Origin of the sequence: Pseudomonas sp. AN-1, assembly GCF_034057115.1 — a bacterium.
Lineage (GTDB): Bacteria > Pseudomonadota > Gammaproteobacteria > Pseudomonadales > Pseudomonadaceae > Geopseudomonas.
The window spans coordinates 1-111,859 of the sequence record NZ_CP139195.1 but is presented as its reverse complement, the minus strand read 5'-3'; the positions used below and the strand labels follow the sequence as shown (position 1 = coordinate 111,859).

At 67.9% G+C, this 111,859-nt stretch carries 100 protein-coding genes and 2 pseudogenes (1 of these 102 cut by a window edge); 29 read left to right on the top strand and 73 right to left on the bottom strand.

What is annotated here, in order from left to right; all coding sequences use genetic code 11:
• Positions 1 to 1,134 carry the 3' portion of an HlyD family type I secretion periplasmic adaptor subunit gene (locus SK095_RS00510; protein WP_236574686.1) on the top strand. The gene continues 189 nt to the left of window position 1, outside the view, so 1,134 of the gene's 1,323 nt are visible here — the last part of the coding sequence; its start codon lies off the left edge, out of view; it ends in the stop codon at positions 1,132 to 1,134.
• A 6-nt stretch (positions 1,135 to 1,140) separates the two neighbouring features.
• Here SK095_RS00510 and SK095_RS00505 read toward each other — a convergent pair whose 3' ends face one another.
• The 4 genes from SK095_RS00505 to SK095_RS00490 form a co-directional block, all read right to left on the bottom strand.
• A complete protein-coding gene (locus SK095_RS00505) occupies positions 1,141 to 1,737 on the bottom strand; it encodes a tRNA-uridine aminocarboxypropyltransferase (protein WP_320547533.1) in 597 nt (198 codons plus the stop codon).
• Positions 1,738 to 1,765: 28 nt separating this feature from the next.
• Positions 1,766 to 2,710, bottom strand: coding sequence for a DMT family transporter (locus SK095_RS00500; RefSeq protein WP_136488477.1), 945 nt, complete (start codon positions 2,708 to 2,710; stop codon positions 1,766 to 1,768).
• A gap of 82 nt (positions 2,711 to 2,792) precedes the next feature.
• Positions 2,793 to 3,974, bottom strand: a complete 1,182-nt coding sequence (locus tag SK095_RS00495; protein WP_320547532.1) for a VWA domain-containing protein — start codon at positions 3,972 to 3,974, stop codon at positions 2,793 to 2,795.
• 84 nt (positions 3,975 to 4,058) lie between these two features.
• On the bottom strand, positions 4,059 to 4,904 hold the full coding sequence (locus SK095_RS00490; protein ID WP_136488479.1) for an AAA family ATPase: 846 nt from the start codon (positions 4,902 to 4,904) through the stop codon (positions 4,059 to 4,061).
• A gap of 193 nt (positions 4,905 to 5,097) precedes the next feature.
• Here SK095_RS00490 and cysK point away from each other — a divergent pair, with 193 nt between their 5' ends.
• On the top strand, positions 5,098 to 6,072 hold the full coding sequence (gene cysK, locus SK095_RS00485; protein ID WP_320547531.1) for a cysteine synthase A: 975 nt from the start codon (positions 5,098 to 5,100) through the stop codon (positions 6,070 to 6,072).
• 215 nt (positions 6,073 to 6,287) lie between these two features.
• Complete coding sequence (locus SK095_RS00480) at positions 6,288 to 6,494, top strand: cold-shock protein (protein WP_136488481.1); 207 nt, start codon at positions 6,288 to 6,290, stop codon at positions 6,492 to 6,494.
• Positions 6,495 to 6,557: 63 nt separating this feature from the next.
• Here the strand turns inward: SK095_RS00480 and SK095_RS00475 are convergent, their stop codons facing one another.
• Together SK095_RS00475 and SK095_RS00470 are read right to left on the bottom strand one after the other, a co-directional pair.
• Entirely contained in the window at positions 6,558 to 7,337 is a 780-nt protein-coding gene (locus SK095_RS00475; protein ID WP_320547530.1) for a class II glutamine amidotransferase, read from the bottom strand.
• A gap of 27 nt (positions 7,338 to 7,364) precedes the next feature.
• Positions 7,365 to 7,796: an MFS transporter gene (locus SK095_RS00470; RefSeq protein ID WP_136488483.1), complete on the bottom strand. Its 432-nt coding sequence runs from the start codon at positions 7,794 to 7,796 to the stop codon at positions 7,365 to 7,367.
• 84 nt (positions 7,797 to 7,880) lie between these two features.
• Between SK095_RS00470 and SK095_RS00465 the strand changes: the two genes are divergently transcribed.
• Entirely contained in the window at positions 7,881 to 9,920 is a 2,040-nt protein-coding gene (locus SK095_RS00465) for a S9 family peptidase (protein WP_320547529.1), read from the top strand.
• A gap of 55 nt (positions 9,921 to 9,975) precedes the next feature.
• On the opposite strand, the gene SK095_RS00460 is transcribed toward SK095_RS00465, so the two are convergent.
• The 5 genes from SK095_RS00460 to rnd all read right to left on the bottom strand — a co-directional run bounded on the left by SK095_RS00460 (position 9,976) and on the right by rnd (position 14,994).
• Positions 9,976 to 11,379 carry an APC family permease gene (locus SK095_RS00460; RefSeq protein ID WP_136488485.1) on the bottom strand — a complete coding sequence of 468 codons (1,404 nt, stop codon included), beginning with the start codon at positions 11,377 to 11,379 and terminating at the stop codon, positions 9,976 to 9,978.
• 388 nt (positions 11,380 to 11,767) lie between these two features.
• Complete coding sequence (locus SK095_RS00455; protein ID WP_136488486.1) at positions 11,768 to 12,991, bottom strand: hypothetical protein; 1,224 nt, start codon at positions 12,989 to 12,991, stop codon at positions 11,768 to 11,770.
• Between the two features lie 49 nt (positions 12,992 to 13,040).
• Positions 13,041 to 13,490 (bottom strand): YcgN family cysteine cluster protein, encoded by a 450-nt coding sequence (locus SK095_RS00450; protein ID WP_136488487.1) that lies wholly within the window; start codon positions 13,488 to 13,490, stop codon positions 13,041 to 13,043.
• A gap of 83 nt (positions 13,491 to 13,573) precedes the next feature.
• On the bottom strand, positions 13,574 to 13,867 hold the full coding sequence (locus tag SK095_RS00445) for a YcgL domain-containing protein (protein WP_136488488.1): 294 nt from the start codon (positions 13,865 to 13,867) through the stop codon (positions 13,574 to 13,576).
• An 8-nt stretch (positions 13,868 to 13,875) separates the two neighbouring features.
• The gene (gene rnd / locus SK095_RS00440) at positions 13,876 to 14,994 is read right to left on the bottom strand and encodes a ribonuclease D (RefSeq protein WP_320547528.1); all 1,119 of its coding nucleotides are present in this window, start codon (positions 14,992 to 14,994) and stop codon (positions 13,876 to 13,878) included.
• A 145-nt stretch (positions 14,995 to 15,139) separates the two neighbouring features.
• Here rnd and SK095_RS00435 point away from each other — a divergent pair, with 145 nt between their 5' ends.
• Positions 15,140 to 15,994 carry a sulfurtransferase gene (locus SK095_RS00435; RefSeq protein ID WP_320547527.1) on the top strand — a complete coding sequence of 285 codons (855 nt, stop codon included), beginning with the start codon at positions 15,140 to 15,142 and terminating at the stop codon, positions 15,992 to 15,994.
• Between the two features lie 487 nt (positions 15,995 to 16,481).
• Here the strand turns inward: SK095_RS00435 and rpoS are convergent, their stop codons facing one another.
• The 9 genes from rpoS to SK095_RS00390 all read right to left on the bottom strand — a co-directional run bounded on the left by rpoS (position 16,482) and on the right by SK095_RS00390 (position 24,441).
• Entirely contained in the window at positions 16,482 to 17,495 is a 1,014-nt protein-coding gene (gene rpoS, locus SK095_RS00430; RefSeq protein ID WP_136488491.1) for an RNA polymerase sigma factor RpoS, read from the bottom strand.
• 101 nt (positions 17,496 to 17,596) lie between these two features.
• The gene (locus SK095_RS00425; protein WP_372239858.1) at positions 17,597 to 18,415 is read right to left on the bottom strand and encodes a peptidoglycan DD-metalloendopeptidase family protein; all 819 of its coding nucleotides are present in this window, start codon (positions 18,413 to 18,415) and stop codon (positions 17,597 to 17,599) included.
• 8 nt (positions 18,416 to 18,423) lie between these two features.
• Positions 18,424 to 19,362: a DUF368 domain-containing protein gene (locus SK095_RS00420; RefSeq protein WP_136488492.1), complete on the bottom strand. Its 939-nt coding sequence runs from the start codon at positions 19,360 to 19,362 to the stop codon at positions 18,424 to 18,426.
• Between the two features lie 30 nt (positions 19,363 to 19,392).
• A complete protein-coding gene (locus tag SK095_RS00415) occupies positions 19,393 to 20,028 on the bottom strand; it encodes a protein-L-isoaspartate(D-aspartate) O-methyltransferase (protein WP_136488493.1) in 636 nt (211 codons plus the stop codon).
• A 32-nt stretch (positions 20,029 to 20,060) separates the two neighbouring features.
• On the bottom strand, positions 20,061 to 20,807 hold the full coding sequence (gene surE, locus SK095_RS00410) for a 5'/3'-nucleotidase SurE (protein ID WP_136488494.1): 747 nt from the start codon (positions 20,805 to 20,807) through the stop codon (positions 20,061 to 20,063).
• Positions 20,795 to 21,865, bottom strand: a complete 1,071-nt coding sequence (gene truD / locus SK095_RS00405) for a tRNA pseudouridine(13) synthase TruD (RefSeq protein WP_320547526.1) — start codon at positions 21,863 to 21,865, stop codon at positions 20,795 to 20,797. The genes surE and truD overlap by 13 nt, the downstream gene beginning before the upstream one ends.
• Positions 21,862 to 22,335, bottom strand: a complete 474-nt coding sequence (gene ispF, locus SK095_RS00400) for a 2-C-methyl-D-erythritol 2,4-cyclodiphosphate synthase (protein ID WP_320547525.1) — start codon at positions 22,333 to 22,335, stop codon at positions 21,862 to 21,864. The genes truD and ispF overlap by 4 nt, the downstream gene beginning before the upstream one ends.
• A gap of 63 nt (positions 22,336 to 22,398) precedes the next feature.
• Entirely contained in the window at positions 22,399 to 23,244 is an 846-nt protein-coding gene (gene fghA, locus SK095_RS00395) for an S-formylglutathione hydrolase (protein WP_320547524.1), read from the bottom strand.
• Between the two features lie 84 nt (positions 23,245 to 23,328).
• Positions 23,329 to 24,441 (bottom strand): S-(hydroxymethyl)glutathione dehydrogenase/class III alcohol dehydrogenase, encoded by a 1,113-nt coding sequence (locus SK095_RS00390; RefSeq protein ID WP_320547523.1) that lies wholly within the window; start codon positions 24,439 to 24,441, stop codon positions 23,329 to 23,331.
• A gap of 149 nt (positions 24,442 to 24,590) precedes the next feature.
• Here SK095_RS00390 and SK095_RS00385 point away from each other — a divergent pair, with 149 nt between their 5' ends.
• Positions 24,591 to 25,487, top strand: coding sequence for a LysR family transcriptional regulator (locus SK095_RS00385; protein ID WP_320547522.1), 897 nt, complete (start codon positions 24,591 to 24,593; stop codon positions 25,485 to 25,487).
• A 5-nt stretch (positions 25,488 to 25,492) separates the two neighbouring features.
• Here the strand turns inward: SK095_RS00385 and SK095_RS00380 are convergent, their stop codons facing one another.
• From SK095_RS00380 to SK095_RS00365, 4 genes are all read right to left on the bottom strand, one after another.
• Complete coding sequence (locus SK095_RS00380; RefSeq protein WP_320547521.1) at positions 25,493 to 26,197, bottom strand: tellurite resistance TerB family protein; 705 nt, start codon at positions 26,195 to 26,197, stop codon at positions 25,493 to 25,495.
• 94 nt (positions 26,198 to 26,291) lie between these two features.
• Positions 26,292 to 27,398: an NADH:flavin oxidoreductase/NADH oxidase gene (locus SK095_RS00375; protein ID WP_320547520.1), complete on the bottom strand. Its 1,107-nt coding sequence runs from the start codon at positions 27,396 to 27,398 to the stop codon at positions 26,292 to 26,294.
• A 224-nt stretch (positions 27,399 to 27,622) separates the two neighbouring features.
• The gene (gene recJ, locus SK095_RS00370; protein ID WP_320547519.1) at positions 27,623 to 29,338 is read right to left on the bottom strand and encodes a single-stranded-DNA-specific exonuclease RecJ; all 1,716 of its coding nucleotides are present in this window, start codon (positions 29,336 to 29,338) and stop codon (positions 27,623 to 27,625) included.
• A 38-nt stretch (positions 29,339 to 29,376) separates the two neighbouring features.
• On the bottom strand, positions 29,377 to 29,904 hold the full coding sequence (locus SK095_RS00365) for a winged helix DNA-binding protein (RefSeq protein ID WP_136488503.1): 528 nt from the start codon (positions 29,902 to 29,904) through the stop codon (positions 29,377 to 29,379).
• Positions 29,905 to 30,083: 179 nt separating this feature from the next.
• Here SK095_RS00365 and SK095_RS00360 point away from each other — a divergent pair, with 179 nt between their 5' ends.
• From SK095_RS00360 to SK095_RS00350, 3 genes are read left to right on the top strand one after another with little or no spacing between them, the layout of a single operon-like run.
• Entirely contained in the window at positions 30,084 to 30,833 is a 750-nt protein-coding gene (locus SK095_RS00360) for a 5-oxoprolinase subunit PxpA (RefSeq protein WP_320547518.1), read from the top strand.
• On the top strand, positions 30,830 to 31,531 hold the full coding sequence (locus SK095_RS00355) for an allophanate hydrolase subunit 1 (protein WP_320547517.1): 702 nt from the start codon (positions 30,830 to 30,832) through the stop codon (positions 31,529 to 31,531). The genes SK095_RS00360 and SK095_RS00355 overlap by 4 nt, the downstream gene beginning before the upstream one ends.
• A complete protein-coding gene (locus tag SK095_RS00350) occupies positions 31,528 to 32,442 on the top strand; it encodes a biotin-dependent carboxyltransferase family protein (protein ID WP_320547516.1) in 915 nt (304 codons plus the stop codon). The genes SK095_RS00355 and SK095_RS00350 overlap by 4 nt, the downstream gene beginning before the upstream one ends.
• A gap of 42 nt (positions 32,443 to 32,484) precedes the next feature.
• Here the strand turns inward: SK095_RS00350 and SK095_RS00345 are convergent.
• The 11 genes and pseudogenes from SK095_RS00345 to SK095_RS00295 form a co-directional block, all read right to left on the bottom strand.
• Positions 32,485 to 35,550: pseudogene (locus SK095_RS00345) on the bottom strand (DEAD/DEAH box helicase).
• 15 nt (positions 35,551 to 35,565) lie between these two features.
• Entirely contained in the window at positions 35,566 to 37,125 is a 1,560-nt protein-coding gene (locus SK095_RS00340) for an EH signature domain-containing protein (protein WP_320547515.1), read from the bottom strand.
• Positions 37,122 to 37,886 carry an OmpA family protein gene (locus SK095_RS00335; protein WP_320547514.1) on the bottom strand — a complete coding sequence of 255 codons (765 nt, stop codon included), beginning with the start codon at positions 37,884 to 37,886 and terminating at the stop codon, positions 37,122 to 37,124. The genes SK095_RS00340 and SK095_RS00335 overlap by 4 nt, the downstream gene beginning before the upstream one ends.
• Positions 37,886 to 40,249, bottom strand: coding sequence for an anti-phage ZorAB system protein ZorA (zorA, locus tag SK095_RS00330; protein ID WP_320547513.1), 2,364 nt, complete (start codon positions 40,247 to 40,249; stop codon positions 37,886 to 37,888). Before zorA ends, SK095_RS00335 begins: the two co-directional genes overlap by 1 nt.
• Positions 40,250 to 40,379: 130 nt before the next feature.
• Positions 40,380 to 40,922, bottom strand: coding sequence for a YaeQ family protein (locus tag SK095_RS00325; protein WP_320547512.1), 543 nt, complete (start codon positions 40,920 to 40,922; stop codon positions 40,380 to 40,382).
• 52 nt (positions 40,923 to 40,974) lie between these two features.
• Positions 40,975 to 42,135, bottom strand: a complete 1,161-nt coding sequence (locus SK095_RS00320) for a GGDEF domain-containing protein (protein ID WP_320547511.1) — start codon at positions 42,133 to 42,135, stop codon at positions 40,975 to 40,977.
• A 96-nt stretch (positions 42,136 to 42,231) separates the two neighbouring features.
• The gene (locus tag SK095_RS00315) at positions 42,232 to 47,460 is read right to left on the bottom strand and encodes a DNA repair ATPase (protein ID WP_320547510.1); all 5,229 of its coding nucleotides are present in this window, start codon (positions 47,458 to 47,460) and stop codon (positions 42,232 to 42,234) included.
• A 98-nt stretch (positions 47,461 to 47,558) separates the two neighbouring features.
• Positions 47,559 to 49,604: a flotillin family protein gene (locus tag SK095_RS00310; protein WP_320547509.1), complete on the bottom strand. Its 2,046-nt coding sequence runs from the start codon at positions 49,602 to 49,604 to the stop codon at positions 47,559 to 47,561.
• Between the two features lie 27 nt (positions 49,605 to 49,631).
• On the bottom strand, positions 49,632 to 50,270 hold the full coding sequence (locus SK095_RS00305) for an OB-fold-containig protein (RefSeq protein ID WP_320547508.1): 639 nt from the start codon (positions 50,268 to 50,270) through the stop codon (positions 49,632 to 49,634).
• A gap of 72 nt (positions 50,271 to 50,342) precedes the next feature.
• Positions 50,343 to 51,044 carry a PspA/IM30 family protein gene (locus SK095_RS00300; protein WP_320547507.1) on the bottom strand — a complete coding sequence of 234 codons (702 nt, stop codon included), beginning with the start codon at positions 51,042 to 51,044 and terminating at the stop codon, positions 50,343 to 50,345.
• The gene (locus SK095_RS00295) at positions 51,041 to 51,673 is read right to left on the bottom strand and encodes a YjfI family protein (RefSeq protein ID WP_201486130.1); all 633 of its coding nucleotides are present in this window, start codon (positions 51,671 to 51,673) and stop codon (positions 51,041 to 51,043) included. The genes SK095_RS00300 and SK095_RS00295 overlap by 4 nt, the downstream gene beginning before the upstream one ends.
• 154 nt (positions 51,674 to 51,827) lie before the next feature.
• Here SK095_RS00295 and SK095_RS00290 point away from each other — a divergent pair, with 154 nt between their 5' ends.
• Entirely contained in the window at positions 51,828 to 53,027 is a 1,200-nt protein-coding gene (locus SK095_RS00290) for a CaiB/BaiF CoA transferase family protein (protein WP_136489120.1), read from the top strand.
• A gap of 141 nt (positions 53,028 to 53,168) precedes the next feature.
• Here the strand turns inward: SK095_RS00290 and SK095_RS00285 are convergent, their stop codons facing one another.
• From SK095_RS00285 to ihfB, 3 genes are read right to left on the bottom strand one after another with little or no spacing between them, the layout of a single operon-like run.
• Positions 53,169 to 54,332 carry a tetratricopeptide repeat protein gene (locus SK095_RS00285; protein WP_136489119.1) on the bottom strand — a complete coding sequence of 388 codons (1,164 nt, stop codon included), beginning with the start codon at positions 54,330 to 54,332 and terminating at the stop codon, positions 53,169 to 53,171.
• Between the two features lie 3 nt (positions 54,333 to 54,335).
• Positions 54,336 to 54,641, bottom strand: a complete 306-nt coding sequence (locus tag SK095_RS00280) for a lipopolysaccharide assembly protein LapA domain-containing protein (protein ID WP_168772487.1) — start codon at positions 54,639 to 54,641, stop codon at positions 54,336 to 54,338.
• A 43-nt stretch (positions 54,642 to 54,684) separates the two neighbouring features.
• A complete protein-coding gene (gene ihfB, locus SK095_RS00275; protein WP_136489117.1) occupies positions 54,685 to 54,969 on the bottom strand; it encodes an integration host factor subunit beta in 285 nt (94 codons plus the stop codon).
• A 189-nt stretch (positions 54,970 to 55,158) separates the two neighbouring features.
• Here ihfB and SK095_RS00270 point away from each other — a divergent pair, with 189 nt between their 5' ends.
• Positions 55,159 to 55,821: a hypothetical protein gene (locus tag SK095_RS00270; RefSeq protein WP_320547506.1), complete on the top strand. Its 663-nt coding sequence runs from the start codon at positions 55,159 to 55,161 to the stop codon at positions 55,819 to 55,821.
• 101 nt (positions 55,822 to 55,922) lie between these two features.
• Here SK095_RS00270 and SK095_RS00265 read toward each other — a convergent pair whose 3' ends face one another.
• Complete coding sequence (locus SK095_RS00265; RefSeq protein ID WP_136489115.1) at positions 55,923 to 56,384, bottom strand: glycine zipper domain-containing protein; 462 nt, start codon at positions 56,382 to 56,384, stop codon at positions 55,923 to 55,925.
• Between the two features lie 99 nt (positions 56,385 to 56,483).
• Here SK095_RS00265 and SK095_RS00260 point away from each other — a divergent pair, with 99 nt between their 5' ends.
• Entirely contained in the window at positions 56,484 to 56,723 is a 240-nt protein-coding gene (locus tag SK095_RS00260; protein WP_136489114.1) for a hypothetical protein, read from the top strand.
• 9 nt (positions 56,724 to 56,732) lie between these two features.
• On the opposite strand, the gene pdxH is transcribed toward SK095_RS00260, so the two are convergent.
• From pdxH to rpsB, 25 genes are all read right to left on the bottom strand, one after another.
• A complete protein-coding gene (pdxH, locus tag SK095_RS00255) occupies positions 56,733 to 57,380 on the bottom strand; it encodes a pyridoxamine 5'-phosphate oxidase (RefSeq protein ID WP_136489113.1) in 648 nt (215 codons plus the stop codon).
• 87 nt (positions 57,381 to 57,467) lie between these two features.
• Positions 57,468 to 58,310: an OmpA family protein gene (locus SK095_RS00250; RefSeq protein WP_320547505.1), complete on the bottom strand. Its 843-nt coding sequence runs from the start codon at positions 58,308 to 58,310 to the stop codon at positions 57,468 to 57,470.
• A gap of 189 nt (positions 58,311 to 58,499) precedes the next feature.
• Entirely contained in the window at positions 58,500 to 59,207 is a 708-nt protein-coding gene (gene ispD, locus SK095_RS00245; RefSeq protein WP_320547504.1) for a 2-C-methyl-D-erythritol 4-phosphate cytidylyltransferase, read from the bottom strand.
• Positions 59,204 to 59,482 carry a septum formation initiator family protein gene (locus SK095_RS00240; protein WP_136489110.1) on the bottom strand — a complete coding sequence of 93 codons (279 nt, stop codon included), beginning with the start codon at positions 59,480 to 59,482 and terminating at the stop codon, positions 59,204 to 59,206. Before SK095_RS00240 ends, ispD begins: the two co-directional genes overlap by 4 nt.
• 74 nt (positions 59,483 to 59,556) lie before the next feature.
• The gene (gene eno / locus SK095_RS00235; RefSeq protein ID WP_320547503.1) at positions 59,557 to 60,846 is read right to left on the bottom strand and encodes a phosphopyruvate hydratase; all 1,290 of its coding nucleotides are present in this window, start codon (positions 60,844 to 60,846) and stop codon (positions 59,557 to 59,559) included.
• 133 nt (positions 60,847 to 60,979) lie between these two features.
• Positions 60,980 to 61,825 (bottom strand): 3-deoxy-8-phosphooctulonate synthase, encoded by an 846-nt coding sequence (kdsA, locus tag SK095_RS00230; protein WP_201486125.1) that lies wholly within the window; start codon positions 61,823 to 61,825, stop codon positions 60,980 to 60,982.
• Between the two features lie 2 nt (positions 61,826 to 61,827).
• Complete coding sequence (locus SK095_RS00225) at positions 61,828 to 63,462, bottom strand: CTP synthase (RefSeq protein WP_136489107.1); 1,635 nt, start codon at positions 63,460 to 63,462, stop codon at positions 61,828 to 61,830.
• A 106-nt stretch (positions 63,463 to 63,568) separates the two neighbouring features.
• On the bottom strand, positions 63,569 to 64,885 hold the full coding sequence (gene tilS / locus SK095_RS00220) for a tRNA lysidine(34) synthetase TilS (protein WP_320547502.1): 1,317 nt from the start codon (positions 64,883 to 64,885) through the stop codon (positions 63,569 to 63,571).
• Between the two features lie 127 nt (positions 64,886 to 65,012).
• Positions 65,013 to 65,963 (bottom strand): acetyl-CoA carboxylase carboxyl transferase subunit alpha, encoded by a 951-nt coding sequence (gene accA / locus SK095_RS00215; RefSeq protein WP_136489105.1) that lies wholly within the window; start codon positions 65,961 to 65,963, stop codon positions 65,013 to 65,015.
• 108 nt (positions 65,964 to 66,071) lie between these two features.
• Positions 66,072 to 69,590 (bottom strand): DNA polymerase III subunit alpha, encoded by a 3,519-nt coding sequence (dnaE, locus tag SK095_RS00210; protein ID WP_136489104.1) that lies wholly within the window; start codon positions 69,588 to 69,590, stop codon positions 66,072 to 66,074.
• A 73-nt stretch (positions 69,591 to 69,663) separates the two neighbouring features.
• Positions 69,664 to 70,263 carry a ribonuclease HII gene (rnhB, locus tag SK095_RS00205; protein ID WP_320547501.1) on the bottom strand — a complete coding sequence of 200 codons (600 nt, stop codon included), beginning with the start codon at positions 70,261 to 70,263 and terminating at the stop codon, positions 69,664 to 69,666.
• A complete protein-coding gene (gene lpxB, locus SK095_RS00200) occupies positions 70,263 to 71,396 on the bottom strand; it encodes a lipid-A-disaccharide synthase (RefSeq protein ID WP_320547500.1) in 1,134 nt (377 codons plus the stop codon). Before lpxB ends, rnhB begins: the two co-directional genes overlap by 1 nt.
• A 4-nt stretch (positions 71,397 to 71,400) precedes the next feature.
• Positions 71,401 to 72,177, bottom strand: coding sequence for an acyl-ACP--UDP-N-acetylglucosamine O-acyltransferase (gene lpxA, locus SK095_RS00195; RefSeq protein WP_320547499.1), 777 nt, complete (start codon positions 72,175 to 72,177; stop codon positions 71,401 to 71,403).
• Positions 72,174 to 72,614 (bottom strand): 3-hydroxyacyl-ACP dehydratase FabZ, encoded by a 441-nt coding sequence (gene fabZ, locus SK095_RS00190; RefSeq protein WP_136489100.1) that lies wholly within the window; start codon positions 72,612 to 72,614, stop codon positions 72,174 to 72,176. The genes lpxA and fabZ overlap by 4 nt, the downstream gene beginning before the upstream one ends.
• A 45-nt stretch (positions 72,615 to 72,659) precedes the next feature.
• Positions 72,660 to 73,718 (bottom strand): UDP-3-O-(3-hydroxymyristoyl)glucosamine N-acyltransferase, encoded by a 1,059-nt coding sequence (lpxD, locus tag SK095_RS00185; protein ID WP_320547498.1) that lies wholly within the window; start codon positions 73,716 to 73,718, stop codon positions 72,660 to 72,662.
• Between the two features lie 5 nt (positions 73,719 to 73,723).
• Entirely contained in the window at positions 73,724 to 74,227 is a 504-nt protein-coding gene (locus tag SK095_RS00180; RefSeq protein ID WP_136489098.1) for an OmpH family outer membrane protein, read from the bottom strand.
• Positions 74,228 to 74,273: 46 nt separating this feature from the next.
• Positions 74,274 to 76,619, bottom strand: a complete 2,346-nt coding sequence (gene bamA, locus SK095_RS00175; protein WP_320547497.1) for an outer membrane protein assembly factor BamA — start codon at positions 76,617 to 76,619, stop codon at positions 74,274 to 74,276.
• Positions 76,620 to 76,695: 76 nt separating this feature from the next.
• A complete protein-coding gene (gene rseP / locus SK095_RS00170) occupies positions 76,696 to 78,048 on the bottom strand; it encodes a sigma E protease regulator RseP (RefSeq protein WP_320547496.1) in 1,353 nt (450 codons plus the stop codon).
• 16 nt (positions 78,049 to 78,064) lie between these two features.
• The gene (gene ispC / locus SK095_RS00165) at positions 78,065 to 79,246 is read right to left on the bottom strand and encodes a 1-deoxy-D-xylulose-5-phosphate reductoisomerase (RefSeq protein WP_414153864.1); all 1,182 of its coding nucleotides are present in this window, start codon (positions 79,244 to 79,246) and stop codon (positions 78,065 to 78,067) included.
• Positions 79,243 to 80,058, bottom strand: a complete 816-nt coding sequence (locus SK095_RS00160; protein WP_320547495.1) for a phosphatidate cytidylyltransferase — start codon at positions 80,056 to 80,058, stop codon at positions 79,243 to 79,245. The genes ispC and SK095_RS00160 overlap by 4 nt, the downstream gene beginning before the upstream one ends.
• Entirely contained in the window at positions 80,052 to 80,813 is a 762-nt protein-coding gene (gene uppS, locus SK095_RS00155) for a polyprenyl diphosphate synthase (protein WP_136489093.1), read from the bottom strand. The genes SK095_RS00160 and uppS overlap by 7 nt, the downstream gene beginning before the upstream one ends.
• 16 nt (positions 80,814 to 80,829) lie before the next feature.
• On the bottom strand, positions 80,830 to 81,387 hold the full coding sequence (frr, locus tag SK095_RS00150; RefSeq protein WP_136489092.1) for a ribosome recycling factor: 558 nt from the start codon (positions 81,385 to 81,387) through the stop codon (positions 80,830 to 80,832).
• 2 nt (positions 81,388 to 81,389) lie between these two features.
• Positions 81,390 to 82,124: a UMP kinase gene (gene pyrH / locus SK095_RS00145; RefSeq protein WP_201486117.1), complete on the bottom strand. Its 735-nt coding sequence runs from the start codon at positions 82,122 to 82,124 to the stop codon at positions 81,390 to 81,392.
• Positions 82,125 to 82,328: 204 nt separating this feature from the next.
• The gene (tsf, locus tag SK095_RS00140) at positions 82,329 to 83,198 is read right to left on the bottom strand and encodes a translation elongation factor Ts (RefSeq protein WP_201486116.1); all 870 of its coding nucleotides are present in this window, start codon (positions 83,196 to 83,198) and stop codon (positions 82,329 to 82,331) included.
• A gap of 124 nt (positions 83,199 to 83,322) precedes the next feature.
• Positions 83,323 to 84,060 (bottom strand): 30S ribosomal protein S2, encoded by a 738-nt coding sequence (gene rpsB, locus SK095_RS00135; protein WP_201486115.1) that lies wholly within the window; start codon positions 84,058 to 84,060, stop codon positions 83,323 to 83,325.
• A gap of 254 nt (positions 84,061 to 84,314) precedes the next feature.
• Here rpsB and map point away from each other — a divergent pair, with 254 nt between their 5' ends.
• From map to SK095_RS00095, 8 genes are all read left to right on the top strand, one after another.
• The gene (map, locus tag SK095_RS00130; RefSeq protein ID WP_136489088.1) at positions 84,315 to 85,097 is read left to right on the top strand and encodes a type I methionyl aminopeptidase; all 783 of its coding nucleotides are present in this window, start codon (positions 84,315 to 84,317) and stop codon (positions 85,095 to 85,097) included.
• A gap of 35 nt (positions 85,098 to 85,132) precedes the next feature.
• Positions 85,133 to 87,844, top strand: coding sequence for a [protein-PII] uridylyltransferase (locus SK095_RS00125; protein ID WP_320547494.1), 2,712 nt, complete (start codon positions 85,133 to 85,135; stop codon positions 87,842 to 87,844).
• A 13-nt stretch (positions 87,845 to 87,857) separates the two neighbouring features.
• Entirely contained in the window at positions 87,858 to 89,060 is a 1,203-nt protein-coding gene (gene dapC, locus SK095_RS00120; protein WP_136489086.1) for a succinyldiaminopimelate transaminase, read from the top strand.
• Entirely contained in the window at positions 89,057 to 89,227 is a 171-nt protein-coding gene (locus SK095_RS00115; RefSeq protein ID WP_168772485.1) for a hypothetical protein, read from the top strand. Before dapC ends, SK095_RS00115 begins: the two co-directional genes overlap by 4 nt.
• A gap of 13 nt (positions 89,228 to 89,240) precedes the next feature.
• A complete protein-coding gene (locus tag SK095_RS00110) occupies positions 89,241 to 89,591 on the top strand; it encodes an ArsC family reductase (RefSeq protein WP_136489085.1) in 351 nt (116 codons plus the stop codon).
• 36 nt (positions 89,592 to 89,627) lie between these two features.
• The gene (dapD, locus tag SK095_RS00105) at positions 89,628 to 90,662 is read left to right on the top strand and encodes a 2,3,4,5-tetrahydropyridine-2,6-dicarboxylate N-succinyltransferase (protein WP_136489084.1); all 1,035 of its coding nucleotides are present in this window, start codon (positions 89,628 to 89,630) and stop codon (positions 90,660 to 90,662) included.
• Positions 90,663 to 90,758: 96 nt separating this feature from the next.
• Complete coding sequence (locus SK095_RS00100; protein WP_136489083.1) at positions 90,759 to 91,964, top strand: aminotransferase class V-fold PLP-dependent enzyme; 1,206 nt, start codon at positions 90,759 to 90,761, stop codon at positions 91,962 to 91,964.
• Entirely contained in the window at positions 91,961 to 92,362 is a 402-nt protein-coding gene (locus SK095_RS00095) for a SufE family protein (protein WP_136489082.1), read from the top strand. Before SK095_RS00100 ends, SK095_RS00095 begins: the two co-directional genes overlap by 4 nt.
• Before the next feature lie 57 nt (positions 92,363 to 92,419).
• Here SK095_RS00095 and tcdA read toward each other — a convergent pair whose 3' ends face one another.
• On the bottom strand, positions 92,420 to 93,229 hold the full coding sequence (gene tcdA / locus SK095_RS00090; protein ID WP_136489081.1) for a tRNA cyclic N6-threonylcarbamoyladenosine(37) synthase TcdA: 810 nt from the start codon (positions 93,227 to 93,229) through the stop codon (positions 92,420 to 92,422).
• 201 nt (positions 93,230 to 93,430) lie between these two features.
• On the opposite strand from tcdA, the gene SK095_RS00085 reads away from it, so the two are divergent.
• From SK095_RS00085 to SK095_RS00060, 6 genes are all read left to right on the top strand, one after another.
• Complete coding sequence (locus SK095_RS00085; RefSeq protein ID WP_136489080.1) at positions 93,431 to 96,019, top strand: glycosyltransferase; 2,589 nt, start codon at positions 93,431 to 93,433, stop codon at positions 96,017 to 96,019.
• Positions 96,020 to 96,193: 174 nt separating this feature from the next.
• Positions 96,194 to 97,336, top strand: coding sequence for a succinyl-diaminopimelate desuccinylase (gene dapE, locus SK095_RS00080; RefSeq protein ID WP_320547493.1), 1,143 nt, complete (start codon positions 96,194 to 96,196; stop codon positions 97,334 to 97,336).
• A gap of 2 nt (positions 97,337 to 97,338) precedes the next feature.
• Positions 97,339 to 98,142 carry a putative RNA methyltransferase gene (locus tag SK095_RS00075; RefSeq protein ID WP_136489078.1) on the top strand — a complete coding sequence of 268 codons (804 nt, stop codon included), beginning with the start codon at positions 97,339 to 97,341 and terminating at the stop codon, positions 98,140 to 98,142.
• A gap of 70 nt (positions 98,143 to 98,212) precedes the next feature.
• Complete coding sequence (locus SK095_RS00070; RefSeq protein WP_320547492.1) at positions 98,213 to 98,584, top strand: hypothetical protein; 372 nt, start codon at positions 98,213 to 98,215, stop codon at positions 98,582 to 98,584.
• Positions 98,585 to 98,620: 36 nt separating this feature from the next.
• Positions 98,621 to 99,292: a ribonuclease domain-containing protein gene (locus SK095_RS00065; RefSeq protein ID WP_320547491.1), complete on the top strand. Its 672-nt coding sequence runs from the start codon at positions 98,621 to 98,623 to the stop codon at positions 99,290 to 99,292.
• Positions 99,289 to 99,720, top strand: coding sequence for a barstar family protein (locus SK095_RS00060; protein ID WP_320547490.1), 432 nt, complete (start codon positions 99,289 to 99,291; stop codon positions 99,718 to 99,720). The genes SK095_RS00065 and SK095_RS00060 overlap by 4 nt, the downstream gene beginning before the upstream one ends.
• Before the next feature lie 64 nt (positions 99,721 to 99,784).
• On the opposite strand, the gene SK095_RS00055 is transcribed toward SK095_RS00060, so the two are convergent.
• The 7 genes from SK095_RS00055 to SK095_RS00025 all read right to left on the bottom strand — a co-directional run bounded on the left by SK095_RS00055 (position 99,785) and on the right by SK095_RS00025 (position 106,569).
• Positions 99,785 to 99,994, bottom strand: coding sequence for a cold-shock protein (locus SK095_RS00055; protein WP_136489074.1), 210 nt, complete (start codon positions 99,992 to 99,994; stop codon positions 99,785 to 99,787).
• Between the two features lie 233 nt (positions 99,995 to 100,227).
• Positions 100,228 to 101,205, bottom strand: coding sequence for a DUF4340 domain-containing protein (locus SK095_RS00050; RefSeq protein WP_320547489.1), 978 nt, complete (start codon positions 101,203 to 101,205; stop codon positions 100,228 to 100,230).
• Positions 101,206 to 101,366: 161 nt separating this feature from the next.
• Entirely contained in the window at positions 101,367 to 103,190 is a 1,824-nt protein-coding gene (locus SK095_RS00045; RefSeq protein WP_201486049.1) for a GldG family protein, read from the bottom strand.
• 10 nt (positions 103,191 to 103,200) lie between these two features.
• Positions 103,201 to 103,935 (bottom strand): ABC transporter permease subunit, encoded by a 735-nt coding sequence (locus SK095_RS00040; protein WP_201486048.1) that lies wholly within the window; start codon positions 103,933 to 103,935, stop codon positions 103,201 to 103,203.
• A complete protein-coding gene (locus SK095_RS00035; protein WP_320547488.1) occupies positions 103,932 to 104,855 on the bottom strand; it encodes an ABC transporter ATP-binding protein in 924 nt (307 codons plus the stop codon). Before SK095_RS00035 ends, SK095_RS00040 begins: the two co-directional genes overlap by 4 nt.
• A 184-nt stretch (positions 104,856 to 105,039) precedes the next feature.
• Entirely contained in the window at positions 105,040 to 105,516 is a 477-nt protein-coding gene (locus SK095_RS00030; protein WP_136489069.1) for a cytochrome P460 family protein, read from the bottom strand.
• 210 nt (positions 105,517 to 105,726) lie between these two features.
• On the bottom strand, positions 105,727 to 106,569 hold the full coding sequence (locus SK095_RS00025) for a mechanosensitive ion channel family protein (RefSeq protein WP_372239868.1): 843 nt from the start codon (positions 106,567 to 106,569) through the stop codon (positions 105,727 to 105,729).
• Positions 106,570 to 106,735: 166 nt separating this feature from the next.
• On the opposite strand from SK095_RS00025, the gene SK095_RS00020 reads away from it, so the two are divergent.
• Together SK095_RS00020 and SK095_RS00015 are read left to right on the top strand one after the other, a co-directional pair.
• Positions 106,736 to 110,182 (top strand): adenosylcobalamin-dependent ribonucleoside-diphosphate reductase, encoded by a 3,447-nt coding sequence (locus tag SK095_RS00020; RefSeq protein ID WP_320547487.1) that lies wholly within the window; start codon positions 106,736 to 106,738, stop codon positions 110,180 to 110,182.
• A 53-nt stretch (positions 110,183 to 110,235) separates the two neighbouring features.
• Positions 110,236 to 110,910, top strand: coding sequence for an NrdJb (locus SK095_RS00015; RefSeq protein ID WP_136489067.1), 675 nt, complete (start codon positions 110,236 to 110,238; stop codon positions 110,908 to 110,910).
• Positions 110,911 to 110,943: 33 nt separating this feature from the next.
• Here SK095_RS00015 and SK095_RS00010 read toward each other — a convergent pair.
• Positions 110,944 to 111,123 (bottom strand): annotated as a pseudogene (locus tag SK095_RS00010) (phage integrase N-terminal SAM-like domain-containing protein); the annotation flags it as partial.
• 142 nt (positions 111,124 to 111,265) lie between these two features.
• Here SK095_RS00010 and SK095_RS00005 point away from each other — a divergent pair.
• Positions 111,266 to 111,646 (top strand): ankyrin repeat domain-containing protein, encoded by a 381-nt coding sequence (locus SK095_RS00005; RefSeq protein WP_320547486.1) that lies wholly within the window; start codon positions 111,266 to 111,268, stop codon positions 111,644 to 111,646.
• The last annotated feature ends 213 nt before the right edge of the window (positions 111,647 to 111,859 follow it).

The following is a 111,859-nucleotide window of genomic DNA, read 5'->3' as shown; positions in this document are numbered from 1 at the left end:
AGCAAGGTGCAGACCATCCAGAACCTGGAGGGCGGCATAGTCGCCGAGATCTTCGTGCGCGAAGGTCAGGTGGTGGACAAGGGCGATCGCCTGCTGCGCCTGGACGACACCCGCTTCGTCTCCAACATGGGCGAGACCGAGGCCGACCGTCTGGCCCTGCTCGCCCGCGTCGAACGCCTCGGCGCCGAGGCCGAGGGCCGCGAGCTGCAGCTGCCGGCGGAAATCGCCGAGGGCGCCCCCGGTCTGGCCGCCGACGAGCTGGCGCTGTTCCGCTCGCGTCAGCAGGGGCTGGCCAGCGAGGTGACCATCCTCAACGAGCAGTTGCGGCAGAAGACCCAGGAGCTGGCCGAGTTCCGCGCCAAGGCGCAGCAGTACCGCGCCAGCCTGGGGCTGATCCAGAGCGAGCTGCAGATGTCCGAGCCGCTGGTCAAGAGCGGCGCCATCTCCCAGGTCGAGATCCTGCGCCTGCGCCGCAGTGCGGTGGAGATCCGCGGCGCGCTGGAGGCCACCAACCTGGCCATCCCGCGCGCCGAGGCCGCGGCCAAGGAGGTCGAGGGCAAGATCGCCGACGCGCAGCTGAAATTTCGCACCGCGGCGCTCAAGGAACTCAACGAGGCGCGTACCGAGCTGAGCAAGATCACCGCCAGCAGCGCCGCCATCGAGGACCGGGTCAACCGCACCGGGGTGGTGTCGCCGGTGCACGGCATCGTCAAGCAGCTCAAGGTCAACACCATCGGCGGCGTGGTGCAGCCGGGCAGCGACCTGCTGGAAATCGTGCCGCTGGAGGACAGCCTGCTGATCGAGGCGCGCATCCGCCCGCAGGACGTGGCCTTCCTTCATCCGGGGCAGGAGGCGATGGTCAAGTTCACCGCCTACGACTACACCATCTACGGCGGCCTCAAGGCCCGCCTGGAGATGATCGGCGCCGACACCATCGCCGACGAGGACGGCAACAGCTTCTACCCCATCCAGTTGCGCACCGAGAGAAGCCACCTGGGCAGCGCCGAAAAACCGTTGCTGATCATCCCCGGCATGGTCGCCAACGTCGACATCATCACCGGGCAGAAGAGCGTGCTCGACTACCTGCTCAAGCCGGTGCTCAAGGCGCGCGCCGAGGCGCTGCGCGAACGCTGACGCCCGTCACTCGCGCAGGTGGTTGCGCCGGTAGGTGTCCTCGCCCATGGCGGCGATCTGCGCATCGATCAGCGCCTCGAACGGGCGCAGCAGGGCGTCGAAGCGCCCCGCCCCTTCCAGCGCGTTCAGGCAGTGCACGATGGCCTCGATGGTGGACAGCGCGCCCGGCCCCGGCGCCTTGCGCAACCGGTAGCGGCTGACCAGGCCGTCCGGCAGGCTCAGCCGCGGCAGCGCCGCCAGCCAGGGATTGCAGTGCAGGATGCGCCGCGCCTTGCGCCAGGTGCCGTCCGGCACGATCAGCAGCCGCTCGCCGGCACCCGCCGCCGTATCCAGCCCGTCGACGCAGCGCGCGCCCTCGCCGGGAAACAGCAGCCAGGCCTCGGCGCCGGCCAGTTCGCTCTCCAGTTCGGCAAAGCGCTCGCCGACGCGCAGCTCGGCATTGCTCAGGCCGAAGGCGGCCAGCCGCGCGGTGTTCAGCGCATGGCGCACCTCGTCCGGGTGCTGCAGGATCAGCACCCGGGTACGGTTGTCGAGATGGGGGATCAGCGGGCACAGGCAATGGCTCTGCGGCCGCAGGCAGCGGGGGCATCGGTCTCGGGACATGCGCGCATTGTCGCACGCCCCGCCGCGCTCAGCCCAGCGGCTGGCGCGCCGGCTCGCGACCCAGCACGCGGCGCCACCAGCCGTCGGCGCTGACCATGCTGATCCCCAGCAGCACCAGCACTCCGCCGCCGACGAAGAAGGCGTCGATACCCTCGTCGAGCAGCCAGACACCGAACAGCACGCCGAACAACGGGGTCATGAAGGAGAACACCCCCAGGCGCGAGGCCAGGTAGCGGCGCAGCAGCCAGAACCAGGTGAGGAAGGCGACGAAGGACACCAGCACGCTCTGGTACAGCAGGCTGCCCCACACCACCGGGGTGAAACGCGCGCCGTCCACATGGCCAGCGAGCCAGGCCAGCGGGATCAGCAGCAGGGCCGCGCAGAGCAGCTGGTAGAGCAGGGTCTTGGCCGGCGCTGCCCGCGCTAGGCTGGTGCAGCGCACCACCACCGTGGTCAGCCCCCAGAACAGTCCGGCCAGCAGCCCCAGGGCGTCGCCCAGCAGCATCCCGCGGGAGATGCCCTGCTGCAGGGCGCCGGCGCCGAAGGCGATCACGATGCCGGCGAAGGCCAGGCCGATGCCCAGCCACTGCAGGCGACGCAGCCGCTCGCTGGGCAGGGTGAGATGCAGGCCGAGGGCGGCGAAGATGGGCGCGGTGTACAGCAGCACCACCATGTGCGAGGCGCTGGTGAAGCGCAGTCCCTCGGCGACGAACAGGAACTCCAGGGCGAACAGCATCCCGGCCAGCAGACCGGGGCCCAGGGTGCCGTCGCCGAGGGCGAGGGGCTGGCGCCTGGCGAGCATGAGCAGGGACACCAGCACGGCGGCTACCAGGGAACGCAGGCCGATCTGCAGCACCGGCGCCATGTCCGGCGCGGCCAGCTTGATCGCCACCTGCTGCAGTCCCCAGATGCAGCACAGCACCACCATCAACTGGATGGCCAGGCCGTCCAGCCCCTGTCGCGTATCCGACATCTCTTCACTCCCGAAAAAACGAAACGGCCCGCGTCGACGTGCGCGGGCCCGGTCTGAGCGGAATCCTGGCCATTGCCTGCATTCAGTTGGCGGCCAGAAAGCGCATGCCCTCCTCCAGGCCGGCCGGGGTGAGCGGGTACATGCGCTCCTGCACCAGCTCGCGGACCAGCGCCGTGGAAGTGCTGTACTTCCAGGCGTCCTGCGGGTAGGGGTTGATCCAGATGAGCTTCCTGTAGGTGTCCATGAAGCGCTGCATCCACACGAAGCCCGGTTCCTCGTTCCAGTGCTCGACGCTGCCGCCGGCATGGGTGATCTCGTAGGGGCCCATGGAAGCGTCGCCGACGAACACCACCTTGTAGTCCGGGCCGTACTTGTGCAGCAGGTCGTGGGTGGCGATGCGCTCGCCGTGGCGGCGCTGGTTGTCCTTCCACACCGACTCGTAGACGAAGTTGTGGAAATAGAAGTGCTCGAGGTGCTTGAACTCGCTGCGGCAGGCGGAGAACAGCTCCTCGCACACCTTGACGTGGGCGTCCATCGAGCCGCCGATGTCGAGCAGCAGCAGGAGCTTCACCGCATTGCGCCGCTCGGGGCGCATGCGGATGTTGAGCAGACCGGCATCGCGCGCGGTGTGCTCGATGGTGCCGTCGAGATCGAACTCCTCGGCCGCGCCCTCGCGGGCGAACCGGCGCAGGCGGCGCAGGGCCAGCTGGATGTTGCGCGAGCCGAGTTCCATCTGGTCGTCGAGGTTGCGGTACTGGCGCTGCTCCCAGACCTTGGCCGCCCGCCCCTGGCGCTCGCCGGCGTCGCCGACGCGGATGCCCTCGGGATGATAGCCGCCCGAGCCGAACGGGCTGGTGCCGCCGGTGCCGATCCACTTGTTGCCGCCGGCGTGGCGCTCCTTCTGCTCGGCCAGGCGCTGCCTGAACGCCTCGAGCAGCGCATCGAGGCCGCCCAGGCTCTTCAGCTGCGCCCTGTCCTCCGGGCTCAGGAAACGCTCGAACTCCTTGCGCAGCCACTCCTCGGGGATCAGCGCCTGCAGCGCGGTGTCGAGGTCGGCGAGCCCCTTGAAGTAGACGGCGAAGGCACGGTCGAACTTGTCGAAATGCCGCTCGTCCTTCACCAGGGTGGTGCGCGCCAGATAGTAGAAGGCGTCCAGGTCGGCGAACACCACATGACGCTGCAGCGCCTCGAGCAGGTCGAGCAGCTCGCGCAGCGATACCGGCACCTTCGCCGCGCGCAGCTCGTTGAACAGGTTGAGCAGCATTTCTATGTCCCCGGAGAAAACCGTAGGGTGGGCAGCCGCGCAGCGTTGCCCACCGGTGAAAAACCGCGTTGCGGGCTTTCCACACTACCGCCCGGCACGGCGGCTCATGAACGCCAGGCGCTCGAGCAGCATCACGTCCTGTTCGTTCTTCACCAGCGCACCGGCCAGCGGCGGGATGGCCTTGGTCGGATCGCGCTCGCGCAGCACCGCCTCGCCGATCTGGTCGGCCATCAGCAGCTTGAGCCAGTCGACCAGCTCCGAGGTCGAGGGTTTCTTCTTCAGCCCCGGCACCTTGCGGATGTCGAAGAAGATCTCCAGCGCCTCCTGCACCAGCTCCTGGCGGATGCCGGGGAAGTGCACGTCGACGATCTTCTGCAGGGTGGCGCGGTCGGGGAAGGCGATGTAGTGGAAGAAGCAGCGGCGCAGGAAGGCGTCCGGCAGCTCCTTCTCGTTGTTGGAGGTGATGATGATGATCGGCCGCTGCGTCGCCCGGATCGTCTCGCCGGTCTCGTAGACGAAGAACTCCATGCGGTCGAGTTCCTGCAGCAGGTCGTTGGGGAACTCGATGTCGGCCTTGTCGATCTCGTCGATCAGCAGCACCACCCGCTCGCCGGCCTCGAAGGCCTCCCACAGCTTGCCCTTCCTGATGTAGTTGCGCACGTCGTGGACCTTGTCCACGCCCAGCTGCGAATCGCGCAGGCGGCTCACCGCGTCGTACTCGTAGAGTCCCTGGTGGGCCTTGGTGGTCGACTTGATGTGCCAGGTGATCAGCCGGGTGCCCAGCGCCTCGGCCAGCTGCTCGGCGAGCAGGGTCTTGCCGGTGCCCGGCTCGCCCTTGACCAGCAGCGGGCGCTGCAGGGTGATGGCGGCGTTGACCGCCAGCTTGAGGTCGTCGGTGGCGACGTAGGAAGCGGTGCCTTCGAACTTCATCGAAAATGTCTCTCGTGAGATGCGCGGCCGGCCCTGCGGCGGCCAATTCCCGACTATAGCGCGAGGGAAAGCGGCCTGTGAACGCCGCAGCGCACCGGACTGGTGCAGGAGCGCGCCTGGCGCCGCTGGACGCCTCCTCGGCGACGGCATAGGCTGTTGCGGTTTAGCTTTCCATCGGAGGAGAAGGCCCGACATGAGCCGCATCTACGCAGACAACGCCCAAGCCATCGGCAACACGCCGCTGATCCGCATCAACCGCCTCGGCCCGCAGGGCGTGACCATCCTGGCCAAGAACGAGGGCCGCAACCCGGGCTACTCGGTGAAGTGCCGGATCGGCGCCAACATGATCTGGGAGGCCGAGCAGAGCGGCCGGCTCAAGCCGGGGATGGCCATCGTCGAGCCGACCTCGGGCAACACCGGCATCGGCCTGGCCTTCGTCGCCGCCGCCAAGGGCTACCGGCTGATCCTGACCATGCCGGCCTCGATGAGCCTGGAGCGGCGCAAGGTGCTCAAGGCACTCGGCGCCGAACTGGTGCTGACCGAGCCGGCCAAGGGCATGAAGGGCGCCATCGACAAGGCCAGCGAGATCGCCAGCTCCGATCCGGCCCAGTACCTGCTGCTGCAGCAGTTCGAGAACCCGGCCAACCCAGCGATCCATGAGCAGACCACCGGCCCGGAAATCTGGAACGACACCGACGGCGCCATCGACGTGCTGGTGGCCGGCGTCGGCACCGGCGGCACCATCACCGGGGTGTCGCGCTACATCAAGAACACCATGGGCAAGCCGATCCTCTCGGTGGCCGTGGAGCCGACCGGCTCGCCAGTGATCAGCCAGACCCTGGCAGGTGCCGAGGTCAAGCCCGCACCGCACAAGATCCAGGGCATCGGCGCCGGCTTCGTGCCGAAGAATCTCGACCTGTCGCTGGTCGATCGCGTCGAGCAGGTCGGCGACGACGAGGCCAAGGCCATGGCCCTGCGCCTGATGCGCGAGGAAGGCATCCTCTGCGGCATCTCCTGCGGCGCGGCCATGGCCGCCGCGGTGCGCATCGCCCAGGAGCCTGCCATGCAGGGCAAGACCATCGTGGTAATTCTCCCCGACTCCGGCGAGCGCTACCTGTCGACCATGCTGTTCGACGGCCTGTTCGGCGAGCAGGAGCTGCAGCAGTAAGGCCTCACGATCGGCCGGCCGCGATTTGTCGCGGCCGGACAAAAAAGTGTTTGCCATGCCGGACGGGAACGGGCAAAGTGAAGTCGTTGGTCAAGGCGGAATACGTCAGCTGTAAACGCACTGAATCAGTACGTCAGTCCGTCATTCTCGACATCTTGATTCCACACCCAGGGACTCCGGTCCAGCAACAAATCAACACCTAGGAATTGCACGAAATGGCAACTGGCACTGTTAAGTGGTTCAACGACACCAAAGGTTTCGGTTTCATCAAGCCGGACGACGGTGGTGACGATCTGTTCGCCCACTTCTCCGAAATCCGCGCTCAGGGCTTCAAGACCCTGGCCGAGAACCAGAAAGTGTCCTTCGACGTGACCACCGGTCCGAAGGGCAAGCAAGCTTCCAACATCCAGGTCATCGGCTGATCCGCTGATCGAGATGTGAAAAACCCGGCTCTCGAGCCGGGTTTTTTTATGCCTGCGCTTCGCTCAGCTTTCGACCTGGCCGCTCGCCAGCAGTTCGCCACGGCGCCACAGCTTCCACTGCCCGGACTGGTAGCGTCCCCAGCTCTCATTGGCCGTCAGCGGCTCGGTGGCGATCACCGTGACCACGTCATCGGGCGAGGTTTCCGCCTGGAAGTCCACCGCCACGTCGGCATCCTTGAGCTGCGCCGGACCGAAGGGCGCGCGGCGGGTGATGTGCGCCAGCTTGGTGGAGCAGAAGCTGAACAGCCAGTCGCCATCGCTGAGCAGGGTGTTGAATACGCCGAGGCGGCGATAGCCGGCACAGGCCTCGACCAGGATCGGCAGCAACTGCTCCACTTCCACGGGCTCGGGAAAAGCACCACGCACCCGATTGAGCAGATCGCAGAAGGCCGCCTCGCTGTCGGTATCGCCCACCGGCCGGTAGAAGTCGGTCAGTGGCACGAGTCCGGCCAGTTGACCGTTGTGGGCGAAGCACCAGTTGCGTCCCCACAGCTCGCGCACGAACGGATGGGTGTTGGCCAGACTGACCTTGCCAACGTTGGCCTGGCGGATGTGGCCGATCACCACTTCGCTCTTGATCGGGTAGCGCTGCACCAGCCGCGCCACCTCCGACTCGCTGCTCGCCTGCGGGTCCTGGAACAGGCGCAGGCCGCGGCCCTCGTAGAAGGCGATGCCCCAGCCGTCGCGGTGCGGCCCGGTGCGCCCGCCGCGCTGCATCAGCCCGGTGAAGCTGAAGACGATGTCGGTCGGCACGTTGGCGCTCATGCCCAGCAGTTCGCACATGATCGACTCTCCCTGGCAATGCGGCCCTTACAACCTGGGTTCGCGACGCTCGCCGCCGCCCTGCTGCGCCAGCACCTCGGCGAGGGTCGGCTCGCGTGCCGCCTCGGCGGCGGCCTGGCGCGCCCGCCGGCGGCGCTGCAGCGGCCAGCGGATGGCGACGAACACGAAGTACAGGACGAAGGCGGCCATGCCGAAGGTGGCCAGGTCGGTGACCGCGCGCCAGACATTGCTGCCGGTATCGAACAGCAGGTCCAGCGCGCTGATGGCGATGGCGGGCGCATACAGGTCGCGCAGCGGGTCGACCAGGGTCGGGGTGAACAGCAGCACCGCCATGATCACCCGCAGCGGCTCGCGCAGGGCGCGCCACATCCAGCCGGTCATGCGGAAGCCAACCGCCAGCGCGGCCAGCGCGGCGACGCCGTACACGGCCCAGGCGAGGAGATAGTCTTGTTCGGTCATCGGTGCATGGCAGCGGCGGAATCAGGGCGCTTATGATAGCGGCTTTTCCCCGGAGCCGCGCGCCAGACGCGGCTGGAGTAGCCGATGTCCACCACCCCGCCCATCGCCCGCCGCCAGGACGGCGCCGATCCCTACGCCTGGCTGGAGCAGCGCGACGACGCCGAAGTGCTCGCCTACCTGCACGCCGAGAACGCCTGGCTGGAGGAGCAGCTGGCCGATACCACCGAGCTGCGCGAACAGCTGTTCGAGGAGATCCGCGCGCGCATCCGCGAAACCGACCTGTCGCTGCCGACGCCCTGGGGGCCCTGGCTGTACTACCAGCGCACCACCGCCGGCGAGGAGTATCCGCGCCACTACCGCTGCCCGCTCCCGGCCGACGGCTCGCTGGTCGTCGACGAAAGCGCCGAGCAGCTGCTGCTCGACCCCAACGCACTGGCCGGCGACGGCTACCTGGCCATCGGCGCCTTCAGCATCAGCCCCGACCACTGCCGCCTGGCCTACAGCCTGGACACCCAGGGCGACGAGGTCTATGAGCTTTTCGTCAAGGAGCTGGCCAGCGGCGACATCACCGCCCTGCCCTTCGACGACTGCGACGGCAGCATGACCTGGGCCAACGACAGCCGCACGCTGTTCTTCGGCGAGCTGGACGACACCCACCGGCCGCACAAGCTGTACCGCCACCGCCTGGGCGAGGACGGCGCCGAACTGGTGTTCGAGGAGCGCGACGGGCGCTTCTTCCTCGGCTGTCACCGTTCCAGCTCCGAGCGCCAGCTGATCCTGCTGCTGGCCAGCAAGACCACCAGCGAGGCCTGGGTGCTGGATGCCGAGCGGCCGGACGGCTCCTTCCAGTGCCTTGCCCCGCGCGAGGAAGGCCACGAGTACTACCCCGACCACGGCCAGGTCGACGGCCAGTGGAGCTGGGTGATCCGCAGCAACCAGACGGGCATCAACTTCGCCCTGTACCGCGCCGAGGAAGGCGCGCCGACCCGCGAACACTGGCAGGAGCTGGTGGCCCATCGCGAGGCGCTGATGCTCGAGGAGGTCAGCCTGAACGCCGGCGCCCTGACCCTCGGCCTGCGCGACAACGGCCTGCCGGTGATCGAGGTGCTGCCGCGCGGCGGTGCGCCCTACCGGGTGCAGCTGCCGGACGCCGCCTACAGCCTGCACGTCTACGACCACCTGGAGTTCGACAGCCCGGTGATCCGCCTGCGCTACGAGGCGCTCAACCGCCCGGCGCAGATCCGCCAGCTGGAACTGGCCACCGGCGCGCAGGCGGTACTCAAGCAGACTCCGGTGGAAGGCCCGTTCGACGCCGACGCCTACGAGAGCCGGCGTATCTGGGCCACCGCCGCTGACGGCACGCAAGTGCCGGTCAGCCTGGTCGGACGCCGCGAGGTGCTCGAGGGCCGACGCCCCGCGCCGCTGTACCTGTACGGCTACGGCGCCTACGGCGAGAGCCTCGACCCCTGGTTCTCCCACGCGCGGCTGTCCCTGCTGGAGCGCGGCTTCCTGTTCGCCATCGCCCACGTGCGCGGCGGCGGCGAGCTGGGCGAGGCCTGGTACCAGGCCGGCAAGCTCGCGCACAAGCAGAACACCTTCGGCGACTTCATCGCCTGCGCCGAGCGACTGATCGCCGACGGCTATACCACGCCGGGACAGCTGGCGATCAGCGGCGGCAGCGCCGGCGGCCTGCTGATCGGTGCGGTGCTCAACCAGCGCCCGGAGCTGTTCGCCGCGGCCATCGCCGAGGTGCCCTTCGTCGACATCCTCAACACCATGCAGAACCCCGAGCTGCCGCTGACGGTGACCGAGTACGACGAGTGGGGCGACCCGAACGAGCCCGAGGTCTACCAGCGCATCCGGGCCTACGCCCCCTACGAGAACGTCACCGCCCAGGCCTATCCGGCGCTCCTCGCCGTGGCCGGCTACCACGACAGCCGCGTGCAGTACTGGGAGGCGGCCAAGTGGGTGGCCAGGCTGCGGGCGAGCAAGACCGACGACCGCCTGCTGCTGCTCAAGACCGAGTTCGACGCCGGCCACGGCGGCATGAGCGGCCGCTACCAGGCGCTGCGCGACGCGGCGCTGGAGTACGCCTTCCTGCTCAAGGTGCTGAAGCTGGGCTGAGCGGGCAAATGCAGGAAGGGGCGCCGAGGCGCCCCTTCCTGCCTGCGGCTGTCGATCAGGACAGCTCGCGCGCCATCACCTGCGCGCTGTGGTGCACGCCGTAGCGGCGGCGCGAGTAGACATACAGGACCAGGCCGATGCCCATCCAGGCGACGAACAGCGCCCACTCCACCGGCACCAGCGCCGACGGGCTGAACGGCATGTACATGGCCGCCATGGCCACGCTCAGCAGCACCGCCACCACGCCGACCAGCATGCCGGCGCGTACCTTGAAGGGGCGCGGCATGTGCGGCTCGCGCACGCGCAGCACCACGAACGACAGGGCGACGAACAGGTAGGCGATGACGATGGCCAGGCTGCCGGCATCGACGAACCACACCAGCGCCTTGCGCCCCAGCAGCGGCGCGGCGGTGCTGAGCATGCCGATCAGCAGGATGGCGTTGGTCGGGGTCTTGTAGCGCGGATGCAGCTTGGCCAGGAAGGCCGGCAGCATGCCGGCATGGGCCAGCGCGTAGATCGCCCGGCTGCCGCCGATGTAGAAGGCGTTCCAGCTGGTGACGATGCCGGCGACACCGGCCAGGATCATCAGCTTGGCGGCCCAGGGCGCACCATAAATGGTCCCCATCGCCTGCGGCACGGTCAGCACGTCGGCACTGATGGCGCCGGCCGGGATCGCCAGGCTGACGCCAAGGATGATCAGCGCATAGAAGGCCACGGCCATCAGCACCGAGAAGATCAGCATCTTGCCGATCTCGCGCGGCGGCAGGTTGACCTCCTCGGCCGCTTGGGGGATCACGTCGAAGCCGACGAACATGAACGGCACCATCATCAGCACGGTGAGCACCCCGGCGCTGCCACCGACCAGCAGCGGGTCCATGTTGCCGGTTTCACCCTCGAACAGCGCGCCGGTGATGAACATCACACCGACGGCGAGGATCAGCACCGTCACCACCTTCTGGATCAGCGAGGCGGTCTGCACGCCGAAGTAGTTGACCGCGGTCATCATGATCGAGCCGAGCATGCCGACCGCCACCCAGGAGGCCATCACGTCCCAGCCCGCCACCGTCCACAGGTAGCCGACCTGATAGCCGGGAATCAGGTTGTCGAGCACGGTGGGCAGGGCCACCGCCTCGAAGGCCACCACCGAGACGTAGCCCAGCACGATGGCCCAGGTACACACGAAGGAAGCGAAGTGGCCGAGGGCACGGTAGCTGTAGACGTGCTCGCCGCCCGATTGCGGCATGGCTGCGGCGAGTTCGGCGTAGGTCAGGCCGATCAGCACGATGGCCAGACCGCCGAGGAGGAAGGCGAGGATCGAGCCGAGGCTGCCGGCGGACTGGATCCAGCTGCCGGTCAGCACGATCCAGCCCCAGCCGATCATCGCGCCGAACGACAGGGCCAGGACTTCCTTGCGCCCGAGCACGCGGGCAAAGCTGGTGGTGCGGTTATCAACGCTCATCGTATTTCCTACCTCCATAAGCAGGCTCTGTTGTTCTTGAGCGTAAAAATAAATGCACGAAGCATTCCAACTTTTCGAACACGACTGTAAAGAAAACCGCTACACCCAGAAAACCGCGGCGCAGACCCCATCCGCGCCATCGTCCGGGAAAATTTCTTGATGATCAGTGCATTATCGATAGCTACCGAAGCACACACGGCGTTACCAGCGGTGACACGTCGTGCAGCATTTCAGTGCTCCCGATCAGCATTCTGCACAATCGGGAGGCACAACATGCCGCAAGGCGTTCAATGAATCGCACAGGCTTTCCGGCAGCCAAGACAAACAGGCCCCGCGCCTGCGCGCGGAGCCTGTCCTGGAGAAAACAACAAGCGGGGGAAGTGCGCGGTCAGCGCAACAGGCGGGTGTCCAGCACCTTCGACGGGCCGCCCAGCACGCTCTCGCTGATCTGCACGAAGTCCTCGGTGCTGGCCTTGTCCAGGCGCATCAGCCCGCGGGTCACGTCGTCCAGCGAACGCTGGCCGCCGCTGGCCTTGCGGATCTCGGCGTCGAGATCCTGCAGCAGCAGCACCGCCCGCGCCGTCACCGGTCCACTGGCCCGCTCGCCGCGCAGAGAGCTCACCTTGCGGCTCCAGCGGGTCAGCTGCTCGCGGATCTTCTGGTAGCGGTCCTCGCTCAGCCCGCCGGCGCGACGCATCAGCTCGATGGCGTAGTACTCGGCGACGCCCTCGGTGATCCAGTCGCTGCGGTCGGTGTCGCTGATGCGGCTGAACACATGAACCAGCTCGTGCACCAGCGAGCTGGTGCCGTTCTCGCTGACCAGCGGGCGGTCGCGGTGCATGTACAGCGAGTTGGGCGCGGACAGACCGCCGCGCCACATCGGATCGCCGGCGCCGACGATCAGCAGCTTGTCCGGCTCGCGCGGGAAAACCGCCTGGGCATGAGGCCAGACGAAGGTCAGCAGGGTGAGGATGTCCATGCGCCGCACGCCCTCGCCCACCGGTGCCGCCACGGTGACGTCGGTCTTGCCGAGGACGGCGCGGCGGCTGCCGAGCTTGCCGGCGAGAATCCAGCCGGTGGGGCGGTCGAACAGGCGCGCCGGGTTGTCGATGCGGAAGCGATTCTTGCCGATGCGCGGCCAGCCGGTCTCGACGCTCCGCCAGCCCTCGGGCAGCTCGAACTGCAGGCGGCTGACCAGCTCGACGCCGGACTCCACGTCGATCTTCGCCGGCGGAACCAGATCGTCGCCGCGCAGCAGCGCCCAGTCCGGGGTCATGCGCGCGTCGAAGCGGCCGTTGTCACGCGGATGGCTGATCTTCACCCGGTAGCTGAGCTGGGCCCTGCCCTCCTGCGGGCGCCAGATGCCACGCTCGGGGCCGGTCTGCTGCCATTCGCCCTGGGCCTGGAAATCGCTGTAGTAGCCCTGATCGCCCAGGCTGAAGTCGAGGTACCTGAGCGCCTCGCCGCGCTCCAGGGTGACGGTGACCTCGGCCTGATCGCTGTCCGGCAGGAAGCGCACCCGGTAATCGACGTCGACGCGCTGCGCCGCCGGCAGCGACGCGGACAATCCCAGCAGCAGTGCAGCCAAGGGCAGCTTGAAGCGTTGAAACATGGCAGGTTCTCCTTTGCTGCGGGATTGGATGCCACCGGCCCCGACAGGTTCAGCCGGCGCGAAAAATCAGGTGCTCCTCCCAGTCGTCCTCGGCGACGCTCGTTTCGCTGAGCATGCGTCCGGCCTGGGAGATGCGCGCGTCGTGCACCGCCTGCGGGTCGCCGCAGACCAGATGATGCCAGGGCAGCAGGTCCTTGCCCTCGGCCACCAGCCGGTAGGCGCAGGTGGGCGGCAGCCAGCGGAACTGGTCGGCCTGCTCGGGAGTGAGCTGGATGCAGTCGGGTACGAAACGCTTGCGCTCGGCATAGTCGCTGCAGCGGCAGGTATCGAGGTCGAGCAGCTTGCAGGCGATGCGGGTGTAGTAGACGCTGCCGTCGTCCTCGTCCTCGAGCTTCTGCAGGCAGCACAGGCCGCAGCCGTCGCACAGCGATTCCCACTCGTCACGGTCGAGCTGGGCGAGGGTCTTGAGTTTCCAGAAGGATTCGGTCTTGGCGGCCATGGCGGGACTCCGTGCGGGGGGCGGCAGTCTAGCCGCACGCCGGTCGCCGGCCAAGCGGCGGCGCGACCGGCGGAAAACCGGGTTCAGACCGGGTCGTTGCGGCGCAGCAGCTCTTCCGGGAGGTGCTCGATGTACTCCTCCTCCGGCGGCGGCATCTGCAGGTGGTAGCCCTGCCGCTCGATGTTTTCCAGCACCTTGGCCGCATCCTCGCGGGCCAGCTTGCGCTCGGCGGTGAGCAGCATGTCGAACACGTGCTGCGGAGCGCCGAACGCGCTGAGCAGCGCCTCGGGCACCCGGGCCAGCGCCTCGCGCTTGTCGACATACAGGTACATCTCGCGCTTGCGCGGACTCTTGTAGATGGAGCAGATACGTTTCATCGGCGATCTCAGGACAGGGTATCGAGCAGCGCCTGGCCCATCAGGGCACGGCGCCAGCCACGCAGGGAATCGGGCAGCGAATAGGGACCGGACGGGTAGCCGGTCTTGAGCAGGGCCTCGAGCACCTTCTTGCGCAGCATCAGTTCGGGGACGATCTGCAGGCGCTCGGCCTCGCGCTGACCGACCGCGCGCAGCTTCTTCAGCAGCGGCGATACCTCCAGCGGCAGCGGCTCGGGCAACTGCGCCGGCCACTGCTCGGCCGGCTGCGCGGCCGCCTCGGCGATCAGGCGCAGGATGGTCTCGCCGTCCTGGCGCACGGTGCGCGGATGCATGTCCTCGATGCGCGCCAGGGTCACCAGGTCGCGCGGCTGGGTGCGCGCCAGCGGCCACAGCGAACGCTCGCGCAGGATGCGGTTGCGCGGCTGGTCGCGCTGGCGTGCCTGCTCCTCGCGCCAGGCGCAGAGGGCTCGCAGCACGGCCATCTGCTGGCCGTTCAGGCGCCAGGCCAGCTTGACCTCGCGCCAGGCCTCCTGCGGATCGTGCACCTCGCGCTGGCCGGCGATCAGTTCGGCGCCGTCCTCGAGCAGCCAGGCACGCTTGTCGGCGGGCAGTCGGCGCTCCAGCTCGCGATAGACCTCGCACAGATGCTGCACGTCCTCGGCGGCGTAGCGCACCTGCATCTCGCTGAGCGGGCGCTGCAGCCAGTCGGAGCGGGTTTCATCCTTGGGCAGCTCGAGGCCGAGCAGCTCCTTGACCAGCCGCGAGTAGCCCATCGAGAAGCCGATGTTCAGGTAGCCGGCGGCGATCTGGGTGTCGAACAGCGGCTGCGGCTGGCTGCCGGTCAGGCGCTGGAACACCTCGAGGTCCTCGCTGCACGAATGCAGCACCTTGACCACCGCGGGATCCTCGAGCAGCGCGGCGAAGGATGTCCAGTCGGTGATGCGCAGCGGGTCGATCAGCCAGGCGGCCTCGCCATCGCCCACCTGCACGAGCGCGGCGATCGGGTAGAAGGTGTCCACCCGCATGAACTCGGTATCCAGCGTCACGAAGGGCCGCGTGCGCCACTCCCGGCAACGGTCGGCGAGGGTCGCATCATCCAGGATCCAGCGGATATCGATAGCGGGCACGGGGCTCTCCTGCAAAAGAGCGCAGTATAACGCGCAGGGCGGCGAATCGCGTGGGAATCCCCTGCGCAGCGCGTCTGCCGCGGGTTAAGCTGGGCCCGTTCGCGGGCCATGCCCGGCCCGCCCGCACCCCATGAGGAGCCACCGGATGTCGCTCGCCCGCCTGATCACCCCCGAGGCCCTGGCCCAACGCCTGGGCCGGTCCGAGCTGAGGATTCTCGACTGCCGCTTCGCCCTGGAAGACCCCGGCTACGGCCGCCGCGCACACGCCGCCGGCCACCTCCCCGGCGCCTGCTTCGCCGACCTCGAGGAGGATCTGTCCGCTCCCGTGGTAGCAGGACGCACCGGCCGCCATCCGCTGCCCGATCCGCAGCGGCTGTGCCGGCGCCTGCGCGACTGGGGCGTCGACGACGACAGCGAGATCGTGTTGTACGACGACGGTCCGGGCGCGTTCGCCGCGCGCGCCTGGTGGCTGCTGCTGTGGCTGGGCAAGCGCGAAGGCGTGTACCTGCTCGACGGCGGCCTGAACGCCTGGCGCGACGCCGGCCTGCCGCTGCAGCACGAACAGCCGCAACCGCCGCTCGGCCATTTCGAGGGGCAAGCGGACAACAACCTGGTGGTGGAGAGTGACGCGCTGCTGGGTCGACTCGCCGATCCGCAGCTGACCCTGCTGGACGCGAGGGGCCTGCCGCGCTTCAGGGGCGAAGTCGAACCCATCGACCCGGTCGCCGGCCACATCCCCGGCGCCCAGTGCGCCCCATTCATCGACAACCTGGACAGCCATGAGCGCTTCCTGCCGGCCGAAGCCCTGCGCCAGCGCTTCGCCGCCCTGCTCGGCAGCCGCCCCCAGGAACGACTGGTGGCCTACTGCGGCTCCGGAGTGACCGCCTGCCACAACCTGCTTGCCCTGTGCCTCGCCGGCTTCCCGCTGGGCACGCTGTATGCAGGCTCCTGGAGCGAGTGGATCACCGACCCGAGCCGTCCCGTGATCCGCGAGTGCTGATGGCGTCCCGTTCGCCCTGTCGGCACAGGGCGTCGGCCGCAGGCAAAAACCGCAGACAAAAAAAGGGCGGGGTATGACCCCCGCCACTCTTTGTTCCCTATCACCTTCCTGGTGAGCCGCCTCCGGCGGTGTCCTGACCGGCTTCCATGCCGGCTGCGTTCTTCCCTGTCCGCAGTTGTGATATTAGCGGCGCCGATCGCGGCTGCAAGCACCCGGATGCTCGACCCAGAGGCACCGACACGCCTGCCATGGATAAAAATAATCCTTTAAAAACAACAACATAAAAGACAAAACCGAGATGAAGGGTCGTTTTCCACTCCGGCGCGCAGCGACTCTCCTACAGCATGCGTAAGTCATGGCTTACATGCACTTGCAGCATTCGCCCGGAACTTGTACCCGCAATAAAACACCGCCCCGCAAATACGAAACCCGGCCGGGGCCGGGTTCGCACGCAAGACTGCGCGGGTATTACTCAAGAGGATACCGGTTACTGAAACAACGCCTCGCTGGACAGGCCGTTGCTTTCCAGAATTTCCCGCAGGCGCTTGAGCGCCTCGACCTGGATCTGCCGCACCCGCTCGCGGGTCAGGCCGATCTCCCGCCCGACCTCCTCCAAGGTGCAGCTTTCATGTCCGCGCAGGCCGAAACGGCGGATGACCACTTCGCGCTGCTTTTCGGTCAGGTCGGACAACCACTGGTCGATACTCTGACCGAGGTCCTCGTCCTGCAGCAGCTCGCAAGGATCGGTCGGATGGTCGTCGGTCAGGGTGTCCAGCAGGGTCTTGTCGGAGTCCGGGCCGAGAGCCACGTCCACAGAGGTCACCCGTTCGTTGAGGCCGAGCATGCGCTTGACCTCGGCCACCGGCTTCTCCAGCAGTTGGGCGATTTCCTCGGCGGTGGGCTCGTGGTCGAGCTTCTGGGTCAGCTCCCGCGCGGCGCGCAGGTAGACGTTGAGCTCCTTGACCACGTGGATCGGCAGACGGATGGTGCGGGTCTGGTTCATGATCGCCCGCTCGATGGTCTGGCGGATCCACCAGGTTGCATAGGTGGAGAAGCGGAAACCCCGCTCCGGGTCGAACTTCTCCACTGCGCGGATCAGGCCGAGGTTACCCTCCTCGATCAGGTCGAGCAGGGTCAGGCCGCGATTGACATAGCGCCGGGCGATCTTCACCACCAGGCGCAGATTGCTCTCGATCATCCGCTTGCGCCCGGCAACCTCGCCGCGGCGAGCCATGCGGGCGAAATGGACCTCTTCCTCGGGACTGAGCAGGGGCGAGAAACCGATCTCGTTGAGATACAGCTGCGTCGCATCCAGTGCCCGACTGTAGTCGACGAACTTGTGCTGGCGTCCACCCCCAACCGTGGCTGAGCCGGCGAATGCCTCATTGCCGCTGTCGCCTTCGTCCGTATCGGACGAGAGCATATCCGCAGCGACGTTTATCTCCAGAAGGAGAACTTCCTCGTCACTGTCAAACTCCGGCGTTATTTTTGTAATGGCCATCGTTTCTGTCCCTTTGCTGAGTTCGACCACAGGTCCGGTGGCAACTTGCGCTGCCCTGCACGAGAACCCGTCTACTCACGCTATCGGCAAAGGGTGACAGTTCAGCGACGCGGCAGATATTGCAGCGGGTCGACGGGCTTGCCCTGTCGGCGAATCTCGAAATGCAGCTTCACCCGATCAGTCCCCGTGGCACCCATCTCGGCAATCGTCTGGCCGGCCTTGACCTGCTGCCCCTCCCGAACCAGCAATCTACGGTTGTGTCCGTAGGCACTGACGTAAGTGTCGCTATGCTTGATGATAACGAGCTCGCCGTATCCCCTGAGTCCGCTTCCGGCATATACAACATTGCCTGCAGACGCCGCAACTACAGGCTGGCCCATTTCGCCGGCTATATCAATGCCTTTGTTCAAACTGCTGTTTGAGGAGAACAGCGCGATCAACTGGCCATTGGCAGGCCAGGTCCAGCCGGCGGAAGAAACGGTCGCCGCCCCCGAAGGTTGCACCGTCGCCGGGGCGGTCACGGGCGACCGGGTCGCCCTGGTGGTGGTCACCGGAGCAGAGACGGCGCTACCGCTGACCGCCATGGGCACTACCGGTCCGCTGCCGGAGAAGCGGATCACCTGACCGACGCGGATGGTGTAGGGGGCGGGAATGGCGTTGCGCTCCGCCAGTGCCCGCCAGTCCCAGCCATGGCGGGACGCGATCGAGTAGAGGGTGTCACCGCTGCGCACCCGGTACTGGCCATGGGTAACCGGCTGGCGCGCCGGTGCACTCGCCGGTCGCGCCTCGATACTTTCGCTGGTGCCACCGGAGGTCGCACAGCCAACCAGCTGCGCCAGCAGCAAGCTCATGCCCAACCCCGCACCCAGCCGCAGGGTTCTGAGGCGACCGCAGTCGTTCATGCCGATTGCCATGTTCATCCCTCGCCTCAAGCCTCCTGCCCGGCCTGGCGCAACTGGCGCTTGGCCACCCACTCCAGTCCCAGCACCAGCGCCACGCCCCCCAGGGCCAGCAGCACGGCCAGCAGCACCTGCGGGTCCTGGCCGGTGACCTCGGCATAGCCCGAGGGCAGCAGGTTGCCCTGCAACACCGGCTGCTGCACACCGTGGCTGTCGGTTCGCCAGGTCAGGGTTTCCTTCCACGGCCAGACCTTGTTCAACGAACCGAGCATCAGGCCGGTGAGGAAGGTGAGGGTCAGGCAGCGCAGATGGTTGAGCATCCAGCTCAGCAGGCGCGCGAAGCTCAGCAGTCCGCAGGCGCAACCGGCGGCGAACACCAGCAGCACGGCCAGATCGAAGCTTTTCACCGCATCGAGAACGAAGCTGTACAGCCCCATCAGCACCAGCAGGAAGCTGCCGGAAATGCCCGGCAGGATCATCGCGCAGATGGCGATGGCGCCGGCGAAGAACAGGCTCAGCGGATCATGCCCCCACTGCATGGGCGCGGCGACCGTGATCCACCAGGCGAACAGCGCACCGAGAGCGAGGCTCAGCCAGCTCGGCCAGTTCCAGCGGCGGATCTCGCGGCCGACCAGCCAGGTCGACACCACGATCAGGCCGAAGAAGAACGACCAGATCGGGATCGGCTGGTGCTCGAGCAGCCAGGTGATCAGCCGCGCCAGGCTGAACACGCTGAACAGGATGCCCGAGAGCAGGACCAGCAGGAAGTTGGCGTTGGCGGTCCGCCAGGCCTGGCGCAGGTTGCCGCGCAGCAGGTCGCGCAGGGCCACCGGCACGGCGGCGATCGAGCGCAGCAGTTCGTCGTAGATGCCACTGACGAAGGCGATAGTGCCGCCGGAGACCCCGGGCACCACGTCGGCTGCCCCCATGGCCACGCCCTTGGCAAACAGCAGGAAGGGATTTTGCATCGGTTTTTTCCGTAAAACAGAAGATGCGACTCAGAACACCGAGCCGGTCAGCAGGGGCACGAAGCGTACCGGATCCAGAACCTGGCGGGTGAAACCACCCCCCTCGCGGACGATCAGCATCAGTTGCTGCTCGTCGCCGCTGCCGACCGGAATCACCAGGCGTCCGCCCGGCGCCAACTGGTCGAGCAGGGCCTGCGGCACCTGCGTTGCGGCGGCGGCGACGAGGATGCCATTGTACGGCGCCAGCGCCGGCCAACCCTCCCAGCCGTCGCCCCAGCGAAAGACCACGTTGCGCAGGTTGAGTTCAAGCAGGCGCTCCTTGGCGCGGTCCTGCAACGACTGGATGCGCTCGACGGAGAACACCCGCTCGACCAACTGGGCCAGCACCGCGGTCTGGTAGCCGGAGCCGGTACCGATCTCCATCACCTTGTCCAGCGGCCCGCCGGCCAGCAGCAGCTCGGTCATGCGCGCCACCATGAACGGCTGGGAGATGGTCTGGTTGTGACCGATCGGCAGTGCGGTGTCCTCATAGGCGCGATGCGCCAGCGCCTCGTCGACGAACAGGTGACGCGGCGTGCGGCGGATCACCTCGAGCACCCGGGGATCGGCGATGCCCTCCTCGCTGAGGCGCTGCACCAGCCGTTCGCGGGTGCGCTGGGAGGTCATGCCTATCCCTCGGCGCTGCAGATCGTCCGTAATCAAAACAGGCTCTCCAGGATGCTCAGGCCGCGGAAGGCCTCGTGGAAGGTGCGATCCAGCTGCAATGGGGTGATCGACACGTAGCCCTGCATCACCGCATGGAAGTCGGTCCCCGGCCCGCCGTCTTCGGCGTCGCCGGCCACCGAGATCCAGTAGCCTTCCTTGCCGCGCGGATTGACCACCTTGACCGGCGCCGCCGCGCGGGCACGATGGCCGAGGCGGGTCAGCTGCACCCCGCGGATGCGCTCCAGCGGCAGGTTGGGAATGTTGACGTTGAGCACCGTGCGCGGCGGCAGTTCCAGCTTGTCGTGCGCCTCGACCAGTCGGCGGGCGATGTGCGCGGCAGCTGGCAGGTTGTCGGGCAGACGCGACAGCAGCGAGAAGGCGAATGCCGGCCTGTCGAGGAAACGCCCCTCGAGGGCAGCCGCCACGGTGCCGGAGTAGAGCACGTCGTCACCCAGGTTGGCACCGAGATTGATGCCCGACACCACCATGTCCGGGGTGTGCTCGAGGAGACCGTTGAGGCCCAGGTGCACGCAGTCGGTGGGGGTGCCGTTGACGCTGATGTAGCCATTGCCCAGACGCTGCGGATGCAGCGGGCGGTCGAGGGTCAGCGAGCTGCTGGCGCCGCTGCGGTCGGCATCGGGAGCGATCACCACGCACTCGGCATAGTCCGCCAGCGCCTCGTGCAGGGCGATTATCCCGGGGGCGTACACGCCGTCATCGTTGGCGATCAGTAAGCGCATGGCGTTTCCGTAGTTCCGCTCGGCATCAGTTGGACGAGTTCGCGCACGACCACGGTGGCGAAGCAGCCGGCCGGCAGGACGAATTCCAGTTGCAGGGTATCGATGGCGGAATAATGCCACGTCAGCCCGCCGATGGGGAGGCGCAGGATGCGCCGCTCTTGCCGCAGATCAGCGTCCGCCAGCCAGCGGACCAGGGCGCCATCCCCTTCCTGCACCTGCTGCTCGAGGGCCAGCGGCGCGCCTCGGGTCTCCAGCTCGCCGGCGCCGAACAGCGGCCCGGTGGGATGCAGGTCCAGCGCGGCCAGACGCGGGTCGCCGCACTCGGCCTCGCCGGCCGGGAAGAAGCTGCGGCTGTCGGTGAAGGCCAGCAGGTCGCCGGGCAGCGCACGGTTCCAGCAGCCCTCGGCGACCCGCGCGGCGAGCACCCGATTGAACAGGTAGCTGCGCGCCGCCGAGAGCACCCGCGAGCGGCGGTTGCGCTGCTCGGGCAGGCTGCCCTGCCCGGCCCAGTGGCGCGCCTCGTGCAGGTTGCCGCCGTCGAAGCCGAAGCGCTGCAGGCCGAAGTAGTTGGGCACGCCGCCAGCCGCGATCTGCCGCAGGCGCGACTCCAGCGCCTCGCGGTCGGCCTGCAGGGCGGTCAGGCGGATGATGAAGCCGTTGGCCGCATGGGCGCCGCGCTGCAGCTTGCGCGAATGGCGGGTGCGCTCGAGGATGCGCAGCTCGTCGCCTTCGGCGGCGGCGAGGTCCGGATCGGCCTTGCCCGGCAGGTGCAGGCTGAACCACTGGCGGGTCAGCGCCTGGCGGTCCTTGAGCCCGGCGTAGCTGATCGCCTTGAGCGGCACGCCGGCGGCGCGGGCGATGCGTTTCGCCGCCTCCTCGGTATTGAGATTGCGCTTCTCCACCCACAGCCACAGGTGCTCGCCGGCACCGGACAGCGGGATGTCGAGCACCTCGTTGACCTGGAAGTCCTCGGCGCTGTGCTTGAGCACCGCGGAGCCGCACGGCTCGCCCCAGGCAGTCGGCCCGAGCAGGGCCGGTTCGTCGAGCACCTCGCTCATCGCGGCAGCAGCAGGGCGACCGCGTGCACGGCGATGCCCTCCTCGCGTCCGGTGAAGCCGAGCTTCTCGGTGGTGGTGGCCTTGACGTTGACCGCATCGGGCTCGACCTGCAGGTCGGCGGCGATGTGCGCGCGCATCGCCTCGATGTGCGGGGCCATCTTCGGCGCCTGCGCGACTATGGTGGCGTCGACGTTGCCGACCCGCCAGCCCTTGCCCTGCACCAGCGCCAGCACATGACGCAACAGCTCGCGGCTGTCGGCGCCCTTGAACTGCGGGTCGGTGTCCGGGAAGTGCCGGCCGATGTCGCCGAGCGCCGCCGCGCCGAGCAGCGCATCGCTCAGCGCGTGCAGCAGCACGTCGCCGTCGGAATGGGCAACCAGCCCGAACTTGTGGGGAATGCGCACGCCGCCGAGGGTGATGAACTCGCCCTCGCCGAAGCGGTGCACGTCGTAGCCGTGGCCGATACGCATGGAAATACGCCCTGAAGGAATTCAGGGCGCGATTCTACAGGAGTGGCCCGCCGCCGGGGCGGCTCAGCCTTTCAGCGCCGCCGCATGATGGCGCAGGTGGTCGTCGATGAAGCTGGCGATGAACCAGTAGCTGTGGTCGTAGCCCGGCTGCAGGCGCAGGGTCAGCGGATGGCCGGCCGCCGCGGCGGTGGCGCGCAGCACCTCGGGCTTGAGCTGCAGCTCGAGGAAGCTGTCGGCCTCGCCCTGGTCGACGAGGATCGGCAGACGCTCGCGGGCCGCGATCAGCAGCGCGCAGGCATCCCACTCGCGCCAGCTGTCGCGGTCCTCGCCGAGGTAGCGCGAGAAGGCCTTCTCGCCCCACGGGCAACTGCTCGGATTGGCGATCGGCGCAAACGCCGACAGCGAGCGGTAGCGCCCCGGATTGCGCAGGGCGCAGACCAGCGCGCCATGCCCGCCCATCGAGTGGCCGCTGATGCCGCGCCTGTCGCTGACCGGGAAGTTCGCCTCGACCAGTGCCGGCAGCTCAAGCACCACGTAGTCGTGCATCCGGTAGTGGTGCGCCCAGGGCTCCCGGGTGGCGTTCAGGTAGAAGCCGGCGCCGAGGCCGAAGTCCCAGGCGCCGTCCGGATCGCCCGGCACTTCTGGGCCACGCGGGCTGGTGTCCGGCGCTACCAGCACCAGCCCCAGCTCGGCGGCCAGGCGCTGGGCGCCGGCCTTCTGCATGAAGTTCTCGTCGGTGCAGGTCAGGCCGGAGAGCCAGTAGAGCACCGGCAGTCTGGCGCCCTCCTCGGCCTGCGGCGGCAGGTAGACGGCGAACGTCATGTCGCACTTGAGGGTGGCGGAGTGGTGACGGTAGCGCCGGTGCCAGCCGCCGAAGCTCTTCTGGCTGGAAAGCAGTTCGAGGCTCATGGGTAAATCCTTGAACGATGTCCGGAAACGGCGCGCCCACGCAGGAGCGTGGGCGCGATCATCGAGGGCAGTGCGTCACGCCACTCAGAAGTGGATGACGGTACGGATGCTCTTGCCCTCGTGCATCAGGTCGAAGGCCTTGTTGATGTCCTCCAGGCCCATGGTGTGGGTGATGAAGGTGTCCAGCGGGATCTCGCCCTTCTGCGACTTCTCCACGTAGCTGGGCAGCTCGGTGCGCCCCTTGACGCCGCCGAAGGCGCTGCCGCGCCAGACGCGGCCGGTGACCAGCTGGAACGGGCGGGTGCTGATCTCGGCGCCGGCCGGGGCCACGCCGATGATGGTCGACTCGCCCCAGCCCTTGTGGCAGCACTCCAGCGCCGCACGCATCAGCTGCACGTTGCCGATGCACTCGAAGCTGTAGTCGACGCCGCCGTCGGTCATCTCGACGATCACGTCCTGGATCGGCTTGTCGTGGTCCTTCGGATTGACGAAGTCGGTGAGGCCCAGCTCGCGGGCCACGGCCTCCTTGGCCGGGTTGATGTCGATGCCGATGATGCGCGAGGCCTTGGCCATCTTGGCACCGATGATCGCCGCGAGGCCGATGCCGCCCAGGCCGAAGATCGCCACGGTCGAGCCCTCGGTGACCTTGGCGGTGTTGAGCACCGCGCCGATGCCGGTGGTCACCCCGCAGCCGAGCAGGCAGACCTTCTCCAGCGGCGCTTCCTTGGGGATCACCGCCACCGAGACTTCCGGCAGCACGGTGTACTCGGAGAAGGTCGAGCAGCCCATGTAGTGGTAGACCGGCTGGCCGTTGTAGCTGAAGCGGCTGGTGCCGTCGGGCATCAGGCCCTTGCCCTGGGTGGCGCGCACCGAACTGCACAGGTTGGTCTTGCCGGACTTGCAGAACTTGCACTCGCGGCACTCGGCGGTATACAGCGGGATCACGTGGTCGCCGACCTTCACCGAAGTGACGCCCTCGCCGACCGCCTCGACGATGCCGCCACCCTCGTGGCCGAGGATGCACGGGAACACGCCCTCGCTGTCCTGGCCAGACAGGGTGTAGGCGTCGGTATGGCACACGCCGCTGGCGACGATGCGCACCAGCACCTCGCCCTTCTGCGGCGGCGCGACATCCACCTCGACGATCTGCAGCGGCTGGTTGGGGGCGAAGGCGACGGCGGCTCGCGACTTGATCATGCGCAACTCCTTGGAACGCTGACGGGACCGACGCGGCAGCCGGTCGCCACCGCGCGAAGATGACGAAAAGTGTAGATCAGCTCAGAATGGCGAGTAATCGGCCTCGAGACAAAATATTATTGCCGTACAGGGACAATCGAGGAATCGCCATGAACCGCTGGGAAGGGCTCGACGAATTCGTCGCCGTCGCCGAATGCGGCCAGTTCACCGCCGCCGCCGAGCGCCTCGGCGTGTCCTCCTCGCACGTCAGCCGGCAGGTCGCGCGCCTGGAGGAGTGCCTGCAGACCCGCCTGCTGTATCGCAGCACCCGCAAGGTCAGCCTGACCGAGGCCGGGCAGACCTTCCTGCAGCACTGCCGCAACCTGATCGACGCCCGCGACGAGGCCTGGCGCGCGGTCAGCGACCTGTCCGCCGAGCCCAAGGGGCTCTTGCGCATGACCTGCGCGGTGGCCTACGGCGAGCGCTTCGTGGTGCCGCTGGTCAACGAATTCATGAGTCTGCACCCGCAGCTCAGCATCGACATCCAGCTGACCAACCGCCCGCTCGATCTGCTCCACGAGGGCCTCGACCTGGCCATCCGCCTCGGCCGTCTGGGCGACGAACGTCTGGTGGCCACCCGCCTGGCGCCGCGGGAGATGTACCTGTGCGCCGCGCCGACCTACCTGGTGCGCGCCGGCACACCGCGCAGCCTGGCCGAACTGGCGCGGCACAACTGCCTGGTCGGCAGCAGCGATCTGTGGAACTTCGCCGACGACGGCGGGGAAACCCAGCTGCGCGTGCAAGGCAACTGGCGCTGCAACAGCGGCACGGCGGTGCTCGACGCCGCGCTGCGCGGCTTCGGCCTGTGCCAGCTGCCCGACTACTACGTGCTTGAGCACCTCAGAAGCGGTGCGCTGGTCGCCCTGCTGGACGACCAGCGCCCGCCGAACACCGCGGTGTGGGCGCTGCATCCGCCACAGCGCAACCTGTCGCCCAAGGTGCGCCAGCTGGTGGACTTCCTCCGGCAGCGCCTCGGCGAGCTGCCGGAGTACCACGACGCCAGCTGATCCCGTTACTGCGCCTGCTGCACCTGGCGCTCCAGCTCGCTGCGCAGCGCCGGGTCGAGACGCAGCTGGCGGGCCAACTCGTCGAGGTAGGCGCGTTCCATGAAGTTCTGCTCGTCGACCAGCAGCAGGCTGGCCAGGTACATCTCGGCGGCCATCTCCGGCGTCTGCGCGGCGCGCGCCACCGCCGCCGGGTCCAGCGGCTGGTGCAGTTCGGCATCGATCCAGCGCAGCAACTGCGGATCCTGGCTGAGCTTGGCCACCTCGGCATCGATCAACTGGCGCTCGCGCTCGTCGATATGGCCGTCGGCCTTGGCCGCGGCGATCACCGCGCGCAGGATCGCATGGCTGTGCTGCTCGGCCTGCGGCGGCGGCAAACGGTCGATGGTCTGCGGGGCACTGGGGGCCGCACTGGCGGCGCCCTGCTGCTGTTGCCAGTTGCTGTAGGCCTTGTAGGCCATCACCCCGAGCGCGGCCAGGCCGCCGTAGGTCAGCGCCTTGCCGCCGTACTTGCGCGCCTTCTTGCTGCCCAGCAGCAAGCCGATGGCGCCGGCGGCCAGGCCGCCACCGGCCGCACCGGAGAGCAGGCTGCCCAGCCCGCTGTCCTTGCCGCCCGGACGTTCCTCGCTGCGCGGTTTCGCTTGATTGCCGGTGTTGCCGAGCAGGCCGGGGGCGGCCTTGAGCAACTGGTCGAGCAGACTGCGGGTATCCATGTTCAGCCTCCTGTGAAGATCAGCCGATTATGCCGGGCAGCCCGCCGGGACAACGCCCGGCGGCCACGCAAAACTGCAAGCGGATGTGACGACGTCAGTCCAGCTCCTCGCCCAGCTCGCGGATCGGCGTGTCGCGCTGGGCGGCGCGCACGTACTGCGCCGGCCAGGCCAGGCGATGGCCGAGCGTCTCGGCGGCGTGCAGCGGCCAGTAGGGGTCGCGCAGCAGCTCGCGGGCCAGCAGCACCAGGTCGGCCTGCTCGCTGCGCAGCACGTGTTCGGCCTGCGCCGGCTCGGTGATCAGACCGACCGCGCCGGTGGCGATGCCGGCCTCGCGGCGCACCCGCTCGGCGAAGCGCGCCTGGTAGCCCGGCCCCACCGGGATCTGCGCGTTGGGCGCCAGCCCGCCGGAGGACACGTCGATCAGGTCGACGCCGCGCTCGCGCAGCAGGCCGGCCAGCTCGACAGTCTCCCGCTCGCTCCAGCCGCCGTCCAGCCAGTCGGTGGCCGACAGGCGCACCAGCAGCGGCAGCGCGGCCGGCCACACCGCGCGCACCGCCTCGACCACCTCGAGCAGCAGGCGGGTGCGGTTGGCGAAGCTGCCGCCGTACTCGTCGTCGCGCTGGTTGCTCAGCGGCGAGAGGAACTGGTGCAGCAGATAGCCGTGGGCGGCGTGCACCTCGGCGACCTTGAAGCCGGCCGCCAGCGCCCGCTCGGCGGCGCGGGCGAAGTCCTGTACCAGCGCAGCGATCTGCTCGCGGCTCAGCGCCTGCGGAACGTGGTGATTGTCATCGAAAGCGATGGCCGAGGGCGCCAGCGGCGTCCATCCGCCCTGCTCCCGCGGCACCGAGCCAGTCTTGCCCTCCCACGGTCGCCAGGTGCCGGCCTTGCGCCCGGCATGGGCCAGCTGGATGCCGGCCACCGAGCCCTGGGAATGGATGAAGCGGGTGATGCGGCGCAGTGGCTCGATCTGTGCGTCGTCCCACAGGCCCAGGCAGTGCGGGCTGATCCGCCCCTCCGCGGTGACCCCGGTCGCCTCGACGATGATCAGGCCGGCACCGCCGGTGGCGCGGCTGCCCAGATGGACCAGATGCCAGTCGTTGGCCAGCCCGTCGCGGGCGCTGTACTGGCACATCGGCGACACGGCGATGCGGTTGGGGATGGTCAGTTGCCGCAGGGTCAGCGGCTGGAACAGCTGGATCATGGCAGGGCTCCGCAGGTCGTCCGTTATCCTGCGGATATGGCACCGCTCGGGCGGAGAATCAAGGGGCGCAGGGACGCAGAGCGTCCCAGGCCAGGTCGGCAGAGGTTTTTTGATCGTGCCCACGCTCCAGCGTGGGCACGCCTCCGGGGACGCTCTGCGTCCCATGGGCGCGGAGCACCCAAGGCCGGCTCCCACGCAGGAGCGTGGGTACCATCGGTGCCGCCTCAGCGCGCCTCGATATGCGCCACCAGCAGCTGCACGCTCTCCTGGCCGCGGTACTCGTTGACGTCCAGCTTGTAGGCCACCTCGGCCCAGCGCACGTTGGGATTGGGCCACAGTTCTCGGTCGATGTTGAAGGCGATGGCGTCGAGCTGGGCGCGGCCGCACTCGCTCTTCAGCACCAGCTTGAGGTGGCGCTCGCCGACGATGCGTTGCTGGACGATCTCGAACACGCCGTGGAACAGCGGCTCGGGGAAATGCTGGCCCCAGGGGCCGGCGTGGCGCAGCTGCTGGGCCAGATCGAGGCGGAACTCCTCGGCGGACAGCGAGCCGTCGGTGAGCAGGCGCCCGGCGAGGTCGTCCTCGACCAACTGGCGGCGCGCCTCGGCGTCGAAGGCGGCGGCGAAAGCGCCGAAGTTCTCCTGCGGCAGCGACAGGCCGGCGGCCATGGCGTGGCCGCCGAACTTGCTGATCAGCCCGGGATGGCGCGCCGCCACCGCGTCCAGGGCGTCGCGGATGTGGAAGCCGGGGATCGAGCGCGCCGAGCCCTTGAGCACGCCGTCGCCGGCGTCGGCGAAGGCGATGGTCGGCCGGTGGTAGCGCTCCTTGAGCCGCGAGGCGAGGATGCCGATCACCCCCTGGTGCCAGTCGGCGTCGAACAGGCACAGGCCGAACGGCAGCTCTTCGACCTTGAGGTCCTTGAGCTGGGCCAGCGCCTCGCGCTGCATGCCCTGCTCGATGGCCTTGCGGTCGTGGTTGAGCTGGTCGAGCTGCTGCGCCATGTCGCGGGCCAGCGCCTCGTCCTCGCAGAGCAGGCACTCGATGCCGAGGCTCATGTCGTCCAGGCGGCCGGCGGCATTCAGCCGCGGGCCGAGGATGAAGCCCAGATCCGTCGACGTTATGCGCCGGTGGTCGCGCCCGGCCACCTCGAGCAGCGCGCGCAGCCCTGGCCGCGCCCGGCCGGCGCGGATGCGCGCCAGGCCCTGGTGGACCAGGATGCGGTTGTTGGCGTCCAGCGGCACCACGTCGGCGACGCTGCCGAGCGCCACCAGGTCGAGCAGTTCGGCGAGGTTCGGCTCGGCGATTCCGCGGCGGGCGAACCAGTCCAGCTCGCGCAGCCGCGCGCGCAGCGCCAGCAGCACGTAGAAGATCACTCCGACTCCGGCCAGCGCCTTGCTGGGGAAGCTGCAGCCCGGCTGGTTGGGATTGACGATGGCGTCGGCCGCCGGCAGTTCGTGGCCGGGCAGGTGGTGGTCGGTGACCAGCACCGCCAGGTCCGCTGCCTTGGCCGCCGCCACGCCGTCGATGCTGGAGATGCCGTTGTCCACAGTGATCAGCAGCTCGGGGCGTTTCTCCAGCGCCACCGCGACTATCTCCGGGGTCAGGCCGTAGCCGTACTCGAAACGGTTGGGCACCAGGTAGTCGACGTGCGCCGCGCCGAGCATGCGCAGCGCCAGCACGCCGACCGAGCTGGCGGTGGCGCCGTCGGCGTCGAAGTCGCCGACGATGACGATGCGCTGACGCTGCTCCAGCGCCGCCACCAGCAGCTCGACCGCGGCGTCGATGCCCTTCAGCTCGCGGTACGGAATCAGCCGGGCCAGCGCCTTGTCCAGCTCGGCGGCGGACTGCACGCCGCGGGCGGCGTACAGGCGGGTCAGCAGGGGCGGCAGGTCGCCGAGATCGGGCAGGACGGACGGCAGGGAACGGGGGACGATGCGCATCGGGGATTCGGTTCGGGACTCGGCAGGGGGCGGGCGGATCACAGCGAAGTGGCGGCGCGGGCGGCCTGGTCGTAGACCCCGGACAGGGTACGCAGCAGGCCGGCCAGGCGATGCAGCTCGGCGGGGTCGATCTTCAGGCTCTCGAAAGAGGAGATCAGGCATTCGCCGCGGATCTCGGCGTACTCCAGGCACAGCGCCCGGCCCTGCTCGGTGGTGCGGTAGAACATCTCCTTGCCCTGCTTCTCGCCCTCCACCAGGCCGAGCTTGATCAGCTTCTTCAGCGCGTAGGTCACCGTGTGGGTGTCCTCGATGTTGAGCAGCAGGCACAGGTCCGCCTGGCGCTTGGCGCGGTCGCGGCTGGTCAGGTTGTGCAGCACCATCACGTCGAGGGCGTTGAGCTCGGCGCCGCCGGCGGCCTTCATGCAGCGCTCCATCCAGCGCATAAAGGCATGCCCGGCGATGATCAGGCCGAACTCGAACTCGGACAGCTCCTGCGACTGCGCCGCCAGGTGGGCGGAGGCCACTATGGGCGAGCGCGGCGACCGGGGGGTGGGTAGATCAGCCATCGGGCATTCCATCGGGGAGGCGATTGGGGCGGGCAAGGATAGCAGGAATGCGCCGCTCATCCGCAGCGCCGCCGCATAGCAAATTTATGTTGACGTTTTATCAACGTTTTATCATTGTTTTGCCAAGGACGCTCCAACGCCCTCCCTAACCCACCAACAACAACCAGGGGAAACCAGCCATGAGTCGCCTGCTCCTCAACTGCGATATCGGCGAAAGCTTCGGCGCCTGGACCATGGGCCTCGACGCCGAGGTCATGCCGCACATCGACTGCGCCAACATCGCCTGCGGCTTCCACGCCGCCGACCCCTCGATCATGCGCCGTACCGTGGCCCTGGCGGTGCAGCACGAGGTGCGCATCGGCGCCCACCCCGCCTACCCCGACCTGGTCGGCTTCGGTCGCCGCTCGCTGGCCTGCAGCGCGCAGGAGGTCGAGGACATGCTGCTCTACCAGATCGGCGCGCTGGACGGCATCTGCCGCGCCGAGGGCAGCCGGGTCAGCTACGTCAAGCCGCACGGCGCGCTGTACAACGACATGATGCGCAAGCCCGAGCTGCTGCGCGCGGTGCTGCGCGCGGTGCGCCTGTACGACCCTGCCCTGCCGCTGATGCTGATGTCGGTGCGCGACAACAGCGCCGCCGAGGCGCTGGCAGCCGAGGCAGGCGTCCGCCTGTGGTTCGAGACCTTCGCCGACCGCGCCTACGACGGCGAAGGGTTCCTCGTCGCGCGCAGCCTGCCCGGCGCGGTGCACCACGACAGCGAGCAGGTGATCGCCCAGGCGCTGGCCCTGGCCGGCGGTAAGCCGCTGACCGCCAGCGACGGCAGCGCCCTGCTGCTGCGCGCCGACAGCCTGTGCGTGCACGGCGACAACGCCGGCTCGGTGGCCGCGGTGCGGCGCATCCGCGAAGCGCTGGACGGGCTGCCGGCATGAACCTGCGCATCGAGCCTGTCGCCATCGACTGCCTGATGCTGCGCCTGTTCGACGCCATCGACGAGGCGCACATGCCCTGGCTGCTGGCCGCCACGCAGCGCCTGCGCGAGGCCTTCGGCGCGGCACTGGTCGACCTGGTCCCCTCCTACACCACCCTGATGCTGCACTACGACCTCGCACAGCTCGACGACGGCCAGGCCCGCGCGCTGATCCGGCAGGCCCTGCGCGACCTTGAGCCGGCCCGCGCCGGCAGCGGCACCCTGCACCGCCTGCCGGTGTGGTACGACGCCAGCGTCGGCCCCGAGCTGGCGCTGCTCGCCGAGCGCAGCGCTCTGGGCAGCGCCGGGGTGATCGAACTGCACAGCAGCCGCGAGTACCAGGTGTTCGCCCTCGGCTTCGCCCCCGGTTTCGCCTTCATGGGCCTGGTCGAGCCGCAGCTGGCCTCGCCGCGCCTGGCCACCCCGCGCCAGCGCGTGCCCGCCGGCAGCCTGGGCATCGCCGACCGGCAGACCGCCGTGTATCCCTCCGTCTCCCCCGGCGGCTGGAACCTGATCGGGCGCATGCCCATCCCGCTGTTCGACCGCGAGGCGGGCCGCAGCCTGCTGCAGCCGGGCGACCGGGTGCGTTTCGTGCCGGTCGAGCGCGCCGAGTTCCTCCGCCTGGGCGGCGACGACAGCCCCTTCGAGGTGCAGCCATGAGCCTTGTGATCGAACACCACGGCCTGCTGGCCACCCTGCAGGACGCCGGCCGCTTCGGCGTGCGCCACCTCGGCGTCGGCCAGGGCGGCGGCGCCGACTGGATCTCCCTGCGCTGGGCCAACTGGCTGCTCGGCAATGCGCCGGACGCCGCGGCGATCGAGATCACCCTCGGCGGCTTCAGCCTGGTCGCCGAGCAGGACGTCTGCCTGGCCCTGTGCGGCGCCGACCTGGATGCCCGCCTCGACGACATGCCGCTCGCTCCCTGGCGCAGCTTCGTCGTGCGCCGCGGCCAGCGCCTGAGCCTGAACCAGGCGCGCCTCGGTCTGCGCGCCTACCTGGCCGCGCCGGGCGGTTTCGCCGCGCCGCAGGTGCTGGGCAGCTGCGCCACCGTGGTCCGCGAGGGCCTCGGCGGCCTGCACGGCGACGGCCGGCCGCTGGCCGAGGGCGAGCGCCTGAGCTGGCGCGGCGCCTCGCCCGCGCCGCGCGAGGTGCCGGCGGAGCGGATTCCGGCGCTGGACAGCCGCGCGCCGCTCGCCGTGGTGCTCGGCGCGCAGATCGGCGACTTCGCCGGGCAGAGCCTGTTCGACGCCTTCAACAGCGAGTGGACGGTGGACAACCGCGCCGACCGCATGGGCGTGCGCCTGCTCGGCCCGCGTCTGGAGTGCCGGCGCGGCGAGATGATCTCCGAGGGCATCCCGCTGGGCGCCATCCAGGTGCCGGCCGACGGCCAGCCCATCGTCCTGCTCAACGACCGCCAGACCATCGGCGGCTACCCGCGCCTCGGCGCGCTGACGCCGCAGGCGCTGGCCCGGCTGGCGCAGTGCCCGCCGGGCGCGACGCTGCGGCTGGCGCCGCTGGGCCTGGAAGCGGCGCAGCGCCAGCAGCGGGTGCTGCTGGCGCAGTGGCAGTGACTGATGCCATAGCAGGCAACCAACTCACGATCTTTCAATTGCTCACAAGCCCATCGCCTGAATCATCTTGCCTTCGGAAACCGGCTCCGGCGTCACCACGGCATCCTTGAGCATCAGCTTCCCGCGTAGCAACCGATCCAGGTGCAGGTCGAAAGAGTCGAACTGTGGGTGCAGAACCGCTGGCAGGTGGACATGCACCGGCTTGGTCTGGCCGATCCGGTAGACGCGGTCCGAGGCTTGGGCCTCCTTTGCCGGGTTCCAGTGGCGCTCAAGGTGAACCACATGGTTCGCCCCGACTACGGTCAGACCGACCCCGGCAGCCACCGGCGACATGATCAGCAGATTGAAGCCTGGCTGTGCCTCGAACGCAGTGATCAGCCTTTTCCGGGTCATTTCCTCTGCCTTGCTTGTAATACCCTCCTGCTTCTTGGCAACAGCGGCTGTCTCGCCATTGATGATCGCAATGTTCAGGCCGTAGATCTGATCCAGCCAGAGCTTGAGCAGGCGCTGCAGACGCTTGGTCACCATGAACAGGATGACCTTCTCGCCCTTCTGACAGATCTCGTCCAGCAGGTTGAGCAGCACGGCCAGCTTGCCCGACTCCCGCATCACCTGACGCGCCTCCTTGGCGCTGCTGGTCATCAGCTTGGCCTCCTCGCGAAGTCGCGGATGGAGGGAGACCTCGCGCAAGCTGGACAAGGCTGCCAATGCCCTGCCCCGCATGTCCTCGCTGGCCCGCTGACTGCGGTAACCGTCGAGCACCGCGTCATAGGCCTGCAATTGTGGGCCACTCATGCAGACCGCCAAGTTGGGGGCAGGAACCTGCTGGCCCGACTGCATATTGCTGACGCCACTGTGAATGGTCTTCGAGGGCAACCCCTTGAGCTGATCTTCCTTGACCCGCCGGAGCATGAAGCTGCCGACGGCGGCGCGCAGTTCGGAGCCGATGCGGGTACGCACGGCATCCCTCTCCTCCTCCGCTGCATCGAGGATCGGCTTGACCCAACGATCACGGAACTGCGGCCAGTCGCCGAGCAGCCCCGGCTGCACTGTATCCATCAGGCACCAGAAGTCACCCAGGCTGTTCTCTACCGGCGTGCCGGTGGCAAGCAGCTTGAAATCGGCCTTCAGACCCTTGGCAGCGCGGGTCTGTATGGCATTCGGGTTCTTGATGTTCTGCGCCTCGTCGAAGATGACCATGCCCCAGTCGATCCGGCACAAGGAGAACTGGTAGTCACGCAAGGTCTGGTAGGTTGTCAGCACCAGGCGGCGATCCATATCCAGACGCTTCGCGCCGGCCTCGGGGCCAATGTGCAACGCATAGCGGATTGCCTGCTCATCCATGCCACCATTGTCATCGACCAGGGAGGCCAACTGCTGTGACTCGCGCTCGGCGCCCTTCTGCCGGTACTGGTTGAGATCCCGTCCAGACTGCAGCACAACGATGTCGCGGAATGGAATGCTCTTGAAGGTCTGCGCCACCTCGTCTTCCCAGTTTTCCAGCAGACTCAAGGGGGCTACGACCAGCACGGGCTTCTGCGCGCGACCATCGTGATGCTGCTGGACCAGGTATTCGGCCGCTGCGATCAGCGACATCTAGGTCTTGCCCAGGCCCATGTCATCGGCCAGCAAACCACCCTGCAGGCGATAGAGATCCTCCCGGTTCTCCCTGATCGCCGAGCCGATCAGTCCCAGCATCCAGTTGATACCCTCACGCTGGTGAGCGAAGGGCTGGCGGGCATAGGACGACCATTCCGGCTCGTGTAGTGGTCTCGCCGCAGCCGCCTTGTCGAGCAAGCGGGTATCGATCCGGTCAGCCTCGCGGATCAGTACCGTCACCTGCGCTTTGGCCTGCGCGTCTTCCTGAGTGTCATCCGGACAGGTTTTCTCTGACGGCTCACCTGACGGCTCGGCGAACTTGCCACGCAGCGACTCGAGCTGTCGGTCGACCGCCTCGGGACTGGAGATGTCGATCACCTCGCCCGCGAAGGACAGGCGCTCTGCCCCCTGCTCTCGGGCCGCCGCCAGGGCGCGCTCGAACTGCTCCAGTTCCTCCGGCGACTGCACCAGTCTTGGAATGATCTCGGCCGGTGCTGCTCGTGAGTCCAGGGCAAACCAGTCCTGCTTCTTGGCATCCAGCTCGCCGAAGTCCATGTGCTGGAGCTTGCCGATGCCCATGACTCGGACGGAGAAGCCAAGCTCCAGATTGACCAAGGCCGCATCGAGAAACGCACTGGGCGTCTTGATGAAGTCGGCCACCTTGTCGGCCGGAATGCGCTTGTTGCCGAGCACCTCCTTGATCGCGGCCATCTTCTTCGCTTCGAGCAGCACGACCCGGTTGTCGATGCGCATCACGCCGCCATCGGCATTCATGTCCAACTGCGACCAGCGCTTTTCCAACTGATCGGGTGTCGAACCCTCGCCCAGACTGGGACAGAGCATCAGACTGCCGTCCGGCAAGCGGGTGGCGGTCACGCCGATGTTCTCCGGCACCACGACATCCAGGCGCTCGAAGTGGCTGAGATCTATGCGCATGCCGCTGCGCGCAGCGGTCTGCAGCTCAGCCATCAGCCGCAGGTTGGCCGCCTCGGTGCGTGCTTCCGGAGCCAGGTTCTGGTGCCGTTCCCAGGCCTCGAGCCCCATCAGCTCGGCCGGCGTCAGGCGGTACACCTCGGTCGAGGACAGTTGCAGGAGTGGCCCCTTGTGGGTGAATGGCGCCTCGCCGTCCTTGAGCCGCGCACTCAGATTCACCCGGAAACCGCTCTGCCCTGTGCTTCCCTGTATCTGCGAGACGAACGAGCCGGGAAACCGTGCCGGCAGCCGAAGCACCCCGGCCTGCTCGTCATCCAGCCCGGCTAGGTCGGCGGCTCGAATGTGGAAGCCGTTGGGCATGATCTCGGCCAGCCCCTGCTCCTCGAGCATACGCAAGGCGATCAGCTGGATCTTCTGTAGGGTATTGCCGCTGCCATCCAGCAGAGCCTCGAAGGTCGCCTTGTGCAGATAGAAGTTCAGGCCTTCCGAGTCGGCCTGGAACTGGAAACCGTCCTGCTGGTCAAGCGACTCATCGCGCCCGCCCAACAAGCTCTTGATCATGTCTAGAAAGGCCATTGCATACCCACCACGTCAGGAGAAAAGCTGATTCAGCGCTGCAGGCGGCACCCTCACCTTCCTGCGACTGACCACCGGCATGCCGAACTTGGCAAGATACGCCTTGTAGTCCTGCCCGGTGAGTAGCTGCTCGATATCCAGACCAATCCCGTTATCACCCAGGAACTGGAAAACCTTGTTCTGCCAGTTCAGGGGCGGATGGTGTGTATAGGCATCCATAGGCAATCCCGGATAACGATGCTGATACTGCTCCGGAATCAGATTGATCAGATCAGAATGACTGAAGGTATTTTTCTCGTAGGAGAGCAACCGTTCACTGGGCAGCGCCAGATACACCCAAATCCTGAAGCTATGGGAGCCTTCGATCAGGTGAAAATCACCACAATCCAGATAGATGACAGCCTTGTCTGACATATTGCCATCCATTTTACTGAAGTTTGGAAGTGCATCACTGGTGAGTATTTTCCTGACAGACTGCTCGGCTGTACGTCCCAGCATCAAGCGCGCGTTGCGAACCAACTTGAGGTTGTCAAGCCCCTCCAGAAAGCGTTTGCGTGCCGGAAACATCTTCTGTAAATCGTCATTCCAAGTTTCAATACCGTACTGTTCTACTGCCTTGAGGAAAAGCCTCAGGTCCAGCTTGGCCAACCAGCCACGCACCTTGCTGATGCGCTCTTCGCCGATCGGAGCCCACCACTTGCGGTAATTTTTATTCGAGCTGGCAATCCTGGGATCACCGGCCAACGTCAGAAAAAAGTTCTGCCATTTTTCACCTGGATCACCTGCCACACGGTCGATCATGATCTCCAACGCGACATTGCCGATAAGCTTGTGATCGCCATAGGGCGCTTCACACACCGACGGTTTGAGCAGCTCATCCAGTACCGGATCCCATTCGCCCGGCTGCAAGCCGCGCAGGGTTTCCAGATAGAAATGTGCCCGGCAGATATCGCCATAACGCCCAACGTCGAAGCCTTCTAGGCCGTATGCCGTAAAAGTTTCGCCAAGCTCGCGTTCTTGCCTGCGCACATGGCGCACCAACGCCAACGGGCCATTCAGACTCAGCAACCAGCGCCCCTCGCGCTTGAGCACGGAGAGGATATCCTTGGCGAGCAGTGGCTGTTTCGAGTCCGGCATGAGATCCAACTGGACATGCAAATGCTGCTGTAGCCGCTCCAGCAATCTCTCTTCCTTACTGTGCTCATCGAGACGGTCGAAATAATGGAAATACAGCTGAATCAACTGAATCAACGTCAGGCGAGTCAGCCTGGGCTGCTGATTTTCGATGAGCAAGTCCAGCATCCGGGCATTGAGCAGGCGGGCGCCGAGATGCACGTCGTTCAGCCACAGATCCGTCAGGGCACGCGCACCGACACGCTGCTTCAACAGAGCAAGCAAACCACCGAAGCGCCCCGTATCGGCCATGTCTTGCCATTCTTTCCGCGCCAGCTCGAAGGCATCACTGCCACCCACCGAGGCCTTCATCCTTTTGGCTTTCTCCGCTAGCTCAGCCCACCCCCCAATGACCAGTGCCGGCCACACGGACGGACGGTTATCAAGCGGCGGTACTTTCATTGAGCCGCGCCTCGCAGCAGTTCACGCACGCCTTCGTAATCGGCACTGGCCGGGCGGCGGATGGTGAAGCGGATGTCGATGCGCCGATTGACCCGGAAATCGTCCTCGGTGAGCTGCTGGCCATTGACCGGGCGGGTTTCGCCATAGCCGCTGACCGAGAACAGAGGGTCGCCATCCACGTTGCGCATCCGGTTGAGCCGCTGCTCTTCCGCCAGCGCGCTGCTCCAGAACTGCCAGAGCGAAATCGCCCGGAAGGTGGAAAGCCCCCAGTTGCCCTTGCCCATGAAGCCGGGGAATGGCCGGTTGTCGGTGTGTCCCTCGATGAAGATGGTATCCAGATAGGCCAGACGGTCATCCTTGCTGATCACCTGATTCAGTACCAGGCCGATTTCCAGCGCGGTCGATGCATAGCGCGGCTGCAACTCGTACTCGCCGGTGTCGAACCCAAGCAGCTCGTTGGGGATGCGCAGAACCGTGTGGTTCTCGCTGATCTCCACCTTGATGCCGCGCTGGCGCAACTCCTCCACCGCCTCGTCCAGGATGGTGCGCCTCACCTCCTCGGCCTTCTTCAGCTCGACCAGCTCCTGCTCGAACTGCACCTTGCGCTGCTCGAGCTCCTTCTGGATTTCCAGCAGGCGCAGAATCAGGATCACCGAAGCCAGAATGAACACCACCAGCAGGGCCGACATCATGTCCGAGAAGGACATCCAGTACGGGTTCTCTTCGTCGACGCTCGCCGAATGGGATTTGCGCCAGCGCATCAGCGGTCGGTCTCCAGTTCGTCGACGACATTGCTGATCGCCTGCACGACGGCATGCATCTGGTTGGCGAAACCAAGGGTTTGCTTGTTCCACTGATCCATACGCTCATGAACCTGCGTACTGACTTCCTTGGAATAGCTGCGCAGCCAGTCTTCAGCCTGCTCCTCGATACCCTCGACCTGCTCGCGCAGCATCTCGCCCAGGCGGGTGAACTCGCTGTGCACCCCAGCAAGGAACTCCCGCTGGTGCTGCTTCATCTCGCCGAAGCCGTTACGAGCCTCGCTGGCCGCCTGCTCGAAGCGCTGCGCCCCTTCCAGCAGAGCCTTCTGCAAGTGCTGCAGGGTGCCGGCCTGACTCTGCAGCTGCCCTGCAAGCATGGCGTTCTGGCTGCCGGCGTCCTCGATACGCTGGGTGACCTGTTCCAGGCGCTGACCCAGCAACTCTGCGGCTTTCTGCACATTTACCGCCAGCAGGCCGAGCTGGCTGGCGCTGTTGCTCATGTGCTTGCTGCTTTGCGCGGCGGCTCCGCTGCTCTGCTTGAGATCCGCCAGCAGGCGCTGGTGCTGATCGGCCATCAGCAGGCTCTGCTGCTGAGTGGTCTGCACCGCCCCGGCGATCTCAGCCAACAGCACCTGCTGCTGGCTGGCCATTTTTTCCAACTGCTCGTCCAGACGCTGCTGACGATCACGCTCGCGCTGCTCGGCCTGCTGACCATGTCTGCTGGCCTCCTCATTGAATGCAGCCAGCAGTTTGCCGACGGTTTCCTCAAGCTTGCGCTGCTGAGCCGCCGAGGTCTCGGCAATGGTCACTATCTGCTCACGACCGGTCTGCCCGAGGCTATCGAGCAGTTGCCTCTGCTGCTCCAGCGCCGTGCTTTGCTGCTCCTGATGACGAGCGGCGCGTTTCTGCTCGCGCTGCTCCGCAGTATTCATTTGGGCTTCCAGCTGAGTATTGAGGTTAATCATCAAACGGGAGAAGACCCTCTCCAAGTTGGTGTGCCGTTCGTTGCTGGCCTCGCCCATGGCCTGCATCTGCTCGCGGGTCGACTGGGTGAACTTCTCCAGCAGCTCGGCCTGGCTGGCACGGGTGTCGGTCAGCAGGCGCTCGAACAGTGCCTGGCGCTCTTCATCGCGGCGCTGCGCAGCGCCCAGCTGACTATCCAACTGGCCACCCAGTCCCCTCATCAGCTCGCCGAAGCGCCTCTCCATCTGCTCCTGGCGCTCCTCGGCCGCGCGAGTGATGCGCTCGAGCTGCGCCTCGAACTGCTGCCGCTGCTGCTCGGCGCTGGCAAGCTGACGGTTCTGCTGTTCGCCGAGCGTATGCGCCAACTGATTGATGCGCTCTCCCATGCCCCCCACGGCGCTATGTACGTCAGTGGCAGCTTGCTGCATCAGATAGCCCTGTTCGCGTCCCGCGGCGGTCATTCCATCCATGAAACGGCCAACCAGTGTTTCCAGCACCTCGCTGGACTGTTTGCTGGTCGAGTCGATCAAGGTTTGGATGGCAGGCTTCATGATGCTGTTCAGCGCCTTAGTGATCGCCTCCTGCATCTCATCGCTCATGCCCTTGATGGACTCCTGCAGCCTGTTACCAATGCGCTCGTCCAGGCCTCGCAGGGCCTGCGTGCTCTCCTTGCTATATTCGGCGATATGCAGCAGCGACTGCTCGGCCGGGTGCATGGGGTACAGCTCGTCGATGCGAGCCTGGAGCGCCCGGACATTGGACAGGACGAAGCGCTCGGCCAGCTTCTCGATGAAGTTCAACAGAAGGCTGGCGCCAACCCCCCAGACCGAAGTCATGAAGGCCACCGCCGCGCCGGCAATCAGGTTGTGGATGCCGCCCTTGAGCTGGTTGACGTCCGCCTGCTCAGTGAGTTGCAGACCGACCAGGCCCACAGTCAGGCCGACGAAGGTGCCCAGTACGCCGATTGCCACCAGGAAGCCAGGCGCGGCAGCCAGCAAACGGCTGCCGGTGATCTCCGGTGCCAGGCTGCCGGCGTTGAAGAAGTGCTCGGCATCCAGGGTGTTGAACAGCCTCCGGTTGTCACTGGCAGTGGCCAGGCTCTCATCGAAAGCCTGCCACAACTCGCCGATTCCTTTCGGCTTGAGTCCCTTGGCTCGTTGCAAGATGTCGCGGCGATTAATAGCGAGGTTATCGCGGCTCTGGTCCTGCAGCAGCGACTTCAGCGCGTTCAGGCGGCGCTTGAATGACAGCCAGTAATGCCCAGCGACGAAGAACAGGGCGATAAGGAAGAGCCCCCCGATCAGGAGGCAAAACAAAGCACTCAGCGCATCAGTATTGTTGGCAGCAGCTGTTTTTAACGAGAAAAAATCAGGCCACAGATAACTCAGCAAGTCGAGCATGGGGATCGATCCGTGAAATAGCTCAAGTCAGCAGAGTTTCAGATATGCGCAGCCCACTGTTCAACCCTGACGTAATCGTAGCGCCACCGAAAAGCAGGACAGCCTCAGAGCCGCCCTGCAGAGATCACATTCAACCGCGCTCGCCCAGCAGCCACTCCACGGCCAGCTCGTGCTGGCCGCGCTCGTCGGTGACGAACAGGGTACCCTCGCTGATCATCACGCTCCAACTGAGCGAGCGCGGCAGGTCGCGGGCCAGCTCGGCCAGCGGCTCCTGCGGCAGCGCGGCGATGTTGAGGTTCTTCAGGCTCTTCACCGCGCCCACCACCTTCTCCTGCCAGACGCGCAGGCTGCCGTAGGCCAGCACGCTGACTCGCTCGGCGCGCCGCGAGCACCAGGTCATGCGGTCGGCGTCGGGCTGGCCGACCTCGATCCAGTGCAGCACGCGGTCGTCGAGGCTCTTCTCCCACAGCGCCGGCTCGTCGACGTCGGACAGGCCGCGGCCGAAGGCGATCTTCTCGTCGTACCACAGCGCGTAGGCCAGCAGGCGTACGGCGAGGCGCTCCGCGGTCTCCGAGGGGTGCTTGGCGACGGTGAAGCGCAGGTTCTGGTAGACGCCGCGATCGAGGTCGGTGAGGTTGAGTTCGACTTTGTAGGGAGTGGACTGCAGGGCCATGGGGCGTTCCGGCGGGGATGGAAAAGGCCGGCAGTGTAACCCGAATCGCCCCTCAGGCCGGCAGCAGGCCGGCGCGGCCCTGCTCGACGCGGTCGCGCCCGGCGTCCTTGGCCCGGTACAGCGCCTCGTCGGCCTGCGCCAGCAGACCGGCCAGGTCGTGACCGGCCTGCACGCTGGCGGCGATGCCGATGCTGACGCTCAGGCGCACCGGCACTCCGAACGACAGCTCGGCGCATCGGCGACGGATGCGCTCGGCCACCTCAAGCGCCTGCGCCGGATCGACGCCGGGCAGCAGACAGGCGAACTCCTCACCGCCGATGCGCCCGCAGACGTCCTGCTCGCGCAAGCCGCCGGCCAGCACGCCGGCGAAGGCGACCAGCGCCGCGTCCCCGGCGGCATGGCCATGGGTATCGTTGAGGCGCTTGAAGTGATCGAGGTCGCAGAGCAGCAACGCCGCCGGTCGCTGCGCGCCCCGACACTGGTCCAGCAGGGTGGCGGCACGCTCCATGAAGGCGCGCCGGTTGCCGATGCCGGTCAGCGGGTCGCTGTTGGCCATGGCGTGCAGGCGCGCCTCGGTGCGCTCGCGGACCATGGCCTGGGTGACGAAAGCGATGCCGATGGCGAACAGGAAGGTCTCCAGCACCAGCCAGCTCATGAAGTTCGCGCCGACCGCGCTCCACATGCTGCCGGCGGTTTCGCCATGGTCGAGCAGCAGGCGCACGCCGTAGAAGACCGCATGCCCCCCCAGCAGGAACAGCGCCGGGACGATGGACACCTCCAGACACCGGCGGGTGCGCCACAGCTCCCAGGCCGCCGCGCCGGCATAGCTGATGGTCAGCAGGCTGTAGGCCGCCACCCGCAGCGCGCTGGAGGCCATGAAGGTCGGCCACAGGCACAGCCCCAGCCACAGCAAGGCACCGGCGACGACGCCCGGCCGGTGCAGCGGCCGGCCGACGAAGGCGCGCATGGCCGCCCAGCCCTGGGCGCAGGCCAGCAACAGCAGCACGTTGCCCAGCACGATGGACAGGGTATCTGCGCCCAGCCCACGCAGGCTGACCACCAGAGTGCCGACCGCGCCCAGCAGCAACATGCCGGCCATGCAGCCCAGGGTGGGCTCGCCCTGGCTGCGCCGCCAGGCATGCAGCATCAGCACACCGAGCAGGACCAGCACGTAGATTTCCAGCAGCAGCAGGGTGGGCAGGTGCAGGGTCATGGAGCGAACTCGCCGGCGGCCGTAGCGCGGGCCCGGCAGATGGTGAACGGCTTCACACTCTACGCGCTCCGGTCGCGGTCTCGCCAGTGCCGGGCCTCAGCCCGCCGGCGCATCCGCCACCTCGCCGCCCGGCAGGCGCGCGCGGCGCAGGCCCAGTTCGCGCATGTCGCGGGACAGCTCGTGCAGGTGCTTGTGGATGCGCAGGCCGATGTCGCCCTTCTTCTCGATGGTCTGGATCAGCGGCAGGAAGCTGGCCTGCAGCGACTGCGCCAGTCCCTCGAGCAGCGCGGCGAAGTCCGGCTGCGGCGCCGACGCCACCTGGATGTGCGGGCGCTGTTCGGCCAGCGCCTGCAGGCGGGCGAGCAGCTCGGCCCAGGGCACCGGCGCGGCGGCGGCGCCGAGGCCCTGCACGGCGTCGGCCAGGTCGCGCAACTGCGCCACCACGCGCACGCCGACGTCGGCCTCGCCGCCGCCCATGGCCTTGTTGCGCTGGAAATCGGCGCGGATCTGCTCCCAGCGCGCGGCCTGCTCGGCCGTCAGGTTGCCGCGCAGCTCGGCGAGCTTGAGCAGGTTCTCCTCGGCGCCGGTGGTGAGCAACTGCGCCTCGCCCTGGTAGTGGTCGGCGATCAGCTGCAGCAGTTCCTCGTCGTTCATCACCGCGCTGATCTTCTCGGCCATCTTGTTCATGTTGCGGTAACTGCCCTGCAGCTTGAACGGCGGCTCGCTGCGGTACTGGTCGGCCTGGGCGGCGCTGGCGATGTACTGCTGGTTGACCCGCAGCACCACGTCGCGCACCTGCATCAGGCGCTGCAGGGTGGCGGTGATCTCGTCCAGCTCGGCGCCGCTGTAGGCGTGCGACAGCTCGTTGGCGGAGAACTCGCGGCCCTCGGCCCTGGCCACCAGGCGGTAGAGGTCGGCCATCTCGCGGGTGGCCAGCGGTGCCAGCACCGGGTTGGAGGTCAGCGCGTTCTCGATGTAGCTGAGGGCGAAGGCCTCCTGCATGCCGCCCAGGGTGTCGCCGAGGTTGTAGATGTCGGCGCGGTTGGCCAGCATGTCGGGGATGCGGAACACCTCGCCGGACTCGGTGTAGGGGTTGCCGGACATCACCACGCAGAACTTCTTGCCGCGCATGTCGTAGGTGCGCGTGCGGCCCTTCCACACCCCCTCGATGCGCCGAGTGCCGTCGCACAGCGAGATGAACTTCTGCAGGAATTCCGGGTGCGTGTGCTGGATGTCGTCGACGTAGAGCATCACGTTGTTGCCCATCTCCAGCGCCAGGTTGAGCTTCTCCAGCTCCTGGCGGGCGGTGGCGTCGGGGGCCTGCGCCGGGTCGAGCGAGCGCACCTCGTGGCCGAGCGCCGGGCCGTTGATCTTCATGAAGATCAGCCCGAGGCGGTGGGCGACGTACTCCATCAGGGTGGTCTTGCCGTAGCCGGGCGGCGAGATGAGCATCAAGAGGCCCATCAGGTCGCTGCGCTTGTTCTCCCCGGCGCTGCCCATCTGCTTGGCCAGGTTGTCGCCGATGAAGGTCAGGTAGACGTCGTTGATCAGCCTGTTGCGCACGAAGGAACTGAGCGGACGGGCCTTGAACTCGGCCAGGCGCAGCGCGGCGCGCTCGCGGGCGATCACCGCCTGGCGCAGCGCTTGGTAGCGGGTGAGGCCCGGCAGGTAGTGCTCGCGGTGCGCGCGCAGGCGGGCGAACAGCTCGTCCAGGGCCAGCTCCAGCCGCTGTTCCTGGATGCGCGGGTGCTCGCCGAGCAGGCCCTCCACCGTGAAGCGCAGGTCGACCTCGGTGACCCGCCGCGGCAGCTCCTCGCCGAGCAGCTCGAGCGCCGCCGCCTCGGGTGCGTAGGCGGCCAGCGCGGCGAACTCGGCCTGGCCGCACAGGCCGTGCAGCCAGTCGAGCGCCAGCGTCCACTGCGCCGCCGGGCGCTCGCCCAGGCGCGCCAGCGCCTGGCGGTAGTCGTCCCACATGCGCGCCTCGGTGAGCCGCGCGCGCAAACCTTCCTGCAGCTGGCGGGCGTACTTGCTGAAGGTGAACTCGATGCGCTCGGCGGCCAGTTCCTGCACCAGGTACTCGGCGGCCTCGGCCACCACCGCCGCGTCCAGGTTCAGCGGCTGTTCGGCGAGGAAGGCCTGCAGCGCGGCGGCGATCTCGCCCTGCAGGCTGCGCAGGCCGTCGTCGCGGCCGAACAGCTGGCGGATGTGCCGGCTGCTGCGCGCCCGCTCTGGCCACTGTGCCGGCTGCGGTTGATCGCACAGACGCTCCCAGCACAGGCAGGCGAAGGCGCGCGGCAGCGGCGCGTGGCGCAGCAGCCCGGCGCTGGCGGTCAGCGGCAGCAGGCGGGCGAGGATCGCCGCGGCGTCCTGGTCGTGGATGCCCTTCTCGTAGCCCTCCCGGTAGCGCGGCGCGGCGAACTCGCGCACCGCGCGCACCAGCGCCTCGGGCTGGGCGAGCAGCAGCTTGAGGCGATCCAGATCGAGGCCGCCCTCGCCGCGCTCGGCGGCGGCCAGCACTTCGCCGGCCAGGTATTCGCCGCGGTACAGCTCGGCCGATTCCGACTCCAGGCTGGCCTGCCAGAAGGCGCGCAGTCCCTCCAGCTCGGCATCGACCAGCGGCTCGATGAAGTCGGTGCCGGTCAGGTGCAGGCACAGCTGCTCGCCGCGCGGCAGCAGGGTCAGGTCCAGTTCCTGGCTGTTGACGCTGAAGCGGTGGCGGCCGAGGCGGATCAGGTTGCCACCCTCCTCGAACAGCTCGCTCTTGTCGCGCAGGGCGCGCACCGCCTGGTCGCGAGCGCCCTTGAGGCGCGCTTCCAGGTCGTCGGCCTTGACGCTGTCCTTGAGCTCGCGCAGGCGCTCGGCCAGCTCGCGCAGCTTGAGGATCAGCGGGTCGGCGGCGAAGAAGGCGTTGAGCTCCTCCATGCTCGCCAGACGCGCGGTGCGCCGCGCCAGGCTGTCGAGGATGCGCCGTGCGGCCTCCTGCAGGCCCTGGGCGCGGCGCTGGCGCTCGTCGAGCAGCGCCTGCTTGTGGCTTTCGAAGGTCTCCAGCAGTTCCTCGCGCTTGGCGAGGATGTCGGCGAGGAACTGCTCCTGCTCGCCGAAGCGGCTTTCCAGCTCCTCCAGCTGCAGCAGCAGGCGCGCCAGCTGCTCGTCGCAGCGCTCGGGATCGCTGGCCTGGCCGAGGGCGCTGGTGATGCCCTGGCCGAACAGCTTGAACTGGGCGCCGAACTGGGCGACCGTCTCCGCCGAACCGAGGCCCTTGCGGCGCTGCTCGGCGCGGGCGCGTGCCTGGTTGAGGCGGGCGTACAGCTCGGAGATCGCCTCGACGATGCGCGTGCGCTCGGTGGCGTCGTCGATCGCCAGGCTGGCCATCAGGTTGGAGAGCATGTCCAGGTCGGTGGCCATCGCCTGCAGGCCGGCCAGCGGTTCGGCCAGCTGGGCGACGCTGGCCGCCTGCTGCGCCGCGCCGTCCAGCTCGGCCAGGCGCGCGGCGTAGGGCTGCAGCGCCTGCGCACCGGCGAGAAAGCGCGCTGTGGCCGCGGCGACCCGCGCCTGCGCCTCGAGCAGCGCCGCCTCCATGGTGTCGATGCGCGCCACGTCGATGTAGCGGTAGTCGCGGATGGTCAGCAGCAGGCCGCGTTGGGCGGTCAGCGCGTTGAGCGCCTCGACGAAGGCCGCCACCGTATCCCAGCTGTCGACGTGCAGGCCGGCGAGCAGCGCCTGCTGGCGGGTCTCGGCCTCTGCCATGGCGCGCGCCGACTGCTGGCGGATGCTCTCGACCTTCTCGAACTCGTCGAGCACCCGCTCGGCGGTGGCGGCGATCTCGCGCAGCAGCGGCGCCAGCTCGCCGAGTTCGGCGGCGCCCAGCCAGTGGTAGGCGTCGAACAGCCGGCGCACGCTCTGGCACAGCTGGCCGTAGCGCTGCACCGACACCGACTGGGCGTCGATCTCGCGGCACAGGTTGCGCAGCTCGGACACCCCGCGCACCAGCTCGGCGTTGCCGATGCGGCCGAGGAAGCCGCTGCGCGGCGGCTGGCGGGCGGCGAACTCGTCGCTGGCGAACGACGTCTGCCAGATCTGCATCGGGTGGATGCGCGTCGGCTCGTTGCCCTCGGCGGCGAAGATCACCATGCGCCCGTCCTCCAGGCGCGCGTAGCCGTGGCCGAAGATCGGGCTGTGCAGCTGGCGCTCGATCAGGTTGTAGGTGAACAGCGCCGAACGGCCCTCCTCCGGCTGGTAGAACACGTACAGCACGTCCTCGCCGTTGGGCGAGCGCACCGCGCGCTTGAAGCGCATGCCGGCCATCGGCTGCTCGAAGGTCCTCGACTCGCCGTTCTGCAGGTAGTAGCCGCCGGGAAAGACGATGCCGTGGTCCTCGGGCAGCTGCACGCAGGCCTGGCCGATGGCGTCGATGCGCTCGACCTGGCGGGTCAGGCCGTTGAACACCAGGTAGCGCCACTGCTCCTCGCGGTACGGCAGCACCTTGAGCAGGATCAGGCTGCCGAGACGGGCGAACTCGATCTGCGCGTCGTCCAGCGACTGGGTCTTGTCCGCCACCGCCTCGCGGTAGATGCCCAGACCGTCCTCGGTGTTGTTCTCGACCTTGATGGTCAGGTCGCCGCCGATGGTCTCGACGAACACCGTGTCGAGGATGTTGACGTGCGGATGACGGCCGTTGACCACCATCTCGCGCGTGGTCTTCTGCCAGGCGAAGTCGTAGGGCGCCGGCAGGGCGATGTCGCGCTCGCCGCGGTTGTCGAGGTAGCGCACCTCGCCGCCGTCGACGGCGATCGACCAGCGGAACACGCGGATGTCGGTGAGTCGCTCGCCGATCTGGAAGCTGGCCAGCAGCTTGCCGTCGCGCACCACCAGCTGCAGCAGGCGGGTGTTCTTGTAGTAGCTGTACAGCTCGCGGAAGTCCTGCACGAAGCTGGCCTGACCGAGAAAGCTGCCCTCCAGCGGCTGCGGCTCGGCTTCATAGCCCTCCTCGGTCTGGTTCAGGCGATACAGGGAGAACACGTCCTCGACGCGGGTTTCCTGCTTGAGGCCGAGGAACACGTTGTAGCCGAACAGCAGGCAGTCGCCGACCTGGACGATGTCGCGGGCGATGCAGTTGTTCTCGGTGCGGATGCGCACCCGGCCGAGCACCGCCATCTCGCTGCTGCCGAATTCGGCCAGGCGCTGCGCGTTGAGGGCGTCGACGCCCTGGCGCAGGCGCTGGCCCTGCTCGGCCAGACGGCGCTGCAGCACCTCGTAGGCGCCGCCCTCGGCAACCGCCTGATCCACCATGTCCTGTTCGCGGCTTGCGGCCTGGGCATCCGACATCGTTGGGCTTCCTGAAGATTACGCAAGAGGGCACGACAGCTCCGGTGCAGACCGCAGGGGCTGCACCGGAACTGCCGGTTGGCGGTGAACGCGGCGGATCAGGCCGGAGTCTTGTCGACCGGCGCCGGGACGCTCTTCGCCTCGGCGCCCTTGCCGGCCATCAGCCGGCCCAGCACTTCCTGCACCACCGGGCTCTTGCCGACCACGCCCTCGATGGCCTTGCCCACCGACAGCGACCTGGCGAAGGAGTTGAAGAAGTCGCCCTCCCCGCCGACGATCTCGATCTTGGCCTTGGACAGCGCGGCGGACAGCACCTCGGCCTGCTCCCTGGCGATCTCCTGATTGGCGGCGATGCCGGCCATCGAGGCCTCGAAGTCCTTCTCCAGCTGCATGCGGAACTCCTCGTGCTGGCGGGCGCTGTCGCTGAGTTCGTCGAGGGCACCGAACTTCTTGCCCAGGCCCTCGGCCTCGGCGTTGAAGCGCTGCAGCAGCACCTCGGCCTCGGCCAGGCCCAGGTCCTTGGTGGCCTTGGCCTTGGCGCTGCCCAGCTGCTCCTCGCCGCGCGCCTGGGCGCCGAGCTTCTCCTCCAGCACCCTGGCCTCGGCCAGGCCGTCCTTCTCCTTGGCCGCCGCCTGCGCCTCGACGATGCGCGCCTGGGCCAGGCCCTTCTCCTGCTCGCCGCGGGCCTCGGCGGCCAGCTGTTCGGCCAGCACCCTCGCCTCGACCAGCCCCTCCTTCTCCTTGGCCGCGGCGGTCACCTCGCGCACCCGCGCATCGGCCAGACCCGGCGCGGCGCGCTCGGCCTCGATGCCCTCGGCCAGCTTGCGCTTGGCCTCGGCCTGCTTGGCCGCCGCCTCCAGTTCGGCCTGGGCCATGACGTTGACCTCGACGGCCTTGTGCTTGGCGCGGGTCTCGTCGGCCTCGGCCTGCTTGACCTGGCGCACCAGCTCCTGCTCGGCCTCGGCCTGGGCCTGCAGCACCGCAACCTGCTTGAGCCGCTCGGCCTCGGACACCTCGCGCACCTCCTTGATGCGCTCCTCCTCCTGGGCCACGGTCTTCTCCACCGCCACCCGCTCGCGAACGACGTTGGCGATGTTCTTGCGCTGCTCCTCCAGCGCCTTCTCCTTCTCGATACGCTGCAGCTCGACCTCGCGCTCGCGGGAGACGATCTCCAGCTCGCGGGCACGGGTGACCTTCTCCTCCTCGATCACCACCGCACGCTGGCGGTTCTGCTGGGCCACCTCGACTTCGCGCTGGTGGTTCTCGGCGCGGATATCCAGCTCCTGCTGGGTCTGGATGCGCGCCTGCTCGGCCTTGAGCCGCTCCTCCTCCTGCACCTTGAGGATCTCGGCCTGCTCGCGGGCGCGGATGGTGGCGATCTCGCGCTGCTGGCGCGCCTCGGCGTCGGCCTGCTGGCGCTCCAGCGCCAGGGTCGCCTCGCGGGTCTCGACGTTCTTCTTCTTGATCGCCAGCTCCTCGTTGCGCTCCAGGTCGTTGGTGATCACGTTCTGCGCCGCAGTCAGCTCGGTGATCTTGCGGATGCCCTGGGCGTCGAGGATGTTGGTCGGGTCCAGCGAGCTCTTCGGCGTCTGCTCCAGGTAGTCGATGGCCACGTCCTCCAGCACATAGCCGTTGAGGTCGTTGCCGATCACCTCGACGATGCGGTCGCGGAAGTTCTGCCGCTCCTCGAACAGCTGGACGAAGTCGAAGCGCTTGCCGACGGTCTTCAGCGCCTCGGAGAACTTGGCGTTGAACAGGTCGTTGACCGCCGCGCGGTCGGAGGCGCGCTCGGCGCCGATGGCCTTGGCCACCTTGAGCACGTCCTGCTGGGTCTCGTTGACCCGCAGGTAGAAGGCCACGGTGATGTCGGCGCGCAGGTTGTCCTGGCAGATCAGGCCGTCCTTGCCGCGGCGGTCGATCTCCAGGGTGATCAGGGAAATCTGCATGAACTCCTTCTTGTAGATCACCGGGTAGACCAGCGCGCCGGTGAAGTGCACCTTGGGCTGCGAGGACATGTCGTTGACGATCAGCGCGGTGCCCTGCGGCACCTTGATGTAGAAGGCCTTGAACAGCACGAAGAAGCCGAAGACCAGCAGGAAGACCACGCCGACCCCGATCAGGAAGGGCATCAGAATCTCGATCATTTTGTTTTCATCTCCTTGAGGGGCGGCTCAGAGGCCCTTGAATTCGTCTTCGCTGACCACCCGGTAGGCGTGCTCGCCCTCCAGGTACTGCAGCAGCACCACGCGGTCGCCGCGCCGGAAACCCGCGGACTCGTCGGCACGGATACGCAGGATCAGCCCGGCGCCCTGGTCGTCCAGGTCGGCCTCGCCGAAGCGCGGGCTGACCGTGCCGCTGCGCACCGTCGCCACCTGGCCGAGCAGCGAACGCGCCGAGGGCGCCTCGACCTTGCGGAACAGCCGGCGCAACGGCCGGCACAGCGCGCCGGTCAGCGGCACCGCCGGCAGCAGGGCCACCGCCGCCAGCGCTAGGCCGAGCGGATAGCGCAGCCAGCCCAGCGGCAGGTGGCGCAGCAGCAGCAGCTCGACGAAGTAGCTGGCGAACCAGGCGAAGAACACCAGCAGGGTCAGCACCAGGGTCACCGGCACGCCGCCCAGGCCCAGCTTGAGCAGCAGGCCGGCCAGACCTTCCAGCTCGAGGCCCTCGCCGTCCGGGCCGAAGTCGCCGTCGAGCACGTCGACCTCGAGGATGCCGAGGGCGGCGACCAGCCAGTAGAGCACCGCCAGGCACAGCAGGAAGCTGAACAGCACGGTGGGGAACGCCAGGGCGCTGTGCAGGAAGAGTTCCATCGTGTTCCGTCCGTGAAAGCGTAGGAGCCGCACGCAGCGTGGAACTGCGCGCGGCGAGGCTGGGCGTGAGCGTCAGGTGGCGTCGTGCGCCGCCCTGTCCTTCAACCGCGCCAGCACGCTGGCGGCGCTGCCGTTGTCGGGGACGATGCCGGCGGCGCGCAGCTTGCCTTCCAGGCTGGCCTCCGGCTGCTCGGCGGCCAGCTCGGCCTCGGCCTCCAGGCGGGCGGCGCGCTCGGCCTGGCGCTGCTTGATGCGCTCCAGCGATTCCACCGCGGTGTGCAGCTTGGCCTGCGAGCCGCCGTGGCGACGGGCCACCGCCAGCTGCGCGCGCTGCACGCTCTCGGTGGCCTTGACCGTGTCGACCTGCTGCTTGAGCCGCCTGATGTGCCCCTCGGCCTGGCTGACCGCCTGGCGCAGGCGCGTGACGCTGGCGGCGAAACCCGCGGCCTGCTCGCGATCGCTCGCCAGCTCGGCTTCCAGGGTGGCGATCTTCTCCGCCACCTCGGTGGCCAGCGTCTCGTTGTCGGCGGCCAGCGCCTTGAGCGCGTACTGCTCGTACTCGGCGACCTTGGCCTCGGCTTTGCCCACCCGCTCGCTGGCCAGCTTCTGCCTGGCCATGATCTCCGCCAGCGCCTCGCGCGACTGGCGCAGCTCCTGGTCGGCGTCGCGGATTTCCTGGTCGAGGATGCGCAGCGCCTGGCTGTCCACCAGCGCCTCGCCCGCCTCGTTGGCGCCGCCGCGCAGGGCGGTCAGCAGCTTGCTCCACACGTTCATGCGCGGCTCTCCTCGACGGCAGGAAGCAGGAAGTCCTCGTAGGCCTCGGTGGCCCTGATGACGTTGTCGGCCAGGGTCTCGATCTCGCAGACCACGTCGGCCAGGCTGGCGGCGGCGCTGAGGGCGCCGAACATCAGGTAGCAGGAGCGGCCGTCGGCCAGGGTCTCCAGGGCGATGCTGGAGAGCGGGAACAGCTTGTGGGTGCGCAGCACTTCCTCGTTGAAGGCGGCCGGATCGCGCACGTCGGCCTGCGGCCAGAGCAGCGCCTCGACCAGGATCTGCTCGCCGACCACCGCAGCGAACAGCGGCAGGTCGCCGTAGTCGTGCAGGGTCAGGTGCAGGCTGGGGTCGGCCCCCTGCAGCAACTCGATGCTGGCCCGACCGGCGCGCAGCAGTTCCACGTTCGCCAGCGCCTCGTACAGCTCGCCGGTGGTCCATAGCCTGGGCATGTGCATACCCCCCTCCTCCGTTGAGTCCAGCCCGCTGGCGGGCTGGCGCAGTTTGCGTTCCATGGCCGCGAGCTGCGCCGCATGCTCGGGCCGTATCCACACTTCCTTCTTCACCAGCCCCTGCTCGCGCAGGCGCTGGCGGTACAGACGCTGGTAGTAGGCCGACGATTTGCTGTCCATGCCCTGAGGCTAGAGCATCACATGTGTGATCGCCATGTCTCACATGTGGGATTTTCGCCAAGCCGCGCACAGAACGCGCACATGGGCTCCAGCCCCTCGCCGCGCCGCGCGCAATCGCCTAGGCTTGGCCATCCCTTGCCGCCACGGAGCCACCATGTCCCTGCCCGCCAAACCCCTCGCCGGCCTCAAGGTCATCGAACTCGGCACCCTGATCGCCGGCCCCTTCGCCTCGCGCATCTGCGCCGAGTTCGGTGCCGAGGTGATCAAGATCGAGTCGCCCGACGGCGGCGATCCGCTGCGCAAGTGGCGCAAGCTGTACGAGGGCACCTCGCTGTGGTGGTTCGTGCAGGCCCGCAACAAGCAGTCGCTGACCCTCAACCTCAAGCACCCCGAGGCGCAGGCCATCCTCAAGCAGCTGGTGACCGAAGCGGACATCGTCATCGAGAACTTCCGCCCCGGCGTGCTGGAGAAGCTCGGTCTCGGCTGGGAGGTGCTGCACGCGCTCAACCCGAAGCTGGTGATGGTGCGCCTGTCCGGCTTCGGCCAGACCGGACCGATGAAGGACCAGCCGGGCTTCGGCGCGGTGGGCGAGTCGATGGGCGGGCTGCGCTACATCACCGGCTTCGAGGACCGTCCGCCGGTGCGCACCGGCATCTCCATCGGCGACTCGATCGCCGCGCTGTGGGGGGTGATAGGCGCGTTGATGGCGCTGCGCCACCGCGAGGTCAACGGCGGCCAGGGCCAGGTGGTCGACGTGGCGTTGTACGAGGCGGTGTTCGCCATGATGGAGAGCCTGGTGCCGGAGTTCGACGTCTACGGCTTCATCCGCGAGCGCACCGGCAACATCATGCCCGGCATCACGCCCTCCTCCATCCATACCAGCGCGGACGGCAAGCACGTGCAGATCGGCGCCAACGGCGATGCCATCTTCCGGCGCTTCATGCTGGCCATCGACCGCGACGACCTCGCCAGCGACCCGAGCCTGGCCGACAATGCCGGGCGCGATGCGCGGCGCGACGAGCTGTACGGGGTGATCGACCGCTGGGTGCAGTCGCTGCCGCTGGACGAGGTGCTGGCGGTGCTGCAGCAGGCCGAGGTGCCGGCCAGCCGCATCTACAGCGCCGAGGACATGTTCGGCGATCCGCAGTTCCTCGCCCGCGACATGCTGCAGAAGGCGCGCCTGCCGGACGGGAAAGAGTTCCGGATGCCCGGCATCGTGCCGAAGCTGTCGGAGACGCCCGGCGGCACCGAGTGGATCGGCCCGCAGCTGGGCGAGCACACCGCGGCGATCCTCGCGCGCCTGGGCTACGACGCGGAGCGCATCACCGCGCTGAAGCAGGACGGGGCGATCTAGCAGGCTGTTGAAAAACTACCTGCGTTGCCGATGCTGCGTTAAAAACGGCCTCAAAATGCTCATTTACAGCACGTAAACTGCGCTTTTTCGGCCGTTTTTGCCTTGCCTCGGCTGCCTCGCCTACGTTTTTTCAACAGCCTGCTAGGCCAGGCCGGGGCGCAGCTGGCGGCGGATGGTCGACCAGCCGTGGCAGGCCGGGCACTGCCAGTACAGCTGGCGGGACTGGAAGCCGCAGTGGTGGCAGCGATAGAGCGGCGCACTGGCCAGCAGGCTGGCCAGCGCCTCGCGCAGCGGCGACAGCTGGGCGCGGCACGCCTCCGGCGCGCTGTCGCGCTGGTAGTCGAGCAGGCGCAGCATCAGCGGCAGCGACGGCTGGCGGGCCAGGCACTGCTGCAGGTGCTCGATGGCCGCCGCGCTACCCACGCGCTGGGCGATCAGGTCGGCCAGCGCCAGCTGCAGCGGATCGGCACGCCGCGCATCGAAGCGTTCGAGGATGCGCCCCAGCACCTGCTCGAGACGCAGGCGCGCCTCGTCGCTGGCCGCGTACTGCAGCAGCGGCGGCAGGGCCTCGGCGAACAGCTCGGCATCCTGCTCGACCACCTGCAGCAGCTGGCGCATGGCCGCATCGGCATGCCCCGCCTGCCAGTCGAGGCGGGCGAGGATCAGGCTGGCGCGCACGCAGCCCGGATCGCCGCGCAGCGCCTGCAGCAGCAGCGGCCGCGCGGCCTGCGCCTCGCGCCGGCGCAACTGCTGCTCGGCCAGCTCGCAGTGATAGTGGGCGGTGGCCACCCGCACCGCCGGGTCCTCGCCGGCCAGGCGCGCGCCGACCTCGATGGCCTTGGCCCATTCGCGCTCACGCTCGTAGATGCGCAGCAGGCTGCGCAACGCCTGCAGCAGCACCGCGGCGCCGCTGTCGACCAGGTTCTGCAGCAGGGGCTCGGCGCGGGACAGTTCGCCGGCGGAGAGAAAGTCGTTGGCCAGCTCGAGCTGGGCGCGCTCCTGCTGGGAGCGGCCCAGCTCGGGGCGGGTCAACAGGTTCTGATGGACCTCGGTGGCCTTGGCCAGCTCGCCGCGCTGGCGGAACTGGCGACCGACGCCGAGGTGGGTCTCGAAGGTCTCGTTACTGACCTCCAGCGCCTCGACCAGACGCTGCAGGGCGGCGTCGGGCTGGTCGTCGAGCAGGTGGTTGTTGCTGATGGCGGCGGCGCCACGCCGCTGCACGTGCGGCTGCCGCTCGCGTCGACCGAGCCACCAGCCGCTGCCGATGGCGAGCATGAACAGGACGAGCCAGAGCAGCTCGGGCATGCCTCAGGCGTCCTTGCTGGCGAGCTGCTCGCGCAGGCGGTCGAGCTCCTTGCGGCAGCGGCCCAGCTCGCTGCGGTTGCGCGCCAGGGCGAACTTGAGGCGGGCACGCAGGTAGAGGCTGAGCAGGACACCGGCCAGGCCGCCGGCGATGAAGGCCAGGGCGACGAAGAAGGCCACCGGCAGTTCGGGGCTCTGCAGGGTCATGAACTGCAGGCGCGCGTGGCTCTGGTTCTCGAGGATGAACACCAGGGTAATCGCGGCGACCAGCAGGGCGGCTACAGCCACCAGGATGCGTTTGATCCAGTACATGGGTACTCCTCGGACAGGGAGTGGCAGCGCCTCGCCGGCCGGGTCAGCTCGGCTCGTTGACCCGGTCGCGCAGCTCCTTGCCCGGCTTGAAGTGGGGAACGAACTTGCCATCCAGACGGACCGACTCGCCGGTCTTCGGATTGCGCCCGACCCGCGGCGCCCGATAGTGCAGCGAGAAGCTGCCGAAACCGCGGATCTCGATGCGGTCGCCGGCGGCCAGCGCGTGCGCCATCTGCTCCAGCATGGTCTTGATGGCCAGCTCGACATCACGGGACGACAGCTGTCCCTGATGGGTGACGATGCGTTCGATCAACTCCGACTTGGTCATGGTTTTCCCTTGTGTTTCAAGCGGCTAGATCAGTTCCTAGTGGTTTTAGCATGGTCCGCGGGGTTTGGCCAGCCCGACGCTATTGACAGCACCGGGCGATTGTGAAAATGCGCGTTCGGCCCCGCCGGCGGCTTGTGGTCGGCGATGCCGGCGATTACCGTGTGGCGCATTCTGGAGTGGAGACTAGACATGCGTATTGCACCCGCAGCCCTCGGCCTGGCTTCCCTGCTCGCCGGCTGCCAGTGGCTGCCGTGGACGTCCGAGGCCCCGCAGCCCAAGCCGGTGCGCGTGCAGGGCGAACTGGTACGTACCGGCGAGATGCTGATGCTCAGCCCCTGCGGCGAGGAGCGCCACCTGCTGCTGCTCGATGCCGCTCAGTTGGGGCTGGAGGAGGCGGCCGCGCGCCTGCAGGGCGACCCGGCGCGGCCGCTGTTCGCCGATCTCGGCGGCCAGCTGGACGCCGACCCGAGCGGCGACGGCCTGTTCGCGGTGGAGCGCCTGTACCGGCTGCAGGCCGAGGGCCCGGGGTGCGGCGAGGCGGACTTCAAGCGGCTGGTCGTGCGCGCCAGCGGCAACGAGCCGGCCTGGTCGCTGCGCGTCACCACCCGCGGCATGGTGCTCGAGCGGCCGGACAGCGCGCCGCTGGCCCTGCCCTATCTGGAGGAGAGCCTGCCGGAGGGTCGCCTGAGCTTTTCCAGCGAAGCGGACGGCCAGCGCGTCGAGCTGTGGCTGACGCCGGGACGCTGCGAGGACAGCATGAGCGGCACCCTCAGCCACCTGCAGGCACGTCTGCGCCTGGGCAAAGAGGCTCCGCTCGAAGGCTGCGCCGCACTGGGCGGCGCGCGCGACTGAGCGTCACGGGAGGGAAAGGAACCGCGCAGCGGCTGCGTGAGCTGCTGCGGCTGGCGGCCGGGAACGCCCGCAAACCGCATGGGCGTCCGGAAAAGCGGATGTCAGTGGGCGACGCGGCTGGTGCCGTTGACCGTCAGCACGCGAACACGCTCGCCGACGCGAAAGATCTCGCCCTCGGAAACTTCCTGCACGTAGGCACGCATGGTGCCGTCATCCTCGCGCACGGTGATCTCCACGCCCTGGGTGCGGGTAAAACCCTCCTCGGTCGCCGCGCCGATGAGACCGCCGGCCACCGCACCGATCACCGCCGCGACCGCGCTGCCGCGACCGCCACCGACGGTGCTGCCGCCGATACCGCCGACCACGGCGCCAGCGCCGGCGCCGATCGGCGTCTTGGTCCCCTCGATGCGCACCGGGCGCAGGGCAACGATGGTCCCCATGCGCACCGTCTGCACGGCACGCGCCTCGTCGCGGGTGTACACGTCGCCCCCCAGGTTCGAGGCGCAGCCTCCCGCCGCGAGGGCCGCAACGGCCAGACTCAGGAATACTGCCGATCTACGCATGACTGCTCTCCAGGTTGCCTGTGGTCCCACCGGCTCCGGCGGCGCTTTTCCACCACGCCCCGATCGGCTAGGGTGGGCACGCTTTCCACGGAGCCCGACATGGACTACTTCATCATCTTCATTACTACTGTAACCGGTCTGTACTTCCACTGGTGGCTGTACAGGCGCATCCGGCGCTGGACCGACCGCGACCTCGCCCTGTCCTTCGGCGGTGACGACCCGGCCAAGCGCGCCTACATGCTCGAGCGCCTGCAGGAAGCCCAGGCCCGGCGCGTCAAGCGCAAGGCGCTGGAAGCCTGGCTGGCGCAGGCCGCCGCCGAATATCCGACCGCCCGCTGACAGCGGAGTTCAGGGCGCCAGGCGCTCGCGCACCCAGGCGCCCTGTTCGAGGCGATAGTTGAGCCGATCATGCAGACGGCTGGGGCGCCCCTGCCAGAACTCGATGCGCTCCGGCAGCAGGCGGTAGCCGCCCCAGTGCTCGGGACAGTGCGGCGCAGTCTCCATGAAGCGCGCCTGGGTTTCGGCCAGCAGCCGCTCGAGTTCGCCACGACCGTCGATGATCCGACTCTGCGGCGAGGCCCAGGCACCCAGCCGGCTGCCCAGCGGGCGGACCTTGAAGTAGGCATCCGACTCCTCCGCGGTCACCCGCTCCACCCGCCCTTCGATGCGCACCTGGCGCTCCAGCGCCGGCCAGAAGAAGGTCATGGCGGCGCGCGGATTGCCCAGCAGCTGCTCGCCCTTGGCGCTGTCGTAGTTGGTGAAGAAGGTGAAACCGCGCTCATCGAGCGCCTTGAGAAGCAACACGCGACAGTGCGGTTGCCCCTCGGCGTCGACGGTAGCCAGGGTCATCGCATTGGCCTCCACCGGCAGTTGCTCGGTCTGCACCGCCTCGGCGAACCAGCGGTGGAACAGGGCGAACGGCTCCAGCGGCGCCTGCTCCTCGGACAGACCATCCCGGGTGTAGTCGCGACGCATGTCGGCAAGCGACTGGGTCATGGCAGAACTCCTTGGGCAATGAACATGGCTAACTTAACCACCGGCCGACCTCGCCGCCACTGACCGGCGGCAAGACCGGCGCACTCCTCAGCGGCTGGCCTGCGCCAGCACGGCCGACAGGCTGTCGCGGCGGGTCAGCAGCAGCTCGATGCGGCGATTCTGCGCGCGGCCGGTGGCACTGTCGTTGGTCGCCCGCGGCTTGTCCGCACCGACCCCCTTGAGCAGCAGGCGATCGCTGCGCAGTCCGCTCATGCGGAAGATCGAGGCCACCGCCTGGGCACGCTCCAGGCTCAACTTGCGGTCGAGCGCCGCATCCTTGCCGGCATCGCTGTGACCGAGCACCAGCACGGCATTGAGCGGGTCGCTTTCCACCAGCTTGGCCACCCGGGTCAGCGGGCCGAGGGTCACCGGCAGCAGCATGTGCGGACGATCCTTGTTGAACGAGGGATCCACCGGCGCCACCACCACCAGCACGTCGCCACGCCGCTCGACCTCGAACTTGCTGCCCGCCACGGCGGCGCGCAGGCGCTTCTCGTGGTCATCCAGCCAGGCCTGGCTGACCTTGGCGGCTTCGGGCTTCTTCGCCACCTTATCTTCGGCGGACTTCTGCTCGGCCTTGTCCTTGCCGCCGAACGGCCACCAGCCGCCCTTCTCTTCCTTGCCAGCCGCGGCCAGCTTCTTCTCGGCCTTCTCGGCCGGTGCCTCGGCGACCTTGCGCGCGGCCGCCTCGGGCTTGCCTTCCGCCTTGGCAGGCACGGCAGCGGCCGGCTTGACCGCCGGCGCCTTGGCCTTGTCGGCCTGGGCCACCTGCTGTGCCGCTCCCGGCTTTGCCCCGCCCTCCTTCAGCGCGGAGGCGGTCGAATCGGTCTTGCCGGCACAGCCGGCCAGCGCCACACACACGAACAAAGCTGCAGGTTTCACGAGAGACATGATCAATTCCAGTTGAACAGAACGAAATACCGCAAGGACACGCCCCATCGGGGGGACGCAAAACTAGCAATGCCCTGCGCTCCCTGCCAGCCCCCGCCCACCTTCGGAAGGGGACCGCAGGGTAAAGCATAGGCCGCACAGGAAAATCGGCAGGCAGTGCCGGCACCCGGACAACGCCGGCCGTCCGCCTCAGCGCCCGGACCAGCGCTGACGCAGCCATTCCAGGTCTTCCGGGCGGGTGATCTTCAGGTTGTCGGCGCGCCCCTCGACCAGCCGCGGCGCATGGCCGGCCCACTCCAGGGCGGAAGCCTCGTCGGTGATGTTCGCGCGCGACACCAGGGCGTCGGCCAGGCTGCGGTGCAGCTGGCCGAGACGGAACATCTGCGGGGTATAGGCCTGCCAGATCACGCTGCGATCGATGGTCTCGCGCACCCGGCCGTCCTTGCCGGCGCGCTTGAGGGTATCGCGCGCCGGCACCGCCAGCAGGCCGCCGACCGGATCCTCGGCCAGCTCGCCGAGCAGCAGGTTGAGGTCGTCGCGCGACAGGTTGGGACGCGCCGCGTCGTGGACCAGCACCCAGTCGTCCTCGCGGGCGCCGAGGGTCAGCAGGTGCAGCAGACCGTTGAGCACCGAGTCGGCCCGCTCGCAGCCCCCCGGAGCGCGGGCGATGCGCGGATCGCCGGTACAGGCCAGGCCCGGCCAGTACGGATCGTCCTCCGCCAGGCACACCACCAGCCCCCGGAGGGTCGGGTGGTCGAGGAAACAGTCGAGGGTATGCTCCAGCACCGTGCGCTCGCCGAGACGCAGGTACTGCTTGGGACGGTCGGCGCGCATGCGCGCGCCCACCCCGGCCGCCGGGATGACGGCCCAGAATTCGGGGAGAGGAGTCAGGCTCATTGGCTCAGCAGGTAGAGGGTTTCGCCTTCCTTGAGCATGCCGAGTTCATGGCGGGCACGCTCCTCGACGGTTTCCATGCCGCGCTTGAGCTCCACCACTTCGGCCTCGAGGATGCGATTGCGCTCGAGCAGTTGCTCGTTCTCGGCCTTCTGCGCCTCGATCTGCGCAGTCAGCTGGCGGTTCTGGGTGATGCTGCCATCGCCATACCAGAGACGGTACTGCAGGCCGCCCAGGAGCAGGAGGAGTACGACGATCAGCCAGTGGGCCCTTTGCATCCGAGTCAGCCCTCAGTGCGCGATAACCGTTGCCGGCCGGCCGCCCTGGGGCGGCCCGGCCGACAACAGACAGCTTAGCCGCAGAACTCGGCGCGGCCCTTGTACGGTGCCTTGGCACCCAGTTGCTCCTCGATGCGCAGCAGCTGGTTGTACTTGGAGACGCGGTCGGAGCGGCACAGCGAGCCGGTCTTGATCTGGCCAGCGGCGGTACCCACGGCCAGGTCGGCGATGGTGCTGTCCTCGGTCTCGCCGGAGCGGTGCGAGATCACCGCGGTGAAGCCGGCGGCCTTGGCCATCTGGATGGCTTCCAGGGTCTCGGTCAGCGAACCGATCTGGTTGAACTTGATCAGGATCGAGTTGCCGATCTTCTCCTCGATGCCGCGCTTGAGGATCTTGGTGTTGGTGACGAACAGGTCGTCGCCGACCAGTTGCACCTTCTCGCCGATCTTGTCGGTCAGCACCTTCCAGCCGGCCCAGTCGGACTCGTCCATGCCGTCCTCGATGGAGATGATCGGGTAGCGCTGGGTCAGGCCGGCCAGGTAGTCGGCGAAGCCTTCGGCGCTGAACACCTTGCCTTCGCCTTCCAGATCGTACTGGCCGTCCTTGAAGAACTCGGAGGAGGCGCAGTCCAGGGCCAGGGTGACGTCCTCGCCCAGCTTGTAGCCGGCATTGGCCACGGCTTCGGCGATGGCGGCCAGGGCGTCCTCGTTGGAAGCCAGGTTCGGCGCGAAGCCGCCCTCGTCACCGACGGCGGTGTTCAGGCCACGGGCCTTCAGCACGGCCTTGAGGTGATGGAAGATCTCGGCACCCATGCGCAGGGCGTCGGCGAAGGTCTTGGCGCCGACCGGCTGGACCATGAACTCCTGGATGTCGACGTTGTTGTCGGCGTGCTCGCCGCCGTTGATGATGTTCATCATCGGCACCGGCATGGAGTAGACGCCCGGAGTGCCGTTCAGATCGGCGATGTGCGCGTACAGCGGCACGCCCTTGGCCTGGGCGGCGGCCTTGGCGGCAGCCAGGGACACGGCGAGGATGGCGTTGGCGCCCAGGCTGGCCTTGTTCTCGGTGCCGTCCAGCTCGATCATCGCCAGGTCCAGAGCCTTCTGCTCGGCCGGATCCATGCCCAGCAGGCGCTCGCGGATCGGGCCGTTGACGTTGGCCACGGCCTTCAGCACGCCCTTGCCCAGGTAGCGGCTCTTGTCGCCATCACGCAGCTCCAGCGCTTCGCGCGAGCCGGTGGAAGCACCGGACGGCGCACAGGCGCTGCCGATGATGCCGTTGTCGAGGATCACGTCGGCTTCTACGGTCGGGTTACCGCGGGAATCCAGGACCTCACGGCCTTTGATGTCGACGATTTTTGCCATTGCTGGTAGCACTCCAGAGGGTTTGACATACAAGTGGGCACGGAAGGGCGTCACTGCCCTGCCCGCGCCCACCGGGAGAAACGGATCGGGCACCCGTCGTGGGCGCCCGCCACTTTAGCGGATCGAACGACCTTCAGGCAGTCTCGATCGGCGGGAAACTCTTGACCAGGTCGTCCAGCGCCTTGAGCTGGGCGAGGAACGGCTCGAGCCGGTCCAGGCGCAGCGCGCAGGGACCGTCGCACTTGGCCTGGTCCGGGTCCGGATGGGCCTCGAGGAACAACCCGGCCAGGCCCTGGCTCATGCCGGCCTTGGCCAGGTCGGTTACCTGGGCGCGACGGCCACCGGCGGAGTCGGCGCGGCCGCCCGGCATCTGCAGGGCGTGGGTCACGTCGAAGAACACCGGGTACTCGAACGACTTCATGATGCCGAAGCCGAGCATGTCGACCACCAGGTTGTTGTAGCCGAACGAGGAGCCGCGTTCGCAGAGGATCAGCTGATCGTTGCCCGCTTCCTCGCACTTGCGCAGGATGTGCTTCATCTCCTGCGGGGCGAGGAACTGGGCCTTCTTGATGTTGATCACCGCGCCGGTCCTGGCCATCGCCACCACCAGGTCGGTCTGCCGCGACAGGAAGGCCGGCAGCTGGATGATGTCGCAGACCTCGGCCACCGGCGCCGCCTGGTACGGCTCGTGGACGTCGGTGATCACCGGCACGCCGAAGGTCTTCTTCACTTCCTCGAAGATCCTCATGCCCTCTTCCAGGCCCGGGCCGCGGAAGGAGGTGATCGACGAGCGGTTGGCCTTGTCGAAGCTGGCCTTGAACACGTAGGGGATGCCGAGCTTCTCGGTGACCCGCACGTACTCCTCGCAGACCTTGAGGGCCAGGTCGCGCGACTCCAGCACGTTCATGCCGCCGAACAGCACGAACGGCAGCTCGTTGCCGATCTGGAGGTTGCCGACGCGGATGATCTTCTGCGCCATGATCAGGCCTTCTTCGCTTCGTGCTGCTTGAGGGCGGCATTGACGAAGCCGCTGAACAGCGGGTGGCCGTCGCGCGGGGTGGAGGTGAACTCCGGGTGGAACTGGCAGGCGACGAACCACGGGTGGTTCGGGGCCTCGACCACTTCGACCAGCGCGCCGTCGCCGGAGCGGCCGCTGACGCGCAGACCGGCTTCCTGCAATTGCGGCAGCAGGTTGTTGTTGACCTCGTAGCGGTGGCGGTGGCGCTCGACGATCACGTCCTTGCCGTAGCAGGCGTGAACCTGCGAGCCGCGCTCGAGCTGGCACTCCTGGCCGCCCAGACGCATGGTGCCGCCCAGATCGGAACCGGCACTGCGCTGCTCGACGGCGCCGGTGGCGTCCTGCCACTCGGTGATCAGGCCGACCACCGGATGGGCGCTGGCGTGGTCGAACTCGGTGGAGTTGGCGTCTGCCCAGCCCAGCACGTTGCGGGCGTACTCGATCACCGCCACCTGCATGCCGAGGCAGATGCCCAGGTAGGGGATCTTGTTCTCGCGGGCGTACTGCACCGCAGTGATCTTGCCTTCCACGCCGCGCAGACCGAAGCCGCCCGGCACCAAGATGGCATCGACGCCTTCCAGCAGGCCGGTGCCCTGGTTCTCGATGTCCTCGGAGTCGATGTAGCGCAGGTTGACCTTGGTGCGGCTCTGGATGCCGGCGTGCCCCATCGCCTCGATCAGCGACTTGTAGGCGTCCAGCAGTTCCATGTACTTGCCGACCATGGCGATAGTGACTTCGTGCTCGGGGTTGAGCTTGGCGTCGACCACGCGCTCCCACTCGGACAGGTCGGCCGGGCCGCACTCCAGGCCGAAGCGCTCGACGACGATGTCATCGAGGCCCTGGGCATGCAGCACCGCCGGGATCTTGTAGATGGTGTCGACGTCTTCCAGGCTGATCACCGCACGCTCCTCGACGTTGGTGAACAGGGCGATCTTGCGCCGCGAGGACAGGTCGACCGGGTGGTCGGAACGGCAGATCAGCACGTCCGGCTGCAGGCCGATGGAACGCAGCTCCTTCACCGAGTGCTGGGTCGGCTTGGTCTTGGTCTCGCCGGCGGTGGCGATGTACGGCACCAGGGTCAGGTGCATCAGCATCGCGCGCTTGGCGCCGACTTCGACGCGCAGCTGGCGGATCGCCTCGAGGAACGGCTGCGACTCGATGTCGCCGACGGTGCCGCCGATCTCCACCAGGGCCACGTCGGCATCGCCGGCGCCCTTGATGATCCGGCGCTTGATCTCGTCGGTGATGTGCGGGATCACCTGCACGGTGGCGCCCAGGTAGTCGCCGCGGCGCTCCTTGCGCAGCACGTCCATGTAGACGCGGCCGGTGGTGAAGTTGTTGTTCTGGGTCATGGTGGTGCGGATGAACCGCTCGTAGTGGCCCAGATCGAGGTCGGTTTCCGCGCCATCATGGGTGACGAACACCTCGCCATGCTGGAACGGGCTCATGGTCCCCGGATCGACGTTGATGTAGGGGTCCAGCTTGAGCATGGTGACCTTCAGCCCCCGCGCCTCCAGGATTGCCGCCAAGGAAGCCGAGGCGATGCCTTTCCCCAAAGAAGAAACAACACCACCCGTGACGAAGATGTAGCGCGTCATGAAAAACCCTAGAAGTCTGCGTTTAGGCGGTCAGCGCCGCCGGGGAATGCGAAGGGAGGCAGAAAGCCTCTTGAAGACGGGAGGATAGTTTACGCGAAAGGCCTTTTCAGCTCAAACCCGGACCGGCGGTCGGCGACTCCCAGACCAGTCGCAGTGCCGGCTGCAGACGGGCCTGCAACCCGGGCAGATTGGCCACCGCCAGCAGCTCGCCACCAGCGTACAGCAGGGGCAGGCGGGTACGCACGAAAGCCGGCAGGCCACTTTCCTGCAGCAGGCGCTTGAGGTCGCGACGACCGCGCCCGAGCAGCTCGAGCACCTCCCCGCCCTGGCGATAGCGGATCTGCAGAGGCCGCCCGGGAAGCGCCCCTTCCAGCCGCACCCGACCGTTGCCGGGCAGCGGCAGCGGCCGCGCCGGATCGCTCCAGTCGATGGCGGATGGCGGCGGCGCCTGCAGCCAGTCGCCATTCAGCCACCACAGCCGCCCGCCGGCCCGGCGCAGCTCGCCCCCCTCGAGGCGCCAGACGGGCTCCGCATCGCCCCGAGCGTCGCGCAGATCGACCCAGCCGGCCCAGTGCTCGCGCTCGGGCAGCCGGGTCAGCGCGCGCAGCCAGTGGCGCAGGGCATTGCGCTGACGCGCCTCGGACAGCGCCAGCAGCGGCGCCAGCGCCAGCGAGGGCAGTGCCAGCCAGGCCGGCTCGGCCGCCGGGCGCGCCCCCGCCAGGTCCAGCTCGGCCAGCTCGCCGAGCAGGTCGTCGGCCTCGGCCAGCTGCTCGGCGTCGCGCGCCAGTACCGCGCCGGCCGCCGGCCAGTGCTGCGCCAGCCGCGGCAGGATCTCGTGACGCAGGAAGTTGCGCGCCAGGCGGATGTCCAGGTTGCTCGGATCCTCGACCCAGGCGAGCTGCTCACGCGTCGCCCAGGTCTCCAGCTCCACCCGCGTCATCCCCAGCAGCGGGCGCAGCAGCCGCCCCGCCGCCAGCGGCCGACTGGCCGGCATGGCCGCCAGGCCGCGCACCCCGGCACCACGCAGCAGGCGCAGCAGCAGGGTCTCGGCCTGGTCATCCCGGTGCTGGGCGGTCAGCAGCACCTCGCCGGCCCCGAGCAGCTCAGCGAAGGCGGCGTAGCGGGCCTCGCGGGCGGCGCGCTCGAGACTGGCGCCCTCGTCGACTTTCACATGGCGCACCTGCAGGGGAATGCCCAGTGCCTCGCACTGGGCGCGGCACAGGGCGGCCCAGCTGTCGGCGACGCTCTGCAGGCCGTGATGGATGTGGATGGCGGACAGCGGCGGCAGCGCATGGGACTCGCGCAGGCGCACCAGCAGGTGGAGCAGGACGGTGGAATCCAGTCCGCCGGAGAAGGCTATCTTCCAGGCCGGCGCCTGGCGCCAGGGCTCGAGGACTTGCAGGAGGCGGGATTCGAGGGACATGGAGGCAGGCTCCAGCTGGGGACGAGGCCCGTGCCAGCACGGTGGAAGATCGCTGCGCGAGTCTTCCACCCTACAGCAAGGCTCCGCGCCGGAGCGCAGGAGCCTTCAGATCGGCATAGCCGGGGGATCAGACCGCGCCGTAGCTCATCAGGCGCTGGTAGCGACGGTCCAGCAGGGCCGGGATGTCGTGCTTGCCGAGCATGTCCAGCTGCTGATTCAGCGACTCGCGCAGCACGGCAGCCATGGCCGCATGGTCGCTGTGGGCGCCGCCCAGCGGCTCGGCGATCACGGTATCGACGATGCCCAGCTCCTTCAGGCGCTCGGCGGTGATGCCCATGGCCTCGGCGGCTTCCGGCGCCTTCTCGGCGGTGCGCCAGAGGATCGAGGCGCAGCCTTCCGGCGAGATCACCGCATAGGTGGAGTACTGCAGCATGTTCAGCTGGTCGCACACGCCGATGGCCAGCGCGCCGCCCGAACCGCCCTCGCCGATCACGGTGGCGATGATCGGAGTCTTCAGGCGCGCCATGACGCGCAGGTTCCAGGCGATGGCCTCGCTCTGGCCGCGCTCCTCTGCGTCGATACCCGGGTAGGCGCCGGGGGTGTCGATGAAGGTGAGGATCGGCAGCTTGAAGCGCTCGGCCATCTCCATCAGGCGGCAGGCCTTGCGGTAGCCCTCGGGGCGCGGCATGCCGAAGTTGCGGCGCACCTTCTCGCGCACCTCGCGGCCCTTCTGGTGGCCGATGATCATCACCGGCTTGTCGTCCAGGCGGGCCACGCCGCCGACGATGGCGGCGTCGTCGGCGAAGTGGCGGTCGCCGTGCAGCTCGTCGAACTCGGTGAAGATGTGCTGGATGTAGTCCAGGGTGTACGGGCGGCGCGGATGACGGGCCAGGCGCGCGATCTGCCAGCTGGTCAGGTTGCTGAAGATGCTCTGGGTCAGCGTCCTGGTCTTGTCCTGCAGGCGGGCAATCTCTTCGCTGATGTTCAGCTCGTTGTCGTTGCCCACCATGCGCAGGCCTTCGATCTTGGCTTGCAGGTCGGCGATCGGCTGTTCGAAATCCAGATAATTCGGGTTCATGCAGGCATCCGTGGTGAGCGGGTTACTGTTCGGCTCAGGAAAACAGGCGCCCGACTTTACGGGATCGGGCGCCACGGGTCGAGCCTGGCAGGGTCGGAGGACCCCGCCTTAGCGGTATTGGAGGAAGACGTTGTCGCGTCCGAACTGGTCACGCAAAGTCTGGATAAGGTTGTCGGTGGGGTCGATTCGCCATTGGTCGCCGAACTGCAGCAGGGCGCGCGCGTCCCGGCCGCTGTAGTCGAGAGTGATCGGACAGGCGCCGCGATGCTGGCCGCACAGCTCGGCCAGCCAGCGCAGCCGCTCGCCCCTGAGCGCCTCGCCGTCGACCCGCATGCGCAGGCTCTCGGCCAGCCCGGTGCGCGCCTCCTCCAGGCTCATCACCCGTTTCGCACGCAGGCGCAGGCCGCCGGAGAAGTCGTCCATGCTCACCTCGCCCTCGATCACCACCAGCGCATCGGTCTGCAGCAGCGACTGCGCGGCGGCGAAGGCCTCGGCGAACAGCGAGGCCTCGATGCGCCCGGAACGGTCGTCGAGGGTGACGAAGCCCATCTTGTCGCCGCGCTTGTTCTTCATCACCCGCAGGTTGACGATCAGCCCGGCCACCGTCTGCGTCTCGCGCGCCGGGCGCAGGTCGATGATGCGCTGGCGGGCGAAGCGGCGCACCTCGCCTTCGTACTCGTCGATCGGGTGGCCGGTCAGGTACAGGCCGAGAGTCTCCTTCTCGCCGCGCAGGCGCTCTTTGAGGGTCAGCTCGCGCACCTTGCGGTAGTTGGCGTAGACGTCGGCCTCGGGCTCGGCGAACAGCCCGCCGAACAGGTCCATGTGTCCGCTGTCGGCGCTGCGCGCGCTCTGCTCGGCCGCCTGTACCGCCTCCTCCATCGCCGCCAGCAGCACCGCGCGATTGAGGTCGAGGCTGGCCTGGTAGGCCTTGGGCTCGTCGTGGTAGTGCGGGCCGAGGCGATCCAGCGCACCGCTGCGGATCAGCGCCTCCAGGGTGCGCTTGTTGATGCGCTTCAAATCGACCCGCGCGCAGAAGTCGAACAGGTCCTTGAACGGCCCCGTGGCGCGCGCCTCGACGATGGCCTCCACCGGCCCCTCGCCGACGCCCTTGACCGCACCGAGGCCGTAGACGATGCGCCCGTCCTCGTTGACTGTGAACTTGAACTCGGAGACGTTGACGTCGGGGGCGTCGATGCGCAGCTTCATGCTGCGGCATTCCTCGATGAGGATCACCACCTTGTCGGTGTTGTGCATGTCCGCCGACATCACCGCGGCCATGAACGGCGACGGGAAATGGGTCTTCAGCCAGGCGGTCTGGTAGGAGACCAGGCCGTAGGCGGCCGAGTGCGACTTGTTGAAGCCGTAGCCGGCGAACTTCTCCACCAGGTCGAAGATGTTGCCCGCCAGCTCGCCGTCGATGCCGTTGTTGGCGCAGCCCTCGATGAAGCCGCCGCGCTGCTTGGCCATCTCCTCGGGCTTCTTCTTGCCCATGGCCCGACGCAGCATGTCGGCACCGCCCAGGGTGTAGCCGGCCATCACCTGGGCGATCTGCATCACCTGTTCCTGGTACAGGATGATGCCGTAGGTGGGCTTGAGCACCGGCTCGAGGCCCGCGTACTGGTAGTCCGGGTGCGGATAGGACAGCTCGGCACGGCCGTGCTTGCGGTTGATGAAGTCGTCCACCATGCCCGACTGCAGCGGGCCGGGACGGAACAGCGCCACCAGCGCGATGAGGTCTTCCAGGCAGTCCGGCTTGAGCTTCTTGATCAGCTCCTTCATGCCGCGCGATTCGAGCTGGAACACCGCGGTGGTCTCGGCGCGCTGCAGCAACTGGTAGGTCGGCTTGTCGTCCAGCGGGATGAAGTCGATGTCGACCGGCGGCAGGCCCTTCTTCGCCTGCTCGCGGTTGATGGTCTCCAGTGCCCACTTGATGATGGTCAGGGTGCGCAGGCCGAGGAAGTCGAACTTGACCAGGCCGGCGGCCTCGACGTCGTCCTTGTCGAACTGGGTGACCAGGCCGCCGCCCTCCTCGTCGCAGGCGATCGGCGAGAAGTCGGTGAGCCTGGTCGGCGCGATCACCACGCCGCCGGCGTGCTTGCCGGTGCCGCGGGTGATGCCCTCGAGCTTGAGGGCCATGTCCCAGATTTCCCTGGCATCCTCGTCGACGGCGAGGAAGTCGCGCAGCGGCTCCTCCATCTCGTAGGCCTTTTCCAGGGTCATGCCGACTTCGAAGGGGATCATCTTCGACAGGCGGTCGGCCAGCCCGTAGGACTTGCCCTGCACCCGCGCCACGTCGCGCACCACCGCCTTGGCCGCCATCGAGCCGAAGGTGATGATCTGGCTCACCGCGTTGCGACCGTACTTGTCGGCCACGTAGTCGATCACCCGGTCGCGGCCGTCCATGCAGAAGTCGACGTCGAAGTCGGGCATGGAGACCCGCTCGGGGTTGAGGAAGCGCTCGAACAGCAGGTCGTAGGCCAGCGGGTCGAGGTCGGTGATCTTCAGCACGTAGGCGACCAGACTGCCGGCACCCGAGCCGCGCCCCGGTCCCACCGGCACGCCGTTGTTCTTCGCCCACTGTATGAAGTCGGCCACGATCAGGAAGTAGCCGGGAAAGCCCATCTGGATGATGGTGCCCAGCTCGAACTCCAGGCGGTCGACGTAGACCTGGCGCTTGGCCTCGTAGTCCGGAGTGTCCTTGGGCAGCAGCACTTCAAGACGCTCTTCCAGCCCCTCGTAGGAGGCGTGGCGCAGGTAGTCGTCGATGCCCATGCCGTTGGGCGTCGGGAAGTCGGGCAGGAAGTGCTTACCCAGGCGCACGTCGATGTTGCAGCGCCTGGCGATCTCGACGGTGTTCTCCAGCGCCTCGGGAAGGTCGCTGAACAGCTCGGCCATCTCCGCCGGGCTCTTCAGGTACTGCTGGTCCGAGTAATTGCGCGGCCGCCGCGGATCGTCGAGGGTGCGTCCCTCGCCGATGCACACGCGGGTCTCGTGGGCCTCGAAGTCGTCCTGCTTGAGGAAGCGCACGTCGTTGGTGGCCACCAGCGGCGCATCGCAGCGCGTGGCCAGTTGCACCGCCGCGTGCAGGTACTCCTCGTCGTTGACCCGGCTGGTGCGCTGCACCTCCAGGTAGAAGCGCTCGGGGAACACCGCCTGCCACTCGCGCAGCAGCGCCTCGGCTTCGTCGGCGTGACCGCCGAGCAGCGCCAGGCCGATCTCCCCCTCCTTGGCACCGGACAGCGCGATCAGCCCCGCGGCGGCCTGCTTGACCCAGTCGCGCTGGATGACCACCAGGCCGTTGTGCTGCCCCTCGGTCCAGCCGCGCGAGATCAGCTCGGTGAGATTGCGGTAACCCTGGGCATCCATCGCCAGCAGGGTCAGGCGCGACAGCGGGGCGTCCTCGCCGCGGCCGGCCAGCCACAGGTCGGCGCCGCAGATCGGCTTGATGCCGCCCCCCATGGCGGTCTTGTAGAACTTGACCAGCGAGCACATGTTGCTCATGTCGGTGACCGCCACCGCCGGCATGCCCGCCCCGGCCACCGCCTTGACCAGCGGCTTGACCCGTACCAGGCCGTCGACCAGGGAGTATTCGGTGTGCACGCGCAGGTGGACGAAGGTGGCGGTCATGGCAATTCCGTGGACGCAGAAACGACTGGGCCCGGAATTGTACCGGGCCCGGACTGGCAGTGCATGGGTTAGCTCAGGACGGATCGAGCAGCGCCCGGACCGGCGCAAAGGAGCGCCGATGAATGGGCGTCGGCCCCAGGCGCCTGAGCGCCTCGAGATGCGCCGGCGTCGGATAGCCCTTGTGCCCGGCCATGCCGTAACCAGGATAGCGGGCATCCAGTTCGGCCATCTCGCGATCGCGGCTGACCTTGGCGAGGATCGAGGCGGCGGCGATCGCCGGCACCCTGGCGTCGCCGCCGACCACCGGCGCGCTGGGCACCAGGAGCTTCGGGCAGCGATTGCCGTCGATCAGCGCCAGCCGCGGCTGGATGGACAGGCCCTCGACCGCGCGCTGCATGGCCAGGAAGGTGGCCTGCAGGATGTTCAGGCGGTCGATCTCCTCGACCTCGGCGCGACCGATGCACCAGGCCAGCGCCTTGTCGCGGATCTCGTCGAACAGCCGCTCACGGCGCGCCTCGCTGAGCTTCTTGGAGTCATTGAGCCCCGCGATGGGACGCGCCGGATCGAGGATCACCGCGGCGGTGACCACCGGACCGCACAGCGGACCGCGGCCGACCTCGTCAACGCCGGCGACCAGCTCCTCGACCAGGGTGAAATCCAGACCCAGCTGCATCAGGCGCCCTCCACCAGCCGCAACACCGCCTCGGCGGCGCGCTCGGAGGCGCCGCGGCGCAGGGCGCGGTGGATGGCATCGAAGCCCTCGGTCTGCACCTGGCCATCGTCGATCAGCGGCGCCAGCGCGCCGGCCAGTGCTTCCGGCGTGGCGGCGTCCTGGATCAGCTCGGGGACCAGCAGGCGCCCGGCCAGCAGGTTGGGCAGCGAGATGTACGGACTCTTCACCAGGCGCCTGAGGATGCGGTAGGTCAGCGGCGCCACCCGGTAGGCCACCACCATCGGCCGCTTGAACAGCAGCGCCTCGAGGGTCGCGGTGCCGGAGGCGATCAGCACCGCATCGCAGGCGGCCAGAGCCTCGTGGGAGCGGCCGTCGAGCAGGCTGACCTGCAGGTCGCGCCCGGCGAGCATGGCCTCGACCTGGGCGCGGCGCTCGGCGCTGGCGCAGGGCAGCACGAAGCGCAGCCCCGGACGCAGCGCGCGCAGGCGCTCGGCGGCGTCGAGGAACAGGCCACCGAGACGCTCGACCTCGCCGCCGCGACTGCCGGGCAGCAGCGCCACCACCGCGCCCTGCTCCGGCAGGCCGAGAGCGGCGCGCGCGGCGGCCCGGTCGGCCGTCAGGGGGATGACGTCGGCCAGCGGGTGACCGACGAAGCACACCGGCACCTGCTGCGCCTCGTAGAACTGCGCCTCGAAGGGGAACAGGGTGAGCATCAGGTCGCAGGCGCGCTGGATCTTCAGCACGCGCTTCTGCCGCCAGGCCCACACCGAGGGGCTGACGTAGTGCACGGTGCGGATACCGGCCTGGCGCAGCTTCAATTCGACGCCGAGGTTGAAGTCCGGGGCATCGATGCCGACGAACGCGTCCGGCTGTTCGTCGATCAGGGTGCGGATCAGGCCGCGGCGGCGCTTGAGCAGTTCGGGCAGGCGGCCGAGCACCTCGACCAGGCCCATCACCGCCAGGCGCTCCATCGGGAAGTACGAATCGAGGCCCTCGGCCTGCATGCGCGGCCCGCCGACACCGATGAAGCGGACATCGGGGTGGCGGGCCTTGATGACCTGCATCAGGCCGGCGCCGAGGATGTCGCCGGACGCCTCGCCGGCGACCAGGGCGATCTTCAGGGGACGGACCATGGCGTCAGCGGGTGATGCCGCGGGTCGAGCTGCGCACCGAGTCGCAGAACAGCGCCACTTCCGGGTACTGCGCCGCGTCGGCGGCCAGGTCGGCCAGCGCCTCCTCGACGGTCAGCCCCTTGCGGTACATGACCTTGTAGGCGCGACGCAGGGCGTGCATCACCTCGTCGCTGAAACCGCGCCGGCGCATGCCCTCGAAGTTCATGCTGCGCGCCTCGGCGGGGCTGCCGAACACGGTGACGAAGGCCGGCACGTCCTTGCCGATCGCCGTGCCCATGCCGGAGAAGCTGTGCGCGCCGATATGGCAGAACTGGTGGACCAGGGTGAAGCCGGAGAGGATCGCCCAGTCGCCGACGTGCACGTGGCCGGCCAGTGCGGTGTTGTTGACCAGGATGCAGTGGTCGCCGATCACGCTGTCGTGGCCGACGTGCACGTAGGCCATCAGCAGGTTGTGGTTGCCGATGGTGGTCTCGAAGCGATCCTGCACGGTGCCGCGATGGATGGTGACGCCTTCGCGGATCACGTTGTGGTCGCCGATCAGCAGACGGGTCGGCTCGCCCTTGTACTTCAGATCGGGAGTGTCTTCGCCTACCGAGGAGAACTGGTAGATGCGATTGTGCCGGCCGATCACCGTGGGGCCCTTGACGATCACGTGGGGACCGATCACGGTACCCTCGCCGATTTCCACGTTCGGACCGATGATCGACCAGGGGCCAACTTCGACGGAGTCGGCCAGCCTGGCACTCGGATCGATGATGGCGCGAGGGTCGATCAGACTCATTTCTTCTGTTCCGCGCAGATGATCTCGCCGGAGCAGACCGCCTTGCCGTCGACGCTGGCCTGGCACTCGAACTTCCACAGGCCACGCTTGGTGCTGAGTACGCGGGCCTCGAGGATCAGTTGATCCCCCGGGGTCACCGGCGAGCGGAAACGCAGGTTGTCGGAGCCGACATACAGGTACAGGGTGTCGGCGGCCGCCTTGGCCCCCATCATGCTGAAGCCGAGCAGGCCGGCGGCCTGGGCCATGGCTTCGATGATCAGCACCCCCGGCATGATCGGATGGCCCGGGAAGTGGCCATTGAAGAACGGCTCGTTGATGGTCACGTTCTTGTAGGCGCGGATGCGCTTTTCCTCGAGATCCATCTCCACCACCCGATCCACCAGCAGGAACGGGTAGCGGTGCGGCAGGAGTTCGCGAATCTCGTTGATATCCATCATGGTGTGGGAGCCTTGGTCAAAAAATGGAACACGGGGAGGCGTGCCTCAGGCATCAGATGAGCCATCCCCGCTCCGGGTCACGGCGGCGAGCTGTTTTTCCAGCTGCTGCAGGCGCTTGGCCATGTCGTCAAGGTGACGCAGGCGCGCGGCGCTCTTCTTCCACTCGGCCGCCGGCTGCATCGCCGTGCCCGAGGAATAGGCCCCCGGCTCGGTGATCGAGCGGGTGACCATGGTCATGCCGGTGACGAACACGTGATCGCACACCTCGATGTGACCGACCATGCCGACGCCGCCGGCGATCATGCAGTGCTTGCCGATCCTGGTGCTGCCGGAGATGCCGCAGCAGCCGGCCATGGCAGTGTGATCGCCGATCTGCACGTTGTGGGCGATCATGATCTGGTTGTCGAGCTTGACCCCGTTGCCGATCACCGTGTCGGCCAGGGCGCCACGGTCGATGGTGGTGTTGGCGCCGATCTCGACGTCGTCGCCGATGGTCACGCCACCGATCTGGGCGATCTTGATCCACACGCCCTTGTCGTTGGCGAAGCCGAAGCCCTCGCCGCCGAGCACCGCGCCGGACTGGATGACCACACGCTGACCGATGCGCACGTCGTGGTACAGGGTCACCCGCGGCGCCAGCCAGCCGTCGTCGCCGATCACGCTGCGCGCACCGATCACGCAATGGGCACCGAGGCTCACCCGCGCGCCGATCACCGCGCCGGACTCGATCACCACGCCGGGACCGACCGAGGCGCTCGGATCGACCACGGCATCCGCGGCGACCATGGCCGTCGGGTGGATGCCGGGCACGGCGACCGGCTTGCGGTCGAACAGGTGCGACAGCTGGGCGAAGGCCAGGTAGGGATTGGCCAGCACCAGGGCATTGCCGGCGAAGCCCTCGGCATCGGCCGGAGTCAGCAGCACCGCGCCGGCCTGGCAGGTCGCCAGGTGCTTGCGGTACTGCGCGTTGGCGAGGAAGGTCAGCTGCTGCGGGCCGGCGTCCTGCAGAGCGGCCAGACCGGCGATGGGCAGATCGGCCGGTCCGCGCAGCTCGGCGCCGACGCGCGCGGCCAGCTCGCCAAGGGTATGGACGGAAGCACTCATGGCGATCAGCGCAGCTGGTTCATGCGCTCGATCACCTGCTTGGTGATGTCGAACTGCGGCTTGACTTCCACCACGGCACCGCGCTCCAGCACCAGGTCGTAGTTGCCCTTCTTGATCACTTCCTCGACGGCCTTGTCCAGCTTCGGCTTGAGCTGCTTGAGCATGTCGCGGTCGGCGATGGCCTTGGCCTCGTTCAGCTCCTTGGACTGGAACTGGAAGTCGCGGGCCTTCTGCTTGAACTCGAGTTCCAGACGCTCGCGCTCGCTCTGCGCCATCTTCTCGCCCTCCTTCATCAGGCGGTCCTGGATGCGCTTGGCGTCGCTCTCCAGGGTCTTCAGGCGGTTGAGCTGCGGGCCGAACTTCTTCTCGGCATCGACGGCGTACTTCTTGGCCGCGTCGGATTCGAGCAGGGCCATTTGATAGTTGAGTACCGCCACCTTCATTTCGGCGAAGGCCGGCAGGCTCACCATAGCGGCGGCGAACAGGATTGCTTGGGTCAACTTGCGCACGATGAACTCCTGATACGAATCGGTTGGGTGAAAGGCCCCAACGGGCTTAGAAAGTCTGTCCCAGGGAGAACTGGAATACCTGGGTATCGGAGTTCTCGGGCTCCTTGACCGGCATGCCGAGGCTGAAGCTCAGCGGGCCGAGCGCGGTCAGCCAGGTCAGGCCGACGCCAACCGAGCTGGCCATGTCGCTCAGGCTGATGTCGCAGCCGACCTCGCCGCGCGCCTCCTGGGCGGCGCTGCAGTTGGTGTCGAACACGTTGCCGACGTCCCAGAACAACACGGTGCGCAGGGAGCGCTGGTCCTTGACGAACGGCAGGGGGAACAGCAGTTCGGTACCGCCCTGCACGATGACGTTGCCGCCGAAGGGTTGCGGATCCTGATCCGGATCGGCCGCGGCCGGCGTGCTGCGCGGGCCGAGGCTGCTTTCCTCGAAGCCACGTACCGAACCGAAACCGCCGGCGTAGTAGTGCTCGTAGAACGGCAGCTCGCTGGTCGAGCCGTAGCTGTCGGCATAGCCCAGGCGGCCATGGAAGCGCAGGGCGTAGTCCTTCTTCCACAGCGGGACGAAGACCTGGCCGTTGTAGTCGATGCGGTAGAACGACAGGTCGCTGCCCGGCAGGGTGATCTCGCCGACCAGGCTCTGCGAGTAGCCGCGGCTGGCGAACATGCCGCGGTTGAGGGTCGACTGCGACCAGCCCATCGAGCCCTTGAAGTTGGTGTAGCTGTCGCCTTCGGCCGCGATGAAGTCGTTGATCTCGTCGACCGTGTAGGTACCGGGCTTGATGTCGTCCTGCTGGGCCGACAGCCCGTAGGTCAGGCGCGAGGTCTCGCTGATCGGATAGCCGAGGTTGATGCCGGCACCGAGGCTGTCCACCGAGTAGCTCGACACGTCGACGTCGAGGTCGCTGTAGTCGGTGGTGCGATAGAACATGTTGTAGCCGAGGCTGACGCCGTCCTCGGTCCAGTACGGATCGGTGAAGGCGAAGTTGTAGCGGGTCTGGTACTCGCTGCGGGTCAGGCCGACGTTGACCTTGTTGCCGGTGCCGAGGAAGTTGTTCTGGCTGATCGAGCCGCCAAGGATCAGGCCGGCGCTCTGGGCGAAGCCGACGCTGGCGGTGATCGAGCCGGACGGCTGCTCCTCGACGCTGTAGTTGACGTCGATCTGGTCGTCGGTGCCCGGCACCGGCGGGGTCTCGACGTTGACCTCCTTGAAGTAGCCGAGGCGCTCGAGGCGGGTCTTCGACTGGTCGATCAGGTAGGTCGAGGCCCAGCCGCCTTCCATCTGGCGCATCTCGCGGCGCAGCACCTCGTCCTCGGTCTTGGTGTTGCCGCGGAAGTTGATGCGATTGACGTAGGCGCGCTTGCCCGGGTCGACGGCGAAGGTCAGCGAGACGGTGTTGTCCTCGTCGTGCGGCTCGGGGATGCCGTTGACGTTGGCGAAGGTGTAGCCCTCGTTGCCGAGGCGGCGGGTGATCAGCTCGGAAGTGCTGGTCATCACCTTGCGCGAGAACACCTGGCCTTCCTTGACCAGCAGCAGCTTGCGCACCTCTTCCTCCGGCACACGCAGGTCGCCGGCCAGCTTGACCTCGCGGATCGTGTAGCGCTCGCCCTCGTCGATGTTGACGGTGACGTAGACGTGCTTCTTGTCCGGGGTGATGGACACCTGGGTGGAGGTGATGTCCATATTGATGTAGCCGCGATCCAAGTAGTAGGAACGCAGGCGCTCGAGGTCGCCGGACAGCTTCTCGCGGGAATACTTGTCGTCGTTGCGGAAGAACGACAGCCAGTTGGTGGTGCGCAGCTCGAACAGGCCGGCCAGCTCCTCGCTGGAGAACACCTTGTTGCCGACGATGTTGATGTGCTGGATGGCGGCGACCGAACCCTCGTTGATCTTGATCTTCAGGGCGACCCGGTTGCGCGGCTGGCTGACCACCTCGGTGTCGATGCTCGCCGAGTAGCGGCCCTGCGCCACGTACTGGCGCTGCAGCTCGTTGCGCACGCCCTCGAGGGTCGCCTGCTGGAAGATCTCGCCTTCGGCCAGGCCGGACTGCTTGAGGCCCTTGAGCAGATCATCGGTGGCGATGGCCTTGTTGCCGTCGATCTCGATCGCCGAGATCGACGGGCGCTCGACCACGTCGACCACCAGTACGCCGTCCTCGCGACCGAGGCGGATGTCCTGGAAGAAGCCGGTCTTGAACAGCGAGCGGGTCGCCTCGACCAGGCGGCGGTCATCGACCGCGTCGCCGACGTTGAGCGGCAGGGCGCCGAACACGCTGCCGGCGGATACCCGCTGCAGGCCGTTGACGCGAATGTCGGTGATCGTGAAGGACTCGGCGTGAACCTCGGCGGTGATCAGCGCGGCAATTACCGCCGGTAGCAGCAAGCGTTTCATGAAGTCCTTTCTAACTTTTCAGACTGACTAAAAAGGAACTGCCGCCCCAGGCGGCAGCTCCGCAATGCGTGGCAGGTTACAGCCGGCTGATGTCATTAAACAGGGCGAGAAGCATCAGGCCGACCACCAGGCTGATGCCTATCTGCATGCCGAGCGCCTGCACCCGTTCCGACAGCGGCCGGCCACGGACCCATTCGACCAGATAGAACAGCAGATGCCCGCCATCGAGGACCGGAATCGGCAGCAGGTTGAGCACGCCGAGGCTGATACTCAGGTAGGCGAGGAAGCTCAGGAAATCTCCCACCCCAGACTGGGCCGAAGCGCCGGCCACTTTAGCAATCGTTATCGGGCCGCTCAAGTTTTTTACCGAGAGCTCGCCGAACAGCATCTTGCCGATCGAGTCGAGGGTCAGAAGGCTCATCGACCAGGTCCGCCCGAGGCTTTCGCCCACCGCTTCCAGCGGACCGTGACGGACTTCACGGAGCATCTGCGCCGGCCATTCGCCGCCGCTGACGCCGGCCCCGAGGTAGCCGCTGCGCGCCTTGCCTTCGCCGCGAGCGGCCAGGGTCAGGCTGACGTCCAGCGCCTGGCCATCGCGCTCGACCCGCAGGCTCACCCGCTGCCCCGGGCGCTCGCGCACTCGCTCGACCACCTGCTGCCAATCGTCCAGCGCCACCCCGTCCAGGCTCAGCAGGCGATCGCCCACCTCCAGCCCGGCGGCCTGCGCCGGCCCCTGCGGATCGAGCTGGGCCAGTACCGGCTCGACCCTCGGCGTCCACGGACGGATGCCCAGCGCCGCCAACGGATCGGGATCCTCGGCTCCCCTGAGCCAGCCATCCAGGGCCAGGGTGCGCTCGCTCTGCACGCCGGAGTCCGGCTCCTGCAGACGCAGGCGCAGGCTGCCGCTCTCGCCGAGACGGCGCACCAGCTGCAGGTTGACCTCGCTCCAGCCCTGCACCGCCCGGCCGTCCACCGCCAGCACCTCGGCGCCGGCCATCACCCCGGCCTGCTCCGCCAGGCTGCCCGGCTCGATGCTGCCGATCACCGGGCGCACCTGCTGGCTGCCGAGCATGGCGACCACCCAGAAGAACAGGATGGCGAGCAGGAAGTTGGCCAGCGGTCCGGCGACGACCACGGCGAAGCGCTGGCGTACGCTCTTGCGGTTGAACGCCTGCTCGAGCAGCGCCGCGGGAACCTCGCCCTCGCGCTCGTCGAGCATCTTCACGTAGCCGCCCAGCGGGATGGCGGCAATCACGAACTCGGTGCCGTGGCGGTCATGCCAGCGCAGCAGCGGCGCGCCGAAACCCACCGAGAAGCGCAGCACCTTGATGCCGCAACGCCGCGCCACCCAGAAGTGACCGAATTCGTGGAAGGTGACCAGCACACCCAGGGCGACCAGGGTGCCGACGATCATGTACAACGCGCTCATCGAAAAACCTCCGGACTCAGTGTCCGCAGCGGCCAAGCCAGTCCTGCGCGGCGGCACGCGCCTCGGCATCGGCCTGCAGCACGGCGTCCAGCTCGCGGACGGCAACGGCGGGGATGCGCTCGAGCACCGCCTCGATCATTCGGGCAATGTCGACGAAGCGGATGCGCTCGTCAAGGAAGGCGGCGACCGCCACCTCGTTGGCGGCGTTGAGCAGCGCCGGCGCCGTACCGCCCGCCTCGGCCGCCTGGCGCGCCAGCTTCAGGCAGGGGAAACGCCGCTCGTCCGGCGCCTCGAAGTCGAGGCGGGCGATGGAGAACAGGTCCAGCGGCGCCACCCCGGAGTCGATGCGCCGCGGCCAGGCCAGGGCATGGGCGATGGGCGTGCGCATGTCCGGATTGCCCAGCTGGGCCAGCACCGAACCGTCAACGTAGTCGACCAGCGAATGGATCACGCTCTGCGGATGGACCACCACCTCGACCTGGGCCGGGCGCGCATCGAACAACCAGCAGGCCTCGATCAGCTCCAGCCCCTTGTTCATCATGCTCGCCGAGTCGACCGATATCTTGCGCCCCATCGCCCAGTTGGGATGGGCGCAGGCCTGCTGCGGCGTGGCTTCGGCGATGCGCTCCAGCGGCCAGCAGCGGAACGGCCCGCCGGAGGCGGTGAGCAGGATGCGTCGCACGCCGACCCGCCCCAGGCCCTGGCCGTAGTCGCCGGGCATGCACTGGAAGATGGCGTTGTGTTCGCTGTCGATCGGCAGCAGCTCGGCGCCGTGGGCCTGCACCGCCTGCATGAACAGAGCGCCGGACATCACCAGCGCCTCCTTGTTGGCCAGCAGCACGCGCTTGCCCGCCTGCACCGCGGCCAGGGTCGGCTTGAGCCCGGCGGCACCGACGATGGCGGCCATCACCGCATCCACCTCCGGGTGGGCGGCGACCGCGCACAAGCCCGACTCGCCGACCAGCACCTCGGTATCCCGCCCGGCGCCACGCAGACCATCCTGCAGCACGCGCGCCGCCTCGGCCGTCGGCACCACGGCGAATCGCGGGCGATGCAGCAGGCACAGGCGCTCCAGCTCGGCCAGCCGGCTGAAGCCGGTCAGGGCGAAGACGCGGTAGTCGTGGGGGTGGCGGGCGACGACGTCGAGGGTGGAGAGACCGATGGAACCGGTCGCTCCGAGTACGGTTATCTGCTTCACAGGCTTCCCCAGCCGTGCAGCCAGAGCAGCACGGCGAACATCGGCACCGCCGCCGTCAGGCTGTCGATGCGATCCAGCACGCCGCCGTGGCCGGGCAGCAGGTTGCTGCTGTCCTTGATGCCGGACTGACGCTTGAACATGCTCTCGGTCAGGTCGCCGACCACCGAGATCAGCACCACCAGCGCCGCACCGAGCAGCGCCATCATCAGGTCGCGGGCGTCCCAGTCGCGATACAGGCCGACCAGCAGTGTCAGCAGCAGGCTGCCGGCCAGGCCGCCGTACAGCCCCTCCCAGCTCTTGCCGGGACTGACCTGCACCGCCAGCTTGCGCCGGCCGAAGCGCCGGCCGCTGAAGTAGGCACCGATGTCGGCCGTCCACACCAGCAGCATCACCGCGAGGATCAGGCTGTTGCCCTGCGGCCAGTGCTTGAGCAGCAGCAGGCCCTGCCAGGCCGGCAGCAGGATCAGCAGGCCGATCACCAGGCGCACCGGCAGCGCCTGCCAGGCCCGGCTGCTGGCCGGATAGGCGAGTACCAGGGCGATGGCCGCCAGCCACCAGAGCACCGCCAGGGCCAGCACCGGCCCGGCCAGCGACGGCAACTGGTAGAGGGCCGCCAGCAGCAGGGCGACCACGCCGGCATAGCCCAGGCGCAGCGGCTGCGCCTCGAAGCCGGCGAGACGCGCCCACTCCCAGGCGCCGGCGCAGACCACCAGGCCGATGAACAGGGCGAACCAGCCACCCTGCAGCAGGAAGAAGCCGCCCAGGGCAACGGGCAGCATGATCAGGGCGGTGATGATGCGCTGCTTCAGCATGTGGGCTTCCGTTGTTCCGCCGCCACCTGCTCGCTGGTCTTGCCGAAGCGTCGCTGGCGACAGGAGAAGTCGGCCAGCGCGGCGCGCATGGCATCGTGTTTGAAGTCCGGCCACAGCAGCTCGGAGAAGTACAGCTCGGCGTAAGCCACCTGCCAGAGCAGGAAGTTGCTGATGCGCTGCTCGCCACCGGTGCGGATGCACAGGTCGACCGGCGGCTGGGTGCCGGTGGCCAGGCAGCGCTGCAGCAGATCGGGAGTGATCTCGTCGACGGCGAGGTGACCGGCGGCCACCTCGCGCGCCAGACGCTGCGCCGCCTGGGTGATGTCCCACTGGCCGCCGTAGTTGGCCGCCACCTGCAGCAGCATGCCGCCGCCTTCGGCGGTCAGCGCCTCGGCCTCGGACATGGCCTTCTGCAGTTCGGGCTGGAAGCGCGTGCGCTCGCCGAGGATACGCAGGCGGATGCCGTTGGCCGCCAGCTTCTTGACCTCGCGGCGCAGGGCCATGAGGAACAGCTCCATCAGCGCGCCGACCTCGTCGGCCGGGCGCTGCCAGTTCTCGCTGGAGAAGGCGAACAGGGTCAGCACCTCGACCTTGGCCTCGGCGCACACCTCGATCACCGCGCGCACCGCATCGACGCCGGCCTTGTGCCCGGCCACGCCGGGCATGAAGCGCTTCTTCGCCCAGCGGTTGTTGCCATCCATGATGATGGCAACGTGGCGCGGCGTACCCGCAGGTGCTTGCATCGTCTTGTCCATGACAGTCATCCGGCCGTCAGACGGCCATCAGGTCGGCTTCCTTGGCCTCGAGGGCCTTCTCGACTTCGCCGACGGCCTTGTCGGTGAGCTTCTGCACCTCGTCGGCGGCACGACGCTCGTCGTCCTCGCTGATCTCCTTCTCCTTGACCAGGTCCTTGAGCTGGGCCAGCGCATCGCGGCGGATGTTGCGGATCGCCACGCGGGCGTTCTCCGCCTCGGCGCGCGCCTGCTTGGTATAGCCCTTGCGGGTTTCCTCGGTCAGCGCCGGCATCGGCACACGGATGGTGGTGCCGGCGGTGGCCGGATTGAGCCCCAGGTCGGAGGTCATGATGGCCTTCTCGACGGCCTGGATCATGCTCTTGTCGAACACGGTCAGGGCCAGGGTGCGCGAATCCTCGGCGACCACGTTGGCCACCTGGCGCAGCGGGGTGTCGGCGCCGTAGTAGGACACCATGACGCTGTCCAGGATGCTCGGGTGGGCGCGGCCGGTGCGGATCTTGGCAAAGGCGTGATCCAGCGAATCCAGCGACTTCTTCATGCGCTCCTGCGCGTCCTTCTTGATCTCGTTGATCATTCTCAACCCTCCTCGACCAGGGTGCCTTCGGCTCCCCCGACAACAATGTTAAGCAAGGCTCCGGGCTTGTTCATGTTGAACACCCGCAGCGGCATCTTGTGATCGCGGCACAGGCAGATGGCGGTCAGGTCCATCACGCCCAGCTTGCGATCGAGCACCTCGTCATAGGTCAGGCGCTCGAATTTCTCGGCATTGGGATCCTTGAACGGATCGGCAGTGTACACGCCATCGACCTTGGTGGCCTTCAGCACCAGATCGGCATCGATCTCGATGGCGCGCAGGCAGGCGGCAGAATCGGTGGTAAAGAACGGATTGCCGGTGCCGGCGGAGAAGATCACCACCTCGCCGCTGTTCAGGTGGCGCATGGCCTTGCGGCGATCATAGTGATCGGTGACGCCGACCATGGAGATGGCGGACATCACCAGCGCCGGGATGTTCGAGCGCTCCAGGGCGTCGCGCATGGCCAGCGAGTTCATCACCGTAGCCAGCATGCCCATGTGGTCGCCGGTCACCCGGTCCATGCCGGCCGCGCTCAGCGCCGCGCCGCGGAACAGGTTGCCGCCGCCGATGACCAGACCGACCTGCACGCCGATGCCCACCAGTTGGCCGATCTCCAGGGCCATGCGGTCGAGCACCTTGGGATCGATGCCGAAGTCCTCGCTGCCCATCAGCGCTTCACCGCTGAGCTTGAGCAAAATACGTTTGTAGCGGGCTTGGCGACCACTCAGCTGGGCCATACGAATCTCCTGCGGCAGTGTGATGTTGCGAAAAACCGGCTTTTCGCGCTCCGGCGCGGCTTTGACCGCGGCAGAGTGAACCCGTGCCCTCATGGCACCGAAAAACTGCATCCCTGTCTCTTCCCGGCGGCCGAGCCGCCAGCTTGCAAAGAAAAGGCTGCGCGCGGGAGCGGGCAGCCTCTTCTCGGACGACCTCAGGCCATCTTACTGCTGGGTGGCAGCCACCTGGGCAGCAACTTCGGCAGCGAAGTCGACTTCGGCCTTCTCGATGCCCTCACCCACTTCGAAGCGGACGAAGGAAACGATCTCGGCACCGGCCTTCTTGGCCAGCTCGCCGACCTTGACTTCCGGATCCTTGACGAACGGCTGCTCGACCAGGCTGGCCTCGGCGAGGAACTTGGCGATACGGCCCTTGACCATGTTCTCGACGATGTTTTCCGGCTTGCCGGCGATCTTGTCGGCGTTCAGGGCCAGGAAGATTTCCTTTTCCTTGGCGATGGCTTCCTCGGAAACCTCGGCAGCGCTCAGGAACTGCGGGTTGCTGGCAGCCACGTGCATGGCGATGTCCTTGGCCAGCTCGGGGTTGCCGCCCTTCAGGGTCACCAGCACGCCGATGCGGTGGCCGTGCAGGTAGGCACCGATCACGTCGCCTTCGACGCGGGTCAGGCGACGGATGTTGACGTTCTCGCCGCACTTGGCGACCAGGGCTTCGCGGGCGGACTCGCGGGAGGCGACCAGCGGGGCCACGTCGGTCAGACCGTTGGCGAAGGCTTCTTCCAGGCTCTCGGCGACGAAGCCCTTGAAGTCGTCCTGCAGGGCCAGGAAGTCGGTCTGCGAGTTGACTTCGATGATCACGGCCGCCTTGTTGTCAGCGGCGACCTTGACGGCGATGGAGCCTTCGGCGGCGATGTTGCCGGCCTTCTTGGCGGCCTTGATGGCGCCGGAAGCGCGCATGTCGTCGATGGCCTTCTCGATGTCGCCGTCGGCGGCGACCAGGGCCTTCTTGCACTCCATCATGCCCTGGCCGGTACGCTCGCGCAGTTCCTTGACCAGTGCTGCAGTAATCTCTGCCATGTTGGGAATCCTCTGAAGAGTTGCTAAACCAGTTCGCCCGGCGGGCCGGGCGGCAATTCGGAAGTGGCAAAAAGGGGGCCTAGCCCCCTTTTTGCGCACCGGATAACGCTTGGCGCGCCTGCGCTCAGCCTTCGGCGGCTTCGGAGGAAGCCTCGGCGGCGAACTCTTCGCCGGTGCCGGCCTTGGCCTTGCCGTTCAGCACGGCGTCGGCCATCGAGCCCAGGTACAGCTGCACGGCGCGGATGGCGTCGTCGTTACCCGGAATGATGTAGTCCACGCCTTCCGGGCTGCTGTTGGTATCGACCACGCCGATGACCGGGATGCCCAGCTTGTTGGCTTCGGTGATGGCGATGCGCTCGTGGTCGACGTCGATCACGAACAGCGCGTCCGGCAGACCGCCCATGTCCTTGATACCACCCAGGCTGCGCTCCAGCTTCTCCAGGTCGCGCGAACGCATCAGCGCTTCCTTCTTGGTCAGCTTCTCGAAGGTGCCGTCCTGGGACTGGGTTTCCAGATCGCGCAGACGCTTGATGGAAGCGCGAATGGTCTTGTAGTTGGTCAGCATGCCGCCCAGCCAGCGGTGATCGACGAACGGCATACCGGCGCGGGTAGCTTCTTCGCGGACGATCTTGCCAGCGGAGCGCTTGGTGCCGACGAACAGGATCTTGTTCTTGCCGGCAGCCAGCTTCTCAACGAAGCTCAGGGCTTCGTTGAACATCGGCAGGGTTTTTTCGAGGTTGATGATGTGAATCTTGTTGCGCGCGCCGAAGATGTACTTGCCCATCTTCGGGTTCCAGTAACGGGTCTGGTGACCGAAGTGGCAGCCGGCCTTGAGCATATCGCGCATGTTGACTTGGGACATTTCTATTCCTCGATAAGTCGGGTTGAGCCTCCACGCATCCCAAAATCCAACCCTTGCGGGCACCCAGGATAATTGTGTCGATGCGTGTGTGGTTTCGTTGCCTTTCCGGGACCACCCCGAAAAGCGCGGCGCTTTATACCATACCTGCGCGCTCGGCGAAACCCGTGCGCACGTCCCGCAGCGTGCGCCGGCTCTGTTAGAATGACAGTCTTTCCTGTTTATATAGGCAGGCGCAGCCGCGCCAGAGAGAGCTGATGACCGTCACCATCAAGACCCCCGGGGAAATCGAGAAAATGCGCGTGGCCGGCCGCCTGGCCGCCGAGGTGCTGGAAATGATCGAGCCGCACGTCAAGGCCGGGGTCACCACCGACGAACTCAACCGCCTCTGCCACGACTACATCGTCGACGTGCAGCAGGCCATCCCGGCGCCCCTCAACTACAAGGGCTTCCCCAAGTCGATCTGCACCTCGCTCAACCACGTGGTCTGCCACGGCATCCCCAACGACAAGCCGCTCAAGGATGGCGACATCCTCAACATCGACATCACGGTGATCAAGGACGGCTACTTCGGCGATACCAGCAAGATGTTCATGGTCGGCAAGGTGCCGGAGTGGGCCACCCGCCTGTGCCAGATCACCCAGGAGTGCCTGTACAAGGGCATCTCCGTGGTGCGTCCGGGCGCACGCCTGGGCGACATCGGCGAGATCATCCAGAAGCACGCCGAGAAGAACGGCTACTCGGTGGTGCGCGAGTACTGCGGTCACGGCATCGGCAACGTGTTCCATGAGGAGCCGCAGGTGCTGCACTACGGTCGCGCCGGCACCGGCCTGGAACTGAAGGCCGGGATGACCTTCACCATCGAGCCGATGATCAACCAGGGCCGCCACGAGACCCGCCTGCTCGGCGACGGCTGGACGGCGATCACCAAGGACCGCAAGCTGTCCGCCCAGTACGAGCACACCATCCTGGTGACCGACAGCGGCTGCGAGATCCTCACCCTGCGCAGCGACGACACCATCGCCCGCTGCCTGCCCTGAGCCCCAGCCCCACCCCGATGAATGGAGATCGCCCGATGCCCTCGATGGATGCGGACCTCGAACTGTTCGACCGCGGCCAGTTCCAGGCCGAACTGGCGCTGAAGAGCAGCCCGATTCCCGCCTTCAAGAAGGCCATCCGCAAGGCCTGCGAGGTGCTCGACGGGCGCTTCTCCGCCAACTGCGACATCCGCGCGCTGATCACCGGGCGCGCCTGGTTCGTCGACCAGATCCTCGGCGAGGCCTGGGCGCGCTTCGACTGGGGCGACGACGACGGCGTGGCGCTGGTGGCGGTCGGCGGCTACGGCCGCGGCGAGCTGCACCCGCACTCGGACATCGACCTCCTGATCCTCCTCGACGGCGCCCAGCACGAGCGCCTGCGCGCACCGATCGAGGGCTTCCTCACCCTGCTGTGGGACATCGGCCTGGAGATCGGCCAGAGCGTGCGCTCGGTGGAGGAATGCGCCAGCGAGGCGCGCGCCGACCTGACGGTGATCACCAACCTGATGGAAAGCCGCACCATCGCCGGCCCCGACAGCCTGCGCCAGCGCATGCGCGCCGCCACCGGCACCCAGTACATGTGGCCGGCCCGCGAGTTCTTCCTCGCCAAGCGCGCCGAACAGCGCGCCCGCCACGCCAAGTACAACGACACCGAGTACAACCTCGAGCCCAACGTCAAGGGCTCGCCGGGCGGCCTGCGCGACCTGCAGCACATCCTCTGGGTGACCTGCCGCCAGTACGGCTCCCTGACCCTGGAGACCCTGGTCACCCACGGCCTGCTGACCCAGGGCGAGCACGAACTGCTGAGCGCCGGGCAGACCTTCCTGTGGAAGGTGCGCTACGCCCTGCACATGATCACCGGCCGCGCCGAGGACCGCCTGCTGTTCGACCACCAGCGCCGCCTGGCCGGCCTGTTCGGCTTCGAGACCAGCGACACCAAGCTGGCGGTCGAGCAGTTCATGCAGAAATACTACCGCATGGTGATGGCCACCGCCGAGCTGAGCGACCTGGTCAACCAGATCCTCGAGGAGCTGCTGCTCGAACAGCCCGGGGCCGAGCCGCCGCGCCAGCTCAACGCGCGCTTCCAGGTGCGCGACGGCTTCATCGAGGCGATCCACCCCAACGTGTTCAAGCGCAGCCCCAGCGCGATCCTCGAGGTGTTCGTGCTGATGGCCCAGCACCCGGAGATCCGCGGCGTGCGCTCGCAGACCATCCGCCTGCTGCGCGACCACCGCCACCTGATCGACGACCGCTTCCGCAACGACATCCGCAACACCAGCCTGTTCGTCGAGCTGTTCAAGTCCCACGAGGGCATCCACCGCAACCTGCGGCGGATGAACCGCTACGGCATCCTCGGCCGCTACGTGCCGGAGTTCGGCCACATCATCGGCCAGATGCAGCACGACCTGTTCCACATCTACACGGTCGACGCGCACACCCTCAACCTGATCAAGCACCTGCGCAAGCTCGACCGCCCGGAGCTGGCGGAGAAGTTCCCGCTGGCCAGCGAGCTGATGGCCAAGCTGCCCAAGCCCGAGCTGGTGTACTTCGCCGGGCTGTTCCACGACATCGCCAAGGGCCGCGGCGGCGACCACTCCGAGCTGGGCGCCCAGGACGCGCTGGCCTTCTGCGCCCGCCACCACCTGCCGCCGTGGGACAGCCGGCTGATCGCCTGGCTGGTGAAGAACCACCTGGTGATGTCGACCACCGCGCAGCGCAAGGACATCTCCGACCCGCAGGTGATCAACGACTTCGCGCGCACCGTGGGCGACCAGACCCACCTCGACTACCTGTACGTGCTGACCGTGGCCGACATCAACGCCACCAACCCGACGCTGTGGAACTCCTGGCGCGCCTCGCTGCTGCGCCAGCTGTACGCCGAGACCAAGCGCGCCCTGCGCCGCGGCCTGGAGAACCCGATCGACCGCGAGGAGCGCATCCGCGAGAACCAGCACGCCGCCCTCGACCTGCTGCGCAGCCGCGGCGAGGTCGACAGCGACGCCGCCGAGCAGCTGTGGACCCAACTGGGCGACGACTACTTCCTGCGCCACGGCCCCGAGGACATCGCCTGGCACGCCGAAGCGATCCTCCAGCATCCCCACGACGGCGCGCCGCTGGTGCTGATCAAGGAAACCACCGAACGCGAGTTCGAGGGCGGCACGCAGATCTTCATCTACGCTCCCGACCAGCACGACTTCTTCGCGGTGACCGTGGCGGCCATGGACCAGCTCAACCTGAACATCCAGGACGCGCGCATCCTCACCTCGACCAGCCAGTTCACCCTCGACACCTACGTGGTGCTGGACGCCGACGGCGGCTCGATCGGCGACGACCCGCAGCGCATCGAGGAGATCCGCCAGGGCCTGGTCGACGCGCTGAAGAACCCGCAGGACTACAGCAGCATCATCAAGCGCCGGGTGCCGCGCCAGCTGAAGAGCTTCGGCTTCGCCCCGCAGGTGACCATCCACACCGACGCCCAGCGCCCGCTGAGCATCATCGAGGTGATCGCCCCCGACCGCCCGGGCCTGCTGGCCCGGGTCGGACAGATCTTCCTCGACTTCGATCTGTCGGTGCAGAACGCCAAGATCGCCACCCTCGGCGAGCGCGTGGAGGACGTGTTCTTCGTCACCGACGCCCACAACCAGCCGCTGGCCGACCCGGAGCTCTGCGCCCGCCTGCAGGAATCCCTGGTCCGCCAGCTCTCCGACACCCCGGACAGCCTGACCACGCCGTCGCGCATCCGCTTCTGAACAGGAACCCCTGATGAACCGAGCCCTCGACCTCCTGCAGCCCTATCCGTTCGAAAAGCTGCGCGCGCTGCTGGCCGGCGCCCAGCCGCCGGCTGACAAGAAGCCGATCGCCCTGTCCATCGGCGAACCCAAGCACCGCTCGCCGGAGTTCGTCGCCCAGGCGCTGGCGAGCAACCTCGACCAGCTCGCCACCTACCCGACCACCCTCGGCCTGCCGGCCCTGCGCGAGTCCATCGCCGCCTGGTGCGAGCGCCGCTTCGGCGTGCCGGCCGGCTGGCTGGACGCCGCCCGCCACGTGCTGCCGGTCAACGGCACCCGCGAGGCGCTGTTCGCCTTCACCCAGGCCGTGGTCAACCGCGAGCCGGGCGCCCTGGTGGTCAGCCCCAACCCGTTCTACCAGATCTACGAAGGCGCCACCCTGCTGGCCGGCGCCCAGCCGCACTACCTGCCGTGCCTGGAAGACAACGGCTTCAACCCGGACTTCGACGCCGTGCCGGCCGAGGTCTGGCAGCGCTGCCAGATCCTGTTCATCTGCTCGCCGGGCAACCCCACCGGCGCCCTGGTGCCCATGGACACCCTGAAGCAGCTGATCGCCCTGGCCGACGAGAACGACTTCGTGATCGCCGCCGACGAGTGCTACAGCGAGCTGTACTTCGACGAGGACAACCCGCCGCCCGGCCTGCTCACCGCCTGCGCCGAACTGGGCCGCCAGGACTTCAAGCGCTGCGTGGTGTTCCACAGCCTGTCCAAGCGCTCCAACCTGCCGGGCCTGCGCTCGGGCTTCGTCGCCGGCGACGCCGAGATCCTCAAGCCGTTCCTGCTCTATCGCACCTACCACGGCTGCGCCATGCCGGTGCAGACCCAGCTGGCCAGCATCGCCGCGTGGAACGACGAGGAGCACGTGCGCGCCAACCGCGACCTGTACCGCGCCAAGTTCGCCGCGGTGCTGGAAGTACTTGACGGCGTGCTCGACGTGCAGCGCCCGGACGGCGGCTTCTACCTGTGGGCCAGGACCCCGGTGGCCGACACCACCTTCACCCGCGATCTGTTCGAGCGCGAGCACGTCACCGTGGTGCCCGGCTCCTACCTGTCGCGCGAAGTGGACGGCGTCAACCCGGGCGCCAACCGCGTGCGCATGGCGCTGGTCGCCCCGCTGGCCGAGTGCGTCGAGGCCGCCCGGCGCATCCGCGCCTACCTGGAGTCTCGCCAGGGATGATGGACAATCCGCTCAACGTGATGACCGCGCTGATCGCCGCCGGCATGCTGCTGCTCTGCGTCGGCTACACCCGCCGCGACAGCGATGCCGGCGTGGCCGTGCTGGCCACCGGCGTGCTGGTGATGCTGTCGTCGCTGTTCTACCGCCTGTACCTGGCCTTCGCCTGACCCGGAGCCCGCCATGACCGAACTGTGCCTGTACGGCATCAAGGCCTGCGACACCATGAAGAAGGCCCGCACCTGGCTCGACGAGCAGGGCGTCGCCTATCGCTTCCACGACTACAAGGCCGCCGGCATCGACCGCGCCAGCCTGGAAAGGTGGTGCGCCGAGCACGGCTGGGACAAGGTCCTCAACCGCGCCGGCACCACCTTCCGCAAGCTCGCCGACGAGCAGAAGGCCGATCTCGACCAGAACCGCGCCATCGAGCTGATGCTGGCGCAGCCGTCGATGATCAAGCGCCCGGTGCTCGACCTCGGCGACCGTACCCTGCTCGGCTTCAAGCCGGAACTCTACGCCGCCGCGCTCGCCTGAGCCGGCCGCCCGCAACTCTCGAAAGGAAACATCCGCATGTCGCAGAATCTCTACAGCATCGCCTTCGGCGTCGGCACCCAGAACCGCCAGGGCGCCTGGCTGGAAGTCTTCTACGCCCAGCCGCTGCTGGCTCCGGCCGCCGAACTGGTCGCCGCGACCACCGCCACCCTCGGCTACGAAGGCGGCAACCAGACCATCGCCATGACCAACCACCAGGCCCACGACCTGGCCGGCGCACTCAAGGGCATCGACGCTACCCAGGCCGCCCTGCTGACCCGCCTGGCCGAGAGCCGCAAGCCGCTGGTCGCTGTGCTGCTGGCCGAGGATGCCGCCCCGGCGACCACCCCGGAGGCCTACCTCAAGCTGCACCTGCTGTCCCACCGCCTGGTCAAGCCGCACGGTACCAGCCTGGCCGGCATCTTCCCGCTGCTGCCCAACGTGGCCTGGACCAACGAGGGCGCCGTCGACCTGGCCGAGCTGGCCGAGCGCCAGCTGGAAGCGCGCCTGAAGGGCGAGCTGCTGGAAGTGTTCTCGGTGGACAAGTTCCCGAAGATGACCGACTACGTGGTACCGAGCGGCGTACGCATCGCCGATACCGCCCGCGTGCGCCTGGGTGCCTACATCGGCGAAGGCACCACCATCATGCACGAGGGCTTCGTCAACTTTAACGCCGGCACCGCCGGCCCGGGCATGATCGAAGGCCGCGTCTCCGCCGGCGTGTTCGTCGGCAAGGGCTCGGACCTGGGCGGCGGCTGCTCGACCATGGGCACCCTGTCCGGCGGCGGCAACATCGTCATCTCCGTGGGCGAAGGCTGCCTGATCGGCGCCAACGCCGGCATCGGCATCCCGCTGGGCGACCGCTGCACCGTGGAGTCCGGCCTGTACATCACCGCCGGCACCAAGGTCGCCGTGCTCGACGAGCAGAACCAGCTGGTGGAAGTGGTCAAGGCGCGCGATATCGCCGGGCAGAACGACCTGCTGCTGCGCCGCAACTCGCAGACCGGCGCGGTCGAGTGCAAGACCAACAAGACCGCGATCGAGCTCAACGAGATGCTGCACGCGCACAACTAAGCAGCTCGCCGTAGGGTGCGCCGTGCGCACCAGCCAGCCACCGCCATGCGGTGCGCGTGGCGCACCCTACCGGGACCGCCCCTGACAGGAGCCACCATGTCCCTGCCTTCTCCCTGGCGTGCCGACTTCCCGGCCTTCGCCGCCTTCACCGCCAGCGCCCAGACCTACCTCGACAGCGCCGCCACCGCGCAGAAGCCGCAGGCCGTGCTGGATGCCCTGCTCGACCACTACGCCGGCGGCGCCGCCAACGTGCACCGCGCCCAGCACGCCCCGGGCGAGCGGGCCACCCTGGCCTTCGAGGGCGCCCGCAGCAAGGTCGCCCAGTGGCTGAACGCGCAGAGCACGGACGAAATCGTCTTCACCCGCGGCACCACCGAAGGTATCAACCTGCTGGCCTACGGCCTCGAGCACCTGTTCACGGCCGGTGACGAGATCGCCGTCAGCGCCCTCGAGCACCACGCCAACCTGCTGCCCTGGCAGCAACTGGCGCTGCGCCGCAACCTGAAACTGGTGGTGCTGCCGCTGGATGGCGCCGGCGACGTCGACCTGGAGCAGGCCGCCACCCTGATCGGCCCGCGCACCCGCCTGCTGGCGGTCAGCCAACTGTCCAACGTGCTCGGCCGCTGGCAGCCGCTGGAGCGCCTGCTGGCCCTGGCCCGCGCCCAGGACGCCCTGACCGTGGTCGACGGCGCCCAGGGCGTGGTCCACGGCCGCCACGACGTGCAGGCGCTGGGCTGCGACTTCTACCTGTTCTCCGGGCACAAGCTGTACGCCCCGGACGGCATCGGCGTGCTCTACGGCCGCCGCCGCGCCCTCGCCCGCCTGCAGCACTGGCAGTTCGGCGGCGAGATGGTGCAGTTCGCCGACTACCACGAAGCCCACTTCCGTGCGCCGCCGCTGGGCTTCGAGGCCGGCACCCCGCCGATCGCCGCCGCCATCGGCCTGGGCGCCGCGCTCGACTACCTGAACGCCCAGGACGAGCGGGCCATCGCCACCCACGAAGCCACCCTGCACCAGCGCCTGCTCAAGGGCCTGCGCCGCTTCGACGGCCTGCACCTGCTCAGCGAGCCGCACACCGCGCTGGCCAGCTTCGTGGTCGAGGGCGTGCACAACGCCGACCTCTCGCACCTGCTCGGCGAGCAGGGCATCGCCGTGCGCGCCGGCCAGCACTGCGCCATGCCGCTGCTGCGTCGCCTCGGCATGCCCGGCGCGGTGCGCGTGTCGCTCGGCCTGTACAGCGAGGGCGACGATCTGGAGCGCTTCTTCGCCGCCCTAAACCACGCCCTGGAGCTGCTGCGATGAACCTGCCCCTGGCCGCCCGCGAGGCGCTGGACGCCTTCGCCGTCTGCCCCGGCTGGGAGCAGCGCGCGCGCCTGCTGATGCAGTGGGGCGAACGCCTGGAGCCGCTGAGCGAAGAGGAACGCTGCGAGAGCAACCGCGTGCACGGCTGCGAAAGCACGGTGTGGCTGGTACCCGGCCATGACGGTGAACGCCTACAGATACGCGCCAGCAGCGACGCGCGCCTGCTGCGCGGCCTGCTGGCCCTGCTGCTGCTGCGGGTCAACGGCCTCACCGCCGCCGAGCTGGCCGAGGTGGACGTGGCCGACTGGTTCAATCGGCTCGGCCTGGCGCGCCAGCTGTCGCCCTCGCGCAGCAACGGGCTGAATGCGGTGCTCACGCGGATCCGCCAACTGGCGTAGGGTGCGCCGCGCGCACCGTCCTTCACCGCCCGGGTTCGATGGTGCGCATGGCGCACCCTACTCGGCTGCCTTACGCTCCGCCGGGCGGCGCGCACCGGCCACCAGCTTGTCGACCAGCCTCGCCGCGGCGACCAGGCCGAAGGTGGCGGTGACCATCATCACCGCACCGAAGCCGCCGGCGCAGTCCAGGCGCACGCCCTCGCCGACGAAACCCTTGGCCTGGCATACGCTGCCGTCCGGCTTGGGGTAGCGCAGCTGTTCGCTGGAGAACACGCAGGGCACGCTGTAGGTGCGTCCCGGCGTGCGCGAGAAGTTGTAGTCGCGGCGCAGGGTCGAGCGCACCTTGGCCGCCAGCGGATCGTTGAAGGTCTTGTTGAGGTCGGCGACCTGGATCTGCGTCGGGTCGATCTGCCCGCCGGCGCCGCCGGTGGTGACGATCTGGATCTTGCGCCGTTTGCACCAGGCGATCAGCGCCGCCTTGGCCGCCACGCTGTCGATGCAGTCGATCACCCCGTCGAGCTGCTCGGTGATGTACTCGGCCATGGTCTCACGGGTGACGAAGTCGGCCACCGCGTGCACCGTGCAGTCCGGATTGATGGCACGGATGCGCTCGGCCATCGCCTCGACCTTGGCCCGGCCGATGTTGCCGGCGTGGGCGTGGATCTGCCGGTTGGTGTTGGTCACGCAGACGTCGTCGAGGTCGAACAGCGAGATCTCGCCCACCCCGCTGCGCGCCAGCGCCTCGGCGGCCCAGGAACCCACGCCGCCGATGCCGACCACCGCCACATGAGCCGCGGCCAGGCGCTCGAGGCCAAGGCGGCCGTACAGGCGGGCAATGCCGCCAAAACGCTGCTCGTCGATCTGCATGACACCCCCGGAAAAATGCGTGGCGCATTATAAGTTCGTCACTCCGCCGGCGCCCAGCGAACCGGCGTGCGATAACGCTGTCATATTGGCAGTACGGACGCCGGCACCGCCCCTGTACAGCCCACGGGGCACAGAGTAGGATGCGCGCGCGTCGGTGTCCGCCGGCCTTTCCCCTGTTCCTCTTCCTGGAACCCTGCATACATGTCTGCTCGCAAATTGGGTCTCAACCTGGTCATGGTCGTGGCCGTGGCTTCCCTGTTCACCGGCCTGTGGGCCTGGTTCAACCAACCACTGCAAGCCCCGGACTGGCCCGACCAGATCTCCGGCTTCTCCTACGCCCCGTTCCGCCTGCACCAGAACCCGCAGGAGAACACCTATCCGAGCGAGGACGAGGTCCGCGCCGACCTCGAGCTGCTGAGCAGTCAGACCGACAACATCCGTACCTACTCGGTCGACGGCATACAGGCCGAGATCCCGCGCCTGGCCGAGGAGGCCGGCCTGCGCGTGACCCTGGGGATCTGGCTGAGCAACGACGAGGCGGCCAACGAGTCGCAGATCGAGCGCGGCATCGAGATCGCCAAGCGCGAGCGCAGCGTGGTGCGCGTGGTGGTCGGCAACGAGGCCCTGTTCCGCGAGGAAGTCACCCCCGAACAGCTGATCGGCTACCTCGACCGGGTGCGCGGCGCGCTCAAGGTGCCGGTGACCACCGCCGAGCAGTGGCACATCTGGCAGAAGTACCCGGAGCTGGCCAAGCACGTCGACCTGATCGCCGCCCACGTGCTGCCCTACTGGGAGTTCGTGCCGCAGGAGGACTCGGTCGATTTCGTCCTCGAGCGCGCCCGCGAACTGAAGAAGATGTTCCCGAAGAAGCCGCTGCTGCTGGGCGAGGTCGGCTGGCCAAGCAACGGCCGCACCCGCGGTGGCGCCCAGGCCACCCAGGCCGACCAGGCCATCTACCTGCGCACCCTGGTCAACAAGCTGAACGCCAAAGGCTACAACTACTTCGTCATCGAGGCCTTCGACCAGCCGTGGAAGGCTGGCGACGAAGGCTCGGTGGGCGCCTACTGGGGCGTCTACAACGCCGAGCGCCAGCCCAAGTTCCCGTTCGCCGGCCCGGTGGTGGAAATCCCCCAGTGGCGCCTGCTGGCCACCGCCTCGGGCGTGCTCGCCCTGCTCGCCCTCGCCCTGCTGCTGATCGACGGCAGCGCCCTGCGCCAGCGCGGCCGCACCTTCCTGACCATAGTCGCGTTCCTCGCCGCCACCATGCTGGTGTGGATCGCCTACGACTACAGCCAGCAGTACAGCAACTGGTTCAGCACCCTGGTCGGCATCCTGCTGGCCATCGGCGCCCTCGGCGTGATGATCGTGCTGCTCACCGAAGCCCACGAGCTGGCCGAAACCGTGTGGAAGCACCAGCGCGTGCGGCCCTTCCCGCCGGTCACCGACGAGCATGCCTACCGGCCCAAGGTGTCGATCCACGTGCCCTGCTACAACGAGCCGCCGGAGATGGTCAAGCAGACCCTCAACGCGCTGGCGCGCCTCGACTACCCGGACTTCGAGGTCCTGGTGATCGACAACAACACCAAGGACCCGGCGGTCTGGGAGCCGGTGCAGGCCCACTGCGAAACCCTCGGCCCGCGCTTCCGCTTCTTCCACGTCGCGCCCCTGGCCGGCTTCAAGGGCGGCGCGCTCAACTACATCCTCGGCCATACCGCGCCCGACGCCGAGGTGATCGCGGTGATCGACTCCGACTACTGCGTCGAGCCCGACTGGCTCAAGCACATGGTCCCGCACTTCGCCGATCCGGAGATCGCCGTGGTGCAGTCGCCGCAGGACTACCGCGACCAGAACGAATCGCTGTTCAAGAAGCTGTGCTACGCCGAGTACAAGGGCTTCTTCCACATCGGCATGGTGACCCGCAACGACCGCGACGCGATCATCCAGCATGGCACCATGACCATGACCCGCCGCAGCGTGCTCGACGAACTCGGCTGGGCCGACTGGTGCATCACCGAGGACGCCGAGCTGGGCCTGCGCGTGTTCGAGAAGGGCCTGTCGGCCGCCTACTCCGAGCAGAGCTACGGCAAGGGCCTGATGCCCGACACCTTCATCGACTTCAAGAAGCAGCGCTTCCGCTGGGCCTATGGCGCCATCCAGATCATGAAGCGGCACATGGCCAGCCTGTTCTTCGGCAAGGACAGCGAACTGACCCGCGGCCAGCGCTACCACTTCATCGCCGGCTGGTTGCCGTGGATCGCCGACGGCCTGAACATCTTCTTCACCATCGGCGCCCTGTTGTGGTCGGCGGCGATGATCATCGTGCCGCACCGGGTCGACCCGCCGCTGATGATCTTCGCCATCCCGCCGCTGGCACTGTTCATGTTCAAGCTGGGCAAGATCCTGTTCCTCTACCGCCGCGCGGTCGGCGTGAACATGAAGGACGCCTGCGCCGCCGCGGTGGCCGGCCTCGCGCTGTCGCACACCATCGCCAAGGCGGTGCTGTTCGGCTTCGTCACCAGCAGCATCCCGTTCTTCCGCACGCCGAAGATGCGCAGCAACCACGGCCTGCTGCTGGCCCTGGCGGAAGCGCGCGAGGAGGTGTTCGTCATGCTGCTGCTGTGGGCGGCGGCCCTCGGCATCTCGCTGACCCAGCCGCTGCCGGGCGTCGACGTGTTCTTCTGGGTCACCGTGCTGCTGGTGCAGTCGCTGCCCTACCTGGCCGCCCTGGTCATGGCCCTGCTGTCCTCGCTGCCCAGGCCCGAGCCGCGCGCCGACGAGGTGCCGGCCTGACATCCCTGGAGGCCGGCATGGGGCAGACTCATTCGCCCATGCCGGCCTCCAGGCGAATGAACTCGCCCCTGCGAGCAGCACGGCCCCCGGCCTTCCCCGACAACGGCGCTCAGAAATGGCGCCGTTTTCCTTTACCATAGGCGCTTTCGATCTTTCGCCGTTTGCGGAGCCTGCATGACCACCCTCTCCCCCACCCTCGAACTGGCCTGCGAGCTGATTCGCCGCGCCTCCGTCACCCCGCTGGACGAAGGCTGCCAGCAGCTGATGATGGCGCGCCTGGCCGCCTGCGGCTTCGCCGTGGAGCCGATGCGCATCGAGGAAGTGGACAACTTCTGGGCCCGCCGCGGCGGCGAGGGCCCGGTGCTGTGCTTCGCCGGCCACACCGACGTGGTGCCGACCGGTCCGCTGGAAGCCTGGCAGCATGCGCCGTTCGCCGCCTTCGTCGACGAAGCCGGCATGCTCTGCGGCCGCGGCGCGGCCGACATGAAGGGCAGCCTGGCGGCGATGATCGTCGCCGTCGAGCGCTTCGTCGCCGACCACCCGCAGCACAAGGGCGCCATCGCCTTCCTGATCACCAGCGACGAGGAAGGCCCGGCGCAGCACGGCACCCAGGCGGTGGTCGAGCGCCTGGCCGCACGCCGCGAGCGCCTCGACTGGTGCATCGTCGGCGAGCCGTCGAGCACCTCGCAGGTCGGCGACATCGTCAAGAACGGCCGCCGCGGCTCGCTCAACGGCAAGCTGCGCATCCAGGGCGTGCAGGGCCACGTCGCCTACCCGCACCTGGCGCAGAACCCCATCCACCTGGTCGCCCCGGCGCTCGCCGAACTGGCAGCCGAGCACTGGGACGCCGGCAACGCCTTCTTCCCGCCGACCAGCTTCCAGATCTCCAACATCCATTCCGGCACCGGCACCACCAACGTCATCCCCGGCGAACTGACCGCGCTGTTCAACTTCCGCTTCTCCACCGAGTCCACGGTGGACGGCCTGCAGAAGCGCGTCGCGGCGATCCTCGACAAGCACGGCCTGCAGTGGCAGGTCGACTGGTCGCTGTCCGGCCTGCCGTTCCTCACCGAGCCGGGCGCCCTGCTCGACGCGGTGTCGGCCAGCATCAAGGCGGTCACCGGCCGCGACACCACCGCCTCGACCACCGGCGGCACCTCGGACGGCCGCTTCATCGCCACCCTCGGCACCCAGGTGGTCGAGCTCGGCCCGGTCAACGCCACCATCCACCAGGTCAACGAGCGGGTACTGGCCAGCGATCTGGACCTGCTCACCGAGATCTACTACCAGACGCTGGTGCGTCTGCTGGCGGCCTGACCATGCTGATCTGCCCGATCTGCAGCGGCGCGCTGCACAGCCACGACAACGGCGTGCAGTGCAGCCAAGGCCACCGCTTCGACCGCGCCCGCCAGGGCTACCTGAACCTGCTGCCCGTGCAGCACAAGAAGAGCCTCGACCCGGGCGACAACGCCGCCATGGTCGAGGCGCGCCGGCGCTTCCTCGGCGCCGGCCACTACGCGCCGCTGGCCGCGCGCCTGGCCGAGCTGGCCAGCGCACGCGCGCCGGCGCGCTGGATCGACATCGGCTGCGGCGAGGGCTACTACACCGCGCAGCTGGCCGAGGCCCTGCCGCAGGCGGACGGCTACGCCCTGGACATCTCCCGCGAGGCGGTCAAGCGCGCCTGCAAGCGCGCGCCGCAGCTGACCTGGATGGTCGCCAGCATGGCCCGCGTGCCGCTGGCCACCGGCTCCTGCGGCCTGCTGGCCAGCGTGTTCAGCCCGATCGACTGGCACGAGGCGGCGCGCCTGTTGCGCCCCGGCGGCGGCATCCTGCGCCTGGGCCCGGCGCGCATGCACCTCTTTGAGCTGCGCCAGAAGCTCTACGACGAGGTGCGCGACTACGTCGACGACAAGCACCTGGCCGACCTGCCAGAGACCCTGAAGCTGGCCGACACCCAGACCCTGGAGTTCCGCCTGGACCTGGACAGCTTCGACGCGCGCAGCGACCTGCTGGCGATGACCCCGCACGGCTGGCGGGTCAACGCCGAGCGCCGCGAGCGCATCCTCGCCGAGCCGTTCACGGTGACCGTCTCGGTGCGCTACGACTGGATCGAGCGCCAGTAACCGGCCACGCTTTGCACCCTGCGGTCGCCCGCCGACCGCGCCCCCCCATCGCCGTATCAGGAAGCCCGACATGCGCCAACCGGATATCGAGATCTACCTCAAGGACGCCGAACTGCCGGCGGTGACCGCCTGGCTGGAACAGGCCATCGGCCCGTGCAGCGAATGGCAGACCCGCGGCCAGACCAGCAAGTGCCGCGTCGGCGACATCTCCGTCACCTGGCTGCCCAAGGCGGTGGGCCGCTGGAGCAGCCTGCTGCTGGACAGCGATCGCACCCCCTGGGAGGACGACCTGGCCTGCGCCAAGGCGGCCTGTGCCGCGCTCGGCGTCCAGGTGCGCTGCGCCCCGGGCAGCTGGAGCGAGGAACAGGGCGAGGAAGATGCCGACCGCTGGCTGAAGGTCACCGCCGAAGGCGTCAGCGAGATCACCTGGCGCACCGACTGATCCCCGGCCTCCCCACCACCATTCAAGAGACAGGCAATGCAAGGCAAGATCGTCACCTGGAACGACGACCGCGGTTTCGGCTTCATCCAGCCCGACGACGGCTCGGCTGAAGTGTTCTTCCACATCTCCGCCGTGCGCAATGCCGCACGGCGGCCGCAGAAGGGCGACCGGGCGGCGTTCGACATCACCCGCGACAAGTCCGGCCGGCTCAAGGCCGCCTGGGTCAGCCTCGAGGGCGTGGCGCCGCAGGCGCAGCCCGCACCGCGTCAGCGCGGCCCGCGCCCCGCCGGCAGGCCGGCGCAGGGCAACCCGCTCAAGCTGCTGAGCGGCGCCGCGCTGCTGGTGCTGCTGTTCGTCGGCTGGCTGCTCACCCAGGGGCCGCTGCACAAGCTGTTCAGTCCGGCGCCCGCCGGCGGCGGCAGCACGCTGCAGGTCGAGGCACCGATCCAGCGCGAGATCGACAAGACCCTCGCCCTGATCCGCCGGGGCGGGCCCTACCCGCACAGCCAGGACGGCACCGTGTTCCAGAACCGCGAGCGCCAGCTGCCGGCCCAGCCGCGCGGCTACTACCGCGAGTACACGGTACGCACGCCGGGGCTGTCCCATCGCGGCCCGCGGCGCATCGTCACCAGCGGCAACCCGCCGGTGATCTACTACTACACCGAAGATCACTACAAGAGCTTCCGCGTGCTGGAGCCCAGACCATGACCCCGCAGCAGTTCGCCGAGCAGGCCCTGGCCGACCGCAGTCGCTGCGGGATCTACCGCTGCATGCCGGGCTGGCCCGGGGAAACGCCGGAGACTCTCTGGCGGCCCCTGGCGCCGCAGAGCATCGACCGCGAGCACCTGCTCGCCGCCCTCGGCCAGGCGCTGGACTTCCCCGACTACTACGGACAGAACTGGGACGCCGCCTGGGACTGCCTGACCGAGCTGGACTGGCCGGCCGGCCGGCTGCTCGCCGTGCGCCTGCCGATCGCCGCGGGCAGCGACGTGGACGAGGCGGCGCTGGAAACCTTCCTCGAACTGCTGGCCGACGCCTGCCAGCACTGGGCCGAGCAGGGCCGCGCACTGTGCCTGCTGGTGGAGACGGCGCGCGAGGACATCGGCTGCCTGGGCGCCCTGCCCGTCCCCGCCTGAGCCGGGCAAACGGCGGACAACAAAAAGCCCGTCGCGAGGACGGGCTTCTTGCACAGCTCGAGTCTCAGAGCTTGGTGACGTCTTCCGCCTGCAGGCCCTTCTGGCCCTGGGCAACGGCGAACTCGACGCGCTGCCCCTCGATCAGCGAACGGTGGCCTTCGCCACGGATCGCACGATAGTGCACGAACACGTCAGGGCCGCTCTCGCGCTGAATGAATCCATAGCCCTTGGCATCGTTGAACCACTTGACGGTTCCAATCTCACGATTCGCCATTACAACTCTCTCCAGACTCGCAAATTTTCATTGCTCCACCACGGGAGCAGCTCGGGACGGTACGTTGAAAACGTTCTTCTTGTTATATCCGACCTCCGCCGCCACACGGCGTCTGGAGCGGGTATTACGAATGGCGTTCTTGACGACCGCTGCCCCGAGTATAAACAAAGAGCGTGTACTGAAAAGCCCCCCGAGCTTGACCCAACGCAAGGATCGGGGCGGTATTCGCCCGCTCAGCCGCCGGGGGCCAGCAGGTCCTTCACCCGCTTGGCCAGCGTGCGGTACTGCTGCTCCTCGAGACGGTAGGCCCACTCCCGGCCAGCGATCAACTGGCCGTCGAGGCCCTTGCCGGCGCCGAGCACCAGCCAGTGCTGCCCGCCCTGCAGGTGGAAGGAGCCCTGCAGTTCGCCGCCGGCGAAGGTGCTCAGGCGGAAGGTCAGTTCGGGGGCGCCCTTGAAGCCGACCTGCGCCAGCGGCGCGGCGTCGGCGAAATCCAGGCTGGCGAACAGCGTGGCCATGCCGTTGGCCGCTGCCTCGTAGGCCAGCTTCCTGCCGGGTGGCAGCTGGCGCAGGGCGAGGTTGAACTGCTCGGGCGACTCGCGCCAGACGTCGAGCTGTTCGCCGTCGGCGTGGCGCACCGTCACCTCGCGAACCTCGGCGAAGGGAATGGAGCTGATGCGCCGGTCCAGCCAGGCCAGCTCGTTGTCCACCAGCTGCAGCGGCTGGTCGACCAGCCACACCTGGTCGTCGCCCGGCAGCCGCACCAGTTGGCCGCCCTGGCGCGAGGCCTGGCCGATCAGCAGCGCCAGCGGCGCCTGGCCGACACCCTCGAGGGTCAGCCGGGTGGCCGCTCCCTCGCCGCGCTCGGCCAGGCCCAGGCGGGCATGGTTGTCCGGGTTGCGGGTCTTGGCCTCGACCTTGCGCGCCTCGCCCAGCGCACGCAGCAGGCGATTGACCTCGCCGGCCGCCGCCGGGAAACCGGCCTTGGCCGGCACCACCCAGCCGCCGTCGCGGCGTTCGATGCGGATTTCCGGCAGCTCGCCATGACGGATCTCCAGCGCCTGCACCCGCTCCGCATGGCCGGCCAGCGCCGGCAGCAGCAGCTGACGCTCGGCCAGGCGCGGCGCCTCGGCGCCGCGCTGCAGCCAGGCGAACAGCCCGCCCAGCCCCAGCACGGCCAGCAGCAGAATCCATAGCGACTTGCGTTGCATGAGTACCTCCTTGGACATGCCGGGCGCTCAAGGCCAGCGCAGGGTGGGCCAGGCCGCAGGCCGTAACCCACCCTGTGGCCGCAAGGCCGGCTAGGGCGATGCCTTGCGGCATCGTTGGCGGGTTGCGCCGCCATGCGGCCAACCCACCTGCACGAGCGGGCTCAGGCCGTGCGCCGGCGGCGCAGCAGCCACAGGCCGATCACCGCGACGGTGAGCAGCAGCGGCACCAGACCGATGTTGACGAACTTCAGGCTGCGGCCCAGCGCCTCGATATCGGCGTTGAGGCGGTAGCGCACCTCGCGCAGCTCCTTGCGGATCGCCAGCTTCTCCTGGAGGAACTGCTGCACCGTCGCCTGCTGCTCGGGGGTCAACTCCAGCACCTGCTCGGGATTGTCGCCCTGCTGCAGCTCGGCCAGACGCTGCTCGGTCTGCGCCAGGCGCTGATTGAGGATCTCCTCCTGCTCGCGGAAGCGCGCCTCGGCCTGGCGCTGCAGGTTCTCCACCACCACGAACGGCCGGCTGAAGCGTCCACGCGAACGCACGCTGATCAGCGCATCGCTGCCGGCCAGGTTGTCCAGCGCGTTGATGGCGAAGCCGGCGTTGTCGGCGAACGGCTGCGGGATGCGCTGGCCGAAGAAGTCCTGCACCTCCACCCACATGCGGTCGGCGAGCAGGTCGGTGTCGGCGACCACGATCAGGTTGATGTTCTCGGCGCCCTTCAGGCCATCCTTCTGCCCCTCGATGCCGTCGGGGAAAGCCGACTGCGCCGGCCCGCTGATCCGCGCGGCCAGGGCGTAGCGCTCGCCGGTCGGCTCAAGGTCGCGCAGCAGCTCCTGCGGGTCGCGCAGCATGGCCAGGCGCTGGGCGTCCATCGGCATGGCGTACTCGGAACTGTGCAGCAGCGGAGTGAAACGGGTCTTCGCTCCCTCGACCGGTTCGAGGATGCCGGTGCTGGCCACGGTCAGGTTCTCCAGCGCGGCGGTGGTCACGTCCTCGCGGTCGAGCGCCGCCCTGGGCAGGCTCAGCCAGGCCGGATGGCGCACCGGCCGCTGTTCCGCGCCCATGCCCACGGCCATCGCATAGCTGCCGTCGACCAGCATCTCGCCCGGACGCAGACGCAGCCCCCAGGCCTTGAACAGCGGTTCGAGGTCGGAGGCATTGCCCTGCCCCGTCATCCCGCCGCTGTCGGCCTCACTGAACGGGTCGACGAAGGCCAGCAGCTTGCCGCCGCGCAGCACGAACTGGTCGATGGCATACAGGGTCGGCTGCGGCAGCTGCCTGGGATGCACCAGCAGCAGCACCGACACCTCGTCGGGGATGCGGTCGATGCCGGCCTGCAGGCTCTTGAGGGCGAACTGCTGGCGGATCTGTTCCATGATCATCCAGGGCGTGCCGGCCTGACCGGTCAGCGGATTGAAGCCGCCGTCCATCTGCAGCCCCGAGAGCACGCCGACCACCGGCCGCTGCGGCTTGGCCAGGCTCTGTACCAGGCGGCTGATCTCGTACTCGAGGAACTCCTCCTGGTCGAGCGGGAAGAACGGGATGGTCTGCACGTCGTCCAGCGCATTGGTGCCGGCCAGGCCGAAGTACAGCTTGTCGCCGCCCTGCTGCAGCGGCACGGCGTGCAGGCCGAACTCGGCGGCGCGGTCCTCGTCCTCGGAGAACGGCTCGGGGTCGATCACCTCGAGGCGGATCCTGCCGCCGGCGGCGCGCTCGTAGGCGCGCAGCATCTCCGTGACGCGCCGCGCGTAGTTGCGCACCGGCACGAGGTCGCGGCTGACGTTGTCGGAGTAGAACAAGTACAGGTTCACCGGCTCGTCCAGCCCGGCGAGGATGCGTTCGGTGCCCTCGCTGATGGTGTAGAGCTTCTGCTCGGTGAGGTCGAGACGGGCGTTGGGCAGCCCCAGGCCGGCGACCATGTTGAAGGCCAGGAACGCCAGGGCGATCAGCAGCAGCCCGCTGCCGGAATGGATGATGCGTTTCATCGCGCGCTCCTCAGTCGGCTTTCTTCAGGTCGATGACCACTGCGGTGGCGGCCAGCCAGGCCAGGATCAGGCTGGCGAAGTACAGCAGGTCGCGCGCGTCGAGCACGCCCTTGCTGATCGCATCGAAGCGGGTCAGGAAGCTCAGCGAGGCCACCGCATCCACCAGCGCCTGCGGCGCCCAGCCGCTGAAGGCATCGAGCACCAGCGGGAAGCCGCTGACGATGAACAGGAAGCACACGCAGACGGTGAGGATGAAGGCGATCACCTGGTTCTTGGCCAGCGCCGACAGGCACGAGCCGATCGCCAGGTAGCCACCGGCCAGCAGCCAGCTGCCGATGTAGCCGGTGAGGATGGCGCCGTTGTCCGGCTCGCCCAGGTAGTTGACCGTGACGACCATCGGGAAGGTCAGTAGCAGGGCGATGCCGGCGAACGCCCAGGCGGCGAGGAACTTGCCGCCCACCGCTTCGGCGCGGGTGATCGGCAGGGTCATCAACAGCTCGATGGTGCCGCTCTTGCGCTCCTCGGCCCACAGGCGCATGGCCAGCGCCGGCACCAGGAACAGATAGAGCCATGGATGGAATTCGAAGAACGGCGCGAGATCGGCCTGGCCGCGCTCGAAGAAGCTGCCCAGATAGAAGGTGAACACCCCGGACAGCACCAGGAAGATCACGATGAACACGTAGGCCAGCGGCGTGGCGAAATAGCTCGCCAGCTCGCGCCTGAAGACTACCGGCAACTGCCTCATGCCGCCTCTCCTCGGGTCAGGGTGCGGAACACCTCGTCGAGGCGGCCGCGCTCCACGTCCATTTCCTTGATGTTCCAGCCGCGCACCGCCACCAGCGCGCTGACCTGCGGGAAGATCGCCTGGCCGGGCTGCGCCAGCACGGTCAGGCTGTGCTCGCGGGCGTTGCGCTCCACTCCGGCCACGCCCGGCAGCGCCGCCAGCGCCGCCTCGTCCAGCGGCGCCTCGCCGACCAGGGTCACCGCCTGGTGGTAGCGCGAACGGCTCTCCAGCTCGAAGGGCGTGCCGTCGGCCAGCAGCCGGCCGCCGGCGATCACCACTGCGCGGGAACAGACCGCGGTGACTTCCTCGAGGATGTGCGTGGAAATGATGATGATCTTGTCGGTCGCCAGGTTCTGGATCAGCTGGCGCACCTGATGCTTCTGGTTGGGGTCGAGGCCGTCGGTGGGCTCGTCGAGGATCAGCGCGCGCGGATCGTGGAGGATCGCCTGGGCCAGGCCGACGCGGCGCTTGAAGCCCTTGGACAGGGTCTCGATCGACTGCTCGAGGACCTTGTCCAGCTCGACCTGCGCCACCGCCTTCGCCACCCGCGCCTTCTTCTCGGCGCCGCGGAAACCGCGCACCTCGGCGATGAACTCGAGGAAACCGCGCACCTTCATGTCGCCGTAGCAGGGCGCGCCCTCGGGCAGGTAGCCGATCTGCTGCTGGGCCTTGAGGGTCTGCCTGCGGATGTCGAAGCCGAAGATGCGCGCGGTGCCCGACGTCGGCGCGAGGAAGCCGGTGAGCATCTTCATGGTGGTCGACTTGCCGGCCCCGTTGGGGCCGAGGAAACCCAGCACTTCGCCGGGCTGGACGCGGAAGGACAGCTCGTCCACCGCCGTGTGCTGCGCAAAGCGTTTGGTGAGTTTTTCGATCTCGATCATGGTTGCTCCATAACCTGCTGGAGCCTCCGTGCCAGACGGCCGTGGAGGCCTCTCGGGTGCGGGTGAACTCTAGGTAGAGCAGACGGGCATTGCAAGGGGGACGGCAGGTCTTCGTGGCGGGCACAGCGAGCGCCACGGCCCCTCGTCGGCGAGAGGCCGCGGCGCAACGCCAGGATGCGGGAGGTCAGTCGCGCCGCCGGCTGAACACGTAGTCGTGGGCCTTCTCGGGGGCGTGGCAGGAGTAGCAGGCGCTCGCCGCATTGGCGCCCACCGCGCGCCGGGCCGGGTCGCCGGCAGCGAAGCCCTCGAAGCCCCAGCCGCCGGTGGCGGCGTACTTGCCGGCATCCTTGTGCATCACCCCGACCACCTTGCGCGATCCTTCGGTGACCGCGCTGTCGGCACGCCTGGCCTCCAGCAGATCGAACACGATGACCGCGCCGTCCGGAAACTTGCCGGCCTTGTAGCCCTCCAGGGCGGCGGCATTGGCATAGATGTGGTGGATGCCGCCGAAGGACTCGTACAGCGGGTGCCCCTGCTCGATCACCATGCTCTTGACATGCTGCCAGTAGCGGTATCCGGCGGGATAGGGAACCTCGGGGTCGGCGGCCTGGGCCACCGTGGCGGGCAGCGCGGCCAGCAGGGCAAGCAGAAGGGGTTTCATCGGGTGCTCCTCGTCGCGGGTCGGGCGGGCCATGCCGCAGCGGGCACGCACCGTCCAGGGATTGCGCGAACGGGCGTCCCGCAGCGAGCGCGGAAACCGCCCAGCCACACCGTCTCGCCCCCTGCACCGGCCTGGTCGCGCACGCGCCAGACCGGACCACTCATGCCTCGAGTCGATGCCACAGCAGCGTAGGTTCGCCCCGCTCCCCTGTCAAAGCGGGCCGCCGGACTGCTGCACGATGACTGTCTGCGCCGGCATCGGTGCCGGGAAGCCGGCCTCGCCGAGGGCGTCCTTGATGACGCGATTGGTGTCGAAGTAGACCTGCCAGTAGTGGTCGTTGTGGCAGTACGGGCGCACCGCCAGCACCGGACCGACCAGGTTGAACTCGAGGATCTCCACGTCCACCGCAGGCGTGGCCAGCACGTTGTCGATGGCGGCGATGCGCTGCTTGAGCAGCGCCGCCGCGGCGTGCCAGTCGGCGGCGCCGGCCAGCTGGGCCTTGAGCTCGACGCGACGGAACGGGTTGGCCGTGTAGTTGAGGATGTTGTCGCCGAAGATCTTGTTGTTGCCCACCAGGGTCAGCACGTTGTCCGGGGTGGTGATCGCCGTGGCGAACAGGCCGATCTCGGTGACCGTGCCGGTCACGCCACCGGCGCTGACGAAGTCGCCGACCTTGAACGGGCGCAGGACGATGATGAAGCCGCCGGCGGCGAGGTTGGCCAGCAGCCCCGACCAGGCCATGCCGATGGCCAGGCCGACCGCGGCGATCAGCGCGGCGAAGGTGGTGGTCTGCACCCCGAAATAGCCGAGGATGCCGATCACCAGCAGGATGTTGAGGGTGACGGTGATGAACGAGCCGAGGTAGCGCAGCACGGTCGGATCGACCCGCTGCGCGCCCAGGGAGCGTTGCACCAGGCCGACGGCGACCCCGATCAGCCAGCGGCCGACCACCCAGAAGGCAATGGCGGCGAGGATCTTCACCGCGAAGGCGGCGCCGTAGTCGGCGACCAGTTGCCAGAGCTGGCCGGCCTTTTCGGTACCGGCGCTGATCATGTTCGACTCGTCCACGGCGGATCACCTGTGCGGAGGGCTGACTGGAAGAACGCTAGCACGCCCGGCGCTGCCTGCCCGGCGACGACCGCGCGACCGACATCCGGGCGCAGCTGCGGGCCTGCAGCTAAGGTGAAAGCATCCTTGCTTCGACCGGAGGTTCGGCGCCATGGCCAGGCACGCAGGCACAACGCCGCCACGCGCGACCGCCATCCCCCTGCAGGCCGCAGCCCTGGACATCTGGGCGCAGAAGTACCGCCTTGTCGAAGCCGACGGCACGCCGGTGGACGCCGACCTCGACGCCACCTGGCGGCGGGTGGCCCGCGCCGTCGCCGAGGTGGAGGCGCCCGAGCAGCGCGAGCACTGGTACGCGCAGTTCCTCTGGGCGCTGCAGAATGGCGCCATCCCTGCCGGGCGCATCGTCGCCAACGCCGGCGCGCAGCAGCAGCGGCCGGCCACCTCGACCGTCAACTGCACGGTGTCCGGCAGCATCCATGACTCCATGGACGACATCCTCGGCAAGCTGCACGAGGCCGGCCTGACCCTCAAGGCCGGCTGCGTCTCTCCGGACACCTGGGTCGTCACCGAGCATGGCGTGGTGTCGGCCCGGCGCGCGGCCGATGAGCGCCATGCGCGCATGCTCTGCTTTGATCGCAATGCCGGCCGTTTCGAAATGCGCGCCATCGAGCGACATCTGACCCTCCGGGTGTCCCGTTCGGAGAACATCGAGATCGTCTCGAACGGAGCCAGCCTGAAGACCTCGATCCACCATCCGGTGCTGGTCTACCGCCATGATCGGCTGATCTATGTGCGGGCGGACGAGATCGACGCGCACGATGCCCTGGTCCACCACCGCTTCGCCTGGGAAGCCGACCGTAGCCATGCGCTGCAGGCCTGGTTTGCCGGCGCCCATCTGGGCGACGGCAGTTGCAGCGAGAAACGCTTCCGCTACCGGAAAAGCCGCCGGGCATGGCTCGAAAGGGCCTGCGCTGCCGGCAGACGTCTGGTTTTCAAGATCCTTGCCGCAGAGCGTGAAGTCGTCGAGCGGTACGCCGCCTTCTTCCAGGCCTTCTGCGGAGCGCAGGCGCAGGTAGCCTCCACGACCACGCGGAACGGCACGCCGGTCTGGAGCTACACCGTGGCCAGCTTTGCGGCCAGCAGAGCCATTGACCTGATCGACGGGCAGGTCGGCCCGAAAAGCGCCACCCTGCGGGTACCGGCATGGGTGATGTCTCACCCCGAACGGAGCTTCCTGCCGTTCCTGGCCGGCCTGATCGACACGGACGGAACGGTCAGCCGCGAGCGGGGCAGCGTGACCATCGCCATGCAGAGCCAGGCCTTTGCCGCACAACTGCAAGGACTGCTGGCACTGTTCGGCGTGCCGGGAGGCATCTCGCGGCGCAAACCCCGCGAACACCTCCACAACGGTCATGTCATCCGCGACAGCGGGGGAGCGCTGCTGAAGATCTCCGATTCGGCCTTTCTCGCCAGGGTCGCCGAGTTCATGGCCGACAGCAGCAAGCGCAGCCGTATCACCGAGCAGGCCAGCCAGTCGGGGCAATACGATCGCTATCGCCTGCCGGTCCGACTTGGCGCAGCGCTGAGCGCCGAAGCGGAACGCCTCGACTGTCGGGAGCGGCAGACGCTCGGTTTCCATCACGGCTACCACCGCAAGGACATCGTCAGCCGTATCTGGCTCGATCGCTGGAGCCAGCGATTTCCGCAACTGCGCGAACTGATCGACTTCGCGCGCATCCTGCGTCCGGTGGAGAGCATCCGCCGCAATCTGGACATCGGCGAAACCTTTCATGACTTCACCGTCGAGCAGCATCACAACTATCTGGCAGGCGAGAACGGCCTGATGGTCATCCACAACTGCGGCATCGGCTACGAGTTCTCCACCCTGCGCCCGCGCGGCGCGCTGGTCGCCGGCGCCGGCGCGCGCACCAGCGGGCCGCTGTCGTTCATGGATATCTTCGACCGGATGTGCTTCACCGTCAGCTCCGCCGGCGGGCGGCGCGGCGCGCAGATGGCCACCTTCGACATCGCCCACCCGGACGTGCGCGAGTTCATCCGCGCCAAGCGCGAGGACGGCCGTCTGCGCCAGTTCAACCTCAGCCTGCTGATCGGCGACGACTTCATGCAGGCGGTGGAGAACGACGCCGACTGGCCGCTGGTGTTCCCGCTGCACCCGCGCGAGGTCGACCGGCTGGACCTGGCCAACCCCGACCAGGTGCTCTGGCGCGACTGGCCGCTGCGCGAGGGCTACCGGGTGCGCGAGGACGGCAAGGTGGCCTGCCGGGTCTACGGCAAGGTGCGCGCCCGCCACCTGTGGGACATGCTGATGGCCTCCACCTACGACTATGCCGAGCCCGGCTTCATCCTCGTCGACCGGGTCAACCAGCTCAACAACAACTGGTGGTGCGAGGAGATCCGCGCGACCAACCCGTGCGGCGAGCAGCCCCTGCCGCCCTACGGCGCCTGTCTGCTCGGCTCGGTCAACCTCACCCGCTTCGTCGAGGCGCCGTTCGGCATCGACGCGCGCTTCGACTGGGAGCGCTTCCGCCAGGTGGTGGCCATCTTCACCCGCCTGCTCGACGACGTGGTGGAACTCGCCAACCTGCCGCTGGAGACGCAGCGCCGCGAGATCCTCGCCAAGCGCCGCCACGGCATGGGCTTCCTCGGCCTCGGCTCGGCGCTGGCCATGCTGCGCCTGCGCTACGGCAGCGCCGAGGCCTGCCGCTTCACCGAGGACGTGGCCCGCGAACTGGCCCTGGTCGGCTGGCAGACGGCGCTGGAGCTGGCCAGGGAGAAAGGCCCGGCGCCGCTGCTGGCGCAGGAGTTCGAGGTCACCGCGCAGATGCTGCGCCAGCGCCCGGAGCTGGCCAGCGACGGCTACCGGCTGGGCGACAGGCTGCCGGGCCGTGTGCTGCACGCACGCTACTCACGCTACATGCAGCGCCTCGCCGAGATCGCCCCCGAACTGGTCGCCGCGCTGGCCGAAACCGGCGCGCGCTTCACCCACCACAGCTCCATCGCGCCCACCGGCACCATCAGCCTGAGCCTGGCCAACAACGCCTCCAACGGCATCGAACCGAGCTTCGCCCACCGCTACGTGCGCAACCTGGTGCGCCCCGGGCGCAAGGCCAAGGAACAGGTCGAGGTGCTCAGCTACGAACTGCTGGCCTACCGCGCGCTGGTCGATCCACAGGCCGACCCGGACCGCGGCCTGCCGGAGTGGTTCGTCGGCGCCGACGACATCGGCCCGACCCAGCACGTCGACATGCAGGCCGCGGCGCAGAAGTGGGTCGACTCGTCGATCTCCAAGACCGCCAACGTGCCCAGCGACTACCCCTTCGAGGCGTTCAAGGACATCTACCGCTACGCCTGGCGCCAGGGCCTCAAGGGCTGCACCACCTTCCGCTTCAACCCCGCCGCCTTCCAGGGCGTGCTGGTGCGCGAGACGGACCTCGCGAACACCCTGTACCGCTTCGAGCTGGAGGACGGCAGCGTGGTGGAGCTGCGCGGCAACGAGCTGGTCGAGTACGACGGCGAGGTGAACACCGCCGCCAACCTGTTCGACGCGCTCAAGGAAGGCTATTACGGCAAGTATTGACCCCTCCGCAGGGTGCGCCGCGCGCAGCGGATGCCCACTCCGGGAGAACGCCCATGACCGTGAAGATCGACCAGCGCATCAAGAGCTTCCAGGTGGTCGCCCAAGGCCAGCGCCCCGCCGAAACGCCCGGAGCCCCGGTGCAGCTCGACGAAAGCCTGCAGCGCCCGGAAGTGCTGACCGGCACCACCTACAAGATCAAGTCGCCGCTGTTCGAGCACGCCCTCTACGTGACCATCAACGACATCCTGCTCAACGCCGGCACGCCCTTCGAGCAGCGCCGGCCCTTCGAGATCTTCATCAACTCGAAGAACATGGACCACTTCCAATGGATAGTCGCCCTCACCCGCATAATGTCCGCGGTGCTGCGCAAGGGCGGCGACTGCACCTTCCTGGTCGAGGAACTCAAGGCGGTGTTCGACCCGCGCGGCGGCTACCTGAAGAAGGGCGGCGTGTACATGCCGTCGATAGTCGCCGAGATCGGCGCAGTGCTGGAGCGCCACCTGATCGCCATCGGCATGCTCCGCGAGCAGACCCCGGACGCGGCGCAGCAGCGCTACCTGGCCGAACGCCGCGCCGCCTGGGAAGCCAGCCAGGGCGCCGCCGCGCTGGAACCCGGCGAAGGCTTCCCCCCCGGCGCGCAACTCTGCGGCCACTGCCACACCCAGGCGGTGGTCAAGCTGGAAGGCTGCGCCACCTGCCTGAACTGCGGGCACAGCAAGTGCGGGTGAGCGGGCTCAGGGACGATCCAGCGGACTCAGCACGGCCAGATCGGTCAGAAACACCTCCACTTCCGGAGCGCCCATCTCCATGGGATGGCGGTACTGGTGGAAACGGATGAACTGCTTCACCCACTCGCAATAGACCTTCTCGGTGCGAATGGAGTAGTGTTTGACGCGAATCCGCTCACGCATCTGGTCGAGCAGCCTGGGCTTGCCATCCATGGTGTATAACTCCCCGAAGCGGTCATCCTGACCGCGGAACCCGCAGCGTAGGCAGGGAAAGCAGAAATGACAAGGAATGTTATCCACCAATCCCGTCTGGGGTGTTATGCACCAGATGGTGTCTATTTATAGTTAGGTGTCTATGGGCCGCAAACCAAAACATCGCGCCACGCTGGAGGAAATTCTAGCCTCAACATCAGACGTGCTTTTCCCAGCCGAAATGGGTGAAAAGGCTGTGTCTATCTCCAGCACTGACTGCGATGGCGACACCCCGCTTCATGTCATGGTGTGGCGCAATGATGCCTACGCCGTCAAAGTACTTCTTGAGGCAGGAGCAAACCCTAATGCCATCGGCGATATGGGCGAAACCCCACTGCATGTCGCGGTTAGCAAGGAAAATTGCACTATTGCAGAAACTCTTTTGCAGGCAGATGCCAAAGTAAATATCCGTTCTGATTTTAACGAAACGGCTCAAGAAAGAGCCATTCGTAAAGGTGGGGCAATTGCCAAGCTATTCGCGTAACTCAACGCCACCTAACATGGCGTATATGGACTATCCCCACAAGTAGTGAGTAAAGCCTTTCCAACCCTGTCGTCAGTGCGGTTGCATTCGTATATCCGGCCTTCGTTGGGCGTTGCCGCCCGGGCCACTCTGTAGTTCGCGCAGCGGGGGCCAAGCGCTCAATCGATCACGGGGATCATGATTGTTATCGGCCTTTTTCCGTTGCAGGACTCA

What these genes read in the sequence shown, in the direction of transcription:
- SK095_RS00125 (WP_320547494.1), top strand. Translation starts at nt 85,133, where the DNA reads ATGCCCTCGATGGATGCGGACCTCGAACTGTTCGACCGCGGCCAGTTC.
- SK095_RS00450 (WP_136488487.1), bottom strand. Translation starts at nt 13,490, where the DNA reads ATGGCCGCCAAGACCGAATCCTTCTGGAAACTCAAGACCCTCGCCCAG.
- SK095_RS00265 (WP_136489115.1), bottom strand. Translation starts at nt 56,384, where the DNA reads ATGCGTAGATCGGCAGTATTCCTGAGTCTGGCCGTTGCGGCCCTCGCG.
- SK095_RS00425 (WP_372239858.1), bottom strand. Translation starts at nt 18,415, where the DNA reads ATGAACATGGCAATCGGCATGAACGACTGCGGTCGCCTCAGAACCCTG.
- fghA (WP_320547524.1), bottom strand. Translation starts at nt 23,244, where the DNA reads ATGAGCCTCGAACTGCTTTCCAGCCAGAAGAGCTTCGGCGGCTGGCAC.
- SK095_RS00480 (WP_136488481.1), top strand. Translation starts at nt 6,288, where the DNA reads ATGGCAACTGGCACTGTTAAGTGGTTCAACGACACCAAAGGTTTCGGT.
- eno (WP_320547503.1), bottom strand. Translation starts at nt 60,846, where the DNA reads ATGGCAAAAATCGTCGACATCAAAGGCCGTGAGGTCCTGGATTCCCGC.
- SK095_RS00500 (WP_136488477.1), bottom strand. Translation starts at nt 2,710, where the DNA reads ATGTCGGATACGCGACAGGGGCTGGACGGCCTGGCCATCCAGTTGATG.
- SK095_RS00465 (WP_320547529.1), top strand. Translation starts at nt 7,881, where the DNA reads ATGTCCACCACCCCGCCCATCGCCCGCCGCCAGGACGGCGCCGATCCC.
- bamA (WP_320547497.1), bottom strand. Translation starts at nt 76,619, where the DNA reads ATGAAACGCTTGCTGCTACCGGCGGTAATTGCCGCGCTGATCACCGCC.
- SK095_RS00335 (WP_320547514.1), bottom strand. Translation starts at nt 37,886, where the DNA reads ATGCGCTGGCGCAAATCCCATTCGGCGAGCGTCGACGAAGAGAACCCG.
- map (WP_136489088.1), top strand. Translation starts at nt 84,315, where the DNA reads ATGACCGTCACCATCAAGACCCCCGGGGAAATCGAGAAAATGCGCGTG.
- SK095_RS00495 (WP_320547532.1), bottom strand. Translation starts at nt 3,974, where the DNA reads ATGCTGCTCAACCTGTTCAACGAGCTGCGCGCGGCGAAGGTGCCGGTA.
- SK095_RS00435 (WP_320547527.1), top strand. Translation starts at nt 15,140, where the DNA reads ATGTCGCTCGCCCGCCTGATCACCCCCGAGGCCCTGGCCCAACGCCTG.
- SK095_RS00045 (WP_201486049.1), bottom strand. Translation starts at nt 103,190, where the DNA reads ATGAAACGCATCATCCATTCCGGCAGCGGGCTGCTGCTGATCGCCCTG.
- SK095_RS00025 (WP_372239868.1), bottom strand. Translation starts at nt 106,569, where the DNA reads ATGATCAGCGCCGGTACCGAAAAGGCCGGCCAGCTCTGGCAACTGGTC.
- SK095_RS00040 (WP_201486048.1), bottom strand. Translation starts at nt 103,935, where the DNA reads ATGAGGCAGTTGCCGGTAGTCTTCAGGCGCGAGCTGGCGAGCTATTTC.
- SK095_RS00280 (WP_168772487.1), bottom strand. Translation starts at nt 54,641, where the DNA reads ATGTACTGGATCAAACGCATCCTGGTGGCTGTAGCCGCCCTGCTGGTC.
- SK095_RS00415 (WP_136488493.1), bottom strand. Translation starts at nt 20,028, where the DNA reads ATGACCTCCCAGCGCACCCGCGAACGGCTGGTGCAGCGCCTCAGCGAG.
- SK095_RS00505 (WP_320547533.1), bottom strand. Translation starts at nt 1,737, where the DNA reads ATGTCCCGAGACCGATGCCCCCGCTGCCTGCGGCCGCAGAGCCATTGC.
- SK095_RS00445 (WP_136488488.1), bottom strand. Translation starts at nt 13,867, where the DNA reads ATGAAACGTATCTGCTCCATCTACAAGAGTCCGCGCAAGCGCGAGATG.
- SK095_RS00250 (WP_320547505.1), bottom strand. Translation starts at nt 58,310, where the DNA reads ATGTCTCTCGTGAAACCTGCAGCTTTGTTCGTGTGTGTGGCGCTGGCC.
- SK095_RS00420 (WP_136488492.1), bottom strand. Translation starts at nt 19,362, where the DNA reads ATGCAAAATCCCTTCCTGCTGTTTGCCAAGGGCGTGGCCATGGGGGCA.
- SK095_RS00295 (WP_201486130.1), bottom strand. Translation starts at nt 51,673, where the DNA reads ATGGACAGCAAATCGTCGGCCTACTACCAGCGTCTGTACCGCCAGCGC.
- SK095_RS00470 (WP_136488483.1), bottom strand. Translation starts at nt 7,796, where the DNA reads ATGACCGAACAAGACTATCTCCTCGCCTGGGCCGTGTACGGCGTCGCC.
- SK095_RS00095 (WP_136489082.1), top strand. Translation starts at nt 91,961, where the DNA reads ATGAACCTGCCCCTGGCCGCCCGCGAGGCGCTGGACGCCTTCGCCGTC.
- tcdA (WP_136489081.1), bottom strand. Translation starts at nt 93,229, where the DNA reads ATGCAGATCGACGAGCAGCGTTTTGGCGGCATTGCCCGCCTGTACGGC.
- SK095_RS00115 (WP_168772485.1), top strand. Translation starts at nt 89,057, where the DNA reads ATGATGGACAATCCGCTCAACGTGATGACCGCGCTGATCGCCGCCGGC.
- SK095_RS00015 (WP_136489067.1), top strand. Translation starts at nt 110,236, where the DNA reads ATGACCGTGAAGATCGACCAGCGCATCAAGAGCTTCCAGGTGGTCGCC.
- SK095_RS00020 (WP_320547487.1), top strand. Translation starts at nt 106,736, where the DNA reads ATGGCCAGGCACGCAGGCACAACGCCGCCACGCGCGACCGCCATCCCC.
- lpxA (WP_320547499.1), bottom strand. Translation starts at nt 72,177, where the DNA reads ATGAGTCTGATCGACCCTCGCGCCATCATCGATCCGAGTGCCAGGCTG.
- SK095_RS00110 (WP_136489085.1), top strand. Translation starts at nt 89,241, where the DNA reads ATGACCGAACTGTGCCTGTACGGCATCAAGGCCTGCGACACCATGAAG.
- tilS (WP_320547502.1), bottom strand. Translation starts at nt 64,885, where the DNA reads ATGTCCCTCGAATCCCGCCTCCTGCAAGTCCTCGAGCCCTGGCGCCAG.
- dnaE (WP_136489104.1), bottom strand. Translation starts at nt 69,590, where the DNA reads ATGACCGCCACCTTCGTCCACCTGCGCGTGCACACCGAATACTCCCTG.
- pyrH (WP_201486117.1), bottom strand. Translation starts at nt 82,124, where the DNA reads ATGGCCCAGCTGAGTGGTCGCCAAGCCCGCTACAAACGTATTTTGCTC.
- surE (WP_136488494.1), bottom strand. Translation starts at nt 20,807, where the DNA reads ATGCGCTTACTGATCGCCAACGATGACGGCGTGTACGCCCCCGGGATA.
- ihfB (WP_136489117.1), bottom strand. Translation starts at nt 54,969, where the DNA reads ATGACCAAGTCGGAGTTGATCGAACGCATCGTCACCCATCAGGGACAG.
- SK095_RS00030 (WP_136489069.1), bottom strand. Translation starts at nt 105,516, where the DNA reads ATGAAACCCCTTCTGCTTGCCCTGCTGGCCGCGCTGCCCGCCACGGTG.
- SK095_RS00325 (WP_320547512.1), bottom strand. Translation starts at nt 40,922, where the DNA reads ATGGCCCTGCAGTCCACTCCCTACAAAGTCGAACTCAACCTCACCGAC.
- kdsA (WP_201486125.1), bottom strand. Translation starts at nt 61,825, where the DNA reads ATGGCGCAGAAGATCATCCGCGTCGGCAACCTCCAGATCGGCAACGAG.
- SK095_RS00310 (WP_320547509.1), bottom strand. Translation starts at nt 49,604, where the DNA reads ATGATCGAGATTCTGATGCCCTTCCTGATCGGGGTCGGCGTGGTCTTC.
- SK095_RS00385 (WP_320547522.1), top strand. Translation starts at nt 24,591, where the DNA reads ATGAACCGCTGGGAAGGGCTCGACGAATTCGTCGCCGTCGCCGAATGC.
- dapC (WP_136489086.1), top strand. Translation starts at nt 87,858, where the DNA reads ATGAACCGAGCCCTCGACCTCCTGCAGCCCTATCCGTTCGAAAAGCTG.
- rseP (WP_320547496.1), bottom strand. Translation starts at nt 78,048, where the DNA reads ATGAGCGCGTTGTACATGATCGTCGGCACCCTGGTCGCCCTGGGTGTG.
- SK095_RS00240 (WP_136489110.1), bottom strand. Translation starts at nt 59,482, where the DNA reads ATGCAAAGGGCCCACTGGCTGATCGTCGTACTCCTCCTGCTCCTGGGC.
- SK095_RS00390 (WP_320547523.1), bottom strand. Translation starts at nt 24,441, where the DNA reads ATGATCAAGTCGCGAGCCGCCGTCGCCTTCGCCCCCAACCAGCCGCTG.
- cysK (WP_320547531.1), top strand. Translation starts at nt 5,098, where the DNA reads ATGAGCCGCATCTACGCAGACAACGCCCAAGCCATCGGCAACACGCCG.
- dapE (WP_320547493.1), top strand. Translation starts at nt 96,194, where the DNA reads ATGACCACCCTCTCCCCCACCCTCGAACTGGCCTGCGAGCTGATTCGC.
- accA (WP_136489105.1), bottom strand. Translation starts at nt 65,963, where the DNA reads ATGAACCCGAATTATCTGGATTTCGAACAGCCGATCGCCGACCTGCAA.
- SK095_RS00355 (WP_320547517.1), top strand. Translation starts at nt 30,830, where the DNA reads ATGAACCTGCGCATCGAGCCTGTCGCCATCGACTGCCTGATGCTGCGC.
- SK095_RS00460 (WP_136488485.1), bottom strand. Translation starts at nt 11,379, where the DNA reads ATGAGCGTTGATAACCGCACCACCAGCTTTGCCCGCGTGCTCGGGCGC.
- SK095_RS00360 (WP_320547518.1), top strand. Translation starts at nt 30,084, where the DNA reads ATGAGTCGCCTGCTCCTCAACTGCGATATCGGCGAAAGCTTCGGCGCC.
- pdxH (WP_136489113.1), bottom strand. Translation starts at nt 57,380, where the DNA reads ATGACCCAGTCGCTTGCCGACATGCGTCGCGACTACACCCGGGATGGT.
- dapD (WP_136489084.1), top strand. Translation starts at nt 89,628, where the DNA reads ATGTCGCAGAATCTCTACAGCATCGCCTTCGGCGTCGGCACCCAGAAC.
- SK095_RS00375 (WP_320547520.1), bottom strand. Translation starts at nt 27,398, where the DNA reads ATGATCCAGCTGTTCCAGCCGCTGACCCTGCGGCAACTGACCATCCCC.
- SK095_RS00065 (WP_320547491.1), top strand. Translation starts at nt 98,621, where the DNA reads ATGCAAGGCAAGATCGTCACCTGGAACGACGACCGCGGTTTCGGCTTC.
- tsf (WP_201486116.1), bottom strand. Translation starts at nt 83,198, where the DNA reads ATGGCAGAGATTACTGCAGCACTGGTCAAGGAACTGCGCGAGCGTACC.
- SK095_RS00005 (WP_320547486.1), top strand. Translation starts at nt 111,266, where the DNA reads ATGGGCCGCAAACCAAAACATCGCGCCACGCTGGAGGAAATTCTAGCC.
- rpsB (WP_201486115.1), bottom strand. Translation starts at nt 84,060, where the DNA reads ATGTCCCAAGTCAACATGCGCGATATGCTCAAGGCCGGCTGCCACTTC.
- SK095_RS00305 (WP_320547508.1), bottom strand. Translation starts at nt 50,270, where the DNA reads ATGGAACTCTTCCTGCACAGCGCCCTGGCGTTCCCCACCGTGCTGTTC.
- SK095_RS00380 (WP_320547521.1), bottom strand. Translation starts at nt 26,197, where the DNA reads ATGGATACCCGCAGTCTGCTCGACCAGTTGCTCAAGGCCGCCCCCGGC.
- SK095_RS00160 (WP_320547495.1), bottom strand. Translation starts at nt 80,058, where the DNA reads ATGCTGAAGCAGCGCATCATCACCGCCCTGATCATGCTGCCCGTTGCC.
- zorA (WP_320547513.1), bottom strand. Translation starts at nt 40,249, where the DNA reads ATGCTCGACTTGCTGAGTTATCTGTGGCCTGATTTTTTCTCGTTAAAA.
- SK095_RS00225 (WP_136489107.1), bottom strand. Translation starts at nt 63,462, where the DNA reads ATGACGCGCTACATCTTCGTCACGGGTGGTGTTGTTTCTTCTTTGGGG.
- ispD (WP_320547504.1), bottom strand. Translation starts at nt 59,207, where the DNA reads ATGAGCCTGACTCCTCTCCCCGAATTCTGGGCCGTCATCCCGGCGGCC.
- SK095_RS00060 (WP_320547490.1), top strand. Translation starts at nt 99,289, where the DNA reads ATGACCCCGCAGCAGTTCGCCGAGCAGGCCCTGGCCGACCGCAGTCGC.
- rpoS (WP_136488491.1), bottom strand. Translation starts at nt 17,495, where the DNA reads ATGGCCATTACAAAAATAACGCCGGAGTTTGACAGTGACGAGGAAGTT.
- SK095_RS00100 (WP_136489083.1), top strand. Translation starts at nt 90,759, where the DNA reads ATGTCCCTGCCTTCTCCCTGGCGTGCCGACTTCCCGGCCTTCGCCGCC.
- SK095_RS00085 (WP_136489080.1), top strand. Translation starts at nt 93,431, where the DNA reads ATGTCTGCTCGCAAATTGGGTCTCAACCTGGTCATGGTCGTGGCCGTG.
- truD (WP_320547526.1), bottom strand. Translation starts at nt 21,865, where the DNA reads ATGAGCGAGGTGCTCGACGAACCGGCCCTGCTCGGGCCGACTGCCTGG.
- SK095_RS00340 (WP_320547515.1), bottom strand. Translation starts at nt 37,125, where the DNA reads ATGAAAGTACCGCCGCTTGATAACCGTCCGTCCGTGTGGCCGGCACTG.
- lpxD (WP_320547498.1), bottom strand. Translation starts at nt 73,718, where the DNA reads ATGAGTGCTTCCGTCCATACCCTTGGCGAGCTGGCCGCGCGCGTCGGC.
- recJ (WP_320547519.1), bottom strand. Translation starts at nt 29,338, where the DNA reads ATGCGCATCGTCCCCCGTTCCCTGCCGTCCGTCCTGCCCGATCTCGGC.
- SK095_RS00300 (WP_320547507.1), bottom strand. Translation starts at nt 51,044, where the DNA reads ATGAACGTGTGGAGCAAGCTGCTGACCGCCCTGCGCGGCGGCGCCAAC.
- SK095_RS00075 (WP_136489078.1), top strand. Translation starts at nt 97,339, where the DNA reads ATGCTGATCTGCCCGATCTGCAGCGGCGCGCTGCACAGCCACGACAAC.
- SK095_RS00455 (WP_136488486.1), bottom strand. Translation starts at nt 12,991, where the DNA reads ATGTTTCAACGCTTCAAGCTGCCCTTGGCTGCACTGCTGCTGGGATTG.
- SK095_RS00270 (WP_320547506.1), top strand. Translation starts at nt 55,159, where the DNA reads ATGCGTATTGCACCCGCAGCCCTCGGCCTGGCTTCCCTGCTCGCCGGC.
- SK095_RS00035 (WP_320547488.1), bottom strand. Translation starts at nt 104,855, where the DNA reads ATGATCGAGATCGAAAAACTCACCAAACGCTTTGCGCAGCACACGGCG.
- SK095_RS00320 (WP_320547511.1), bottom strand. Translation starts at nt 42,135, where the DNA reads ATGACCCTGCACCTGCCCACCCTGCTGCTGCTGGAAATCTACGTGCTG.
- SK095_RS00490 (WP_136488479.1), bottom strand. Translation starts at nt 4,904, where the DNA reads ATGAAGTTCGAAGGCACCGCTTCCTACGTCGCCACCGACGACCTCAAG.
- SK095_RS00290 (WP_136489120.1), top strand. Translation starts at nt 51,828, where the DNA reads ATGTCCCTGCCCGCCAAACCCCTCGCCGGCCTCAAGGTCATCGAACTC.
- ispF (WP_320547525.1), bottom strand. Translation starts at nt 22,335, where the DNA reads ATGCGTATCGGCCACGGCTACGACGTGCACCGCTTCGGCGAGGGCGAG.
- SK095_RS00285 (WP_136489119.1), bottom strand. Translation starts at nt 54,332, where the DNA reads ATGCCCGAGCTGCTCTGGCTCGTCCTGTTCATGCTCGCCATCGGCAGC.
- frr (WP_136489092.1), bottom strand. Translation starts at nt 81,387, where the DNA reads ATGATCAACGAGATCAAGAAGGACGCGCAGGAGCGCATGAAGAAGTCG.
- SK095_RS00050 (WP_320547489.1), bottom strand. Translation starts at nt 101,205, where the DNA reads ATGCAACGCAAGTCGCTATGGATTCTGCTGCTGGCCGTGCTGGGGCTG.
- SK095_RS00260 (WP_136489114.1), top strand. Translation starts at nt 56,484, where the DNA reads ATGGACTACTTCATCATCTTCATTACTACTGTAACCGGTCTGTACTTC.
- SK095_RS00315 (WP_320547510.1), bottom strand. Translation starts at nt 47,460, where the DNA reads ATGTCGGATGCCCAGGCCGCAAGCCGCGAACAGGACATGGTGGATCAG.
- uppS (WP_136489093.1), bottom strand. Translation starts at nt 80,813, where the DNA reads ATGGACAAGACGATGCAAGCACCTGCGGGTACGCCGCGCCACGTTGCC.
- SK095_RS00350 (WP_320547516.1), top strand. Translation starts at nt 31,528, where the DNA reads ATGAGCCTTGTGATCGAACACCACGGCCTGCTGGCCACCCTGCAGGAC.
- SK095_RS00055 (WP_136489074.1), bottom strand. Translation starts at nt 99,994, where the DNA reads ATGGCGAATCGTGAGATTGGAACCGTCAAGTGGTTCAACGATGCCAAG.
- rnhB (WP_320547501.1), bottom strand. Translation starts at nt 70,263, where the DNA reads ATGCAGCTGGGTCTGGATTTCACCCTGGTCGAGGAGCTGGTCGCCGGC.
- SK095_RS00070 (WP_320547492.1), top strand. Translation starts at nt 98,213, where the DNA reads ATGCGCCAACCGGATATCGAGATCTACCTCAAGGACGCCGAACTGCCG.
- SK095_RS00475 (WP_320547530.1), bottom strand. Translation starts at nt 7,337, where the DNA reads ATGTGCGAACTGCTGGGCATGAGCGCCAACGTGCCGACCGACATCGTC.
- fabZ (WP_136489100.1), bottom strand. Translation starts at nt 72,614, where the DNA reads ATGATGGATATCAACGAGATTCGCGAACTCCTGCCGCACCGCTACCCG.
- SK095_RS00365 (WP_136488503.1), bottom strand. Translation starts at nt 29,904, where the DNA reads ATGGCTGATCTACCCACCCCCCGGTCGCCGCGCTCGCCCATAGTGGCC.
- lpxB (WP_320547500.1), bottom strand. Translation starts at nt 71,396, where the DNA reads ATGGTCCGTCCCCTGAAGATCGCCCTGGTCGCCGGCGAGGCGTCCGGC.